This is a genomic window from Halomonas bluephagenesis (genome assembly GCF_054790765.1).
The window spans coordinates 1,152,316-1,267,658 of record NZ_CP133631.1; the positions used below are offsets into that span (position 1 = coordinate 1,152,316).

68 protein-coding genes, 7 tRNA genes and 3 pseudogenes (2 of these 78 only partly in view) are annotated in these 115,343 nt (G+C 52.8%); 27 read left to right on the forward strand and 51 right to left on the reverse strand.

All coding sequences use genetic code 11. The annotated features are described in order from the left end of the window. Positions 1-390, reverse strand: partial view of a urate hydroxylase PuuD gene (locus tag REH51_RS05190; protein ID WP_498937071.1) — the start only. The gene continues 810 nt to the left of window position 1, outside the view; only the first 390 of its 1,200 coding nucleotides appear in the window; the start codon lies at positions 388-390; its stop codon lies beyond the left edge, outside the window. 11 nt (positions 391-401) lie between these two features. Further along, complete coding sequence (gene uraH, locus REH51_RS05195; RefSeq protein WP_009721316.1) at positions 402-755, reverse strand: hydroxyisourate hydrolase; 354 nt, start codon at positions 753-755, stop codon at positions 402-404. A gap of 125 nt (positions 756-880) precedes the next feature. Here uraH and uraD point away from each other — a divergent pair, with 125 nt between their 5' ends. After that, positions 881-1,426, forward strand: coding sequence for a 2-oxo-4-hydroxy-4-carboxy-5-ureidoimidazoline decarboxylase (gene uraD, locus REH51_RS05200; protein WP_009721315.1), 546 nt, complete (start codon positions 881-883; stop codon positions 1,424-1,426). Positions 1,427-1,581: 155 nt separating this feature from the next. On the opposite strand, the gene REH51_RS05205 is transcribed toward uraD, so the two are convergent. The 3 genes from REH51_RS05205 to REH51_RS05215 all read right to left on the reverse strand — a co-directional run bounded on the left by REH51_RS05205 (position 1,582) and on the right by REH51_RS05215 (position 3,594). Next, entirely contained in the window at positions 1,582-1,938 is a 357-nt protein-coding gene (locus REH51_RS05205; RefSeq protein ID WP_009721314.1) for a phasin family protein, read from the reverse strand. A gap of 180 nt (positions 1,939-2,118) precedes the next feature. Then, entirely contained in the window at positions 2,119-2,808 is a 690-nt protein-coding gene (locus REH51_RS05210) for a glutathione binding-like protein (RefSeq protein ID WP_009721313.1), read from the reverse strand. Between the two features lie 93 nt (positions 2,809-2,901). After that, positions 2,902-3,594 carry a glutathione S-transferase family protein gene (locus REH51_RS05215; RefSeq protein WP_009721312.1) on the reverse strand — a complete coding sequence of 231 codons (693 nt, stop codon included), beginning with the start codon at positions 3,592-3,594 and terminating at the stop codon, positions 2,902-2,904. Positions 3,595-4,049: 455 nt separating this feature from the next. On the opposite strand from REH51_RS05215, the gene REH51_RS05220 reads away from it, so the two are divergent. From REH51_RS05220 to REH51_RS05240, 5 genes are all read left to right on the forward strand, one after another. Further along, positions 4,050-5,741, forward strand: coding sequence for an L-lactate permease (locus REH51_RS05220; RefSeq protein ID WP_498937073.1), 1,692 nt, complete (start codon positions 4,050-4,052; stop codon positions 5,739-5,741). A 223-nt stretch (positions 5,742-5,964) separates the two neighbouring features. Then, complete coding sequence (gene glcD, locus REH51_RS05225) at positions 5,965-7,464, forward strand: glycolate oxidase subunit GlcD (protein ID WP_009721310.1); 1,500 nt, start codon at positions 5,965-5,967, stop codon at positions 7,462-7,464. 51 nt (positions 7,465-7,515) lie between these two features. Continuing rightward, the gene (gene glcE, locus REH51_RS05230; RefSeq protein WP_498937075.1) at positions 7,516-8,616 is read left to right on the forward strand and encodes a glycolate oxidase subunit GlcE; all 1,101 of its coding nucleotides are present in this window, start codon (positions 7,516-7,518) and stop codon (positions 8,614-8,616) included. Between the two features lie 14 nt (positions 8,617-8,630). Then, positions 8,631-9,863 (forward strand): glycolate oxidase subunit GlcF, encoded by a 1,233-nt coding sequence (gene glcF / locus REH51_RS05235; protein ID WP_498937076.1) that lies wholly within the window; start codon positions 8,631-8,633, stop codon positions 9,861-9,863. Positions 9,864-9,950: 87 nt separating this feature from the next. Continuing rightward, a complete protein-coding gene (locus tag REH51_RS05240; RefSeq protein ID WP_009721307.1) occupies positions 9,951-10,352 on the forward strand; it encodes a GlcG/HbpS family heme-binding protein in 402 nt (133 codons plus the stop codon). Positions 10,353-10,488: 136 nt separating this feature from the next. Here the strand turns inward: REH51_RS05240 and REH51_RS05245 are convergent. The 6 genes from REH51_RS05245 to REH51_RS05270 all read right to left on the reverse strand — a co-directional run bounded on the left by REH51_RS05245 (position 10,489) and on the right by REH51_RS05270 (position 11,967). Beyond that, positions 10,489-10,565 (reverse strand) — tRNA-Asp (locus REH51_RS05245). 78 nt (positions 10,566-10,643) lie between these two features. After that, positions 10,644-10,719: transfer RNA gene (locus tag REH51_RS05250), tRNA-Val, on the reverse strand. A gap of 51 nt (positions 10,720-10,770) precedes the next feature. After that, a tRNA-Asp gene (locus tag REH51_RS05255) sits at positions 10,771-10,847 on the reverse strand. Between the two features lie 38 nt (positions 10,848-10,885). Further along, a tRNA-Asp gene (locus tag REH51_RS05260) sits at positions 10,886-10,962 on the reverse strand. Positions 10,963-11,024: 62 nt separating this feature from the next. After that, positions 11,025-11,100, reverse strand: a tRNA-Val gene (locus REH51_RS05265). A gap of 93 nt (positions 11,101-11,193) precedes the next feature. Then, complete coding sequence (locus tag REH51_RS05270) at positions 11,194-11,967, reverse strand: alpha/beta fold hydrolase (protein WP_009721306.1); 774 nt, start codon at positions 11,965-11,967, stop codon at positions 11,194-11,196. Positions 11,968-12,144: 177 nt separating this feature from the next. On the opposite strand from REH51_RS05270, the gene ccoN reads away from it, so the two are divergent. The 11 genes from ccoN (at position 12,145) to fnr (ending at position 23,281) form a co-directional block, all read left to right on the forward strand. After that, the gene (ccoN, locus tag REH51_RS05275; RefSeq protein WP_009721305.1) at positions 12,145-13,572 is read left to right on the forward strand and encodes a cytochrome-c oxidase, cbb3-type subunit I; all 1,428 of its coding nucleotides are present in this window, start codon (positions 12,145-12,147) and stop codon (positions 13,570-13,572) included. Between the two features lie 19 nt (positions 13,573-13,591). Continuing rightward, positions 13,592-14,200, forward strand: coding sequence for a cytochrome-c oxidase, cbb3-type subunit II (ccoO, locus tag REH51_RS05280; protein ID WP_009721304.1), 609 nt, complete (start codon positions 13,592-13,594; stop codon positions 14,198-14,200). Positions 14,201-14,203: 3 nt separating this feature from the next. Beyond that, positions 14,204-14,422, forward strand: coding sequence for a CcoQ/FixQ family Cbb3-type cytochrome c oxidase assembly chaperone (locus tag REH51_RS05285; protein ID WP_009721303.1), 219 nt, complete (start codon positions 14,204-14,206; stop codon positions 14,420-14,422). Beyond that, positions 14,419-15,348, forward strand: a complete 930-nt coding sequence (ccoP, locus tag REH51_RS05290) for a cytochrome-c oxidase, cbb3-type subunit III (RefSeq protein ID WP_498937078.1) — start codon at positions 14,419-14,421, stop codon at positions 15,346-15,348. Before REH51_RS05285 ends, ccoP begins: the two co-directional genes overlap by 4 nt. Positions 15,349-15,561: 213 nt before the next feature. Beyond that, entirely contained in the window at positions 15,562-16,998 is a 1,437-nt protein-coding gene (gene ccoG / locus REH51_RS05295; protein WP_498937080.1) for a cytochrome c oxidase accessory protein CcoG, read from the forward strand. A 7-nt stretch (positions 16,999-17,005) separates the two neighbouring features. Beyond that, entirely contained in the window at positions 17,006-17,530 is a 525-nt protein-coding gene (locus tag REH51_RS05300; RefSeq protein ID WP_009721300.1) for a FixH family protein, read from the forward strand. Next, the gene (locus tag REH51_RS05305) at positions 17,527-20,004 is read left to right on the forward strand and encodes a heavy metal translocating P-type ATPase (protein WP_498937082.1); all 2,478 of its coding nucleotides are present in this window, start codon (positions 17,527-17,529) and stop codon (positions 20,002-20,004) included. Before REH51_RS05300 ends, REH51_RS05305 begins: the two co-directional genes overlap by 4 nt. Further along, a complete protein-coding gene (ccoS, locus tag REH51_RS05310; protein WP_498937084.1) occupies positions 20,001-20,222 on the forward strand; it encodes a cbb3-type cytochrome oxidase assembly protein CcoS in 222 nt (73 codons plus the stop codon). Before REH51_RS05305 ends, ccoS begins: the two co-directional genes overlap by 4 nt. Continuing rightward, a complete protein-coding gene (locus REH51_RS05315; RefSeq protein WP_009721297.1) occupies positions 20,219-20,914 on the forward strand; it encodes a sulfite exporter TauE/SafE family protein in 696 nt (231 codons plus the stop codon). The genes ccoS and REH51_RS05315 overlap by 4 nt, the downstream gene beginning before the upstream one ends. Positions 20,915-21,042: 128 nt before the next feature. Then, entirely contained in the window at positions 21,043-22,470 is a 1,428-nt protein-coding gene (gene hemN, locus REH51_RS05320) for an oxygen-independent coproporphyrinogen III oxidase (protein WP_009721296.1), read from the forward strand. Positions 22,471-22,528: 58 nt separating this feature from the next. Next, complete coding sequence (fnr, locus tag REH51_RS05325) at positions 22,529-23,281, forward strand: fumarate/nitrate reduction transcriptional regulator Fnr (protein WP_498937086.1); 753 nt, start codon at positions 22,529-22,531, stop codon at positions 23,279-23,281. Here the strand turns inward: fnr and ttcA are convergent. The 3 genes from ttcA to REH51_RS05340 all read right to left on the reverse strand — a co-directional run bounded on the left by ttcA (position 23,268) and on the right by REH51_RS05340 (position 26,772). Continuing rightward, the gene (gene ttcA / locus REH51_RS05330; RefSeq protein WP_498937711.1) at positions 23,268-24,194 is read right to left on the reverse strand and encodes a tRNA 2-thiocytidine(32) synthetase TtcA; all 927 of its coding nucleotides are present in this window, start codon (positions 24,192-24,194) and stop codon (positions 23,268-23,270) included. The genes fnr and ttcA overlap by 14 nt on opposite strands. Before the next feature lie 104 nt (positions 24,195-24,298). Then, on the reverse strand, positions 24,299-24,949 hold the full coding sequence (locus REH51_RS05335; RefSeq protein ID WP_498937713.1) for a 3'-5' exonuclease family protein: 651 nt from the start codon (positions 24,947-24,949) through the stop codon (positions 24,299-24,301). A gap of 5 nt (positions 24,950-24,954) precedes the next feature. Continuing rightward, positions 24,955-26,772 (reverse strand): putative nucleotidyltransferase substrate binding domain-containing protein, encoded by a 1,818-nt coding sequence (locus REH51_RS05340; RefSeq protein WP_009721291.1) that lies wholly within the window; start codon positions 26,770-26,772, stop codon positions 24,955-24,957. Positions 26,773-27,367: 595 nt separating this feature from the next. Between REH51_RS05340 and REH51_RS05345 the strand changes: the two genes are divergently transcribed. The 4 genes from REH51_RS05345 (at position 27,368) to REH51_RS05360 (ending at position 34,099) form a co-directional block, all read left to right on the forward strand. Beyond that, complete coding sequence (locus REH51_RS05345; RefSeq protein ID WP_009721290.1) at positions 27,368-27,628, forward strand: DUF4212 domain-containing protein; 261 nt, start codon at positions 27,368-27,370, stop codon at positions 27,626-27,628. A gap of 6 nt (positions 27,629-27,634) precedes the next feature. Then, on the forward strand, positions 27,635-29,416 hold the full coding sequence (locus REH51_RS05350) for a sodium:solute symporter family protein (protein WP_009721289.1): 1,782 nt from the start codon (positions 27,635-27,637) through the stop codon (positions 29,414-29,416). A gap of 102 nt (positions 29,417-29,518) precedes the next feature. Further along, a complete protein-coding gene (locus REH51_RS05355) occupies positions 29,519-30,049 on the forward strand; it encodes a hypothetical protein (protein WP_498937088.1) in 531 nt (176 codons plus the stop codon). A 102-nt stretch (positions 30,050-30,151) separates the two neighbouring features. Then, positions 30,152-34,099, forward strand: a complete 3,948-nt coding sequence (locus REH51_RS05360; protein WP_498937090.1) for a hybrid sensor histidine kinase/response regulator — start codon at positions 30,152-30,154, stop codon at positions 34,097-34,099. A 217-nt stretch (positions 34,100-34,316) separates the two neighbouring features. Here REH51_RS05360 and REH51_RS05365 read toward each other — a convergent pair whose 3' ends face one another. The 3 genes from REH51_RS05365 to REH51_RS05375 form a co-directional block, all read right to left on the reverse strand. Further along, complete coding sequence (locus tag REH51_RS05365; RefSeq protein ID WP_009721286.1) at positions 34,317-34,979, reverse strand: response regulator; 663 nt, start codon at positions 34,977-34,979, stop codon at positions 34,317-34,319. Positions 34,980-35,252: 273 nt separating this feature from the next. Next, positions 35,253-37,202: an acetate--CoA ligase gene (gene acs, locus REH51_RS05370; protein WP_498937092.1), complete on the reverse strand. Its 1,950-nt coding sequence runs from the start codon at positions 37,200-37,202 to the stop codon at positions 35,253-35,255. 169 nt (positions 37,203-37,371) lie between these two features. Further along, positions 37,372-37,920 carry a SprT family zinc-dependent metalloprotease gene (locus REH51_RS05375; protein ID WP_039868362.1) on the reverse strand — a complete coding sequence of 183 codons (549 nt, stop codon included), beginning with the start codon at positions 37,918-37,920 and terminating at the stop codon, positions 37,372-37,374. A gap of 90 nt (positions 37,921-38,010) precedes the next feature. Between REH51_RS05375 and REH51_RS05380 the strand changes: the two genes are divergently transcribed. Next, complete coding sequence (locus REH51_RS05380) at positions 38,011-38,685, forward strand: YecA/YgfB family protein (protein WP_498937094.1); 675 nt, start codon at positions 38,011-38,013, stop codon at positions 38,683-38,685. A gap of 18 nt (positions 38,686-38,703) precedes the next feature. Here the strand turns inward: REH51_RS05380 and REH51_RS05385 are convergent, their stop codons facing one another. The 7 genes and pseudogenes from REH51_RS05385 to ampD all read right to left on the reverse strand — a co-directional run bounded on the left by REH51_RS05385 (position 38,704) and on the right by ampD (position 48,020). Beyond that, positions 38,704-39,825, reverse strand: coding sequence for a phospholipase D-like domain-containing protein (locus REH51_RS05385; RefSeq protein ID WP_009721282.1), 1,122 nt, complete (start codon positions 39,823-39,825; stop codon positions 38,704-38,706). A 27-nt stretch (positions 39,826-39,852) separates the two neighbouring features. Continuing rightward, positions 39,853-40,563 carry a class I SAM-dependent methyltransferase gene (locus REH51_RS05390; protein ID WP_143759688.1) on the reverse strand — a complete coding sequence of 237 codons (711 nt, stop codon included), beginning with the start codon at positions 40,561-40,563 and terminating at the stop codon, positions 39,853-39,855. A gap of 5 nt (positions 40,564-40,568) precedes the next feature. Further along, positions 40,569-41,282 carry a tRNA (adenosine(37)-N6)-threonylcarbamoyltransferase complex dimerization subunit type 1 TsaB gene (gene tsaB, locus REH51_RS05395; protein ID WP_009721280.1) on the reverse strand — a complete coding sequence of 238 codons (714 nt, stop codon included), beginning with the start codon at positions 41,280-41,282 and terminating at the stop codon, positions 40,569-40,571. Between the two features lie 109 nt (positions 41,283-41,391). Next, positions 41,392-42,045, reverse strand: a complete 654-nt coding sequence (adk, locus tag REH51_RS05400; RefSeq protein WP_009721279.1) for an adenylate kinase — start codon at positions 42,043-42,045, stop codon at positions 41,392-41,394. A gap of 248 nt (positions 42,046-42,293) precedes the next feature. Beyond that, a pseudogene (aceF, locus tag REH51_RS05405) lies at positions 42,294-44,307 on the reverse strand (pyruvate dehydrogenase complex dihydrolipoyllysine-residue acetyltransferase). Between the two features lie 58 nt (positions 44,308-44,365). Further along, positions 44,366-47,034, reverse strand: a pseudogene (gene aceE / locus REH51_RS05410) (pyruvate dehydrogenase (acetyl-transferring), homodimeric type). A 419-nt stretch (positions 47,035-47,453) separates the two neighbouring features. Further along, positions 47,454-48,020 (reverse strand): 1,6-anhydro-N-acetylmuramyl-L-alanine amidase AmpD, encoded by a 567-nt coding sequence (gene ampD, locus REH51_RS05415; RefSeq protein WP_009724777.1) that lies wholly within the window; start codon positions 48,018-48,020, stop codon positions 47,454-47,456. An 83-nt stretch (positions 48,021-48,103) separates the two neighbouring features. Between ampD and nadC the strand changes: the two genes are divergently transcribed. Continuing rightward, positions 48,104-48,958, forward strand: coding sequence for a carboxylating nicotinate-nucleotide diphosphorylase (gene nadC / locus REH51_RS05420; RefSeq protein WP_498937096.1), 855 nt, complete (start codon positions 48,104-48,106; stop codon positions 48,956-48,958). Positions 48,959-48,963: 5 nt separating this feature from the next. On the opposite strand, the gene REH51_RS05425 is transcribed toward nadC, so the two are convergent. After that, positions 48,964-49,494, reverse strand: coding sequence for a GNAT family N-acetyltransferase (locus tag REH51_RS05425; protein WP_009724779.1), 531 nt, complete (start codon positions 49,492-49,494; stop codon positions 48,964-48,966). A gap of 102 nt (positions 49,495-49,596) precedes the next feature. On the opposite strand from REH51_RS05425, the gene tsaA reads away from it, so the two are divergent. Further along, entirely contained in the window at positions 49,597-50,331 is a 735-nt protein-coding gene (tsaA, locus tag REH51_RS05430; RefSeq protein WP_498937098.1) for a tRNA (N6-threonylcarbamoyladenosine(37)-N6)-methyltransferase TrmO, read from the forward strand. Between the two features lie 19 nt (positions 50,332-50,350). On the opposite strand, the gene REH51_RS05435 is transcribed toward tsaA, so the two are convergent. From REH51_RS05435 to REH51_RS05500, 14 genes and pseudogenes are all read right to left on the reverse strand, one after another. After that, on the reverse strand, positions 50,351-52,654 hold the full coding sequence (locus REH51_RS05435; protein WP_498937100.1) for a CHASE2 domain-containing protein: 2,304 nt from the start codon (positions 52,652-52,654) through the stop codon (positions 50,351-50,353). After that, positions 52,638-53,921 carry a FecR family protein gene (locus REH51_RS05440; protein ID WP_186004663.1) on the reverse strand — a complete coding sequence of 428 codons (1,284 nt, stop codon included), beginning with the start codon at positions 53,919-53,921 and terminating at the stop codon, positions 52,638-52,640. The genes REH51_RS05435 and REH51_RS05440 overlap by 17 nt, the downstream gene beginning before the upstream one ends. Before the next feature lie 79 nt (positions 53,922-54,000). After that, complete coding sequence (locus REH51_RS05445; protein ID WP_498937102.1) at positions 54,001-54,918, reverse strand: SH3 domain-containing protein; 918 nt, start codon at positions 54,916-54,918, stop codon at positions 54,001-54,003. An 84-nt stretch (positions 54,919-55,002) separates the two neighbouring features. After that, a complete protein-coding gene (locus REH51_RS05450) occupies positions 55,003-55,332 on the reverse strand; it encodes a DUF6447 family protein (protein WP_009724784.1) in 330 nt (109 codons plus the stop codon). A 68-nt stretch (positions 55,333-55,400) separates the two neighbouring features. Next, positions 55,401-55,826: a hypothetical protein gene (locus REH51_RS05455; protein ID WP_498937104.1), complete on the reverse strand. Its 426-nt coding sequence runs from the start codon at positions 55,824-55,826 to the stop codon at positions 55,401-55,403. A 96-nt stretch (positions 55,827-55,922) separates the two neighbouring features. Beyond that, positions 55,923-56,756 (reverse strand): OmpA family protein, encoded by an 834-nt coding sequence (locus REH51_RS05460; protein WP_234668035.1) that lies wholly within the window; start codon positions 56,754-56,756, stop codon positions 55,923-55,925. A gap of 11 nt (positions 56,757-56,767) precedes the next feature. Next, positions 56,768-71,452, reverse strand: coding sequence for a YadA-like family protein (locus REH51_RS05465; RefSeq protein ID WP_498937106.1), 14,685 nt, complete (start codon positions 71,450-71,452; stop codon positions 56,768-56,770). A gap of 861 nt (positions 71,453-72,313) precedes the next feature. Beyond that, the gene (locus REH51_RS05470) at positions 72,314-73,105 is read right to left on the reverse strand and encodes an OmpA family protein (protein WP_009724794.1); all 792 of its coding nucleotides are present in this window, start codon (positions 73,103-73,105) and stop codon (positions 72,314-72,316) included. Positions 73,106-73,183: 78 nt separating this feature from the next. After that, the gene (locus REH51_RS05475) at positions 73,184-78,727 is read right to left on the reverse strand and encodes a YadA-like family protein (RefSeq protein WP_498937108.1); all 5,544 of its coding nucleotides are present in this window, start codon (positions 78,725-78,727) and stop codon (positions 73,184-73,186) included. Continuing rightward, complete coding sequence (locus tag REH51_RS05480; protein WP_498937110.1) at positions 78,724-84,984, reverse strand: ESPR-type extended signal peptide-containing protein; 6,261 nt, start codon at positions 84,982-84,984, stop codon at positions 78,724-78,726. The genes REH51_RS05475 and REH51_RS05480 overlap by 4 nt, the downstream gene beginning before the upstream one ends. A gap of 438 nt (positions 84,985-85,422) precedes the next feature. Then, positions 85,423-86,250, reverse strand: coding sequence for an OmpA family protein (locus tag REH51_RS05485; protein WP_234668031.1), 828 nt, complete (start codon positions 86,248-86,250; stop codon positions 85,423-85,425). 11 nt (positions 86,251-86,261) lie between these two features. Continuing rightward, positions 86,262-89,783, reverse strand: coding sequence for a YadA-like family protein (locus REH51_RS05490; protein ID WP_498937112.1), 3,522 nt, complete (start codon positions 89,781-89,783; stop codon positions 86,262-86,264). Positions 89,784-89,873: 90 nt separating this feature from the next. Further along, positions 89,874-89,936, reverse strand: a pseudogene (locus tag REH51_RS05495) (hypothetical protein); the annotation flags it as partial. Between the two features lie 12 nt (positions 89,937-89,948). Next, entirely contained in the window at positions 89,949-102,137 is a 12,189-nt protein-coding gene (locus REH51_RS05500; protein ID WP_498937114.1) for an ESPR-type extended signal peptide-containing protein, read from the reverse strand. Positions 102,138-102,906: 769 nt separating this feature from the next. Here REH51_RS05500 and REH51_RS05505 point away from each other — a divergent pair. Beyond that, positions 102,907-103,647 carry a response regulator transcription factor gene (locus tag REH51_RS05505; RefSeq protein WP_009724808.1) on the forward strand — a complete coding sequence of 247 codons (741 nt, stop codon included), beginning with the start codon at positions 102,907-102,909 and terminating at the stop codon, positions 103,645-103,647. A gap of 99 nt (positions 103,648-103,746) precedes the next feature. Here the strand turns inward: REH51_RS05505 and purC are convergent, their stop codons facing one another. The 3 genes from purC to dapA all read right to left on the reverse strand — a co-directional run bounded on the left by purC (position 103,747) and on the right by dapA (position 106,435). Beyond that, complete coding sequence (gene purC / locus REH51_RS05510) at positions 103,747-104,460, reverse strand: phosphoribosylaminoimidazolesuccinocarboxamide synthase (RefSeq protein ID WP_009724809.1); 714 nt, start codon at positions 104,458-104,460, stop codon at positions 103,747-103,749. A 30-nt stretch (positions 104,461-104,490) separates the two neighbouring features. Continuing rightward, positions 104,491-105,471 (reverse strand): outer membrane protein assembly factor BamC, encoded by a 981-nt coding sequence (locus REH51_RS05515; RefSeq protein WP_009724810.1) that lies wholly within the window; start codon positions 105,469-105,471, stop codon positions 104,491-104,493. Between the two features lie 79 nt (positions 105,472-105,550). Further along, positions 105,551-106,435, reverse strand: a complete 885-nt coding sequence (dapA, locus tag REH51_RS05520) for a 4-hydroxy-tetrahydrodipicolinate synthase (protein ID WP_498937116.1) — start codon at positions 106,433-106,435, stop codon at positions 105,551-105,553. Between the two features lie 370 nt (positions 106,436-106,805). On the opposite strand from dapA, the gene REH51_RS05525 reads away from it, so the two are divergent. Further along, positions 106,806-107,279, forward strand: a complete 474-nt coding sequence (locus REH51_RS05525; protein WP_009724812.1) for a peroxiredoxin — start codon at positions 106,806-106,808, stop codon at positions 107,277-107,279. A gap of 175 nt (positions 107,280-107,454) precedes the next feature. Here REH51_RS05525 and REH51_RS05530 read toward each other — a convergent pair whose 3' ends face one another. Together REH51_RS05530 and REH51_RS05535 are read right to left on the reverse strand one after the other, a co-directional pair. Further along, entirely contained in the window at positions 107,455-108,552 is a 1,098-nt protein-coding gene (locus tag REH51_RS05530; RefSeq protein ID WP_009724813.1) for an AI-2E family transporter, read from the reverse strand. Then, positions 108,549-108,827 carry a sulfurtransferase TusA family protein gene (locus tag REH51_RS05535; protein WP_009724814.1) on the reverse strand — a complete coding sequence of 93 codons (279 nt, stop codon included), beginning with the start codon at positions 108,825-108,827 and terminating at the stop codon, positions 108,549-108,551. The genes REH51_RS05530 and REH51_RS05535 overlap by 4 nt, the downstream gene beginning before the upstream one ends. Before the next feature lie 172 nt (positions 108,828-108,999). Between REH51_RS05535 and REH51_RS05540 the strand changes: the two genes are divergently transcribed. Further along, positions 109,000-110,460: a M48 family metalloprotease gene (locus tag REH51_RS05540; RefSeq protein ID WP_498937118.1), complete on the forward strand. Its 1,461-nt coding sequence runs from the start codon at positions 109,000-109,002 to the stop codon at positions 110,458-110,460. Positions 110,461-110,534: 74 nt separating this feature from the next. Here the strand turns inward: REH51_RS05540 and nadA are convergent, their stop codons facing one another. The 7 genes from nadA to radD form a co-directional block, all read right to left on the reverse strand. Beyond that, on the reverse strand, positions 110,535-111,563 hold the full coding sequence (nadA, locus tag REH51_RS05545; protein ID WP_009724816.1) for a quinolinate synthase NadA: 1,029 nt from the start codon (positions 111,561-111,563) through the stop codon (positions 110,535-110,537). 289 nt (positions 111,564-111,852) lie between these two features. Beyond that, positions 111,853-111,928 (reverse strand) — tRNA-Lys (locus REH51_RS05550). A gap of 51 nt (positions 111,929-111,979) precedes the next feature. Continuing rightward, positions 111,980-112,055, reverse strand: a tRNA-Lys gene (locus tag REH51_RS05555). A 111-nt stretch (positions 112,056-112,166) separates the two neighbouring features. After that, complete coding sequence (gene rluB / locus REH51_RS05560) at positions 112,167-113,036, reverse strand: 23S rRNA pseudouridine(2605) synthase RluB (protein ID WP_009724817.1); 870 nt, start codon at positions 113,034-113,036, stop codon at positions 112,167-112,169. Further along, complete coding sequence (scpB, locus tag REH51_RS05565; protein WP_009724818.1) at positions 113,020-113,907, reverse strand: SMC-Scp complex subunit ScpB; 888 nt, start codon at positions 113,905-113,907, stop codon at positions 113,020-113,022. The genes rluB and scpB overlap by 17 nt, the downstream gene beginning before the upstream one ends. Then, on the reverse strand, positions 113,904-114,878 hold the full coding sequence (locus REH51_RS05570) for a segregation and condensation protein A (protein WP_009724819.1): 975 nt from the start codon (positions 114,876-114,878) through the stop codon (positions 113,904-113,906). The genes scpB and REH51_RS05570 overlap by 4 nt, the downstream gene beginning before the upstream one ends. Before the next feature lie 103 nt (positions 114,879-114,981). Next, positions 114,982-115,343, reverse strand: partial view of a DNA repair helicase RadD gene (gene radD, locus REH51_RS05575; protein ID WP_498937120.1) — the 3' portion only. 1,474 nt of this gene lie beyond the right edge of the window; the window shows 362 of its 1,836 coding nt (coding positions 1,475-1,836); the start codon falls outside the window, past its right edge; it ends in the stop codon at positions 114,982-114,984.

Below are 115,343 nucleotides of genomic sequence, written 5' to 3' on the forward strand. Positions count from 1 at the left end.
AAGATTGGCTTTCCAGCCTGTCATACTGGCTGCCCACGCCCAGTTACTGTTGGGGTTAACTAGATAGAAGCCTGGGTTTGCCATATAAAGAATAACGAACAGGGCAAAACCCGAAAGCCACGTCGTATAGGCTTTCCAGAACGACCAGTGAAGGTCATTCGGCAGCTTGGCAGGCGCGGTGGCATACTTTTGGTTATGGTAGAAACCGCCGCCATGCACGGCCCACATCTCTCCAAATACGCCCTTTTCACGATCTTCGGCTGCTTTCGGCGTTCTTAAGCCGTTATCCAGCATGACAAAATAGATCGACTCACCGATCCAGGCAATAGCCGCGATAACGTGCAACCAGCGAAGCAGTAAATTAACAAAATCAATAATATAAGCTTGCATAACAGACCCTCTCAGCTACCGCGGTAGGTGGAGTAGCTGTAAGGAGATAGCAGCAGCGGCACATGGTAATGCTGGCTGGCATCCGCAACGCCAAAACGTAAAGGAATTACGTCTAGAAAGCGCGGCTCTTGGGAAGCAATGCCTTGGGCGCGTAAATAGTCACCTGCATGGAAAACCAGCTCATACTCGCCTACCGTTAGGGCATCACCTTCCAAAATAGGCGCATCACAACGACCATCACTGTTGGTGATGACACTGCACAAGTGTTCGCGCGTGTTCCCTGCCAAACGAAACACGTCAATAGTGATCCCCTGACCGGGCTGTCCTTTGGCGGTATCGAGTACGTGAGTAGTTAACCGTCCCATAGCAACTCCTTAATAATCACGGTTGTTGATCATAGTTGTTCGACTTAACCTATTGGTCAAAGAGTACCGTTGATGCTATTTATTGTATACAGTATTTCCATTATTAAACACACTGGAGAGATTTAGTGTCTACCTCAACATCACTCACGCTTTCGCCCGCCCCTAGCACATGCAGCTTGGAAACATTTACTCAACATTACGGCGATGTGTACGAACACTCTCCCTGGGTGGCAGAAGCTGCCTGGAAGGAAGGGTTAAGCGATGTGCATGACGCACCGGACGCGCTAGCTGATCTAATGGGACTTATGCTGCAGCGGGCAACACCTGAACAGCAAATCGCTGTTATACAGGCTCACCCTGACTTAGCAGGCAAAGCGGCGATGTCGGGCGAGCTGACTCAAGACTCTACCCGCGAACAAGCAGGCGCTGGGTTAGATCAGTGTACGCCTGAAGAGTTTGCCCGCTTCGAAAAACTTAATGCCGCTTACAAAGAAAAATTTGGCTTCCCCTTCGTCATTGCCGTAAAGGGACTTGATCGCCACGCCATCTTGGCAGCGTTTGAAGTACGCTTACACAATGGTTTAGCTGAAGAGCGTGAAACGGCCATTAAGGAGATTATCCGTATCGCCCGCTTTAGGCTAAACGTACGGGCTGAGCAGCAGCTGCCGTAATTGGCACATCACCGCGAAAAGCCACTTACCGCATACAGCCACTCTTTTTTGTACCTGGCGAGATAGCGCTCCACAACGCTTTCAGATGCGTGTAAACAAAAAAATGCCGCACCTGATGATGACGGTGCGGCATTTTATCTATCAATTAATAGCGTTTATTGCTTAGCAGTTTCCACTGCTTTTTTAGTGGTCTCTTCCGCCATTTTCTGACTCTCTTGCATAAAGTTTTGGCTAATAGAGGTGACTTTTTCAGAGTCTCCTTTCATGCGCTCCATTAGGTCAGACGCTGTTTTTTGCTGACTTTCCATGGCTTTTTTGAAGCTGTCGGCATCTTTCACGTCTAACCATGTACGTGCCTGGGCAATAGTCATATCTGAGTAAGCACGTGCTGCATCCATTTGCGCGCTAACAACCTGCTGATAGTAGTCAAGCGCTGCCAAGGTATAAGAACGCATTGGCGATACAAAGACAGACTCAAACTGCTGGGTGGATTTCTCTGCGGCCTTGTTCATCACATAATCTCCTTAAGTGAGCTAGCGATTCGACACGCATCGATGAGCGGTCGATGATCAGGCGGTTGCCTTTACTAACAACAAAGCTAGCAGTGCTTTTTGTGCAGCGCAACATGATTTTTTCATAACATTGCGACTAGCCACCGACAACAACAACCCCATCAACCAACCAGTGACTACTTAGCGATTGCCAAACAAGTATTTACGTGCATGCTCATCCATTTCGCCCCCCGCCTGCGGGTTGACATCTTCGATCAAAGAATAAGCTTTTCGGACAGCAGGGCGTTGCGCTATTTCATCAAACCATCGTTCTAAGTCAGGAAACTCTTCTAGCGTTTGGCGCTGCTTCTCCCATGGCACAACCCATGGATAAATCGCCATATCTGCAATGGAGTAACGATCGCCGCCCACGTAATGCTGCTGGGATAGGCGTTGATCTAGCACACTATACAAGCGATGCGTCTCGCGAACGTAACGTCCGATAGCGTATTCAATTTTCTGCGGCGCGTACTGGCAAAAATGATGGTTCTGGCCCGCCATGGGACCTAACCCGCCCATTTGCCAATGAAGCCATTGCAGCACGACATAGCGCTCACGACCCTCGGAAGGCAGAAACTGTCCGCACTTATCGGCCAAGTATTCTAAAATAGCACCTGACTCAAACAGTGCCAGGGGCTGGCCGCCGTCTTGAGGCGCATGATCAACAATGGCAGGAATGCGATTATTCGGCGCAATGGTTAAGAATTCGGGATCAAACTGCTCACCACGCCCTATATTGATAGGTTTTACCCGATAAAGAAGCTTAGCTTCTTCAAGCATGATGGAGATTTTGTGGCCATTGGGAGTTGTCCAGTAATACAGGTCAATCATTGCCATCTCCTCTCACACATACGGCATAAGCCGCTTGTGTGGCTTTACTAGTGCGTACGATTGATACAGGCGGCAACGCTGCCGCCTGACACATTATAGATCACGAATAGTGACGGCCTTACCCGCGACTGCGTCGTGCACCTCCAGCATACGCTTAAACCACTCATCAACCGGATCATTAGCGTCAACTAATCGCTCAAGTGACACGGTATATGCCCACATCATGCTGCCAAATAGTAGGTAATCTGCTCCGCTAGGTGCTTCTCCATCCAAAAATGGGCTAATCCGAAGCTGATCACGCACAGGGGCCAACAGCTGTTTCAGCTGTGCTCGGCCCTGCTCTGGGTTATTGACCTCTTCCAATCGCATACCAAAACGGGCTTCGCGAGTCTCTCGGAAGTAGGCGCGATCATCAGGATGGATGGCCGCTAATAAATCTAGTGCGACCGTTCGAAAAAGTGCCGGGGTAACGCTACGCTCAACATAGAGCTTAAAAAATTGGACACGCTGATAGCTTACCCCCTCTCCCAATACTGGATTGGCAGAGTAAGCCTTATCTAAGTAGCGCATGATGTCGAAGCTATCAGTGACAACAGTGTCACCATCGGTTAACACCGGCACTTTGTCGTAGTTAGCAAAGGCAAGTGCCTCTTTATCACGAAAACGCCAAGGAACCGTCGTATATTCCAGACCTTTGTGTGCCAGTGCCATACGAACGCGCCAGCAATAGGGAGAAAAGCGTAAGCGTTCATCGCGTCCGCATAAGTCATAAAGGATTATTGCCACCGTGACGGCCTCCTTATTGTTAAGAAACGTGGTTAGAACCAATTATCCGCTAACAACAAGGGGCGAAAGCCAACAAGGACGCAAGGGGCGAGATTCACTAGCGACGGACATTATCCTGGAGCAATCGCATGACCTGAATGGGCGAGAAATTTTATCTTCTCTCGTTTGCCCCTGTACTGCTCTCTTGGATGGAAACTGTACTGTCTATTAGTCTAATAGCTTGCTGGCAGACATCCTGCATTGAGGAAATTTAAAAACAAATAAAAACAAATCGTTAAATTTAAAAAAGTGGCTCATGACCTACACCTACAACCACCCATAATTGGTAAGACCAATTATCCAATATAGCCATTTTTTCTACCTAACCGTATCTTTCGCATTGACCCGACCAGCATTGCCACGAACGCTGGCATCTGCCGAGTACACCAAATCAATAACAAGGGGCCATTCCTAACATGAATGAAACTACACTTGCACTTCTGGCATTTCTGCCGCTGTTGCTTGCCGGTATTTTGCTCATTGGTTTTAAAATACCCGCAAAAATAGCGATGCCGATTGTTTTCCTGACGGCAGCCATTATTGGTCTGACCGCTTGGGATATGTCGTTTAGTCGCGTTGCCGCGTCTACCATTCAAGGGCTGATTCAAACAGCAGGCCTTCTTTGGATTATCTTTGGCGCTATCTTGCTGCTGAATACGCTTAAGCATTCTGGCGGCATCACTGCGATTCGTAACGGTTTTTCAGGCATTAGCCCTGACCGTCGCGTTCAGGCGCTGATTGTTGCCTGGTTGTTTGGCTGCTTCATCGAAGGTGCTTCAGGATTTGGTACACCAGCCGCCGTGGCTGCACCACTGATGGTAGCGCTTGGCTTCCCTGCGCTGGCAGCGGTTGTTGTCGGCATGATGATCCAGTCCACACCGGTTTCTTTTGGTGCCGTCGGCACGCCGGTTGTTGTTGGTGTGGGTAGCGGGCTTGATCGCGCAGGTATTACTGCTCAGTTGGAAGCCAACGGCTCTACGTGGGACGTGTTTTTCCAGCAAGTCACTAGCTCTGTGGCCATCACGCACGGCATCGTAGGCATTTTGATGCCTTTGATCCTGGTATTGATCATGGTGCGTTTCTTCGGTGCTAACCGCTCCTGGAAAGAAGGTCTATCCATTGCGCCCTTTGCGATCTTTACTGGCATTTCGTTCGTCGTGCCTTACATGCTGGTCGGCGTTTTCTTAGGCCCAGAATTCCCGTCTATGATTGGCGCCATGGTGGGCTTAGCGATTGTTGTACCCGCTGCTCGCAAAGGCTTCTTGCTGCCGAAAGATACTTGGGACTTCCCTGAATCAACTTCATGGCCAGACGAGTGGATCGGCAACCTGCAAATCAAGCTGGATGACGTCGCTGGCAAAGCGCCAATGTCAACTTTCAAGGGCTGGATTCCTTACGTTTTACTCGCCGTATTCTTGGTTGCTTCACGCATCGTGGAACCGCTGAAAGACGCGTTGACCTCCGTCAACCTGAGCTGGAACAACATTTTAGGCGAGGCCGGTGTTAGCGGTGGCGTCCAGCCACTTTATTTGCCTGGCGGCATTATTATCGCGGTAGTCATCGTCACCTACTTCTTGCACCGCATGAACCCACAGAAAATCAGCGCTGCCGTGTCTGAATCTACTAAAACCATCTTCGGTGCTGGCTTTGTCTTGATCTTCACCGTTCCGATGGTGCGCATCCTGATTAACTCTGGCGTGAATGGTGCGGACCTTGTGTCAATGCCCGTCATGATGGCCCAAGCGGTAGCTAACAGTGTGGGCGGTATTTATCCCTTCTTTGCACCTGCGGTCGGGGCGATGGGTGCCTTTATTGCCGGTTCAAATACCGTTTCTAACCTAATGCTAGCGGAATTCCAGTTTAGCGTTGCCGAAACACTTGGGTTGTCTACGGCGATGATGGTAGCTCTGAAAGCCGTTGGTGCAGCGGCGGGTAACATGATTGCGATTCACAACGTCGTCGCCGCATCAGCAACGGTTGGCCTACTGGGCCGCGAAGGTACAACGATTCGTAAAACAATTATTCCCACAATCTACTATCTGATCTTTACTGGAATCATCGCGCTCATTGCTTTTTATGTAATTGGCATTACCGATCCTCTGATGTGACAGGAAATCGTTAATCAACATTGAGCCATCTACGCTGGGTAGCCTTTGGGCTACCCAGCAACCCATCAGAAACGTTCTACTGCTCAGTAAGCTAAGCGATATCAACGCGTGATTAGCCTTTTCACAGTATGCAAAAGTTTTCCAGTGCCGCCTTATTATTTATGGAAAGCTTTTCCATAAAGTGATTAGATACTTTCTGCCCTCCTCATCCACAGGAGCTAACATGAACATTCTTTTCGATGAACGCCTCGACGGCGAATTCATTCACCGCGATAAAGCAGACGTATTGGAAGATCTGCAGAACGCTGTGCCGTCCTTAACACTGCTTCACCGTGAAGAGGATTTACACCCTTTTGAATGCGATGGCCTTGCCGCTTATCGCATCCTGCCCATGCTGGTTGCATTACCAGAGACTCTGGAGCAGGTAGAAGGCCTTTTAAAGCGCTGCCATGCATTGGGCGTTCCGGTCGTTACTCGCGGTGCAGGTACGGGACTTTCAGGGGGGGCTTTACCCCTTGAACGCGGCGTCCTGCTAGTGATGTCACGCTTCAACACCATCATTAACGTTGACCCGGATGCTCGTATTGCACGGGTACAGCCAGGCGTGCGCAACTTAGCTATTTCTGAAGCTGCTGCTCCTTATGGGCTCTATTATGCGCCCGACCCATCGTCACAGATTGCATGCTCTATTGGCGGTAACGTGGCGGAAAACGCGGGAGGCGTGCATTGCCTCAAGTATGGCCTCACTGTTCATAACGTAATGCGCGTTGATGTCATGACGATTGAAGGCGAGCGCATGACACTAGGTTCCGAAGCACTGGATGCACCGGGCTTTGACCTCCTCGCCTTGATGAATGGCTCTGAAGGCATGTTGGGTGTGGTCACTGAAATTACCGTAAAGCTGCTGCCCAAACCCGAAACCGCCAAGGTACTCATGGCCAGCTTTGATGACGTAGAGAAAGCGGGCCGTGCTGTTGGCGACATTATTGCCGCGGGGATCATTCCTGGCGGATTAGAAATGATGGATAAGCTGGCCATCAAGGCTGCAGAAGATTTCATCAAGGCTGGTTACCCCGTTGAGGCAGAAGCCATTCTTCTGTGCGAATTAGATGGTGTTGAAGCCGATGTGGACGATGACTGCCAAACCGTTCGCCGAGTCTTAGAAAAAGCAGGGGCGACCGATATTCAGCAAGCTCGCGATGAGGCTGAGCGCGCCAAGTTTTGGGCAGGGCGAAAAAACGCTTTCCCCGCTGTGGGCCGCATGTCGCCTGATTACTACTGCATGGATGGCACGATTCCTCGCCGCGAACTCCCACGCGTCCTTAAAGGTATTGCCGCCCTATCGGAAGAGAGTGGATTGGCGATTGCCAACGTTTTCCACGCCGGTGACGGCAATATGCACCCGCTGATTTTGTTTGATGCCAATAAAGAGGGCCAGTTGGCCCTGGCAGAAGACGTCGGTGGAAAAATCCTGGAGCTATGCGTGGCGGCAGGCGGCTCTATTACTGGCGAACACGGCGTCGGCCGCGAAAAAATCAATCAGATGTGCAGTCAGTTTCAATCCGATGAGCTAACGGTATTCCATGCATTGAAAGCCGCCTTTGATCCACAGCGCTTACTCAACCCAGGGAAAAATATTCCTACCCTGGCGCGCTGTGCTGAGTTTGGTGCCATGCATGTGCACAACAACGAACTACCGCATCCGGAACTACCACGCTTCTGATGCCACTCCTAGCCGACTGACCACTAGGAAGCATAATTATTAGGAATCACCATGACTGAACTAGCGATACATGCTGCCGATCGAGATATCGCTGACGACCTGTGCGAACAGGTGCGCAGCGCCTATACCGACCGCACGCCACTGCGCATAGTAGGTGGCGATACTCGCGCTTTTTACGGACGGCCGGTAGAAGGCAACGCCCTCAACATGGCGGCACATAGCGGTATTGTCTCTTATGACCCGGTAGAACTTGTGGTTACTGTCCGTGCCGGTACGCGGTTAAGCGCACTCAACGCAGCTCTAGCCGAAAAAAATCAAATGCTGGCCTTTGAGCCACCAGCGTTCAGCGATGCCAGCACCATTGGCGGTGCCGTCGCCACCGGCATGTCCGGCCCACGCCGTCCATGGGCTGGCGCAGCGAGAGACTTTGTCTTAGGCACCCGTGTGATCACCCAAGAAGGCAAGCTATTGCGTTTTGGCGGTGAAGTTATGAAAAACGTCGCCGGATACGACCTCTCACGCTTGATGGCAGGCGCTCAGGGGACGCTAGGTGTGCTCGCTGATATCTCATTTAAAGTACTTCCCATTCCCACCGCCAGCCACAGCCTTCGCCTAAGCATGGATCTTGAAGATGCATTGGGTAAGCTCGCCGAACTAGGGCGACAGCCACTGCCCATTACCGCCGCCGGATGGCACTCAGGCGAGCTATTTATTCGTTTGGAAGGTGGCGCAAGTTCAGTTAATGCGACCAAAGAACGCCTGGGTGGTGAGTCACTTCCTGGCGATTTTTGGCAGCAATTGCGCGACCATCAGCACGCTTTCTTCAGCTTGAACGAAGGGCAAGTACTGTGGCGCTTGTCATTCCCCCCCAATACGCCGCCGCTAGCCTTGGATATTCCTCAAAGCGATATTTTTTATGATTGGGGCGGCAGCCAGCGATGGATAAAAACCAACGTGGCTGCTGATACGCTGCGCACGGTTTGCCAGCAAGCAGGTGGTCATGCCACCTGCTTTACCCCCCATGCCCAAGGCGGAGCAGAATCGCCTTTCACCCCACTCAACCCCGTGGTCGAAAAGTATCATCGCAACCTGAAGGCCGAGTTGGATGCCTACGGCATTTTCAACCCAGGCCGTCTTTATGCGGCGTTTTAATCAGGAGAGCTGACATGCAGACGCACTTTACCGATGCTGATCGCCAAAAACCGCATATTCAGGAGGCCGAGCGCATTCTGCGCACTTGCGTACACTGCGGCTTTTGTAATGCCACCTGCCCGACCTATCAACTACTAGGCGATGAACGAGATGGGCCTCGCGGGCGCATCTATTTAATGAAAGAGCTACTGGAAAGCCGCGATGACGATGATCAGGTCACCGAAGAGACACGCCTACATTTAGACCGCTGCTTAACCTGCCGCAATTGTGAAACCACCTGCCCTTCGGGTGTGGAGTACCACAAACTTTTGGATATCGGTCGCGCAGAAATCGATCGCCGGGTTCCTCGACCCATGGCTGAGCGCGCCCAACGCTATGCGCTGCGTAAAATGCTGGTAGACCCTAAGCGCTTCAAAGCACTTCTAACCTTAGGGCAACCCTTCAAGCCCCTGGTGCCTGGCAAGCTACGCAGTAAGATGCCACCGGCGCCAGTAGACGCAGGCCAACGTCCTGATAACCAACGTCACACACGCAAAGTGCTAATATTAGAAGGTTGCGTTCAACCTGGCCTTTCGCCAAATACCAATGCAGCGACGGCTCGACTGCTAGATCGACTCGGCATTAGTGTGACCCCGATCAGTGAAGCAGGCTGCTGCGGTGCCATCGATTTCCACCTTAATGCCCAGGACGATGGCCGTACTCGCATGCGTGCCAATATCGATGCATGGTGGCCACAGATAGAACAGGGTGCTGAAGCCATTGTTCAAACGGCCAGCGGCTGCGGCGCGTTTGTCAAAGAGTATGGCGACATGCTCAAAGACGCCCCAGCCTATGCCGAGAAAGCGCAAAAAGTCAGCGCACTGGCAAAAGATATTGTCGAAATACTGCGCGATGAGCCAGTTGAGAAGCTGCAGCTGAAAGAGCATCAACGCCTCGCGTTTCACTGCCCTTGCACACTGCAGCATGCCCAGAAGCTTAATGGCGCGGTTGAAGGCGTGCTAAGCAAGCTCGGGTTTGCGCTAACGCCGGTAAAAGATGCGCATCTATGCTGTGGCTCCGCAGGCACCTACTCGGTCACTCAGCCGGAGCTTGCCACCCAACTGCGCGACAATAAGCTCAACGCGCTAGAAGCCAGCAACCCAGAGGTTATCGTCACTGCCAATATTGGCTGCCAAACCCACCTTGCTAGCGCCAATCGCACCCCGGTACGACACTGGGTGGAAGTGGTTGATGCTGCCCTGGTATAAACACTAATTCACTTTGCCGCGCTAACAAGCTTTTACAAGCAAACACGAGCGCGGCTCTTTTCTCCCCTTGATAAAAAGGAACGTTTGATGCAAACCAAAGCTGTTCTCGGCCAGACCGATGTCATTCAGGTACTAGATGCTGCTCAAAAAGAAGCCGATAACAACGGATGGCCAGTTACCATTGCCGTCACCGATGATGGAGGGCACTTGCTCGCTCTGCGCCGCTTAGATAATGCTGCACCTTTCAGTGCAGATGTCGCTACACAAAAAGCCCGCAGCGCAGCGTTGGGCCGTAAAGAGACACAAGTTTTTGAAGAGATGATTAACGGTGGCCGCACTGCATTTTTGTCTGCTCCGCTACAGGGCCTGCTATCAGGTGGCGTTCCCATCATTGTAGATGGCAACGTCGTCGGCGCTGTCGGCATCTCAGGCGTAAAACCCGACCAGGATGTACAGATTGCTAAAGCAGGTGTAAGCGCTATTGCCTGACGCTAGCGTGCAGCTTAATGGCTGCACGCAATACGTTTGAGATACTAAATTACACGCAATAGAAAAAGCCCAGATCAATGATCTGGGCTTTTTTAGAATTCGTTCGACTAAATTGAAAAGCCGATAAGTGCTTAAATGGCGGACCGGACGAGACTCGAACTCGCGACCTCCGGCGTGACAGGCCGGCATTCTAACCGACTGAACTACCGGTCCACTTTAAGTCACTTCTTTCTAACCATAAAACTAGCTATTTAGAAACGGTTCAGAGGCGCTTCAAAACATCAAGCTAAATGGTGGGTGGTACTGGGTTCGAACCAGTGACCCCCAGCTTGTAAGGCTGGTGCTCTCCCAACTGAGCTAACCACCCGGGCATCGAAAGCTGTATGCTTTACAATGGGTACAACTACACAAGCTATCGTGGCGGACCGGACGAGACTCGAACTCGCGACCTCCGGCGTGACAGGCCGGCATTCTAACCGACTGAACTACCGGTCCGAATAGCGATAACTTATACTACACAGTAAAATTGATGATGGCGGACCGGACGAGACTCGAACTCGCGACCTCCGGCGTGACAGGCCGGCATTCTAACCAACTGAACTACCGGTCCACTTAATGCATCAATTGCTACTATTTCACATACTGCTTTACGTTTCAAAACAACCAAATAAATGGTGGGTGGTACTGGGTTCGAACCAGTGACCCCCAGCTTGTAAGGCTGGTGCTCTCCCAACTGAGCTAACCACCCGCTGGTCACGTGGCGCTGCATTCTACAGGAGCTTAGGAAGATGTCAATACAGTGCGTTTAAATTTCCGATTTAAACCAGCGCATTGCCTTTTGCTACTCGTATCCTGCTGCACCTGCTTGGTGAGCGCGGACGAAGGATGCCGCAAGTATGGCCGCTTCGTCAATCAAAACCTGCTGACTTAACCCAGAAACACGTCTGGGTTTAAAGTCATGATCCCCATCAGCAAGCCAAGAAACGTTAATATTATCAGGCAGGATGTAACCTGAAACCTCGTCTACGTTGCCAAAGGGGTCTCGTTCACCTTGCAGAATCTGCACAGGGCAATTAATAGCGGGAAAGTGCTCCAAGCGGGTTTTATCTGGCTTTCTAGGGGTATGGAAGGGATAGCCAGCGACAATAACACCGTGGCAATGCACGTTATAACGTAGCATTTTATAACCTAACATTTCACTGGCGAACAAAGTCGCAACACGCCCACCCATTGATTTACCGCCAACCCATAAGGGCTGATCGCTTAAAGGTGCAAGTAGCGCGTACCATGAGGCAAAATTAGCCACCGTTTGCTTAATTGGGGGCGGCGGACGGCGTTTACCCTGCTCGTTAATTTGCTGCATATAAGGGAAATCAATTGCCAGCACCTGTACACCTTGGGCTGCCAGCATCGCGGCAAATTGCCGCATAAACGCAGAGCAATGACCCGCCCCCGCGCCATGAGCGAGCATTACTCGACCAACCTTAGGCAGTCCCACGATTGAGAGCGGGCCGTGCCCAGCCACCATAAACCGCTGCACAGCGGGAGTAGCTAACGCATCGCTCAAAGCTTCTGGGTGTATATCGACAAAACCAGAATCAGCGTAATACGACACGATTAACTCCTAATAATTCAATGTTACTTCTATTGGCGTGTTCAGCTTAGGGCGTGGCTGCGGTAGAATCTATATCGGATCTTGACCTGCATCATCAAGCGGGTGGCCGCACCCGTGCAAAATGCTAATGCAAAATGCTACGGGTTACCCCCTAACCGCGTTCGATGGGAACATGAAATGAGCACAGCACTGGAACACCCGACCTACAACTACAAGGTAGTTCGGCAGTTCGCGATCATGACCGTTGTGTGGGGCATTGTAGGTATGACGCTCGGCGTTATCCTTGCCTCCCAGCTAGTTTGGCCGCAACTGAACCTCGGCTTACCTTGGACAAGCTTCGGGCGTCTTCGTCCGTTACACACTAACGCCGTTATCTTCGCCTTTGGTGGCTCAGCGCTATTTGCGACGTCCTACTATGTCGTACAGCGTACCTGTCAGACTCGTCTGTTCTCTGACAAGCTCGCAGCGTTCACCTTCTGGGGATGGCAAGCGGTTATCCTCTCTGCTGTAGTGTCATTGCCGCTCGGCTATACCACTACCAAGGAGTACGCAGAGCTCGAATGGCCAATCAATATTTTGATTGCGGTCGTATGGATCAGCTACGCCATTGTCTTTTTGATGACGATAAAAAGGCGCGCAACGTCTCATATTTATGTAGCAAACTGGTTCTTTGCGGCATTTATCATAACCGTTGCCGTACTACACATCGTTAATAACGCTGCCATACCCGTGACACCAATGTACTCCACGTCGATTTATGCGGGTGCGGTAGATGCGATGGTGCAGTGGTGGTATGGCCACAACGCAGTTGGATTCTTTCTAACGGCAGGCTTCCTGGGCATGATGTATTACTTCGTGCCAAAACAGGCAGAACGCCCGATTTACTCCTATCGTCTCTCAATCGTCCACTTCTGGGCGTTGATTATGATCTACATGTGGGCAGGTCCTCACCACCTGCATTACACAGCGCTGCCTAACTGGGCACAGTCGCTGGGTATGATCATGTCTATTATTCTTCTTGCGCCATCTTGGGGCGGCATGATTAACGGCATGATGACGCTATCGGGTGCCTGGCATAAGCTGCGTACCGACCCTACCCTTCGCTTCTTGGTAGTCGCACTCTCGTTTTACGGCATGTCGACCTTCGAAGGGCCGATGATGGCAATTAAGACAGTTAACGCGCTATCCCACTACACCGACTGGACCATTGGTCACGTACACTCGGGCGCACTTGGTTGGGTAGCAATGATTACCATCGGCTCAATGTACCACCTAATCCCACGCTTATTCGGGCGCACTGAAATGCACTCCGTCAATTTGATTGCCGTGCACTTCTGGTTAGCTACTATCGGCACGGTGCTATATATCGCTGCTATGTGGGTCAACGGCATTATGCAGGGCCTAATGTGGCGCGCGATTAACGCTGACGGCACGCTGATGTATACCTTCGTGGAGTCCGTCGAAGCTAGCGGCCCAGGCTACTTTGTTCGCTTAATAGGTGGCCTATTCTGGGTCGTAGGCATGCTGATCATGGCATACAACGTTTACATGACTGTCAAACGTCGCGAAACGATTGGTAGCTATTCCGCGCCACAAGCCGCTTAAACCGGGGAAGTTGAGACCAATGAAACACGAGATTGTTGAAAAGAACGTTGGCCTGCTCGCCGTGTTGATCCTGGTTGCGATCAGCTTTGGCGGCCTGGCCGAAGTCGTGCCACTGTTCTTTCAAAAGCAAACGACCGAGCCGGTTGAGGGTCTTCAGCCCCTCACCGCACTGGAGTTGGAAGGACGTGACATTTATCGCCGTGAGGGCTGCGTAGGCTGCCACTCACAGATGGTTCGCCCGTTCCGAGCAGAAACCGAGCGCTATGGCCACTACAACGTAGCCGGCGAACAGGTTTACGAGCACAACTTCCTGTGGGGCTCTAAGCGCACCGGACCGGACCTTGCTCGCGTAGGCGGACGTTATAGCGATGACTGGCACCGCGCACATATGTATAACCCCCGTGACGTGGTACCCGAGTCGGTCATGCCTGCATATCCTTGGTTGTTTGAAAACACCCTGGATGGCGAATCAACACCGGCAAAAATGCGCGCCCTGCGTCAACTAGGTGTGCCCTATGACGATGACGATATCGCCACTGCGACAGAAGAGGTTCGCGGCACCCAGGAAATTACCGCACTGGTGGCCTACCTGCAGCAGTTAGGAACCGTGCTCGAGGGCACTCGTTAAGTTATGGATACGGGAACTTTCCGCGGTCTTATCACGCTGATTTTGATCGTCGCTTTCATTGGCATCTTTATATGGGCCTATTCAAAGCGACGCAAACCAGACTTCGACGAAGCAGCCAACCTGCCCTTCGCCGATGATGATAAGCAACCGCCCCGTGATAAGCATACTTCGCCTAAACACGAAGTGGATTCCCGCCACGACAGGGGAGATAAAAATACATGAATAATTTATGGGGTGACTCCCTATCCAGCTTCTGGAGCGCCTGGATTATTGTCATCACGCTGGGCACTATCGCACTAAGCGTTTGGATCTTATTTGCCACCCGCCGAACCGATAAAACGCCAGATGCCGATGGCAATGTCGAAACCACTGGCCACGCGGCCGACGGGATCGAAGAGTACGACAACGCACTACCTCGTTGGTGGTTCCAATTGTTTGTACTCACCGTCATTTTCGCCTTGGGTTACCTGGTGCTTTACCCAGGTTTGGGTAACTACGCAGGCGTGTTGGGCTGGTCCCAAGAAAGTCAGTGGGAAGAAGAAGTTGCTGATGCCGAAGAGCGCTTCACGCCGATTTTTGCCCAGTATCAGGAAATACCTATTCCTGAGCTGGCAAGAGACGCTGAAGCAATGCGGGTAGCAGAGCGTGTTTACTTGAACAACTGTGCGGTATGCCACGGCTCTAACGCCCAAGGGGGCTACGGCTTCCCAGACTTGACTGATGATGACTGGCTTTATGGTGGCGAGCCGGAAAACATCATGATGACATTGAATAATGGGCGTAATGGGTTAATGCCTGCTTGGCAACAGTTAGGTGAGAATAACATTGAGAACCTCACCCAGTACGTACTCTCCCTCTCCGATTTGGAGCACGATGCAGAGCGTGCAGCCAGCGGTGAAAGCACGTTCCTTGCGGCTTGTGCCGCGTGTCATACACCGAGTGGAACGGGCAACATCGCCTTGGGCGCACCCAATCTGACGAATGATATTTGGCTTTATCAAGCGCCAGGGCAAAGTGTTGCCGACTCTGTCCGCCAAACGCTGCGTAACGGTCGTAACGGCCACATGCCAGCGCAAGCGGCTTATATCGGTGAAGAGCGTGTTCACCTAGTGGCAGCCTATGTCTACAGCCTGCGCTTCAACGACTAGTTTCTCGCTAGCTGCATAGATCTATAGGCGTATAAGGGTGCGGTTTCATACCGCACCCTTTCTTCATCCATCGCTCATCCAGACCCCTTCTCTATCCGTTACACTATTGTTTAGCGACACGGCATACCGCTGCGTTATCTAGCGTCGTAGGTTTTAACGCCACGATATCCATGCTGCCGCCTATTCTTGCCTTATTGAGCTGCGATCATCGCCATGGAAAAAATACCTAGCCAAGATATTACGCCGCCGCCCGTTGGGCACCATACCCCAGGTGAAAGCACCACTCAGGATATGTATGCTAAGCGCCGACATATTTATGTGCGCGAAATTAAAGGCCTCTTCCAAAAAGTAAGACGCTGCGCCAACTGGGCACTGATGCTGGGCTTTTTCCTGCTCCCTTGGCTGAACTGGGGCGATCGCCCTGCCATATGGTTTGACCTGCCAGGCCGAGAGTTCCATATTTTTGCTGCTACTTTTTATCCGCAAGAGTTTGTATTGCTTTCGTGGCTGCTTATTATTTGTGCCTTTGGGCTATTTTTTATCACCGTCTTTGCTGGGCGAGTTTGGTGTGGCTATACCTGCCCACAAAGTGTCTGGACATTTTTGTTTATCTGGGTTGAGCATCGCATAGAAGGGTCTAGAAACCATCGTATTAAGCTCGACAAGCAGTCAATGAACGCTGACAAAGCGTGGCGAAAAGGGGCTAAACATACCGTTTGGTTAGTGATCGCCCTGGCTACCGGGATTACTTTCGTAGGTTACTTCACTCCTATTCGCACGCTTGTAATGGAGTTACCGACGCTAGAAGCCCATGGCTGGGCCTATTTTTTGGTTGGCTTCTTCTTAGTATTTACCTATTTAAATGCGGGCTGGCTGCGCGAACAGGTGTGCATTTATATGTGCCCCTATGCACGCTTCCAGTCAGTCATGTTTGATCGCGACACGCTGATTGTGTCGTACGACGAAACACGCGGCGAGCCAAGAGGTCGACGCAAGAAGTCGCTTAGCCACACTCAGGCGAGAGAAGCTGGCTTTGGCGACTGCATCGACTGCGAGCTATGTGTTCAGGTTTGCCCGACAGGTATCGATATTCGTGATGGACTCCAGTATGAGTGTATTACCTGTGCCGCCTGTATTGATGCCTGCGACAGCGTCATGGACAAAATGGGCTACCCTAAAGGGCTCATTCGTTACACAACGGAAAACTCGCTGGAAGGCAAAAAAAGCCACATTTTACGCCCCCGACTACTGGGCTACTTTACCGCACTGATCATTATGGTGGTTGCGTTTGCCTGGGCGGTTAATGACCGCATACCGCTTAGTTTCGACGCTGAACGCGAGCGCACACAGCTCTACCAAATGACCCGAGAAGGGCAAATCAGCAATGTTTACAGTCTCACAGTGCGTAACCTCGATAACGAGCCACACACTTATCAAATCAGTGCGTCAGGCTTACCTAGCTTAACGCTAGATAATACATCGATTAGCGTACCAGCTGGCGAGTCACGCATTCAGGTAGTGACCGTTCTCGCAAATCCACAAGACCTGAGCCAACCCAGCCACCCCATTACTTTTGTGCTACAAGCACAACAAGATGAGCAAATCCGTCAAGAGCGTGAAGCCCGCTTCTTAGGCAATGCCAGGAGATAAATGCGTTATGTCAGACCCTACGATTACGCCTTGGTACAAACAGTTCTGGCCATGGTTTTTGTTAGGCCTGCTGTTCTCATCCATTGTGGTCAGCACAACCTTTGCGGTTTTGTCGATTAAAAGCTACGACGGTATGGTGGTGCAGGAAGATTATTACGAGCACGGTAAAGCGATTAACGTGATATTCGCGAAGCAAGAGCAAGCCCGCGCCTTGAACTTAAGCGCCGAGCTACGCATTGACCCGCTTACCAGCGATATCGTTATTGATCTTGCTGGTGATGCTCGCCCAGACAAGCTCTATCTAGATCTTATTTTCCCCACCGAAGACGACCGTGACCAGTCGTTTGTACTTGAACATGTGCGTGAAGGTCGCTACATCACCCAAGGGCCTGACAATTTGCGCTATCGCTGGTATCTACAGCTGCAGCCAGAGCAGGGTAGTGAAGCAGATTGGCGGTTAATCGGCGAAGCACGCTTCCCTGATGAAAACACTATTGCATTACTACCTGGTGGGCGCTCGGAGAACGAATGACCACGACCGCCCTCAGCTGCTACCACTGCGGCAACCCGGTGCCCGAAGGGGCACCGTGGTGTATTAACATTGACGACACCCCCCACCCGCTGTGCTGCCCCGGTTGCGAAGCTGTCGCTCATGCCATCGTCGATGGCGGGCTAGAAAGCTACTATCGCTATCGCACAGAAATGCCTGAGCGCCCTGACGAGCGTCAGGCTGTCAAAGCAGAAACCTGGTCAGTGTTTGATGACCCAGGGCTACAAGCCCAGTTTGTTCACCCAGAGGGTGACGAAGGACAAGTACGAGCCACACTAGCAATAGACGGCATCACCTGTGCAGCCTGCGCCTGGCTCATTGAACACCGTTTGAATGCACTTGATGGCGTCACTTCTAGCGCGGTCAACCTTACTCATCATCGTCTACGTGTTAGCTGGGACCCTACTGTCATCAACCTCTCACAGCTGTTCGCTGAACTAGCGGCCATTGGCTACGATGCGCAGCCCTATGAACCTGACCAAGCCCAAACGCGCTTGCAACATGAAGAACGCATGAATGTGCGCCGCCTGATTGTCGCGGCAGTCGGGATGATGCAGGTCATGATGTTCTCCATTCCCATTTATGTGTCGGGGCCTGGTGAGCTTAGCGAAGACTTTTACGCTCTGTTTCACTGGCTATCGTTTGCCCTAGCTACGCCCGTGGTGTTTTTCTCAGCACAACCTTTTTTCCGTAACGCGCTGCGTGACCTGAAAACGGGCGTTCTTGGCATGGATGTGCCGGTCTCGCTAGCCATTGGCGGCGCCTATTTGGCGAGCAGTTATGCAGTGCTGTTTAACGTTGGCGATGTTTATTTCGACTCAGTCGCCATGTTTACCTTTTTCTTGCTATTTGGCCGTTATGTAGAAGGTAGGGCCAGGCGGCGCAGCGGCCACAGTGGCAATGCGCTGAGCGGAGTTTTGCCAGTGTCTGCTATTCGCCTTGAAGCTGATGGCAGTGAACGCATTCTGCCTGCCAGTGAACTTAAAGAAGGCGACCGCGTGCTCATCAAGCCCGGTCATGGCGTTCCCGCTGATGGCATTATCGAAGACGGCGAATCCAGCCTGGACGAGTCGATGCTGACCGGTGAGTATTTGCCAGTGACTCGACGGGTAGGCGAAAGCGTGGTGGGTGGCAGCCAAAACATGGAAAACCCGCTCACCATAAAGGTAACCCATGCTGGCAATAGCGCCAGAGTGGCCGGTATTGTCGATTTAACCGATCGCGCCTTTGCAAGTCGCCCACGACTTGCCCAGATGGCGGCGCGTATGGCGCACCTGTTTGTATTACGGCTGCTGATCGTTACCGCGTGTGTCACAGTCGCATGGTGGTTTATTGATCCATCTCGCGTGCTATGGGTGCTGCTCTCGGTATTAGTAGTCACTTGCCCTTGTGCACTGGCACTGGCCACCCCCACTGCGCTGACAGCAGGACATGGTCAACTGCGCCAGCGAGGCGTACTGATTACTCGCGCTGACGCGATAGAGTCACTCTCCAACGTTACCCGCGTGATTTTTGATAAGACCGGTACGTTGACACGCGGTGAGATGCAACTGACCCAAACACACCCTATTACTCAACAGCATCTCACCAACAGCAATACGCCGCTCAGTGAAGGGCATGCAAAAGCCATTGCAGCGGCGTTAGAAGCGCACTCTGAACACCCAATTGCCAGGGCTTTCCGCCCATTCCGAGATGCCACACTGCAAGCACGCAACGTTAAAAGCGTGACCGGAAGCGGCCTAGAAGGCACTTTGAACGGCGCAACGTGGCGATTAGGCAAACCCGATTTTGCTACAACAACCGCGCTGCCTCCGCCAGGAACCGGCCAATGGCTTTTACTCAGTGAAAACAGTGTGCCGCGTGCTTGGTTCAAGCTGCACGATGGCATCCGCGAGGATGCGGCCCAAACTGTTGCCGCACTTCAAGCCCGCGGACTGGAAGTAGAGCTACTTTCCGGTGACACACAAGAGGCGGTAGAGAGCTTAGCTGAGCAGCTCAACATCACCACTTGGCATGCTGGCAAATCGCCTGAGGGCAAGCTGGAGCGGTTACGTGAGCTGCAAGCCAGCGGTGAACGTGTCGTGATGATTGGTGACGGTATCAATGATGTGCCGGTGCTGGCCGGTGCTGACGTCGCCATTGCCATGAATGGCGCCACAGATCTCGCCCGCACCCGCGCCGACGCTATATTGCTCAGTCCGCGTCTAATGCGTATTTTTGAGGCAATTGATATTTCCTGCGCCACGCGTCGCATTATGCGTCAAAACATGATGTGGTCGGTTTGCTACAATTTTTCGGCACTCCCTTTAGCGGCAATGGGATTAATCCCCCCCTGGCTTGCTGCGATTGGCATGTCGCTAAGCTCCCTGGTCGTCGTAGGTAACGCGCTTCGTCTTACGCGCTGGCGTACGCCGTCCGCCCCTCAGGTTGCCCTATCAAAACCGGTGACGGCATGACGATCTTATATTTACTGATTCCACTTTCACTGATACTACTGGGCCTCGCGGTGTGGGCGTTTTTCTGGGCCGTTAAGCACGACCAGTTCGACGACCTGGAAGGCCCGGCCCATCGTATCCTATTCGACGATGATGAGAATGACCTGCCCCCTGAGCAGCGCGCAGCACGAAAAAAACCCGCCTCTTCTTCGCAAGATAATCAAGAGCCACCCGCATGAATCCTACGGGCTTTGATTTACCGCCCCTACTAGCCGCGTTTGTATTTGGCTTAATGGGCGGCGCCCACTGTATCGGTATGTGTGGCGGTATTATGAGCGCACTAACCTTTGCCGTGCCGCCTAGCATGCGACACCCTGCACGCATGGGTGGGTTGCTGATTAGCTATAACGCGGGACGTATTCTCAGCTATATGGTGGCGGGTGCGATTGTTGCTGCACTTGGCACACTTATTTCACTCTCACCGACTGCACGTATTGCGCTGCAGGCTTTCGCCGCATTAATGCTTATCTTGATGGCACTCTATATCGCTAACTGGTGGAAGGGGCTGCTAAAAATAGAAGCAGTAGGGAGGCACCTTTGGCGCTATATAGAGCCGGTAGGGAGACGTTTGATGCCTGTCGTACACCTTCCTCAAGCCTTCACCCTAGGCGCACTATGGGGCTGGCTGCCCTGCGGTCTGGTTTATTCGATGTTAGCTTGGAGCCTCGCCATTGCAGACCCACTCGATGGCGCTCTCCTAATGGGAGCTTTTGGCCTGGGTACACTCCCCGCCCTACTGGCAACGGGTCTGGCAGCACAGCAGCTCAGCCATTTAATTCGCCATCCCGCCACTCGAAGCATTGCCGCCCTGTCGATCATCAGCTTCGCCCTTTGGCAGCTATGGACGCTTATTCCCCACGCAGCGCATTAGGCAGATACTCCTATAGCTTGATATAGCTCAACGCTTTCCAAGTAACGCCGAAGTAGCATGCCAAGAGAACCCTGAGCGACTGCGCTCAGTCACTCCTTTTGTTTATTTTTCACTTCGGAGCGCTCGCCATGCCCGTCCATGCCACTGCCGCCTTCTCTCTTCCCAACACTGAAGCGCCTGGGGCCACAGCCTGGGATGAAGCGTTGCTTCGTCGCTACGACAAAAGTGGCCCGCGTTACACGTCTTACCCAACGGCTCTCGCGTTTCACGAGCAGTTTAGCGCCGATAATTTTACCCAGGCGCTAGAGCGCAGTAATGAAAGCAGCCGACCGCTATCCCTATATGTGCATGTGCCCTTTTGTCGAAAAATTTGTTTCTATTGCGCGTGTAATAAAATCGCGACGAAAAATACCGCCCTTGCGGAACCTTACCTTTCTCGGCTAGATCGAGAAATGGTGCTTACGGCCCGTCATTTAGACACCTCTCGCCCGGTGCAACAGCTACACTGGGGCGGCGGCACGCCCACGTTTCTTACCTTGGCTCAAATGGGAGATCTGATTGATCGCTTAGATGCCCGTTTCGGTTTATCTAGCTCAGCTGATCGCGATTACGCCATTGAAATAGACCCCCGCGAAGCAGACGTGTTTACCTTGCGCCACCTACAGTCACTCGGCTTTAATCGGCTAAGCCTTGGCGTACAGGATTTAAACCCGCAGGTACAAAAAGCCATCAACCGTGTACAGCCCCGGGTACTCACCGAAACGTTAATGGAAGAAGCCCACCGTCTTGGCTTTCGCTCGCTCAATCTTGATTTAATTTATGGGCTACCATTTCAAACGGAAAAAAGCTTTGCCGAAACGCTGAGTCAGGTTATCGAACTAAACCCGGCACGGCTGTCCGTATTTAATTATGCGCACATGCCCACCCGCTTTGCTCCTCAACGACGCATTAACGAAGCAGACCTCCCCAGTGCCGATGAAAAACTGGCTATTTTGCATACCACCATTGAAATGCTGACTAACGCAGGCTATGTACATATTGGTATGGATCACTTTGCGCGCCCTGACGATAGCCTAGCGCTTGCTCAGCGTAACGGCACCTTGCAGCGCAATTTCCAGGGCTACTCTAGCCATGCACAGTGCGATTTAGTTGGATTAGGCGTATCCGCCATTTCACGGGTGGACGACGTTTACGCACAAAACCCGACTCGGCTTGACCAATATGAAGCGGCCTTAGATAAAGGTAAGCTAGCAACCGTCAAAGGATTAAGGTTAAATAAGGATGACCTAATACGAAGAGACGTTATTGAAAGGCTAATGTGCGACATGCATATTGATTTAGCGGACGTTGGAAAGCGTTGGCACATCGATGCTAATGACTATTTCTCCACCGCAACTGAACAGCTGGAAATAGCTGAGCAAGACGGCTTGATCACTCGCCATCAGCAAGTTATTAGCGCCACTCCCACTGGACAGCTGCTGATTCGCCACTTGGCGATGGCCTTTGATGCTCGCCTAGGTGACCAACCTACTCAGCGCTACTCGAAGATTGTATAAGCTTCTTGAGACGTCTTGCCCCTGGGCCTATGATGGCTAACGAGAAAGGGAGAATAATATGCCACACCCCGTCAGCCAACGACGTTCACTGCTGCAAGAGGCGCGCTGCCAAACCTGTAGCTTAAGCTCGTTGTGTCTACCGCTCGCCTTAGAGCTTGAGGACATGAGTCAGTTTGATGCCATCATCCGTCGTCGCGCACCACTCAAAAAAGGCGAGCCACTGTTTCGCCAGGGTGATCGCTTTACCAGTGTGTATGCCGTTCGCTCAGGCAGCCTGAAACAGGTGACCAGCGAGGGTAACGGTAATGATCAACTGACAAATTTCTACCTTCCCAGCGAACTGGTGGGATTGGACGGAATTGATGAAGAGCACTACCCCGGCAGTGTGATTGCGTTGGAAACCACCACGGTGTGTGAAATCCCGTTTGACCGCCTGGATATGCTTTCCGAAGAGCTGCCCGAACTACGCGGTCAGCTGTATCGAAGTATGAGTAAAGAGTTGCGTGACGACCGCCGTATGATGCGTTTACTGTCGCGCAAGACAGCCGACCAGCGGCTGGCGAGCTTTTTGGTCACTCTCTCAGACCGTTTCCGTCGACGAGGGTACTCGCCGTACAGTTTCAGACTCTCCATGTCCCGCGCTGACATTGGCAATTACTTAGGCTTGGCGGTAGAAACGGTCAGCCGTATTCTTAGCCGCTTTCAACAGCAAGACGTGGTGGCTGTTTCAGGTCGCGAGGTTAATATCCTAGATATGCGACGCCTCATCACATTGGCTGAAGAGGAAGAGCTAACGGCTAATCCACGGTAAATGCTTGAATACGCCCTTCCATCAATGCCGCTTGTTTGGCTTCAAGGCCAGCAAAGTCAAATAAATGGCGGGCTGCCAGCTGTGAAGGCGCTACATTGGTCACTGCCTTAAACATGCTTTCTAGACGTCCTGGGTGTTTTTTATCCCATTCCGCCAACATATCTTTGACGACTTGTCGCTGGAGGTTCGGCTGGGAGCCACATAAATTACAGGGAATAATGGGAAATTCCATTAAACGAGAAAACTCTGCAATATCTGCCTCCTTGCAGTAGGCAAGGGGGCGAATCACAATATTTTTACCATCATCAGATAAGAGTTTAGGAGGCATTGCTTTCAAGGTGCCGCCAAAGAACATATTAAGAAACAACGTTTCTAAAATATCTTCACGATGATGCCCTAGAGCAATTTTCGTCGCCCCAATCTCCTCGGCAAAGCCATAAAGAGAACCACGTCTTAATCGTGAGCAGAGCGCGCAGGTCGTTTTGCCCTCAGGGGTTTTCTCTTTCACCACCGAGTAGGTGTCGCGCTCTAGAATGTGGTATTCAACACCCACTTTATCCAGGTACTGGGGCAACACATGCTCTGGAAAACCTGGCTGTTTTTGATCCATATTAACGGCGACCAAGGAGAAATTAACCGGCGCATTGCGCTGCAGGTTAAGCAGTATCTCCAGCATCGTATAGCTATCTTTGCCACCAGACAGGCACACCATCACCTTGTCGCCTTCGCCAATCATTTGATAATCAATGATGGCGTTGCCAACTTCTCGCCGTAAGCGCTTTTGTAGCTTATTGAATTCACGCTTCTGCTTGGCGTCGTGATGCTCGGACTGAGTCTGTAAGTGATCAACAGAAGTGCTGCCAACAGCAACAGTTTTAGACGCAGCGGGATCAAAATAATCAGGTTGTAGCATGGTGTAGGCACTGCCGATGGTAGAAGAAGCAGCAGGCATTCTAACAATACTCACCACGTCCACCCAAGATAAACCCGTGGATTCATCGTATGCGGGTCGTAACCCTACCCCTGCTGGGCGATCTCACGCTGCAAACGCAGATACAAAAGCGCACTTGCGGTTGCATCCCCCAACCCCCCCATCCATTGGAGAGCGGGCATTTGCCAACGAGCAAGTGCTTCCGTTAGGCGGCCGCCCGTCTCGCACTGTGGATGTAAGCGACGCAACTGGCGATAGTGCAGTTTTCCCACATCGACCTGGGCATTAGGCAAACCAAACCCCAGCCCTGCTTTAAACAAATGATTAAGCTGTTCCACCGAACGGCCTAGCTGCCAACCAATTAGCGGCCGATTACCGATGAATTCAGCCAGCGCTCCAAGATGCTCAGCGTTAGGTGCCAGTACCGTGTCCGTCGCGTACAGCTGATGATGTCGACGCAGCGTAGAACCATTGTTGTTTTGCTCTCCTGCCAAAGTAGCCACCCAGGCTCGGCTGGTATGCACTCTCCCCGGACTTAAGACAACAGCCGCTACGCTGAGCACCGGAGATTGACCTGGGCTAACCTGACAGGCAAGCGCGACCATTTCCTCGCCCATGTAGGGCTGAAAAAGCCATGCGTAGGGGGAATCTGCCCAGCGGCGGCGGTCGCTTTCGCGCTGCATTAACGTACGTAGCGAGCCACTGAGTAATGACATATGCCGGTCTAACAAGCGCATTCCGCTCACGAATACTCCAAATGATAACGATGGGAGAGCCGCTGTTTAAAATCTTTTACGATGTGCAGCGCCTCACGCAATAAATCGCGCTCAAGGGATGAGAGTTCTTGCACCACCACGCGGTTGCTGCGCTGCTCAGTCGACGCTTCCGCTGTCTGCAGCTGTTGCTTTAAACGTAGTTCGGTAAACAGCGCCAGCGCCTCGCCCAAATCGTCAGCAAAACGGCGATCAAGACGACCATCTTCAGCCAGAGCGTCCAGCCGGTCTAAGGTAGAAGTCGCGTTAATTCGTCGTTCGAGCGCCATTGTGCGCACCCCATGGACAATGGGGAAAATACCGCCTTTTTTAATATCAATCCCATGCTGGGGCTTTTTTAAGGAACCAAATAGCGTTAACGGCGTAGAGAAGCGCAGCGCAGCGCGTGCAAAATATGACAGCAGTAACTCATCCCTAGAGCAGCGTTCAAACAGCGCCGCACGCACGCTATCTAGCAGTTGCGGATTGCCAGCAACACCATGGGCATCCAGCAAAATTGCCAACTTCATTAGGCTATCGCCATCTCTTGCACTCACCCATTTGGCAATGTTGTTTTTCCATTGCGACACCGTGCCAACCCACTCAGGATTAGACACCATGATATTACCTGGGCATGGAGGATAGCCAAGCTGAATCAGCGTTTGGGTCAGCGTATTCATATCTTCGGCAAGCGAAGGCCATTGGCTGTCATCAGCTAGAATCAGGCCATTATCCTGATCTGTTTTAAGAATTTGTTCACCGCGCCCCTCACTACCCATGACCATCAGGCAGCTTTGGGAGTGGTACTGTTCAGGAATAACAAATGACCACGCCTTATTCATAATTCGGCCATTCAACGCGGCCAGTAGATCCATGGCAAAACGTAGCTTTACCCCTTGCGCCATAAGCGCATTCACCAGCTCTGGCGTGCGTTGGCTGGCAGCCGCTAAGGCTTCTAAGCTATTAGCCTGTTCCACCTGCAAGCTAACGACATAGCTACGGCTCGAAAAATAACTAAGCACATCCGTCAGCTCTACCACCCCTTTCAGGGCCCCCTGCTCCATAACCACCACGCGCGTTACTTTATGCCGTGTCATTAGCACAAGCGCTTCAAATAGGTACTGATTCGGGGTAACGGTCACCAACGAGAAATGGGCCACATCCTCAACGGGCGATGTATGTTCATAGTTATTCAGCACGACGCCATTGAGCAAATCGGTTTTAGTGACAATGCCAAACTCGCCCTGGGTGTTGACTAGCAAGCTATCCGCATGGCTATCGTTGAGTTGACGCACCGCGCTGGCAATATCTGTTGATGCGTCCATGATAAGGGGTTCGCGCATGCATTCGCTGACCTTAGCCAACATAAAGCCGGCCATGGTCACACCGCCTTCGGCACGCTTTTCAGTCATCAAGCGCGCTTTGTGCGATAACGACTGCTTGAAGAAATTTTCGAAGTCAGGATGATGACGACACAGCTTTATAAAGAGCGCCTTAGGCATCACATAACATAAGCATTCTTGCTCGGCTTGGAATCGGTAGCGACTCTTACCATTCAGAATACTAATAGCACCAAACAGATCACCAGCCGTGTAGTGCCCAATCCGTGCACTGGATGCTGGCAAGGTAGGGTCAAGCTCAGCGACTTCGCCTTTATGAATCAAAAAAACTGATTCCCCCGCTTGCCCCATCTCGATAATAATTTCATCACGATCAAAATAGGCGATGTCCATACTACGACGTACGTGGTCACGCCCCTCATCATCAATTAATGTGAAAGGCAATTGGGAAAGATCAACGTCAATCATGAGTGACCCCACTTAATCGCGATGAAGAACAAGAATGGCTTAAGGTTTGATTGTTTTTTAACCAGCGCCTTTTATTATACCTTTTGCTATACCGCTAACGTCTTAACGACGTTTGTTTAGCGACCAAAGTAGCGACATGACTTAGCAAACTTGGCCATTTAATATACCACCTATTAAAAGTAGCAAACATTGCTTTTAAGCGACCCATAGACCATCGTCCTATCACATAGACAGAAACGTTCAAAAAACTTCAAAAACAAGTATTTATTTTCCCATACAAACATCACAATACGCCCTGAAAGCTCATTGATACCAAAGTCTGGGATTTATTTTTTGCAATTATTGCCCACTATTAACAACGGGCTATACAGGATGTTCATGTGATACTTGTTAAATACTTATCAAGACACTGAAGAAAACCTTGCCAATCCATTAACCAGCAGAGCAACTTAACTGACAAGGTGATGCGTCTAATCGCACTAAATCATCACAGACAACTAAAAGAGCGGTTTTCTATGAAGGATTGCCCTGATGGATCACACGCTATCCTGAGTTAACTTTCCAACCCTAAAAATCACAACTGGAGAGCACCACAATGGCAGATGACAAATCCAACGCTGCTGAATACTGGAAAGCCAACGTCCGATTAATCTTTGGATGCTTGGTCGTTTGGGCGTTCGTTTCTTATGGATGTGCCATCCTTTTTCGTCCGCTATTGGCGGGCATTCCCGTTGGTGGGACTGACTTGGGCTTTTGGTTCGCTCAGCAGGGCTCCATCCTCACCTTCATCGTGCTGATCTTCTTCTATGCCTGGAGAATGAACAAGCTCGATGCAAAATTCGGCCTTGGGGAGTAAGCCAGTATGAGCCAGTTTGCAATTAACCTATTGTTTGTCGGCGCGTCGTTTGCGCTCTATATCGGGATTGCGATATGGGCACGAGCCGGGTCGACCAAAGACTTCTACGTCGCCGGTGGCGGCGTTCACCCTATCACCAACGGCATGGCCACTGCCGCTGACTGGATGTCAGCCGCATCGTTTATTTCAATGGCCGGTCTGCTAGCTTCTGGCGGGTACGCGAACTCCACCTTCTTAATGGGCTGGACCGGCGGCTACGTTATCTTGGCAATGCTGCTAGCGCCTTATCTGCGTAAGTTTGGCAAGTTTACAGTGCCCGACTTTATCGGTGACCGCTTCTACAGCAACACTGCGCGCTTCGTCGCGATTGTGTGCTTGATCGTTGCCTCTGTTACTTACGTCATCGGTCAAATGACCGGTGCGGGCGTTGCTTTCTCACGCTTCTTGGAAGTTAGCAACACCTGGGGTATCTGGATCGCAGCATTGATTGTTTTCCTGTATGCCGTTTTCGGCGGCATGAAAGGCATTACCTACACTCAAGTCGCCCAGTACGTAGTGCTTATCATCGCCTACACTATTCCGGCGGTGTTCATTGCCATGCAGCTAACCGGCAACCCGATTCCTATGTTCGGCATGTTCAGTACTCATACTGAATCCGGCATTCCGCTGCTGACCAAGTTGGACGAAGTAGTCAATGCGCTTGGTTTCCGCGACTATACTGCTGACGTCGATAATAAGCTGAACATGGTGCTGTTTACCCTGTCGCTGATGGTCGGTACTGCTGGTTTACCCCACGTCATTATCCGCTTTTTCACTGTACCGAAAGTTGCTGATGCACGCTGGTCTGCTGGCTGGGCTCTCGTGTTCATTGCACTGTTGTACCTCACCGCACCAGCGGTTGGTTCCATGGCACGTCTAAACTTGGCTACCACCGTCTATCCAGATATGGCAGGGCAGGTGGAGAACTACGAAGAAGCTGCCAACAATCCGATTCTCTACGAAGATCGCCCTGAGTGGGTTCGCACTTGGGAAGAAACAGGGCTTATCGCCTTCAACGATCTCAACAATGATGGCCGCATCCAGATGTACAACGATGCTGTCGACTTTTCTGATCGTGGCTGGGAAGGTAACGAGCTAACCGTTAATAATGACATTCTCGTACTGGCGAACCCTGAAATTGCCAACTTGCCGGGCTGGGTTATCGGCCTTATTGCGGCAGGTGGTATCGCTGCAGCTCTTTCAACAGCGGCTGGCCTACTATTGGCTATCTCGTCAGCCATTAGTCATGACTTGATCAAAACAATGATCAATCCGAAAATCTCTGAAAAGGGTGAAATGCTGGCAGCACGCATCTCAATGGGCGGTGCAATTCTTCTGGCTACCTATCTCGGGCTTAATCCACCCGGGTTCGCAGCACAGACCGTTGCGCTTGCCTTTGGTATCGCCGGTGCCTCACTGTTCCCAGCGCTGATGATGGGTATTTTCTCCAAGCGCATGAACAGCAAAGGCGCGATTTGCGGCATGCTAGCGGGCTTGATCTGCACCCTGCTCTACATCTTCACCTACCTCGGCTGGTTCTTTGTACCCGGCACCAACATGCTGGCCAACACGCCAGATAATTGGATCCTGGGCATTTCACCGCTCTCCTTCGGTGCAGTAGGTGCGATGATTAACTTTGCAACTGCGTTTGCTGTCTCTAGCGCAACGGAAGAGCCTCCGCAGGAGATTCAAGACTTGGTAGAAAGCGTTCGTTATCCGAAAGGTGCTGGTGTAGCGGTCGACCACTAAGTCATAATCGGATCCCTCTTTGGCACATTGCCATTAGATTCGGAATCGATACTTAATCGGGCTTCCTTAGGGGAGCCCGATGTCATTTAGAAAGGATATTTTATGATCTGGCATCTTGTTGCCGCTGTATTTGCAGGGCTTGCCGCCGCAGGGATAGGCCTATTACTTAGAACGCTTAGCCGTAAACGGCTGCCTAAATGGATTGTGCCCGTTTTTGGTGGCTTGGGCATGCTGGGGGATCAGGTCTCAACCGAATACAGCTGGTTTGAACACAAGCGCTCTCAACTACCTGAAACTGCCATCGTCATTTCCAGCGATACGTCTAGCGCTGTGTGGCGTCCATGGACCTTTGTGTTTCCGATGACGACTAAATTCAGCATCGTTGATAGCGACAATGTACGCGCTCGTCACATTGACAATGAGTTGATTGCTGAGTTTATTCTCTACCAATTCGAACGCCGCCATACCGATATACTGACCACTCAGCCTTATGTCTTGAACTGCACACACCGTGAGATAATCCCCCTGAATACAGAGACTGGCGACGCTGAATTAAGCGAACGCCGCACGCTACAGGAAACCGCCCCTTTGTTAACAACCGTTTGCCAACTTGCCGCCGACCAGCAGACGTGATGCCCCTCCTTCGCCTAGAATAGGGCCTTTATTTAGATGATCGTTTTTAAATAGTGGTTATTAGATAGTCGCTAGGCGAAGCTTTCAACGTGGGGAGACGACATGTTTCATGGCGGGCTGCTGGTCGCGGGATCACTGCTTTATATTGCGGTGCTGTTTGGAATTGCCTGGTTCGGTGATCGCCGTGCACGCACTCACGGCGCCAGCCGCCGACGGCCAATCATTTACAGTTTGGCATTGGCAATTTACTGCACCTCGTGGACGTTCTACGGCGCGGTGGGACAAGCTGCGACGGCAGGCTGGTCATTTGCCAGTATCTTTGTCGGCCCGATCTTAACGTTTCTGCTGTTTTGGCCTGTTCTGGCAAAAATGATTCGCGTTGCCAAACATCAAAACGTCACGTCAATCGCTGACTTTATTGCTTCCCGCTACGGCAAAACACAGTCTCTTGCGGCGTTTGCCAGTTTAGTCGCCCTCATTGGTACCCTGCCCTACATTGCCCTGCAGTTAAAAGCGGTGTCTACCACCTTTAGCGTTCTTACCGACGCAACGGATATGACCCATACGCCGCTGTTTGGCGACACAGCGTTTTATGTCGCTATCGTCATGGCAATCTTCGCTATCCTTTTCGGGACTCGCCACACAGATGCGACGGAGCACCACGAAGGGCTGATTCATGCGGTAGCGTTTGAATCTCTGGTAAAGCTGCTGGCCTTTGTTGTCCTCGGCGCGTTTGTTACCTGGGGCATGTTTGATGGCCTGGGCGAACTGATGGGCCACGCCGAAAGTCAATTGGAGTTGCAGCGCCAGCTAGCCAATCAAGATTTTGGCCAAAGCTTCTGGGCGCAAACGCTGCTCGCGATGCTCGCCATACTTTGCCTGCCACGCCAGTTCCATGTGGCAGTGGTGGAAAATATTCATCCAGACGATGCAACGAAAGCACGCTGGCTATTCCCTCTTTACCTACTCGCGGTCGCCTTTTTTGTTGTGCCTTTGGCGGCAGCTGGGCTACTGCTGTTTTCGGAAAGTGGGGTCGAGCCTGATACTTACGTACTTGCTCTTTCGATGGCGTCCGGCCAGCAGTGGCTGACCCTTTTAACCTTTATTGGCGGATTTTCTGCCGCGACAGGCATGGTTATTGTGGCGGCAGTGGCAGTTTCTATCATGATTTCTAACGAGATCGTGATCCCAGCGCTCTTCAGGTTGCGTTGGTTCGACACCAAAGCTCGCGACTATGGCCGCTTAGTACTCCGCGCGCGCCGCCTTACCATTGTCGCTGTTCTGGCAATGGCTTACGGCTTCTATCAGCTCATTGCCGAATTCACCTCGCTGGCCTCAATTGGCATGCTGTCCTTTGCGGCCGCCGCTCAGTTTGCCCCCGCACTCATCGGCGGGCTGTATTGGAAGCGCGGTAACCGCCTCGGCGTTATCGTTGGCATGAACGCAGGCTTTGCGATTTGGGCGTACAGCCTGTTAATGCCTGCAATGATCAATGCCGGTGTGCTTCCTCAAGCATGGCTAGCGGGTGGCCCTCTTGGGCTTAACTGGTTATCGCCCACAACCCTATTTGGCTTAAACCTCGGCGATCCATTTACCCACGGTGTCATGCTGTCGCTGGGTATCAACTTATTCTGCTATATCTTTGTTTCACAAGTGACTTCTCAGCGGGTTGTAGAGCGTATTCAGGCATCGCTGTTTGTCGATAGCGTTGAAACCCGCCAAACATCCGTAAACCGCCCTTGGACAGGCGCCACTACTGTTGGCGACCTTAAAGTACTTTGTGAGCGTTTTCTGGGGGCAGGCCAAGTAGATCGCGCGTTTGAGGATTACGCACGACGCGCGGGCAAACCCATGGAAGATAGTTCACGGGCGTCTATCGACGTCATCCAATTTACCGAACGCTTTCTTGCGTCAGTGTTAGGTGCATCGTCAGCACGAATAGTCGTTAACTCAGCACTTCAGGGGCGCGGCATTGGCATTTCAGATGTCATTTCAATCGTTGATGAAGCCTCTCAAGTCTTAGAGTTCAACCGCGCATTGCTCCAAGCCACCATTGAAAACATCAACCAGGGTATTAGCGTGGTTGACCAAAATTTGCGCTTGGTGGTGTGGAACCAACGCTATTTAGAGCTGTTCCGCTTCCCTGATCACTTGATACGGGTCGGCGCCCCCATGGATCGCATTTTTCGCTACAACGCGCACAACGGCGAATATGGCCCAGGAGACCCAGAGGAGCACGTCCAACTGCTGCTAGACAACATTCGCGACGGCCAGCCCCATCGTTATGTGCGCTATCGCCAAGATGGCAGCGTATTGGAAGTCCAAGGCAACCCGATGCCTGGCGGTGGTTTTGTCTATACCTATCAAGATATTACTCAGCAGAAGCGCATCGAAGAGGCGCTGATCCGCTCTGAAAATAACATCCGTATCTACACCGATAATGTACCCGCGCTGATTGCCTACTTTGATAAAGAGTGCCGTTACTTATTTACCAACCGCGCTTACGAACAAGCTTTCGATATTGATCGTAATGCCGTGATTGGACGCCGATACGAAGACGTATTACCGGTAAAAAAAGCCGAAGAGCGCATGCCATGGGTTCAGCGAACGCTGGCAGGCGAGCGCGTCAGTTTTGAAGTCTCAATGCGCGTTAATGATGCCATGCGCTATATGCTGGTCACCTATACGCCCCACTTTGGCGATAGCCAATCGATTTTAGGTTTCTTCGCGCTTTATCAAGACATTACTGAGCGCCGCCAAGCTGAAATCGCCTTGAAAGAGACTAACGAAACTCTGGAAGAGCGCGTTCGCGAGCGCACACAAGCACTTTCCGAGGCCAACGCGGCGCTGCGCCAAGAGAACCGTGTGCGCGCTGAAGCAGAGCAAGCGCTGCGCCAAGCGAAGCAATTAGCTGAAGATGCTAACGCTTCCAAAACGCGCTTTTTGGCTGCCGCCAGTCATGACTTGTTACAGCCGCTGAACGCAGCCCGGCTGTTTACTTCCGCATTAATGCAGAACGTCACCGCTAGCGATACCCAGCGTACCATCAGCCATATTGATAACTCACTTCAAGCCGCTGAAGAACTGCTTGGCACTCTGCTAGATATTTCAAAGCTTGATGCGGGTGCCCTCACACCGCGACGCAGCCACTTTGCACTGGCGGATATTATTCGTCCACTGCGTGCCGAATTTGAAGTAATGGCCGATGACCGTGGACTGGATCTTGTCGTCGTACCGACGCAACAATGGGTAGATTCCGATCCGCAGATGCTTCGCCGGATTGTACAAAACTTTCTATCCAACGCGATTCGCTATACCCAAGAAGGTCGTGTACTACTAGGCTGTCGCCGCCAAGCAGGACGACTTTCCATAGAGGTGTGGGATAGTGGGCCCGGTATTCCTGAGTCTAAGCTAACGGAAATTTTCCAAGAGTTCCGCCGATTGGATCAAGTCTCGCGTCATAAAGAGAGTGAGAAAGGGCTCGGCTTAGGCTTATCAATTGCCGACCGTATGAGCCGCGTGCTTGACCACCCAATTAAGGTTCGGTCCTGGGTAGGTGTGGGGACTGCATTCTGCGTCAGCGTTCCCATTGTTGCCGCCCGTGAAGTAACCTTAGCAGACCAAGAACCCCAAAGCCGCCGGAGTGGTAATAAGCTAGCGGGTACCCGCATTGTGTGTATCGATAACGAAACGCTCATTTTAGAGGGCATGACGGCCATGCTAAGCGGCTGGGGATGTGAAGTATTTACCGCGACCAGCATCGGCGGTGCAAAATCGATTCTGCGTAACATGGACGGCGACCCCGACGCCATCTTGGCAGACTATCATCTGGACAATGAAGTCACGGGGCTAATGGCACTCGAGGCCCTCAGTGAGCGCTTCGAAGGAGCCGTACCGGGCATTGTGATTACCGCCGACCGCACTGAAGCGGTGGCCGAAGAGATTAAGCGTGCGGGTTATCAACTGCTGCTTAAGCCGGTCAACCCTGCCGCGCTGCGCGCGCTTTTAACTCGCACCCTTCAGGCTAGCCGAGCAGGAGGGAAAACGTAATGATACGTCATACCGTCATTCCCGAAGGGGGTTATCGGGAATCCAGTTTGACCTTACCCGCTGATGCCTGGGAGCCTGCTTCAAAATGGATTCCCGCTAAAAGCACGCGGGAATGACAGAGCAGCGAGACAAATGCATCACACCGTCATTCCCGAAACGAGACAGATGCACCATACCGTCATTCCCGAAGGGGGTTATCGGGAATCCAGCTTACCCTTCAAGAAGAAACTTTCGGCGGTTCCACTTCAAGTTTCTGAGCAGCAATAACAGCCTGGGTGCGCGAGTGCACTCCCAGCTTGCGCAGAATAGCCGTCACGTGGGCCTTAATAGTGGCTTCTGAGACGCTAAGCTCATAGGCGATCTGTTTATTCAACAAGCCTTCCGTCAGCATATTGAGCACACGAAACTGCTGCGGCGTCAGTGAGGCAATTGCCTCCGCAAAACGCGACTCTTCTTCGCTGGTTTCATCTAAGACGTTCGCCAACGCTTCTGGCAGCCAAACTTCCCCTTGCAGGATTTCCCCCACCGCTTCAGCAATCAACTGTAGCGAGGATGATTTAGGAATAAAGCCTGACGCGCCGTAGTCAATTGCACGACGTACTACATAGGGCTCGTCACTGCCTGAAACAACCGCCACCGGAATATCGGGCATCTGGCCACGCAATTGAATCAAACCTGAAAAGCCATGCGCTCCTGGCATATGGAGGTCTAGCAAAATCAAATCAGCATCAGGGTGTCGATTAACGACCTCAGTGGTGGCTTCCATGGTGTCGGCTTCGACAATCTCAGCCTGGGGGGCTAACTGGCGCAACGCCTGGGTGAGCGCTGCACGAAACAGCGGATGGTCGTCTGCGACGATAAACTTATGGGCTACTGCCATGGATATTCCTCCGGTTCCTCGAGCAGCGGGGTTGGCTACCGCCGCGACGCTAGGCTCATACGGTTGAAGCATGGTACCCCATGGGCTTCGTCATTCCCAAGCATCACATGCACTATTTGTCATTGATACGTCATTCAAACAGAAATAACAGTGCCGGCTTCATGGCCGGCACTGCAACGGATCTATCCAGTTTGCCTTATTTAATATAGCAAATGAATGACATCCGTCATTTAAAAGTGCTCCCACTAGAAGGATAACTGGGGGCAAAAAACATTACTGGTTGGCACGATGCTCAATGAGTTCGTCCACCACCGACGGATCAGCCAGCGTGCTGGTGTCCCCCAGGCCATCACACTCATTGGCCGCAATTTTACGTAAAATGCGCCGCATAATTTTACCAGAACGTGTTTTTGGCAGCCCAGGAGCCCACTGAATTACATCTGGCGATGCAATCGGGCCAATATCTTTACGTACCCATTGAGTCAGCTCTTTCTTGAGTTCATCCGTGGGATCAATACCATCATTAAGTGTTACATAGATATAGATGCCTTGGCCTTTAATATCGTGCGGGAAACCGACGACGGCGGCTTCTGCCACTGCCGAGTGAGCAACCAGAGACGACTCTATTTCAGCAGTGCCCATACGATGGCCTGAGACGTTAAGTACGTCGTCAACCCGGCCTGTAATCCAGTAATAGCCATCCTCATCCCGACGGCAGCCATCTCCTGTAAAATACATGCCGTCGTAAGTAGAAAAGTAGGTCTGTACAAAGCGTTCGTGGTCGCCCCAAATGGAGCGCGCTTGGCCCGGCCAGGAGTCGAGAATGACTAGATTGCCTTCCGTCTCGCCTTCTAATTTATGGCCTTCATTATCCACCAGCGCGGGGTTCACACCAAAGAAGGGCGTTGTAGCAGAGCCAGGCTTCAGATCAGTAGCGCCAGGAAGTGGCGCGATCATAATGCCGCCCGTTTCGGTTTGCCACCAGGTGTCCACAATAGGACACTTCTCATTGCCAATAACGCGATAGAACCACTCCCAAGCTTCTGGGTTGATAGGTTCGCCTACAGAACCTAGCAAGCGCAGTGAGTCACGTTTGCTAGAGTCCATCACGTTATCACCATGCGCCATTAATGCACGGACAGCAGTAGGCGCGGTATAGAGGATATTGACCTGATGTTTATCAACAATTTCGCCCATACGGCCATGGCTTGGATAGCTCGGCACGCCTTCAAACATTAGCGTGGTTGCACCATTGGCAAGCGGTCCGTATACAATATAGCTGTGGCCTGTCACCCAGCCTACGTCCGCAGTACACCAGTAAACTTCGCCTTCTTGATAGTCAAAAACGTACTGGTGGGTCATCGCCGCATAGGCAAGGTAGCCGCCAGTAGTATGCTTTAAGCCCTTAGGCGCACCGGTTGAGCCAGAGGTATAGAGAATAAACAGCGGGTCTTCAGCATTCATGGTTTCGGCTGGGCATTCGCTAGATTGCTTATCTACCAGCTCGTCAAACCAGATGTCGCGCCCTTCCTGCCACTCAATATCACCGCCTGTACGCTTCACCACCAATACGTTTTTGCACACATCGGTGCCATCGCGCGTCAGGGCCGAATCAACGTTCTCTTTGAGGGGGACGTGTTTACCACCACGCACCGACTCATCGGCAGTAATAACCAATTTAGAATCAGCACCGATCACCCGTTGAGCGACTGCGTCCGGCGAAAAGCCGCCAAACACAACAGAGTGCACTGCACCAATACGGGCACATGCCAACATGGCCATGGCCGCTTCGGGAATCATCGGCATATACAGCGTCACTGTATCGCCTTTCTTTCCCCCCAGCGACTTCAGGCCGTTGGCCAGCTGGTTAGTGCGCTCATAAAGCTCACGGTACGTAATATGTTTTGAATCGTTAGGATTATCTCCCTCCCAGATAATCGCTGTTTGGTCGCCACGCTTCTCCAAATGGCGATCTAGGCAGTTGGCGCTAACGTTTAGCTCACCATCTTCAAACCAGCGAATATCAACATTATCGCGTGCAAAGGAGGTGTTTTTAATCTTGGTTGGCGCCTTGATCCAATCAAGACGCTTTGCTTGCTCAGCCCAGAAACTCTCCGGGTCGTCCATGGACTGCTGATACATTGCCGCATATTTATCTTTATCAGCCCATGCACTGGCAGCGATACTATCGCGCACTGGATAGACGTTTTTATGCTCGCTCATGAAGTTGCCTCTGTCCGTGAAATTGCACTCTCTAGAAAATGGTGTCGGTATTATTGTTAGTCGCACCGACGCGCTTAATATTTACCTAGCATAAACCTCCCAACGCCGGCTTCCCTTTAGACATTGGTATTAACATTTTTAATATTTAAAACAATAGGTTAAAACACTTTCAAGGTTTTTTAAAAGCACTGTAGACCAAGGTCTGATCACAATGACGGCAGCGATAGCGACGCCCCTTTACCACTAAAGAATGACGCCTGGCTGTGAAACAATGCGTTTGACAGTCACATTGATAATAATATGGCCGAGACTGGGCATCCTGAACATCAAAGCGATGAGTCACCTTAGGCTCAAGGCCAAACAGGTCTCGCATGACAGCTTGCCATTCTCGACCATGCGGTTTGAGCCGCGTGCCATTGGCTAAATGAAAGACTAACCAATGCGCCATTTCATGGGGAATCACCTCGTCAAAAAACGCCTGCCGATTATTGCTCAGTAAAACAGGATTAAAACGCAGCCCGCCACGCCCTAGATGCGCCTGCCCTGCTGAGGCACCTTTTAGGTCGAACCACACCTTTGGCGCTGGCAGCGCAGGATAGACTTCTTGGCAGCGTTTTAACGCTTCATCAGTTCTGTCTCGCACGGCGTGCATGAGCGCCTCTGAAGATAGTGTCGCAAGTTTTTCAGCAGGCCATGGGGGCAGTGGTAAAGTCTTCATTAGTGATAAACTAACCAGTAACGATGTTGCCAACGAGTGTTGCCGATCAACATCTTTTTCTCAAAGACGATTTTTATGATGAGGCCCCCTATGGCAGAGCGCAATAACGTTTCCGCAGCAACGTCGCCCAATACTCCCCCGCCTCAGCCGCTGCTTGACGACGAGCAACTTGATAGGTTGGATGATTTCCTTGACTCCGAGCAAGTGGGCGAAGATGCACTGGATCTTATTTCTGCCCATGGCTTTTTGGTGGCATTGGCGGTCGCCCCTAGCGAATTACCCACCAGCCAATGGTTAACTGAGCTGTTTCAGGGAGAGCCAAGTTATCGGGACGATGCCGAACGAGACGAGATTATCCAACTGCTAACACTGCTACGTGACAACGCCGTCGCAGTGCTTGAACAGGGTGGTTTACCAGAGTTACCCTTCGAGCTAACGCTAGATGGTATCCCCGCTGAGGAAACGCCCATCGGCGACTGGTGCGCGGGGTTTATGGAAGGTGTCTTTAGCGACGAAAGCGCGTGGTTCCAAGATGACGAAGAAGCTGCCGCCACGCTACTGTTGCCCTTTATGTCGCTCTCAGGTTTATTCGATGATGAGCCAGAAATGGCTGAGATGGCCCAAGATCAGGCCAGTCAGGAAACCTTTGTTGCTCAATTGCCAGAATTAGTCCTGGATCTTTATCTTCACTACCGCGTGCCCCCCGAAACGCCAAAGCCTAAGCCACGCAAGAAAACCCCTGCCAAAGGTAAAAAGCGTCGATAGCCGATTGTTAGCCGCACATTATTTAAGACGGGTGACAATACCATCCACTACGCCATAGACCCACTCTCGGGCTCGCTGCCACCAGGGTCGTGCGGCCCAGGCGGCAGCATCGACTTCTTGGCTGGCGGCAAAGTTACGCTCAAACAGCGATTGAACTTGCTTGGCGAAGGCTTGGTTTTCTACTTCTTGATTAGCTTCAAGGTTCCAGTGCAGATTCCAATGGTCGAAGTTGCATGAACCAAGACTGACCCAGTTATCTGCTAACACAAACTTGGCATGAATAAACGTGGGCTGGAACTCAAAAATCCGCACGCCGGCTTTTAACAACGCTTGGTAAAACCGTTGTCCTGCATAGCGCACACCTGGGTGGTCATGTTTACTACCCGGTAATAGTAAACAAACATCCACGCCACGCCGTGCTGCGCGAATAAGACGTCGGCGCAGCGTGAAGGTCGGCACAAAATAAGGTGTACATAGCCAAAGTCGCTTGTTTGCCTGATTTACCCGCGCATAGAGCGAGTGGCGAATAGCTTGGTAACGATACCCCCTCGCTGACATTACACGGCCACGTATGCCATCAGCATAATGCACTGCTGTCCGCTGTGGCGGCAACACTGAACTAGCCTGCCCATCACCTGCTTGCCGTGTTAACCGGGAACGCCATAAACGGCGAAAAAGCCCTTCCCAATCAGCGACCACAGGGCCTTCGATGCGCACCGCAATTTCGTACCATGCTTCCAGAAACTCATCCACCGCGCCAAATCCGCCGGTAAACGCAACCTCTCCATCCACGACAACAATTTTGCGGTGATCACGGCTTAAGTTACGAGCCAGCGAGTGAAAACCAATGGGATTAAAGAACCGTAATGCGACACCTGCTTGCTCTAGGCGTATGCGGTCACGATGTTCCAATCCCATAGAGCCATAACCATCGAGCAGCAAAAACACCTTTACACCGCGCTCAGCAGCGTCGATCAGCGCATTACTCATCTGACTCGCTAACTTACCTGATTCCATCAAGTAGAGCTCCACCAGCACGTAGTACTCCGCTTGACTAACCGCATCAAACATAGCTGGCAAAAATCGCGTTGCTTCCGGCAACAGAGTAGTGCGGTTGCCTTCACGCCACACGTGCTGCATAGAGACTCCTTCTCTTGATAAAACGACTCAGCGACGAGCCAGCGAGCGATGGACATACAAATCGTAACGGCTCGTTTTACCTTCCAGCGTATGCTGCGGCGCAGGGCCATCGATAGGGGGAGCTTTGCGGGGGCGCTTGACCACCACTCGATGCGTCGCTACATCCAGCGCTGCTTCTAATAAGCGCGGTGCATCATCGTCATCTCCCGCCAGCTCTCGAAACAAGCGCATCTCTTTTTTGACCAACGCCGACTTTTCACGGTGCGGAAACATCGGATCAAGATGAATAACCTCAGGATCAAAGGCCGCGCTTTCCACAAGGGCAGCCAGCTGCTCAGCGGCATCGCAATGGCGGAGCGTCATACGCAAGGCAATCTCTGCTGTCGTATCTGTTTTTGCGGCACGCGCGAGGCCATCTTGAAGCAGCGCGGCAATCGCCGCGACACGTTCAATTAATAAGACATTTGCGCCCAGGCTTGCCAGTACAAACGCATCGCGGCCCAAACCAGCCGTGGCATCCACAACGTTAGGCGTAATGCCTTTAGCAAGCCCACAGGCTTTTGCCACTAACTGCCCGCGACCGCCACCAAACTGACGGCGATGAGCTGCCTTTCCAGCGGCAAAATCCACGCTAAGCGGTTTTCCGTATTGGCGCTCATCACCTGACAGTGCCAATTGGCCATCAACGTAGCCAAGCGCTAATCCTGAAGGCAACACAAGCGTCTCTGGGCTTACCATGTGGCTCATGCTGGCTTTTTCCAGGCAACATCGTTGCGCAAGTAAATCGGCTGGGCTTCATGAGCTGCCTGACCTAAGCCCGCTTCTAAATCTCGAGCGGCGAGCCACGCCATCTCTTCTGCCCGTGGTTCAAGATCAGTGAGATGCTGAGACATATTGGTTTGTACGCTTAATGCAAAGTCATCCCACAGCGTAAACCCTGATCCCACCCCCACCCAATCGGTTTCCTCGGTGGGTAAACGAAAGCTAGCAGGCGCGACGACCACTTCGTCACTTTGTAAACTAAGCGTGTCATTTAAACAGTGCCAAGTAGCTGCATAAATCTCGCCCATACGGGCATCTAGCGCGGTCACTACATGGCGAAAATGGTAGCGGCGATGGGCCTGAAGCGCGAGCGCTTCCAAGGTAGAAATACCCAGCAATGGACAATCTAGCCCAAATGCCAAGCCTTGCGCTGCACCTGCAGCGATACGCAAGCCAGTGAATGAACCGGGGCCACGCCCAAATGCAACAGCATCTAGTTGCTTTGCCGAAATATTGGCCTCAGCGAGGATGTCATCCACCATCGGCATTAAGCGCCGGGTGTGGGCACGTGGCGTCATCTCAAAACGTGTCAAACACTCCTGCTGGATTCCTTCCTGGCATACTTGTTGACGTAGCAATGCCACTGAGCAGGCACTAGACGACGCATCTAGCGCAAGAAGGTGTAACGATGACATCGGTTTTGCACTCCGTAAAATAGACAGCCATTATACCTTTACGCGGCACCAACGACGATGGCCCGCAGGTAACCTGCGGGCCATCGTGTGGTTGACTAGCAATCAATGCTTAGCAAAGAGCTTCTTTTACTTGCCGAGTAATATCAGCCACGCTGCCTACACCTTCTACGCGATGATACTGCGGCGCAGCGTCAGGATCTTCCTTCGCCCACTGCTGATAATAGTCTACTAACGGTGCGGTTTGATCGTGATAAACCGAAAGACGGTTACGCACGGTAGACTCTTGATCATCTTCACGCTGAATCAGCGCTTCCCCAGTCACGTCATCTTTACCCGGTTCTTTGGGCGGATTATGGTCGACATGGTAAACGCGTCCAGACGCCTGATGAACTCGACGACCAGCGAGACGGCTAACAATTTCTTCATCAGGCACGGCAATTTCCAGCACGTGATCCAACTTAACGCCGCCTTCTTTCATCGCATCTGCTTGCGGGATGGTGCGTGGGAAGCCATCAAACAAGAAACCATTTTCACAGTCAGGCTGACTGATGCGCTCTTTGACGAGATCGATGATGATATCGTCAGATACCAAGCCACCGCTGTTCATGATCTCTTTTACTTTGAGCCCCAGTTCGGTGCCGTCCTTGATGGCCGCGCGCAACATATCCCCGGTGGAAATTTGAGGAATCTTAAACTGCTCACAAATGAATTGAGCCTGAGTCCCCTTCCCCGCGCCGGGGGCACCCAACAGGATTAAACGCATGGCACTGCTCCTTGAATGTTAGTGTTAGATATGAATAATTTTAAATAATGGACTGACAATAACCGTGCCGTTCGGATGACACAACTCCCCAAAAGCCTGATAACGCATTTTTTTAACATTTTCTTAAGCAAAAACAGTCAGGTGGCAACTCCTTGTACTTTGGTCACCCCTTCCTTGCAGGCCTACTGAACTGTTTTAAACACAAGCGGCGCCCTATTGGGCGCCGCTTGTGGCTTACTCTGAGACGATTACAGCAGTAATCGGCGAATATCCGTCAGCACATCGGCCAGGAAGGCCGTAAAGCGGGCGGCATCCGCACCGTTAATCGCCCGGTGATCGTAAGAGAGCGATAGCGGCATCATTAAGCGCGGCTGGAAGGCACTGCCATCCCATACCGGCTTCATCTGCGCTTTCGACACCCCAGGATCGCCACTTCCGGCGCATTAACGATCGGTGTGAACGCGGTTCCACCAATCGAGCCAAGGCTCGAAATGGTGAAGCAGCCACCGGTCATCTCATCACGCTTAAGCTTCTTGGTTTGCGCTTTCTTGCCGAGCTCCGCCATCTCCTTGGCAATCTCAATCAAGGATTTTTTATCGGCGTTGCGCACTACTGGCACCATCAGACCATCAGGTGTATCCACGGCAATTCCGATATGCACGTAGTTTTTCCATACCAGCGTTTCGCCGTCGCCTTTCAGGCTAACGTTGAACTGGGGAATTTACGCAGTGCAAAGGCACAGGCTTTAACCATAAACGGCAACGGTGTCAGCTTGGCGCCTTGGGCTTCGGCTTCAGCCTTCATGGCTTTACGGAAGCTTTCAAGCTCGGTAATGTCGGCCTCGTCGAACTGCGTCACGTGAGGCACATTGAGCCAGCTGCGGTGCAGATTGGTCGCACCCATTTTAAGCAGGCGACCCATCGGCTTCTCTTCCACGTCGCCAAACTGGCTGAAGTCGACTTCTGGTATCGCGGGAATGCCAGCACCACCACTCGCTGCTGGGGCAGCCGCTGTTTGTGCTTTACCTTGGCTGGCAATGGCCTGTTTCACGTAGGCCTGCACATCTTCTTTCAGCACCCGGTCTTTCGGGCCGCTAGGCTTAACAAGACCAAGGTCAACGCCAAGCTCACGGGCCAGCATGCGTACTGCTGGGCCTGCATGTACCAGCTTCCCATCGCGGGGCTTATGAGAGGCCATCTGCGCTTCAGGGCTAGGCGTACCTTCTGGTGAAGCGGTAGGCTTAGCACTTGACTGACTGGCATTAGAGGACTGAGCTTTCTCCGGCGCCGCTTTTTTAGGGGCTGCCTTCTTGGCACCAGCTACTTCTATATAGCCAATCACATCGCCTTCAGAGACAGTGTCACCCTCTTTCACAGTAAGCTCTAAAAGCTTGCCTTTGTAAGGGCTCGGCACGTCCATCGATGCTTTGTCAGACTCCAGAGTGATAAGAGGGTCTTCTTCGTTGACCTCATCACCTGCCGCCACACCAATTTCAATAATCGGCACGTCAGAAGAACCTGACAAATCCGGCACACGGATCTCTTTGCGCTCAGGCTCACCGCTACCGCTATCTTCTTCAACGACAGACTCTTCAGCGGCCACTTCTTCCGGCGCGCTGCTGGCTTGACTAGCGGCTTGCTCTTGCGGCGCGTCTTCGCTGTTGTCGCCACCTTCACCAGCGATTTCCATCTGGCCGATCACGTCGCCTTCCGAGACGGTATCGCCTTCTTTGACCGTGAGCGCAACGATCTTACCACCGTGCGGGCTGGGTACATCCATCGAGGCTTTATCCGACTCGAGGGTGATCAAAGTGTCTTCGGCGTTGACGTCATCGCCAGCGCTGACCGCGACTTCGATGATTTCAACGTTGTCTGAACCACCCAAGTCCGGCACTTTAATATCGACCGTTTGCTTGCCGCCACCGGCTTTCTTCGCTGCCGGCGCGGGAGCTTCTTCCTGCTTCGGTGCGGGGGCTTCGTCGGAGGAACTGTCAGCCGCTGCTTCCGGCTTGGCATCGCCACCACCTTCGACTTCCAGCTCAACGATGTCGTCGCCTTCGGAGACGCTATCGCCTTCTTTGACCAGCACTTTGAGCACCTTGCCGCCTTTCGGGGCCGGGACGTCCATGCTGGCTTTGTCAGATTCCAGGGTGATTAGGGTGTCTTCCGCTTCAATGACGTCGCCTTCTGACACCGCAATCTCGATGATTTCGACATCGGTATCACCACCGATATCGGGAACTTTGATGATTTCGCTACTCAAGGTCGCGCTCCTTCCAAATCGGATCGAGCCGGCGGGCGTTTGCCCGCCGGGCAGCGGTTTAGCTGGTCAGCGGGTTCGGCTTGTTGGCGTCGATGCCATACTTCTTCAGCGCCTCGCCGACATGCTTGCGATCAAGCTCACCGCGGTCCGCCAGCGCACGTAGCGCCGCCACGGTGACGAAGTAGCGGTCTACTTCAAAGAAGTAGCGCAGCTTCTCGCGGGTGTCGGAACGGCCAAAGCCGTCTGTACCCAGCACGGTGTACTCGCTTGGCACCCAGGCACGCACTTGGTCGGCGTAGAGCTTCATGTAGTCGGTGGAGGCAATCACCGGGCCGTCACGGCCTTCCAGGCACTTCGTCACGTGGGGCTTGTTGCCCTCAACGTCCGGGTTCAAGAAGGCTTCACGCTCCAACAGCAGCGCTTCGCGACGCAGCTCGTTAAAGCTGGTCACGCTCCAGATATCCGCGCCAATGCCCCAGTCGTTGGCCAACAGCTCTGCGGCGGCTTCGACTTCGCGCAGGATGGTACCGGAGCCCATCAGTTGCACGCGGCCCTTGTCGCCTTTCGTTTCGTTGAGCAGGTACATGCCTTTGACGATATCGTCGGTGGGCACGTTGTCGATTGCTGGGTGCTCGTAGTTTTCGTTCATCACCGTCAGGTAGTAGAAGCAGTTCTCTTTGTCGGAGAACATGCGCTTCAAACCATCCTGGAGGATGACCGCCACTTCGTGGGCGTAGGTCGGGTCGTAGCTGCGGCAGTTGGGATGGTGGAGGCTTGAATCAAGCTGTGACCATCCTGGTGCTGCAGACCTTCACCGTTGAGCGTGGTACGCCCAGCAGTGCCGCCGACCATAAAGCCGCGGGCTTGCAGGTCACCTGCGGCCCAGGCCAAGTCACCAATGCGCTGGAAGCCGAACATCGAGTAGTAGATGTAGAACGGCAGCAGGGTAACGTTGTTGTTGCTGTAGGACGTCGCGGCGGCAATCCACGCAGACATCGCACCGGCCTCACTAATCCCTTCTTCGAGAATCTGGCCTTTCTGATCCTCGCGGTAGAACATGATCTGGCCTTTATCGACCGGCTCATATTTCTGACCTTCCGAGGTGTAGATGCCGAGCTGACGGAACATGCCTTCCATGCCGAAGGTACGCGCTTCGTCAGGAATAATCGGTACGACATGTTTGCCGAGCTTCTTATCCTTGACCAGACCGTTCAGGACGCGCACGAATGCCATAGTGGTCGAGACTTCGCGCCCTTTGGAACCACCATTTGCGAGGCAAAGGTTTTGTCGTCCAGGCTGGGGATCTCCAGCGCCTCAAAGTCACTGCGGCGGGCCGGCAGGTAGCCGTTCAAGCGTTCCCGCTGCAGGTGCATGTACTTAAGCTCGGGAGAGTCTTCTTCCGGCTTGTAGTAGGGCACGTCTTTGAGCTGTTCGTCGGTGATCGGAATACCAAAGCGGTCGCGGAATTTGCGCAGCGCTTCGTACTCCATGCTCTTGACCTGGTGGGCTTCGTTGGCGGCTTCGCCATCGCCGCTGCCCATGCCGTAGCCTTTAACGGTGTGCGCCAGGATGACCGTGGGCTTACCGTTGGTCTGGTTGACCGCTTCATGGTAGGCCGCGTAGACCTTGAACGGGTCGTGACCACCGCGGTTGAGCTTCCAGATGTCTTCATCAGACAGGTCATTGACCATCGCTTCGGTTTCGGGGTACTTACCGAAGAAGTGCTCACGGGTGTACGAACCGCCGTTGGCCTTGTAGTTCTGGTACTCACCGTCGACTGCTTCATCCATGCGTTTTTGCAGGATGCCTTTCTTGTCCTTCTCGAACAGCGGATCCCAGTGACGCCCCCAGACGACCTTGATGACGTTCCAACCGGCACCACGAAATACGCCTTCGAACTCGTCCATGACGCGGGAGTTGCCGCGTACCGGACCGTCCAAGCGCTGCAGGTTGCAGTTGATGACGAAGATCAGGTTATCGAGGTTTTCACGACCCGCCAGGAAATCGCGCCCAGTGACTCCGGCTCATCACACTCGCCGTCGCCCATAAAGCACCAGATCTTGCGGTCGTACATGTCTTTCAGCTCACGGTGATGCAGGTACTTCATCACGTGAGCCTGGTAAATCGCTTGAATCGGGCCAAGGCCCATAGACACCGTGGGGAACTGCCAGTAGTCCGGCATTAGCCACGGGTGCGGGTAGGAAGACAGACCATCGCCGTCGACTTCGCGACGGAATTTGTCCATCTGCTCTTCAGACAGGCGGCCTTCCAGATAAGAACGCGCGTAAATCCCCGGGGCAACGTGGCCCTGAATGTAGATCAGGTCGCCTTCAAAATCGCCTTTGGGGCGCGGAAGAAGTGGTTAAAGCCGACATCGTACAGCGTAGCCGACGACATAAAGCTGGCAATGTGGCCGCCCAGCCCGGGGTTGGCGCGGTTATTACGGATGACCTGAGCAATGGCGTTATAACGGATCAACGACCGAATGCGGCGCTCCATAAACAGATCGCCGGGCATCGGTGCTTCGCGATGCACAGGGATCGTATTCCGGTGCGGGGTTGTCACCGAGAAGGGCACCTTCATCCCGTCCCGGCGCAGGCGATCCGCCAAGCGGGTCATCAGGTAGCGGGCACGATCTTCGCCCTCACGATCCAGTACTGATTCCAGGGATTCTAGCCACTCCGTGGTTTCGAGCGGATCGAGATCTTCTCTTGTCTCCAGACTCATAGAGGTCTCTCCGAATGACGATAAATGACAATGAGCCCCGCCAACCCTTAGGGCCTGGGGCGGCTGCGGTGTTTAGCCACCACAGGCCGGTAAAACACCGACGCCTAAGCGTCGTGCAGGGGTTTTCTTTCTACATTCAACAAGCTACGCACTTTTTGATGTAGTAAAGCTACACAATTGTCGTAAAAGTTAGCCTTTTGTATATGCGAAGATACCGCAAAGTCGTCACTCTGCCAATTCTAGTAAGCCCTAAAAGGCTATCGAAAACAGAGTATTGCACCGCAACATAAAGAAATAATCAGACTTTAGTCGAATCTACCAAACGCTCAAAAATGTAGCCAAACTACCGTTTTATTTACTTATGAGTGAAGTACTTAATTAAATTTTCTACGCTCTTTGATAAATTTATTCGCCCAGCGCTAAGCATCTAGCTGTTGATAATAATAAGCCCAATCAAAGGCTGGCCCTGGGTCAGTTTTACGCAGCGGCGCCACATGGGCATGGCCAGTAATGCGTGACTTATCCAACTGTGGATAGCGCGACATTAGCCATTGAGTTACCGCTACCAACACTTGATATTGCGCTTTGGTAAAAGGAGTCACGTCATCCCCTTCTAACTCAATACCTACTGAAAAATCATTTAAGGCTGTTCGCCACGTCTTTTGGTACGAATCAAGCCAGCATGAGCGCCCGGCATGCCAAGCGCGATGATCCGTATCAACAAACTGTAAGCATTCGCCATCGCGACGAATCAAAAAGTGAGCCGATACCCTAAGATGTTTAATCTCAGCGAAAAAGGGGTGGTCTCCTGAATTTAACTGGTTAGTAAATAGCGCCTCAATGGCATCACCACTAAACTGTCCTGGCGGCAAGCTAATAGCATGAATAAGTAGCAGCGAGACCTCACTATTGGGGCGCTGATCGCAGTTGGGCGATACTACTTGCCTAGCGCTTGACCACTGACCCTCAAAAGTTGTTCTTTTCATAACAGAGACGCTCTCCTCTACGTTGACGCTCTCTTTCACTATAATGCCCAACACACCCAATAACGCCTAGAGAACGCACCGCCATGCATTATGAAAACGCTCTTGCCGAAGAGATACGCGCTAGCGCAGCCCGCCTACTGGCTGAGGACGTTGGCCCTGGCGATATTACAGCGCAGTTAATCCCTGAGCACCAATGGGCACCCGCCAACATCATTACTCGCGAACCCGCGGTACTTTGCGGCGTTGCCTGGGTAGACGAAATTTTTCGGCGCTTAGATAACCGCGTTACGCTACGTTGGCAGGCCGCAGACGGCGACTTCCTTCAGGCAGATCAGTGCTTTTTAGAGTTAGAGGGGCCTGCTCGCAGCCTACTGACGGGCGAGCGTGCGGCCTTGAACATGCTGCAAACATTATCTGCCACGGCTACCTCAACGCGACATTACGTTGATTTAATTGAAGGCACTAATGTTCGCCTACTGGACACTCGTAAAACACTGCCAGGATTGCGTCTAGCCCAAAAGTACGCAGTAAACTGCGGTGGTGGACATAATCATCGTATTGGATTGTGGGATGCATTCTTAATTAAAGAGAATCACATTGCTGCTTGTGGTGGTATTCAAGCAGCCGTTGCGCAAGCCCGTAAACTGGCAAGTGACCTGCCAGTAGAAGTGGAGGTGGAAACGTTTGAGGAGCTTGATCAGGCACTAGCCGCAGGAGCAGACATTATTATGCTCGATAATTTCGCCTTGGAAGACTTGCATGTAGCGGTCGAAATAAACGGAGGACGGGCAACACTTGAGGCCTCTGGCAATGTCGGTGCATCAACGTTAAAGGCAATTGCCGATACCGGCGTTGACTGCATTTCCAGCGGCGCACTCACCAAAGACCTCAAATCGATCGATCTATCAATGCGCATTACCCACACTTTCGACGTTTGATGCGCTCAGGTTTCGACAGCGTTAAGCTTTTTGACTAAGCGATAGCGTTTCAAAAGTTCGCCACTGCGTTCTACCCACTGCTCGCCGAGGTTAGTAAATCCTCGGCGAAGCAGGCGCTCATAAAGCACTGAGCTTGCTTCAATTTCTACACGCGAGACACCCTGCTCAAGCAACATACGCTCAGCGTGTATCAACAGTGTGGTACCGATCCCACGTCCAGTGAGTGAAGGCCACACATAAATTGTCTCTATACGTTTGGCCGCAACGTCTAACTCTAAAAACCCTACACATCGCCCATCACAGCTTGCGACCAGCGTGGTGTAGAGTGTTTGCCTCGCCGCCCAGGCGCTTGCCTCACGTGGTAATGCATTCGCCCAAGCTCGGCGTTCGTCTACACCATAGTGTGAAGCGGCACCCTGCATCACAGCGTGATAAAACACCTCTGCTTGATCAGCTGCGTCACGGGCAAATCCTTCACGATAAGTAATTCGTGGAGTGGGCGCAGAAGGTGTTTGGCTCACGTCAGTACTTGGCATGTCTTACATCTCCACTATTTATCGCACCTTAACGTGTCATTGCATCCCAACCCGATGCTTGACTGCTTTATACTTCGGTTTTACTTACACGTAAGGTGTGTCATGCGCGAAATATCAATAAATGAGTCGTTTAACGTTAGCCCAATAGGCTACATCGAAAGCGATTATCCTGATAAGTTTGGCATTCCTCGACAACCAGGGCTAGCGACAGCGGCGAAAGCGACGCTGGTATTAACGCCCCCCTTCAACACACCGTTAAGCGTTCGTGGACTAGAAGCATTTAGCCACTTATGGATCAGCTTTATTTTTCACCGCAGTCCTGAAGAATGGGCCCCACTTGTACGCCCTCCCCGGCTGGGTGGCAATAAAAAAATAGGGGTCTTCGCAAGCCGAAGCACGCACCGTCCTAACCGTTTAGGGCTATCGCTTGTTGAGCTAGTAGGTATTGATACACATACCGGTGTACGCCTATTGCTCAAAGGGGCAGATTTGATGACAGGTACGCCCGTAGTAGATATCAAACCTTATCTGCCCTGGACTGAGGCACTCCCACATGCACGCTCAGGCTTTGCCCCAACATCACCACCTTTTTACCCCGTAGAGTTCTCTTCTGCGGCCGAAACGGCGCTCGCTCAACGCGCAGATGCTAGTGATTTAAGGCAGCTCATTACCCAAGTATTAGGCCAAGCCCCACGCCCCGCCTACCATAATGGCCAACCAGAACGGGAATATGGCATGCAGTTAAGAGATGTCAATATTCGTTTTCAAGTACAACAAATTCCTGAACTAGGCAACGTCGTTCATATAGTCAGCATTCAAAAAATAACTAACAATTGATGCATCGAGGATAAATAGGCTAAAGCTCACAAAAAGGAAGCTTCATTGTAAATTGACTGCCTCTACCGAACTCACTTTCACAGTAAATCTCCCCGCCATGTTTAGCTGCTACCGTTTTAACTAATGCTAGCCCCAGCCCATGACCTTCCGCCACACCATCTTTATCACTGCGCCTAAAGTCATCAAAAATATCGTTAATCTCCTTAGACTCAATACCAACGCCATTATCAGAAACCTGAAGCACAACCCATTGATCCTGCCTGCACACATGAACATTAACTTCGCCACCAGAAAGCGTATACTTAACGGCATTTTCAATTAAATTAAACACCGCTCTTGCAAGATAGCTTTTATCGCCAACTATCGGAGCTCCGTCTTCATCTTTCAGCTCGCTGACTATTTTAACATTTTTCACTTTCGCAAGTGGATAAACTTGATCAAGAACTTCCATAACAACATCTTCAAACAGCACAAACTCTTTTTTCAAATCAAATGACTTAGCCCTCGTTAGATTAATAAAGTCATTAATCATCCCAAGCCCCATCGTAAGGCATTGCTCCAAATAGCTGTAAAAATCAGCTTGCGTTGCAGCCGATGCTGGATCTTTTTGGGCCTCTAGAAATGCTAACGCTCTCGCCTGGGGGGCTTTCATGTCATGTGATAAAAAACTAAGCATGCTAGATCGCTGCATTTCAGCCTCTACTTCACTTGTCAAGTCAACCAACCACACTACCCAGCCTCCAGCGGCACTATTGGTCGTTGTAGAAAGCTCTCCCATTTCCAGTCGATACGTACGTCCATCTCTGTCAGTACATAAGCCACCTATTTGAACGCCGTTGACATCAATGATTCCAGCTGGCTGGGGCGGCCATATTGTCGAAAAACCCTCTTTTTCTTCAAAGGTTAGAAAGGATGGCAAAGCATCAATGTGATCGATGGCAGGCTCACCTCCCTCCCAACAAATTGCCAATGCTTTCTTATTTGCCAACAGCACTTCACCCTTCTTATTTAGTATGAAGATAGGGAGTGGTAACGAGTGCATTGCATCTAATATAAACCGCCGTCCTTCCACAATTCGGCCTAACGCAAACTCAAGGGCTTGCGACTGCTGATACAGTTTCCCACCTTCACCTCGAATGTCATCAGGCTCCCTAAATGGCAAAATAGATGGCTCTTGATATAACAATTCCAGCTCGCGCTTGAACCAAGACAGTAATGCAGCCTGGCTCTGCCAAACAATTGCAATGAAGGCAATACCCAGTGCTATTAAGCTCGCAAAAGGGGGCCACCACCACCTAAAGTTCAGCGCTACTAAAGAAATGAATAACACCCCCACACCGAGCGATAGCACCACTAATAGCAAATAGCGGAACCTTAGCCACAAAGCCAATAGCATTAAGATAATAATAGGCAGACTTGCAAAAAACGCCCCTAGCCAGCTATCTACTTGGCGTATATACGTTTCATTTCGTAAGGCATCGAGCAAGTGTGCATGTACTTCAACACCTGGCATTAAACCTGAAGACAACAACGAAACATTGTAGCGATCGCCCAAACCAAGGGCAGTCATGCCTATTAAGACAGTGCGGTCTCTGAGCAAGGAGGCAGGTACATACCCCATTAATACATCGTGGTAAGAAACAGTTGGATATGAGCCAGCCGGACCGCGAAACGGTATTCTTATTGCCTCAGTTGGCCAATTTGATGTATCACGCTCTTCGGTTTTTTCTGCATCCGCAAGAAGGGTCATGAGCTGTGGCCATACATCATCACGACGTTCAATCAGCAACTCGATTGATCGAGCTACGCCATCAGTATCAAGCATCACATTGATATGCCCAACGCCCTTGGCGGCAGATAATAATGGAGGAGGAGGGATTAAGACATCTCGTACACTACCTTCCAATAAAGAGTCAGAAAGTAGTGCCATAGGCAGATAAGTGCTTCCATGGCGCTGCATAGCGTTGGCAAGCCGCTTATCTTCCTCAGGTTGGCGGCTCGGGTCAACCAATAGGACGTCCAAAACAATGGATTGCACACCCGCTGCGTTCAACTGATCAATCAGCTGTGTGTGAACATCTCTAGGCCAAGGCCAACGCCCCAATGCTTGCAGGCTGGGCTCATCGATCGCTACAACCAAAATATCGGCAGAAGGGGGCTCTGATTGCCTGGAAAGCCAAGCATCATAAAAAAAGTTATCAGACAGTAAGGGAGACAAACTATAAAGAAAAAAAGCAATGGGCAGTAACAAACTGCCCATTGCACACCATGTCATCACGACCCGCCGATGTAATGCTCTAGAAAGGCTACTGCCCTGTGTCATTTAGTGTTCCAGTATCGAGAACCACAGTCATGTCTGTACGTTCATCTAAGCTGACCACACGCCAGAATATCTCGTGACCTGGCAAATGGCTTACTTTTAAAGGACCATTATTTTGAGGCTCATAGTCTAATAAAACTTTCATAAATTCGCGGTCAGTTGCTAGCTGCAAGCGATAGGTCATTTGTGCTCGATGGAGCCACTCGAATATCCATGCACTTTCCTCCTGCTTAACGGACACTCGATTACCACGATGATGAATAACGAAAATGGCGCTATCACCTTCAATACCAAACTCATCTATAGCGGCTATTCGCAAATGGTAAAACCCCGGAGAAAGTGGTTCGAACTGTATCTGGCTGCCTTGAGAGCGTTGATCACGTATTATCGTTAGAAAGTTTGGATCACTCGCTATTTGTGCTCTATAAGCCTGTCCCTGCACAGGAGACAAAACATCTATTTGTATGGCCTCATTTGAAAGCGAAGTGATATCCACGTCCTCTGGTTGGCGCAAGAGGCGTACTACTTGAATACTCCCTGTTTCATCAATACGTGCCCCTTCACCCTCACTAACTGAGGCTTCTGAAGTACCCATTCGATTTTGAGCAGCGACACTCCCTTCATAAACCGACGTTATCAATGTTTCGTCTGCATAGCTTGCCCGAAAGTGAGTCCCCCGAACACCTAGGACACCCGTATTTGTTTCTATGTTGTATGCTCGCCTCAGCATGCGATTTGCAGGTACATAAGATTCTATCTCGCCATGTTCTAGTTGAAACGTGACTCCTCTCTCCCCTTCACGCTTTAGCACAATGCGTGAATTAGAAGGCACTACCGCCCTGGCACCATCACGCATTTGCAAAGTCAAAGCAGAGCCTACTCCGGTTTCAATAATAGATCCCAGCTCAATAATGTCACCATTCTCCAAAAGAGTTTCACCACCCTCTTCGATTAACCATGCTTCACCTGAACGGAACAGAACCGACAGCGGAAAGGGATCGAAATCACTGAGATCCACCATGGTATCGGGCTGAAGCTTGAAGGGGTCAGCTATCGCATTTAATTGTTGCAACGTGGGCCATTCGTCAGGAGTACCATAATAATATTCGGAAATGTCCCAAAGCGTATCGCCTGGCATCACTTGATGGTGTGTATCAGATGCGTAGGAAAGCCCCCAAGTCAGTAAAAACACACTTCCGAATACAACGCCTGAAAAACGTTGTAACAGCGACTTAGCTTTCAAGCTACTCCAGCTTTTTCTTTTATTCATAACGCCACCATCTTTGATACACATAGGCACGCTCGGTAATGTATTTGCTGTTCAAATAGCACTAATTTCTATTAAAAAATCACTCAATTAGTGTATTAGATATCCAACCTAAAGTGGGTGCATTGTCCTGTTGGAAATAGACTTGGCTCCATCCATCCATACTTCCCAGCACGTAAACGGCGGTGCCTCTTGTCAATGATGCAATACGGTCAAAATCCGTACTTGCTCCCGCACGAATATTAACGCGACTTCCGGCAATTTGTTTTTCTTCAAGATTAGGTAGGCTGGCATTAATATTTTCTTGCGCTAAATCATTGCCACCTTGACCAGCCATAACGAACCAAAAAACCGCCCAGGCATGATTACGATCAACTCCATGTCCTCTAGCATGCATGGCACCAAGATTATTTTGCGCGAACGGGTCATTCTGCTTCGCAGCACGCTCATACCACTCAAACGCACGAGTATAGCTTTGCTCTACTCCACGACCTGTTTCGTAAAGGCTACCGATATTGTTTTGTGCTGCCACATGCCCTTGCTCAGCGGCCAACTCAAACCATCTCGCCGCAAGCTCAGCGTTTTCATCAACGCCCTGCCCTTCCAAATACAATAAGCCTAGTTGAAATTGTGCCGCAGCATTGCCTGATTCGGCAGCCCGCTCAAACCACTGCGCAGCTAATCCTGAATCACCTTCAAGACGTTCAAGAAGATAAAGCTCAGCCAACCTAACCTGGGCGTCTGCAAGCCCATTATCCGCCGCAAGTCGATACCATTTATAGGCTTCATCTAAGCTGGCACTAACCCCTTGGCCGCGCTCGAACATCATTCCCAGTGCAAACTGAGAGTCTGAATTACCTCGTTCTGCTGCCGTGCGCCACTCATGGATAGCGGAGGCATAATGGCCACGCTGATATTCACCAAGCCCAGCCTCGTAATCCGCACTGGCTAGCGTGCTAATCCCGACAATAATAAGGCTCAACCAGGGTAGCATCCTCATATTTAAGCCTTCCTCCACAAAAGCCCGATAGACTTTCGTCTACCGGGCGTTCAACAATATTAAGCAATCTCACAGCTTGCGAGATTACTTCACTGGCGTTACCGACTTCGTCACTTCTGCCAGTATACGGGCATAAGTATTGCGGGCTGTTTGCGTAATCGCCAGTTGATCTTGTAAACGCTGTAGCTCTTGGTCTGTGACTCGTAGATTTTGCAGCTGCTCTCGCCCCTGCTGTCCCAGACTTTCAAGCGTGTACTCTTTACCGTCTATCGTGACAGTTGGCTGCGTTGCTTGTTCGCCAACGGCAACCGCCGACTCACTCTCATTAGCAGTTACTTCTTTTTCGCTTTGATTGGCTTCACTTTTACTAGCGGCTCTGCTTTTTGCCGGGCCTGTCGTGCGCTGTTTGCTCATAAGGAACCACCTCCTAAATCAATGTGAATTGAATATTGAATAATAAGAATAATTATTTAAATATGCGGTTAAGAATCTTCTTCAACCGATTCTTCCTCAACCGGCTCTTCTTCAACCGCTTCAATAGCATCAGCATCTTCAGCTGGCGTACCGATACGCTCATGGGTCAGCACACAAAGCACACCCGTGCGTGTATGCTGAATTTCAAAGTTTGTATCGCAGTAAAGAGCCATCGTGTTCAACACACGGTTTTCAAGTATTAGCGGGTTTTGCAAGTCACTTTCGTTGATGGCCAAACGCGCCAGGAACATACCACCTTCAGGACACCCTAGCGCTTGTTCATCACTTGCTGCTACACACACTGAGCTTTGATCCACAGTGTTCTTAGATGGTTGCTCCTGCTGTTCTGCCATTACGCCCATGCTAAATATAGACAGACCAACTGCCACCGCGCCTGCCGCTACGAACGTAGTGATATAGCCAACATACTTCATTATTCAACTTCCTAAGTTTAGGTTTTCAAAAGCAGGGATAGTGTTGTACCCCCACCGTTAATAGTTACCTTTAGTACCAGTTCGCTATATAAGCAACTAACGAGCCGTCTCAGTAACCGTAATTTCCACTCGCCTATTTGGCCTCAAACACTCAGTCACACTTGGCGTTGCACTTCTTCCTGGGCACTCTACAACAGGGTCTGCCATACCACGTCCAGCCGTCATAATGCTCGATCGACTAATCCCCTGATTAGCCATACGGGCACCTACCGTTTCAGCACGAGAGTTGGATAACGCTAGGTTATACGCCTCGCTACCAAAGCGATCTGTATAACCAATGATCAACACACTTGGGCTCACGAAGTCACTTGCGATCGTTTGAGTCACTTGATCAACAGCACGACGTCCCTCTAGCGTCAACGTATCACTATCGAAATCAAATAATACATCGCCTGATAGCGTCAGCTTCTCTTCACGCGGCTCAGCAGCGATCTCTTCCACTTCGATTGGCACTAGTAGCGCAGGACACTGCGCATCCCGCCAGCGAGTGCTTTCTAACGCCATATCATCGTCATAGTGCACTTGGTATTGGCAAGTAATGTACTCATTTCCATTGCCTGTATAGAGATTGAAAACATAGTTCCACTCTCGAACACCAAAGAACCCTTCCGTGAAGTGAGGGTTACCGATTAACTGGCGTACTTGATCTTTTGTTTGGCTTTCCCGAATACGCAAAATGTTTTCAGGGTCAACAAACTGTCCGCCGTCGTACCAGTTGCCCGCTAGCGCCGGAAAGCCATCTCCGGCGTCGCGCAATTCGGTACGGTCGTTGTTGGGCGGGCTAGCACAGCCCGCTAAAACGAGAACGGCGGCTATACTGGCGGCCCCAAGGGCCGCCTTTGTCATCATGCGATTGCTACGGTTGTTCACGTCGCTCTCCTTTACCAGTGCCAGCCAGCGCCAATACCTGCGCCGAAGTTGCTTTGCGAGTCGCCCGTCACCTTACCTTGGATAACCCAGCGGCCATTGTCTGAGAGGCGCGATACACCCACAGAGACCGCAGATTCGCCACCGTAGGTACCTGCCCCCACACCTACCATGCTCTTACCAGGCATCCAGGCTTGCGGCACCGTAGAGGCGGCGATCGCGCTAGCAGAACCGGCGTTAGCATTACGTTCAACGCTGTCGATACGGCCATGCACGTTGATAATCTCGTTCTCAAAACGACGACCGAGGTCATTCAACTGCCCCACGTTGGCAGCATCGTTGGCATTAATACCTGGCGCCACATTGGTGATGGTGGTGCCTTCATCGCCTTTCAGCGTGATAGTGCTGTAGTCCACATTGCCGTCTTCATCGCGATCGTAGTTCACCGCACCACGCTGTACCGCATCCAACTGACGAACGTTAACCGCGTCGGTGTCTTGGGTACCGCCTGCCACGTTGGTGATCTGACGCTCATTTCCTTCACTACCCACAGAAACAGCGCCCTGTGTGGAAGCAACGGATTCGTTGGAGAAGCGCTCACGCTCACCGTTCATGCCTTCACGGTCAGCAACGGAATCCGCACCAAGTGCAACACTGCCTTCGGCATTGGCCTGTGCTCCAGCCCCCGAGGCAACGCTACGGTCGCCTGCAGCAACGCTGCTTGACCCCATGGCGATGCTGTCGGCCCCTTGCGGGTCTGCGACAGGGCCTTCACTGTTGGCTCGGAAGTACTTGGAACCACCCTGCTCAATGTCAGTGATTTGGTTCTGCACATCCCATAGCTGGCTGCCGTTCACCGCATCCGAGCTGTTTTGCGCAATATCACCGGGTGCCACATTGGTGATCTTCGTACCGCCATCGCCTTCCAACGTAATCGTGTTGTAGTCAACACTGCCGTCGTCGCTGCGGTCATATTTCACTGCGCGATCATCCAGGTCAGCCAAGTCGTTGGTGATATTACTGATATCACCTTCAACATTGGTAACGCGGTTGTCTAGTGCGCCGACCGCCTGGTTGGTGGCATACAGCTGGCTTCCGTTAATAGCATCCGTGCTCTCAGCCGACACTCGGCCTGCCGCTACATTGGTCCCCGTACGTTCAGCCCCGACGCTGCCAACGCTGACAGTGGCTACCGGAGAGGCGCCCGCAAACTGGTACGTTTGGCCTGCAATCTCTATCGAAGCAGTGCTTACCGCCTCAGCGGTGCGAGCACCTTCACCTAGTGCTACGCTGCCTTGATGCGATGCAATGGCGTCGTAACCCATGGCTAACGCGCGATCAGCCGAGGCGACGGCTTCGTAGCCAACAGCGGTCGAACCTTGCCCTTGAGCAAAGGCATCGCTCACTGCTAAGCCGCTGTCGTTGGTGCGCACGTAGCGGATGCCACGGCCGTTATTGGTCACATATTCGTTGCTTATATCACCAGTAACGTTAGTGACAATGCTTTCCAACTGGTAAAGCTGAGAGCCGTTAATAGCATCTTTGCTATCAGCCGATACCGAACCATCAGCCACATTGGTGATTTTGTTATCACCCATGTCGATTCCATCGCCGCTGATGACCGGACCATCTTCACCTACAGCAATGCTATTACCGATCTTGAGATCGTCGTTCAGCGCCAGTTCAAGCGTCTGCTCATCGGTAAGCTTGGTGATGATGTTACTGGTACCTTCCTCATCAGCCTCGCCTACGATGTCCAGACGGTCACCCAAACGGCGTTCGGTGTCCTCACCTTCGTTAGCACCAAACGTCAGCGGATTGTTTGCAATCAACTGATCACCAGCACCGTCAACATAATCCTTGTTGACGATGTGAGTGCCTTCGGTGATATCACCGGTGTAAGTGACGTTGCCATCATTGTTCGCGAAGAAGTTATCGCCCAGCTTAGTCTCACCAGTCACAGTAAGATTGTTGCTGGAGATACGAGCGCCATTGATGGTGGTGTCGCCAAGGGTAATGCCTTCGTTGCTAATAAACGTATCACCTAGTGTGATGCTTTCCAGATCTGTCAGATTCTTCGCCATCACTAAGTTCAGTTGTTTACTATCGCTGTCGATGCGCAGGTTAGCGCCTGTTGCATCAGCATCTTCCGCCAGTTCACCAGAGATAGTCAGTGTTTCGCGCAGTCGCTTAGCGACTTTTTCTCCAGTATCGCCTGCGAAATAAATCGGGCGATCACCCAGTTCATCGATACCGCCGTCCACATAGTCTTTGTTGACAATGTGGTTGCCTTCAGTGATGTCGCCGGTGTAAGTGACGTTGCCTTCGTTAGTCACAATGAAGTTGTCGCCCAGACGGGTTTCGCCTGCCACCGTGAGGTTTTCATTCACCGTCATATTGTTGGTGGTGATGCTGTCACCATCAATGAAGGTGTCGCCCACGGTGATGCTGTTGCCGATCTTGAGGTCGTCATTCAACGCCAGCTCAAGCGTTTCCTCATCCGTTAGCTTGGTGATGATGTTGCTGTTACCTTCCTCATCAGCCTCGCCTACGATGTCCAAGCGGTCACCCAGGCGGCGATCAGTGTCGTCACCTTCGTTAGCACCAAAGGTCAGCGGCGTGTCGCCCAGCTCAGTCACTGAGTTATCCACGTAGCTCTTGTTGGTGATGTGGTTGCCTTCGGTGATATCACCGTCGTATGTGACGTTACCTTCGTTGGTTACGAAGAAGTTGTCGCCCAGCTGCGTGGTGCCTTCCACCGTCAGGTTTTCGTTGATGGTGGTGTTACCCGCTACCGTTAGGTTCTCGTTCAGGAACGTGTCGCCCTCAACGGTTAGGTTCTCGTTCACCGTCATGTTGTTGGTAGTGACGCTGTCACCATCAATGAAGGTGTCGCCCACGGTGATGCTGTTGCCGATCTTAAGATCGTCGTTCAGCGCCAGTTCGAGGGTTTCTTCATCCGTGATCTTGGTGATGATGTTGCTATCACCTTCCGCACCTTCCTCGCCTACGATGTCCAGGCGGTCACCCAGGCGGCGATCGGTGTCGTCACCCTCGTTAGCACCAAACGTTAGCGGCGTGTCGCCCAGCTCGGTCACTGAGTTATCCACGTAGCTCTTGTTGGTGATGTGGTTATCTTCCGTCACCGGGCCGTCGTAGAACGCTTCGTTGTTCACGATTGAGAAGCTGTCACCCAGGTAGGTGTCACCTTCAACCGTCAAGTTTTCGTTGATGGTGGTGTTACCCGCTACCGTTAGGTTCTCGTTCAGGAACGTGTCGCCTTCAACGGTCAGGGTCTCATTCACCGTGACGTTATTGGTGGTGACTTGGTTACCGTCGATCAGCGTTTCGTTGATCGTCAGGCTGCCATCTTCACCCAGGTCGATGTTCTCGGCCAGTTGGATGTTGAGCGTGTCTTCACCATCGGCCACGACACCGATGTTACCTTCAGTCAGACCACCTTCAGCACCACCTTTAACGTTGGTGGTTTCACCCAAGCGACGCTCGAACGGTGTACCACTGTCGCCTGCAAAGGTCAGCGGCGTATCGCCCAACTCAGTGACGCTGTTGTCAACGTAGCTCTTGTTGGTGATGTGGTCGCCTTCGGTGATGTCGCCGGTGTAAGTGACATTACCTTCGTTGTTGACGAAGAAGTTGTCACCCAGGCGGGTCTCGCCCTCAACGGTTAGGTTCTCGTTCACCGTCATGTTGTTGGTAGTGACGCTGTCACCATCAATGAAGGTGTCGCCCACGGTGATGCTGTTGCCGATCTTAAGATCGTCATTCAACGCCAGCTCAAGCGTTTCTTCATCCGTGATCTTGGTGATGATGTTGCTATCACCTTCCGCACCTTCCTCGCCTACGATGTCCAGGCGGTCACCTAGGCGGCGATCAGTGTCGTCACCTTCGTTAGCACCAAACGTTAGCGGCGTGTCGCCCAGCTCGGTCACTGAGTTATCCACGTAGCTCTTGTTGGTGATGTGGTTATCTTCCGTCACCGGGCCGTCGTAGAACGCTTCGTTGTTCACGATTGAGAAGCTGTCACCCAGGTAGGTGTCACCTTCAACCGTCAGGTTTTCGTTGATGGTGGTGTTACCCGCTACCGTTAGGTTCTCGTTCAGGAACGTGTCGCCTTCAACAGTCAGAGTCTCATTCACCGTGACGTTATTGGTGGTGACTTGGTTACCGTCGATCAGCGTTTCGTTGATCGTCAGGCTGCCGTCTTCACCCAGGTCGATGTTCTCGGCCAGTTGGATGTTGAGCGTGTCTTCCCCATCCGCCACCACGCCGATGTTGCCTTCGGTCAAGCCGCCTTCAGAACCACCTTTCACGTTGGTCTGCTCACCCAGGCGACGCTCGAATGACTCGCCGCTGTCGCCAGCGAAGGTCAGCGGCGTATCGCCCAACTCGGTCACGCTGTTGTCAACGTAGTCCTTGTTGGTGATGTGGTCGCCTTCGGTGATGTCGCCGGTGTAAGTGACGTTACCTTCGTTGTTGACGAAGAAGTTGTCACCCAGGCGGGTCTCGCCTTGTACCGTCAGGTTCTCGTTCACCGTCATGTTGTTGGTGGTGACGCTGTCACCATCAATGAAGGTGTCGCCCACGGTGATGCTGTTGCCGATCTTAAGATCGTCATTCAGCGCCAGTTCGAGGGTTTCTTCATCCGTGATCTTGGTGATGATGTTGCTATCACCTTCCGCATCTTCCTCGCCTACGATGTCCAGGCGGTCACCCAGGCGGCGATCAGTGTCGTCACCTTCGTTAGCACCAAACGTTAGCGGCGTGTCGCCCAGCTCGGTCACTGAGTTATCCACGTAGCTCTTGTTGGTGATGTGGTTATCTTCCGTCACCGGGCCGTCGTAGAACGCTTCGTTGTTCACGATTGAGAAGCTGTCACCCAGGTAGGTGTCACCTTCAACCGTCAGGTTTTCGTTGATGGTGGTGTTACCCGCTACCGTTAGGTTCTCGTTCAGGAACGTGTCGCCTTCAACAGTCAGAGTCTCATTCACCGTGACGTTATTGGTGGTGACTTGGTTACCGTCGATCAGCGTTTCGTTGATCGTCAGGCTGCCGTCTTCACCCAGGTCGATGTTCTCGGCCAGCTGGATGTTGAGCGTGTCTTCACCATCGGCCACGACACCGATGTTACCTTCAGTCAGACCACCTTCAGCACCACCTTTAACGTTGGTGGTTTCACCCAAGCGACGCTCGAACGGTGTACCACTGTCGCCTGCAAAGGTCAGCGGCGTATCGCCCAACTCAGTGACGCTGTTGTCAACGTAGCTCTTGTTGGTGATGTGGTCGCCTTCGGTGATGTCGCCGGTGTAAGTGACATTACCTTCGTTGTTGACGAAGAAGTTGTCACCCAGGCGGGTCTCGCCTTGTACCGTCAGGTTCTCGTTCACCGTCATGTTGTTGGTGGTGACGCTGTCACCATCAATGAAGGTGTCGCCCACGGTGATGCTGTTGCCGATCTTAAGATCGTCATTCAGCGCCAGTTCGAGGGTTTCTTCATCCGTGATCTTGGTGATGATGTTGCTATCACCTTCCGCATCTTCCTCGCCTACGATGTCCAGGCGGTCACCCAGGCGGCGATCAGTGTCGTCACCTTCGTTAGCACCAAACGTTAGCGGCGTGTCGCCCAGCTCGGTCACTGAGTTATCCACGTAGCTCTTGTTGGTGATGTGGTTATCTTCCGTCACCGGGCCGTCGTAGAACGCTTCGTTGTTCACGATTGAGAAGCTGTCACCCAGGTAGGTGTCACCTTCAACCGTCAAGTTTTCGTTGATGGTGGTGTTACCACCAATGATAGTGTCACCTGCAATATTGGTATCACCCGCAACGTTAAGGTTCTCAGTCACGTCGACATTGGTGAACTCGACATCGTCTGCCGTCGCGACAGTGATATCTTTGCCGTCACGCGTGATGGCGATGTTCTTGCCATCGAGCATCTGAACGGTGTCACCTGGCGCTACGTTGGTTGCAACGTCGCCGTTGGTCTGAACGTTCCAGCCCTTGTTCGCCACGTCGCTGACGTCAGTCAACTGATCCAGGTTCACCGCGTGGTCGCCTTCGGTACCGGCTGCCACGTTGGTGATCTGGTTGCCACCCATGTCAACGGTCGTGCCCGCCAGCAAGGTCAGGCTGTCACCAATGGTGGTGCCGCCGTTCAGGGTGGTGGGGCCGTTAACCGTGAGCGAGTCATTAACCGTGACATTGTTGATGTCCAGATCATCGCTCATGGCGATTTCCAGAGTCTGCTCATCCGTCAGCGTGGTGCTGAGGTTGGCGTTGCTGGTGACGACGTCTAGACGCTCACCCAGCTTACGATCAGTCGTAGTGCCAGCATCGTCGCCAAACGTCAGCGGGTTGTTGTCGATCAGGTCGTCGCCCGCCTGAGTGACATACTTCTTGTTGACTACTTGGTAGTCGTTAGTGATCTGGTCAGGCTCAACGTTGTAGATCGCTTCGTTATTAACGACCGAGAAGTTATCACCCAGGAAGGTATCGCCCTTCACCGTGGTGTCGCCTTCAATGGTCGTGTTGCCCGCGATCGTCGTGTTACCACCAATCGCAGTATCACCCGCAACGTTAAGGTTCTCAGTCACGTCAACATTGGTGAACTCGACATCGTCTGCCGTCGCGACAGTGATATCTTTGCCATCACGTGTGATGGCGATGTTCTTACCATCGATCATCTGAACGGTGTCACCTGGCGCTACGTTGGTTGCAACGTCGCCGTTGGTCTGAACGTTCCAGCCCTTGTTCGCCACGTCGCTGACGTTCGTCAGCTGGTCAACGTTAACCGCATCCGTACCGTCAACACCTGGTGCGACGTTGGTGATGGTGGTGTTACCTGCATCAATGCCTGTATTAGTGATGCTCGGGCCACCAGCGATGGTCAGGCCATCGTTGTTAACGGTGGTATCGCCCATGACAACGCTGCCGTTCAGGCCCAGGTCAACGTTTTCAGCCAGCTTGATATTCAGAGTGTCAGTGCCGTCAGCGACCACACCAATGTTGCCATCGGTCAATGTGCCGATGCTGCCACCTTTGACATTAGCGGTTTCACCCAGCTTGCGATCAAACTGAGTACCGCTGTCACCCATAAAGGTCAGCGGCGTGTCGCCCAGCGCGGTCACGCTGTTATCTACATACTTCTTGTTGGTGACCTGGTAATCATTGGTGATCTGATCGGGCTCAACGTTGTAGATCGCTTCGTTATTAACGACCGAGAAGTTATCACCCAGGAAGGTATCGCCCTTCACCGTGGTGTCGCCTTCGATGGTCGTGTTGCCCGCAACGTTAAGGTTCTCAGTCACGTCAACATTGGTGAATTCGACATCGTCTGCCGTCGCGACAGTGATATCTTTGCCGTCACGTGTGATGGCGATGTTCTTACCATCGATCATCTGAACGGTGTCACCTGGCGCTACGTTGGTTGCAACGTCGCCGTTGGCTTGAACGTTCCAGCCCTTGTTTGCCACGTCGCTGACGTTCGTCAGCTGGTCAACGTTAACCGCATCCGTACCGTCAACACCTGGTGCGACGTTGGTGATGGTGGTGTTACCTGCATCAATGCCTGTATTAGTGATGCTCGGGCCACCAGCGATGGTCAGGCCGTCGTTGTTAACGGTGGTGTCGCCCATGACGACGCTGCCATTCAGGCCCAGGTCAACGTTTTCAGCCAGCTTGATATTCAGAGTGTCAGTGCCGTCAGCGACCACACCAATGTTGCCATCGGTCAATGTGCCGGTGTTACCGCCTTTAACGTTGGCGGTTTCACCCAGCTTGCGATCAAACTGAGTACCGCTGTCACCCATAAACGTCAGCGGCGTGTCGCCCAGCGCGGTCACGCTGTTATCTACGTACTTCTTGTTGGTGACTTGGTAGTCATTGATGATCTGGTCAGGCTCAACGTTGTAGATCGCTTCGTTATTAACGACCGAGAAGTTGTCACCCAGGAAGGTATCGCCCTTCACCGTGGTGTCGCCTTCGATGGTCGTGTTGCCCGCAACGTTAAGGTTCTCAGTCACGTCGACATTGGTGAACTCGACATCGTCTGCCGTCGCTACGGTGATATCCTTGCCGTCACGCGTGATGGCGATGTTCTTACCATCGATCATCTGAACGGTGTCACCTGGCGCTACGTTGGTTGCAACGTCGCCGTTGGTCTGAACGTTCCAGCCCTTGTTCGCCACGTCGCTGACGTCAGTCAACTGATCCAGGTTCACCGCGTGGTCGCCTTCGGTACCGGCTGCCACGTTGGTGATCTGGTTGCCACCCATGTCAACGGTCGTGCCCGCCAGCAAGGTCAGGCTGTCACCAATGGTGGTGCCGCCGTTCAGGGTGGTGGGGCCGTTAACCGTGAGCGAGTCATTAACCGTGACATTGTTGACGTCCAGATCATCGCTCATGGCGATTTCCAGAGTCTGCTCATCCGTCAGCGTGGTGCTGAGGTTGGCGTTGCTGGTGACGACGTCTAGACGCTCACCCAGCTTACGATCCGTCGTAGTGCCAGCATCGTCGCCAAACGTCAGCGGCGTGTCGCCCAGCGCGGTCACGCTGTTATCTACGTACTTCTTGTTGGTGACTTGGTAGTCATTGATGATCTGGTCAGGCTCAACGTTGTAGATCGCTTCGTTATTAACGACCGAGAAGTTGTCACCAAGGAAGGTATCGCCCTTCACCGTGGTGTCGCCTTCGATGGTCGTGTTGCCCGCAACGTTAAGGTTCTCAGTCACGTCGACATTGGTGAACTCGACATCGTCTGCCGTCGCGACAGTGATATCCTTGCCGTCACGTGTGATGGCGATGTTCTTACCATCGATCATCTGAACGGTGTCACCTGGCGCTACGTTGGTTGCAACGTCGCCGTTAGCTTGAACGTTCCAACCGGTGTTAGCCACTTCATTTACTGCTTTCAACTGGCTGACGTTGACCGCATCGGTATCTGTCGCACCAGCTGCAACGTTGGTGATGCGACGCTCATTACCGGCAGAACCAACAGAAACTTCGCTAGCCGCCGAGGGTGCTGCAACGGCAATCGGATTGCCATTAATATCCAGCGGCTGATAAGCCGCCGTGCCCAGCGTGCTACCATCGGCGACAGAACCTGCGCCCAAGGCCACACTGTTTTCCGCCGTTGCTTCCGAGGAAGCCCCCATTGCCAGAGAGAAATCTCCCGAAGCCTTCGAGTTACTGCCATAAGCAGCAGCGTAGTCACCATTCGCCCTAGAGAAGAAACCTGTAGCAGTGCCGTTTTCTCCCGACGTTTCAGTTTGCCTCCCGACTGAAACGCCTCGATAACCACTCGAACTAGAGGAACCAACCGCTACCGAATCTTCGCCAGCTGCCATTGAAAGCTGCCCCAAGGCAACACTCGCTAGACCTGATGCTTTTGCGTTTGAGCCAATCGCAGAAGAGCCTAAGCCTGAAGCATTCGCTCTAGTGCCAATAGCAGTTGCGCTAATGCCAGTCGCCGCGGCGAAGCCGCCCAAGGACGTAGTGCCAGGCGCTGACGCCAAAGCATTTGCACCGACAGCCGTCGCACGATTACTACCCGTTGCCTGTGTATTGAAACCAATCGCGGTGTTTTCTAACCCTGTAGCGACAGCCTTCACGCCAGCGGCCATTGCATTTACACCAGTGGCGCCATCGTTTTCGTAGTTACCTTGAATAGTGCCGCCATCGTTAACGCTGTAGTAGTGCGTTTCTTTACCGTCGACATAGTCCTTGTTGACGATGTTATTGCCATCAATGATGTCGCCGGTGTAGCTGACGTTACCTTCGTTGTTAACGACGAAGTTATCGCCCAGCTTAGTTTCACCAGACACGGTGAGGTTGTTGGTAGTGATGCTGTCGCCATTGACGATAGTGTCACCAACTGTCAGGCCGTCGTTGTTAACGGTGGTGTCGCCCATGACGACGCTGCCGTTCAGGCCCAGGTCAACGTTTTCAGCCAGCTTGATATTCAGAGTGTCAGTGCCGTCAGCGACCACACCAATGTTGCCATCGGTCAATGTGCCGATGCTGCCACCTTTAACGTTGGCAGTTTCACCCAGCTTGCGATCAAACTGAGTACCACTGTCACCCATAAAGGTCAGCGGCGTGTCGCCCAGCGCGGTCACGCTGTTATCTACGTACTTCTTGTTGGTGACCTGGTAATCATTGGTGATCTGGTCAGGTTCAACGTTATAGATCGCTTCGTTATTAACGACCGAGAAGTTGTCACCCAGGAAGGTGTCGCCCTTCACCGTGGTGTCGCCCTGGATAGTGGTATTGCCGCCGATATTGGTATCGCCCGCCACATCCAACTGATTAGTCACATTGACGTTAGTGAAATCAGGCGAATCTGTCATTTGCAGATTGATGGCACCCGTTAGCGGGTCAGTGACCGTTTTCAGGTTTGCACCGGTGTAGGCACCGCCAGAGGTTGCCTCACCCTGAATCGCTAGTGTTTGACCGAGGTCACGATGAACATCAGCGCCTTCATTGCCTGCAAAGTCCAGACCTTCGGTCGTCAGATCCGAAGTGACTTGGCTTAACTGGTCCTCAGACGCAGCCTGGCCAGAGGTGAAGTTGTTCGGGTCGAAGGTTTTGTTGGTCAGGCCGCCAATGGTGCCGCTATTACCATCAATAGTGACAGGATTGGTCGAGCCAATATTGACAACATCCGCCAGCCCAAGCTGTACACCATCCGCCGTGGTGGTAGAGGTAACGTTGGGATCACCCTTAACATTAATGGTGTCGCCTAGCGCGTAGTTGTTGGCCGTCGCACCGTCACCAAAGTTGATGCCTTTACCAATCTCGGTGGTGTTGTTCGTGATATTGGTAGTGTTGTTATCAACATTGGTATTCGTCGCAAACAGCTGGCTACCGTTAACCGCATCAGACGAGGTATTGCTGATCTCACCATCTGCCACGTTGGTAATCTTGTCGCCGCCCACATCCAGGCCATCAACCGTGCTGGTAATGACGGTATTGTTGGTGGCGTCGCCGATTGTTACCTGATTGAACTCGACGTTATCAGAGGTGGCCACTTTGATGATCTGGTCACCATCGCGGGTAATATCGATGTTTTTGCCATCAATAAACTGGACGGTCTCGCCCGGCGCAACGTTATCGGCCACTTCCGCATTAACCTGAACACCCCAGCCAGCGCCAGCCAAGTTATTGACCGATTTTAGCTGGGCGACGTTAACCGCATCGCCATCCTTTGTGCCCGCAGCTACACGAGTGATTTGACGGCTGCCGATATCTACCGAGCCACGGGTAGCAATGGTATCCAGAATAGCCTGCTCATCAGCAGCGTCAGCCCCTGCTGGAACAAACCCAGCAACGCCTGCGCCAACCGTAGAAAGCGAACCTGAACCCAGCGCAACACCTTGCTCACCCCTAGCCAGTGCTCCGTTACCAAGTGCAACAGCGTTCTGCGCCGTTGCCTCTGACGATCTGCCGATAGAAATAGCGAAGTCTTGAGTCGCCTTAGCCAGCTGACCTATGGCAATACTGCTATTGGGCCCACTAGCGACTGCTTCGCGCCCGATTGCCATAGCCTCGAACCCGATAGCTTGAGCTCCGTCACCAACCGCAAGGGCGTGATCTTTCGTTGCACTAGCATTGGTACCAGCTGCCAGAGATTTCCAACCCGTGGCACCGTCGTTGTTGAAGTTACCTTCAGGGGTACCATCATCCTGAACACTGTAATAGTTAACACCACTTTCAGCCGCCATGGTTTCCACGGCCTTCAGCTGAGAGACGTTAACTGCATCATCATCCTGAGTACCAGCTGCAACGCTGGTGATCTGGCGACTGCCCACATCAACAGCGCCACGAACGGCAGCTGTATCCAGGATCGCTTGCTCTTGTGCCGCATCTGCGGTGGCCGGAATGTAACCATTTACACCTGGACCAACGGTTGAAATGGAACCAGAACCTAACGCGACGCCGCCATCCACTAACACTTCCGTGTTGGCACCCAGCGCGGTAGCACCTGAACGGTTCGCTAGGGCATTTTTACCCAACGCAGCACCAGAAACGTCAAATGTTTCTGGGTTCTCATTTGGATCATTGTCTTCACGCCATGTTGCCTGAGCACCATCACCAAACGCCGCACCGCCATTAGCAGCTCGCGCCACAGCACCCTGAGCGACAGAACCTGCCGCCCAGGCATCACGACCGATGGCCAGGGCATCTACACCAGTGGCTCGAGCATTAGTACCTACGGCAATTGCATCATCAACAGACGCAAGACTTTCGGTACCAATCGCAATAGCTCGCTCACCAGTTGCGTTCGCCTTAAAACCGTTAGCAACGCCATAATCTCCAGCATTGGCTCTGTTACCAAAGGCATTACCATACTCACTGGCATCTGCTCGAATCCCTATTGCAAGCGAGCCGAGCTGCATTGCACGGGCGTCATACCCCATTGCGACAGCACCCAATCCATCAGCAATAGCCGGTGCCTCAGCAGCCGGTGAAATAGCGATGGAAGCATTACCGGTAGCCTGCGCACCACCACCGATGGCGGTACCCGAGTTAGTGGTACTGCCAACGACCTTGCCTGCAACAGCATCAAACCCAACAGCGGTGCCATTAACAGCGCGCGAACCCGCACCTACTGCTACGGTGGGCATTGGATCGCCAACTTTATAGCCATTTGGATTAGAGGTGCCTGACAATGCGACAGAGGTGAGCGCAATATTCCTTGACAGCGCCCCATCACCTACCGCAACCGAACGAACACCCTCGGCTCTGGCACTGGTACCTAGCGCGCTAGACCGATTACCGGTAGCCGTTGCATTGTAGCCATAGGCAGACGATACATTGCCGCTGGCCGTGGAGTACTCACCAAAGGCCTGACCGCCGTTGCTGGCATTAGCACCGGTACCTACCGCCCACGAGCCAGTAGCAACCGCGCCACGGCCGATGGCACCAGTATCAACACCTGATGCTAAACTATCTTTACCAATCGCAATTGCATTGGTGGCTGAAGCCTCAGCATTGGTACCCATTGCAACGGTGTTTTCAACCGTTGCTTGTGACTGCTTACCTAAAGCAATGGCGCCATTAGCACTGGCAACTGCATCGCTACCTGATGCCCAAGCATTCTCAGCACTCGCTTTAGCACCACTACCTACCGCTGTACTACGGGATCCACCGGCTTCAGAAAATTCACCTAGCGCTATGCTGTAATCGCCATCGGCTTCAGCAAAATTACCCACACTGGAGGCACTCACACCGTTAGCTTTAGCAATATTACCTAGCGCTAAACTGTAATCGCCATTGGCTTTAGCTCCATTGCCCAGACTAGATGCCTGTACACCATTAGCCTCAGCAAAATTACCTACAGCAAGACCATAGTTAGCTCTTGCCTTTGCATTATTACCAAAGGCCGCGGCATCTTCGCCCACCGCTTCGGCACCAAAGCCCACCGCGAGAGCAGACATAGGGTTACCGGAACCGTCCACACCGCCTTCGGCGTATGCTTCATCCCCAATGGCGATATCGCCAGCCTTAGCTGCTTCCGCAGCCCCAATGGCAACGGAACGATTCCCCGTTGCCTTTGCATCACCACCGAGTGCGCTCCCCCCCTTTCCGAGGGCCTTTGCACCATACCCAAACGCCATAGCCGCTTCGGCTGCTTCCGCTCGAATACCAATAGCAAGCGAACCCAGCTCATTTGCCCGGGTGTCATACCCCACTGCAATAGCACCCAATCCATCAGCTATGGCAGGTGCATAAGCAGCGGGCGAAATAGCAATGGAGGTGTTGCCGGTGGCCTGTGCACCAGCACCAAGGGCCGTGCCGGTGTTAATTAAACCATCCCCATTTCCAGATTCACGTCCAGCGACCGCATCATGGCCGATAGCAGTCCCTGAATTCGCCGTTGCCCCCGCCCCCACCGCCGTGGTCGGCAAATAATCACCCACCTCGTAACCATTTGGATTACTGGTAGGGGCATCGTACAACGCCTGGGTTGTTACACGTATAGACTCTGCCACCGCGCCATCGCCCATGGCGAGAGAGCCTACACCTTTAGCTTTTGCCTCCGGCCCAAGTGCGACAGAGCGAACCTCCGAAGCAGTTGCATTCGTTCCCAACGCCATAGCCCAATTGGCTGACGCAACTGTTGGGCGATTGCCAACGGTGCCGATGGCAATGGAACGGTGCCCCCTCGCGACAGAACCACCACCAATAGCAGTACCCACACTGCTAGTCCCATCACTGTTCGATCCACCCGCTGCAGCACGATGACCTATGGCAACACCACCTGTCGCGGAGGATGCACGCCCAATAGCAACGCCGCTCTGCACATCAGGATTGGGAGGAAAAACAAGGTCAACGCCAGTCGCTTCAGCACCCCAGCCAATAGCGATCAAACCGTCACCACAGGCTTTCGCCCCAGAGCCAATGCCAATACGGGTGTTATTAAACCCCTGATTGGCACAGCTATCTGCATTCATTAACGCATCAGCCTGCACTGGAGAAACCAGCGTTATTGAGCCAACGGCGAGTGCCACTGCGGCGACCACGGGGCGCAGCAGAGCGGGAATATTTGAGGCGACTTCCGGTGCCGGCAGTTGGCCGACCACCCCTTGCCGTGTGGCCGCTTTATCGCGGCTGCGTGCCGCTTCAGATGTCACCACCAACCGACCAAGCGTACGGTTCCAGATTAGGCGAAATACGTTATTCATTTACTGAGAACTCCACTAACCATTCAGATGAGGAGGCGATTTCGCCTCGCACAGTTTTTCCCTTGGCCATCTCGGTGCGATGTTGAAGCTCAGGGGCAAACCAAACCTGGGGCAACATCATTCCGACTGGGCAACTGTCGAATGCCATCACGCAGTTAAAAACCATTTCATAGCGCTGCGATAGATAAGCAAACGACCTTTGCAGGTACCCTTGAGGCTCTGTGTAAAAACACAGAATCTTATGAGCACCGTTCAAGGCGTTTATTTAGTGGGTACATTCTCTTACTTAGATAAGCACTAACTCAACACAGTGACATGATTGTTAATACTCAGTAATTAGAGCAAAAATCGATACTATCTCCAGGCATTTAACGACATTTAATATTTAAAAATTAATTACAATATTTCAGCACCCCTTTTTCTCTAACGAACAATATTTTCAAAAAGTTAAAAAAGAAAGCACCAATAATAAAATAAAATAAAAAAACAAATAAAAACATATACTTATATTGATAAATAAAACAAACAAGAAACACCCACCTCTATCTAAAACAACAACTAACACTAAAACAAACAACATTAATAAAAATACATTTAACATTTAAAACTTTTTATCAATCGGCTTTTTCTAAAAAAATACTTTTGTTTTTTACCATTGTTAATACTGTGCCATTAGCACTACGTCTAAACAGATGAAAATACTCCTTCCGACTTAGTTAACTGTAATTAACTATTTGCATTATCGGATCATTTTTGTAGCAAAGTGTTAGCAAGGTAATAAAATGCCCGCGTGACATTTACCTATAAAGGTCATGGCATACACGGGCATTAATGTGATGACAGAGGAATTTTTTTGTTGATTTAGCTCTCGTATTGCAGCGTTATCTCCACCCTTCGATTGGGTTTTAAACACTCTCTAACGCTTGGGGTCGCTATACTGCCAGGGCAGTTCACTACAGGGTCGGCCTGCCCTCTTCCTACCACCTCTAAGCTGGCACGCGCCACCCCTTGGCTAGCTAAGTAATTGCCGACTGTTTCAGCCCGCGCCTGGGATAGACGTAGGTTGTGTTGTTCATCACCAAAGCGATCAGCATAGCCGACCACTCGTACATTGGTGGGCGGCTTGGTTTCATCGAATGCTGCTACTATCCTTTCTAAGGCACGCCGACCTTCCAGGGTCAGCTGCGCGCTATCAAAGTCGAACAGCACATCCCCTGGCAGCATTAGCTTCTCTTGGCGTGGCTCTATAGCGAATTCCTCCACCTGGATAGGAACTAACAGCGCTGGGCATTGTGCATCACGCCAGTAAGTGCTTTTGACGCGCATATCACGGTCAAATAGCAATTTATACTGGCAAGTAATGTACTCATTGCCGTTGCCAGTATAAAAATTAAAGGCGTAGTCCCACTCGCGCACGCCAAAAATACCTTCGCTAAAGTGCGGATGCCCCAATAATAGACGTACTTGGTCTTTGTGTTGGCCTTCAGAAATGCGCAGTACATCATCGGGATCGACAAAATCCCCGGTTTTCAGATACGTGCTGTCCAAATCAGGAAAGCGAACTTCCCCCTCGTCTGTTAGCGACGCATTTGAAGCACAGCCTGCTAACCCGATCACCAGGCCAATTGCTAATATCGTGGATCGATTTTTCATGGTCACGCCCTATTCCGTCATACAAGCCTATTAGTAACAGAAACTGGGGAGAGAGAAGTCTCTCCCCAAGCTTGCGAATTAATCAATCACCCCTGAAATACCGACACCAATAGTGGCACCTGCCCGTGAACCAGCAATGCCTGCGTTTAAGCTCCAGCGGCCATTATCCGCAGTACGGCGAAAGTTGATGCCGACGGCACTTTCACCACCGTGGTGGCCACCCCCTACGTGGTAAGTAAGCTTACCGGGCACATAAGGGGCGTGCCCCATAGCAGCAACCGCTGCAATGCCTGCATTAGCGTTGCGCTCAACCTTATCAATGCGGCCGTGAACATTGTTGATTTCATTAGCAAAACGCTGACCCAACTCATTCATTTGGCCTACGTTGACGGCATCCCCAGCATTAACACCAGGCGCCACATTGGTAATAGTGGTGCCGTTGGCATCAAAACCTGTTTGCGTCATGCTAGGGCCATCTTGAATCCTTACGCCATCGTTATTGATTGTGGTGTTACCAGTGGTGACGCTATTCACATTTAGCTCTCGATTAAGCGTAACCTGAACCCCCTGCCCTGTAGTACGAGTAGTGATGTTGTTATCTCCAGTCACTGCAACGGTATCCCCGAGCTGACGATTAACCGGCTCACCCTGGTCGGCACTGACATTCAGGCCTTTGTCTAGCGTGGTGTTAATGTTGCTTATGCTGTCAGTGTTACCTGCAATCTGGTTACGGTTACCTTCGATATTAGCGGTGTTGCCAGCGACATCCTGACGTGTCGTGTGAAGCTGATCTCCTGAAACTGCATCCGAACTGCCCGATGCAATCTCGCCTGGCGCTACGTTAGTAATTTTGGAGCCACCATCGCCTGCCAGCTCAACAGTATTTTTATTGATGGAACCATCATCGTTTCGAGCATACTCGACTGCGCCTTCTCCGCCCCCTTGGGGTATACCTGCCACCGTTTCAGTAAGATCGCCCAAGCCACCTTCCACGATAGTTAAGCGATCATCGAGCGTATCCATAAACTGGTTGGAGGCGTATAGCTGGCTTCCATTGATGGCATCGGTACTGGTTGCGCTGATCCGTCCTGCCGCTACATTGGTAATGGTTCGCTCGGAACCGGCGTTACCAACGCTAACTGTGGCCACTGGATTTACACCTGCGAACTGATAGGTCTGGCCTCCAATCTCCACCGAGGCAGTTCTCATAGCCGCTTCGGTGCGGGCACCTTCACCTAGCGCCACACTGCCTTGGTGTGATGCCATTGCTTCGTAACCCATGGCCAGCGCACGGTCACCCGTAGCACGCGCTTCGTACCCAAGGGCTGTGGAGCCTTGCGCTTCGGCAAACGCATCGCTCACATCAAGGCCCTCATCGTTGGTACGCACATAGCGAATACCTCGACCGTTATTAGTGATGTACTCGTCACTCAGATCGCCTGCGATGTTGATGACCCCACCTTCCAGGTTCTTAATCAGATCCTGAGTCGCCCAGAGTTGCGAACCATTAATGGCATCGGTGCTGTCTTCACCAATACCACCTTCGCCTACCCCACTAATAATGGTGTTCCCACTATCATCCACATTGTCTGCATTGATGCTGACACTACCTATATCAACTTGATCAAAGCTAACTTCATCTGCGGTAGCCACTGTGTAGATAACCTGTCCATCATCACCGATGCGATCAGCAACCGTCATGTTGTTACCAGCTTCCACTTCCGTTTTGGCAGCGGTGACACTGCTACTAAGGTTATTGGCAACGTTTTGCAAATCACCGGCGTTAATGACATTCCCTAGCGCATCGCCTTCTAGCTCGTCCAGCGGGGTGTCACCAACCCCACTTGCCGCATTGGTAATCTGTTTATTACCAGCATCGATACCTTGTGTAGTGACACTTGGGCCACCTGTGATCACCAAACCATCGTTACTAATAGATGTATCTCCCACCGACACGCTATTACCGATACGCACATCATCGGCTAGACGATAATCAATCGAAGTACTGCCGTCTTCGCTACGCATATGGGAAATCACCACGTTTTCATCGCCGCTAACAAAGTCCACGTTCGCGTTAGGCCCTACATTGCTGCTAACAGTACCTGTTTCATTTGAGGTGGTGACGTTCCATCCTGCGTTAGCTGAGCTGCTAACCTTTTCCAACTGACTGAGGTTCACGGCGTCGTTAGCATTCACCCCATCAGCCAAGTTGCTAATGGTGGTGTTGTTCATATCAATGCCGCCGCCAGTGAGCGTCGGGCCGCCGGTGATGGCGAGGCTGTCACTGTTGATGCTAGTGAAAGTAACATCATCTGCCGTGGCGATCTTGATGCCCCCCGCCTCATCACTGAGCACGATGTTATCGCCGGTCACGAAGTTGGCGACGTTGTCGTTCTCATCGAGGGTTTTCACCTCGGTGCCGTCGATCTGGGTAACTACGGTTTGGAGCGCCGAATCCGCCAGTGTCAGGCTGTCTTTTGAAGCTTGGCTAAGATCGACCGCGTAGTCAGTGACGTTATTGGCATCGGGGGCAGCGGCGGTGACATCTACCGCGCCGGAACCGGCACTCACTGATGCGCCCTCGGCATTAACGGTGTAGATATCCTGACCGTTCACGCCAGTAGCCTTGTCCACACTGGCCACATTGGTGCCGCCCGCGACTTCAGTCTTCGAAGCGGCAGCGGAGTTTTCCAACTGGCTGAGGTTGACCGCATCTTGCGGGTTAACTCCAGGAGCAAGATCACTGATAGTGCCGCCATTCATATCAATGCCGCCGCCAGTGAGCGTTGGGCCGCCCGTGATGGCGAGGCTGTCACTGTTGATGCTAGTGAAAGTGACATCATCCGCGGTGGCGATCTTGATGCCGCCCGCCTCATCACTGAGCACGATGTTATCGCCGGTCACGAAGTTGGCGACGTTGTCGTTCTCGTCGAGGGTTTTCACCTCAGTGCCGTCGATCTGAGTGACCACGGTTTGCAACGCGGAGTCGGCCAACGTCAGGCTGTCTTTGCTGGCTTGACTGAGATCCACCGCGTAGTCGGTGACGTTGTTGGCATCGGGCGCAGCGGCAGTGACGTCTACTGCGCCGGAACCGGCACTCACTGATGCGCCCTCGGCATTAACGGTATAGATGTCCTGGCCGTTAATACCGGTGGTTTTATCCACACTGGCGATATTGCTGCCGCCCGCGACTTCGGTCTTTGAGGCCGCTGCGGCATCGTCTAGCTGATTAAGATTGACCGCATCAGTACCCGCCACCCCAGGGGCCACACCCGAGATCGTGGTGTTGCCGGCATCGATACCGGTGGCCCCGATGTTGACGGGGCCTGCCGTCAGGGTGTCGGTCTTAACATCCGTGAAGGTGACGTTGTCCAACGTGGCAATTTCAATGCCGCCCGCACCGTCAGGGCTGAGCGCCATATTCTTGCCCGTCACGAAGTTGGCGACGTTGTCATTCTGATCAATCGTCTTAACCGCAGCACCGTCGATCTGAGTGACCACGGTTTGGAGCGCCGAATCCGCCAGCGTCAGGCTGTCTTTTGAAGCTTGGCTAAGATCGACCGCGTAGTCAGTGACGTTGTTGGCATCGGGGGCAGCGGCAGTGACATCCACCGCACTGGAACCGGCACTCACTGATGCGCCATCCGCATTAACGGTGTAGATATCCTGGCCGTTAATACCGGTGGTTTTATCCACACTGGCGATATTGCTGCCGCCCGCGACTTCGGTCTTCGAAGCGGCTGCGGCATCATCTAGCTGATTAAGATTGACCGCATCAGTACCCGCCACCCCAGGGGCCACACCGGAGATCGTGGTGTTGCCGGCATCGATACCGGTGGCCCCGATGTTGACGGGGCCTGCCGTCAGGGTGTCGGTCTTAACATCCGTGAAGGTGACGTTGTCCAACGTGGCAATTTCTATACCGCCCGCACCGTCAGGGCTGAGCGCCATATTCTTGCCCGTCACGAAGTTAGCGACATTGTCGTTCTGATCAATCGTCTTAACCGCAGTGCCATCGATCTGGGTGACCACGGTTTGTAGCGCAGAATCCGCCAGTGTCAGGCTGTCTTTTGAAGCTTGGCTAAGGTCGACCGCGTAGTCAGTGACGTTATTGGCATCGGGGGCAGCAGCGACGACGTCCACCGCTGCCGAGCCTGCGCTAACGCTCGCGCCCTCGGCATTAACGGTGTAGATGTCCTGGCCGTTAATACCGGTGGCTTTATCCACACCGGCCACATTGGTGCCGCCAGCCACTTCAGTCTTCGAAGCGGCAGCGGCATCGTCTAGCTGATTAAGGTTGACCGCATCAGTACCCGCCACCCCAGGTGCCACACCGGAGATCGTGGTGTTGCCGGCATCGATACCGGTGGCCCCGATGTTGACGGGGCCTGCCGTCAGGGTGTCGGTCTTAACATCCGTGAAGGTGACATTGTCCAACGTGGCAATTTCAATGCCGCCCGCACCGTCAGGGCTGAGCGCCATATTCTTGCCCGTCACGAAGTTGGCGACGTTATCGTTCTGATCAATCGTCTTAACCGCAGTGCCATCGATCTGGGTGACCACGGTTTGTAGCGCAGAATCCGCCAGTGTCAGGCTGTCTTTCGAAGCTTGGCTAAGGTCGACCGCGTAGTCGGTGACGTTATTGGCATCGGGGGCAGCAGCGACGACGTCCACCGCTGCCGAGCCTGCGCTAACGCTCGCGCCCTCGGCATTAACGGTGTAGATGTCCTGGCCGTTAATACCGGTGGCTTTATCCACACCGGCCACATTGGTGCCGCCAGCCACTTCAGTCTTCGAAGCGGCAGCGGCATCGTCTAGCTGATTAAGGTTGACCGCATCAGTACCCGCCACCCCAGGGGCCACACCGGAGATCGTGGTGTTGCCGGCATCGATACCGGTGGCCCCGATGTTGACGGGGCCTGCCGTCAGGGTGTCGGTCTTAACATCCGTGAAGGTGACGTTGTCCAACGTGGCAATTTCTATACCGCCCGCACCGTCAGGGCTGAGCGCCATATTCTTGCCCGTCACGAAGTTGGCGACGTTATCGTTCTGATCAATCGTCTTAACCGCAGTGCCATCGATCTGGGTGACCACGGTTTGTAGCGCAGAATCCGCCAGTGTCAGGCTGTCTTTTGAAGCTTGGCTAAGGTCGACCGCGTAGTCAGTGACGTTATTGGCATCGGGGGCAGCAGCGACGACGTCCACCGCTGCCGAGCCTGCGCTAACGCTCGCGCCCTCGGCATTAACGGTGTAGATGTCCTGGCCGTTAATACCGGTGGCTTTATCCACACCGGCCACATTGGTGCCGCCAGCCACTTCAGTCTTCGAAGCGGCAGCGGCATCGTCTAGCTGATTAAGGTTGACCGCATCAGTACCCGCCACCCCAGGTGCCACACCGGAGATCGTGGTGTTGCCGGCATCGATACCGGTGGCCCCGATGTTGACGGGGCCTGCCGTCAGGGTGTCGGTCTTAACATCCGTGAAGGTGACATTGTCCAACGTGGCAATTTCTATACCGCCCGCACCGTCAGGGCTGAGCGCCATATTCTTGCCCGTCACGAAGTTGGCGTTGTTATCGCCCTTGGTCAGGGTTTTGACATCAACACCGTCGACCTGGGTCACCACGTCCTGCAGCGCGAATCCGCCAGCGTCAAGCTGTCTTTCGAAGCTTGGCTAAGATCAACCGCGTAGTCGGTGACGTTGTTGGCATCGGGGGCAGCGGCGACGACGTCCACCGCTGCCGAGCCTGCGCTAACGCTCGCGCCCTCGGCATTCACGGTGTAGATGTCCTGGCCGTTAATACCGGTGGCTTTATCCACACCGGCCACATTGGTGCCGCCAGCCACTTCAGTCTTCGAAGCGGCAGCGGCATCGTCTAGCTGATTAAGGTTGACCGCATCAGTACCCGCCACCCCAGGGGCCACACCGGAGATCGTGGTGTTGCCGGCATCGATACCGGTGGCCCCGATGTTGACGGGGCCTGCCGTCAGGGTGTCGGTCTTAACATCCGTGAAGGTGACGTTGTCCAACGTGGCAATTTCTATACCGCCCGCACCGTCAGGGCTGAGCGCCATATTCTTGCCCGTCACGAAGTTGGCGTTGTTATCGCCCTTGGTCAGGGTTTTGACGTCAACACCGTCGACCTGAGTCACCACGTCCTGTAGCGCAGAATCCGCCAGCGTCAGGCTGTCTTTGCTAGCTTGGCTAAGGTCGACCGCGTAGTCAGTGACGTTATTGGCATCGGGTACAGCAGCGACGACGTCCACCGCTGCCGAGCCTGCGCTAACGCTCGCGCCCTCGGCATTAACGGTGTAGATGTCCTGGCCGTTAATACCAGTGGCTTTATCCACACCGGCCACATTGGTGCCGCCCGCTACTTCAGTCTTTGAAGCGGCAACAGCGCCTTCCAACTGGCTTAGGTTCACGGCGTCGTTAGCATTCACCCCATCAGCTAGGTTGCTAATGGTGGTGTTGTTCATATCAATGCCGCCGCCAGTGAGCGTCGGGCCACCCGTGATGGTCACGTCATCAAAGACCACACTGTCGGCCGTGGCAACGGTGATATCAGCGCCGTTGCGAGTAATATCAATATTCTTGCCGTCGATAAACTGAACAGTATCGCCGGGCGCCACATTGGTGGCCGTGTCACCGTTGGTTTGAACATCCCAGCCAGCGCTGGCCAGTTCATTAACCGCCTTTAATTGGCTGACATTGACGGCGTCAGTATCTTCTGCACCGGCAGCAACATTGATGATGCGACGCTCATCACCCACAGTGCCCACTGAGACCTCACTTGTTGCCGTGGGTGCTGCAACTGCAATCGGATTGCCACTTGAATCTAGTGGCTGGTAAGCCGCAGTAGCAAGCGTGCTGCCATCAGCAAACGAACCAGAACCTAAGGCAACATTACCAGTGCCCTGGGCTGACGCACCGCTACCAATGGCAACAGCTTCTATGCCGCCATCAAATAAATCTGTTGCGGCCCGAGCACCTTGGCCAATCGCAATTGATCTATTGCCACCAGCCAAGGCCCCCGTCCCTACCGCTACTTGATCTGACCCAATGCTGGCTGTGCGTGCACCATCGCCCATGGCTAGCGAGGAATTACCATCGGCCAGCGCATTAGTCCCCGCCGCCAGCGCATTGATGCCGGTCGCACCGTCGTTGTCGTAGTTACCTTGCTGGACTCCGTTATCATTGACACTGTAATAACGGGTGCGGTTTTCATCGAAGTAATCGAGATTAACCGCATCACCACCGTTTATCGGCGCCCCCACATTGGTAATGGTATCACCGCCCATATCAATGCCGTTGTCATTGAGCGTTGGACCATTGTTGATTGTCAGGCTATCAGCGGTGAGGTTCGGGCTAGTGGCAATTTCAATCGCGCCACCCAGATCGCTCAGCTCGATGTTATCGCCGCTGATAAAGTTAGCGACATTGTCGTTCTGATCAATCGTCTTAACCGCAGTGCCATCGATCTGAGTGACCACGGTCTGGAGCGCGGAGTCGGCTAGCAGTAGGCTGTCTTTGCTGGCTTGACTGAGGGCGACCGCGTAGTCAGTGACGTTGTTGGCATCGGGGGCAGCGGCGACGACGTCCACCGCACCGGAACCGGCGCTCACTGATGCGCCGTCCGCATTAACGGTGTAGATGTCCTGGCCGTTAATACCGGTGGCTTTATCCACACCGGCCACATTGGTGCCGCCAGCCACTTCAGTCTTCGAAGCGGCAGCGGCATCGTCTAGCTGATTAAGGTTGACCGCATCAGTACCCGCCACCCCAGGGGCCACACCGGAGATCGTGGTGTTGCCGGCATCGATACCGGTGGCCCCGATGTTGACGGGGCCTGCCGTCAGGGTGTCGGTCTTAACATCCGTGAAGGTGACGTTGTCCAACGTGGCAATTTCTATACCGCCCGCACCGTCAGGGCTGAGCGCCATATTCTTGCCCGTCACGAAGTTGGCGTTGTTATCGCCCTTGGTCAGGGTTTTGACGTCAACACCGTCGACCTGAGTCACCACGTCCTGTAGCGCAGAATCCGCCAGCGTCAGGCTGTCTTTGCTAGCTTGGCTAAGGTCGACCGCGTAGTCAGTGACGTTATTGGCATCGGGTACAGCAGCGACGACGTCCACCGCTGCCGAGCCTGCGCTAACGCTCGCGCCCTCGGCATTAACGGTGTAGATGTCCTGGCCGTTAATACCAGTGGCTTTATCCACACCGGCCACATTGGTGCCGCCCGCTACTTCAGTCTTTGAGGCCGCTGCGGCATCGTCTAGCTGATTAAGGTTGACCGCATCAGTACCCGCCACCCCAGGGGCCACGCCAGAGATCGCGGTGTTGCCGGCATCGATACCGGTGGCCCCGATGTTGACGGGGCCTGCCGTCAGGGTGTCGGTCTTAACATCCGTGAAGGTGACGTTGTCCAACGTGGCAATTTCAATGCCGCCCGCACCGTCAGGGCTGAGCGCCATATTCTTGCCCGTCACGAAGTTGGCGTTGTTATCGCCCTTGGTCAGGGTTTTGACGTCAACACCGTCGACCTGGGTCACCACGTCCTGTAGCGCGGAATCCGCCAGCGTCAGGCTGTCTTTGCTAGCTTGGCTAAGATCGACCGCGTAGTCAGTGACGTTATTGGCATCGGGGGCAGCGGCGACGACGTCCACCGCACCGGAACCGGCGCTCACTGATGCGCCGTCCGCATTAACGGTGTAGATGTCCTGGCCGTTAATACCGGTGGCTTTATCCACACCGGCCACATTGGTGCCGCCCGCTACTTCAGTCTTCGAAGCGGCAGCGGCATCGTCTAGCTGATTAAGGTTGACCGCATCAGTACCCGCCACCCCAGGGGCCACACCGGAGATCGTGGTGTTGCCGGCATCGATACCGGTGGCCCCGATGTTGACGGGGCCTGCCGTCAGGGTGTCGGTCTTAACATCCGTGAAGGTGACGTTGTCCAGCGTGGCAATTTCAATGCCGCCCGCACCGTCAGGGCTGAGCGCCATATTCTTGCCCGTCACGAAGTTGGCGTTGTTATCGCCCTTGGTCAGGGTTTTGACGTCAACACCGTCGACCTGGGTCACCACGTCCTGTAGCGCGGAGTCCGCCAGCGTCAGACTATCTTTCGAAGCTTGGCTAAGGTCAACCGCGTAGTCGGTGACGTTGTTGGCATCGGGGGCAGCGGCAACGACGTCCACCGCACCGGAACCGGCGCTCACTGATGCGCCGTCCGCATTCACGGTGTAGATGTCCTGGCCGTTAATACCGGTGGTTTTATCCACACTGGCGATATTGCTGCCGCCCGCGCCTTCAGTCTTCGAAGCGGCTGCGGCATCATCTAGCTGATTAAGATTGACCGCATCAGTACCCGCCACCCCAGGTGCCACACCAGAGATCGTGGTGTTGCCGGCATCGATACCGGTGGCCCCGATGTTGACGGGGCCTGCCGTCAGGGTGTCGGTCTTAACATCCGTGAAGGTGACGTTGTCCAACGTGGCAATTTCTATACCGCCCGCACCGTCAGGGCTGAGCGCCATATTTTTGCCCGTCACGAAGTTGGCGTTGTTATCGCCCTTGGTCAGGGTTTTGACGTCAACACCGTCGACCTGGGTCACCACGTCCTGTAGCGCGGAATCCGCCAGCGTCAGGCTGTCTTTGCTAGCTTGGCTAAGGTCGACCGCGTAGTCGGTGACGTTATTGGCATCGGGGGCAGCAGCGACGACGTCCACCGCTGCCGAGCCTGCGCTAACGCTCGCGCCCTCGGCATTAACGGTGTAGATGTCCTGGCCGTTAATACCGGTGGCTTTATCCACACCGGCCACATTGGTGCCGCCAGCCACTTCAGTCTTCGAAGCGGCAGCGGCATCGTCTAGCTGATTAAGGTTGACCGCATCAGTACCCGCCACCCCAGGTGCCACACCGGAGATCGTGGTGTTGCCGGCATCGATACCGGTGGCCCCGATGTTGACGGGGCCTGCCGTCAGGGTGTCGGTCTTAACATCCGTGAAGGTGACATTGTCCAACGTGGCAATTTCAATGCCGCCCGCACCGTCAGGGCTGAGCGCCATATTCTTGCCCGTCACGAAGTTGGCGTTGTTATCGCCCTTGGTCAGGGTTTTGACATCAACACCGTCGACCTGGGTCACCACGTCCTGTAGCGCGGAGTCCGCCAGCGTCAGGCTGTCTTTGCTAGCTTGGCTAAGGTCGACCGCGTAGTCAGTGACGTTATTGGCATCGGGTACAGCGGCGACGACGTCCACCGCTGCCGAGCCTGCGCTAACGCTCGCACCATCAGCGTTGATGGTGTAAATGGTCCCACCATTAGGGTTATCACTTTCTGCCACACTCGTAACGTTTGTGCCTGCTGCCACACTAGTTTGCGTAGCAACAAGCTGGCTGACATTCACCGCATCATCAAGTTCGGTACCTGCCGCAACGCTGGTGATCTGGCGGCTTCCGATATCCACAGCTGCTTGAGTGGCCACCGTACCATTAATTGCGGCGGTGTCTGCTGCCGTCGCACCAAAGGGTACATAGCCCACTATGCCTGCTGCGGTATCTGCTACCGAACCAGAGCCTAGTGCCACTCCTCCCGCCTGCGTGACATCCGCATTATTACCCACCACCATGGCATCGGGGACATTGATGTTATTGTCGTTGCCGATAATGCGGCTGCCGTCAGCGGTAGCCGCAAGGATGTTACGGTTACCAAACACACCGGCATTATTAGCTTCGATGGTATTGTCGTTGCCCAGTGCGTAGCTGCCTGCGCCCGTGATGATATTAGGATCACCGATAGCGCCAGAACCTGTTCCAGAAACTTCGTTAGCAAAACCAATACTAATGCTTCGTTCACCAGAAGCGATAGCACCCGTGCCTATTGCCAGAGAGTCGACCCCTGATGCCTTGGAGTCAAAACCTACCGCGATACTTTGCAACTCAGTGGCTTCTGAGCGCCGCCCCATCGCCACACTACTTTCTGCCAGTGCTTTTGCCGCTGGGCCTACCGCCAGCGAAGCAAGTCCCTCAGCTTTTGATTGAATACCCAGGGCATTAGCAAACTGTGCTGTTGCTTCTGAGCGCTCACCAACTGCTAAAGAGCTAGCTCCAGTCGCCTGGCTTTTATTTCCAAGGGCTGTGCTTGAAAGCTCCGATGCAATGGTTTCTCCACCTATTGCTATCGCATTGCCACCTAATGCTTGCGCTCCTCGAACTGCGTTACTTCCAATGGCGATCGAGTGTAAGCCAGAAGCAAGCGTTGAGTCCGCCACTGCTAGTGGCGTCGTGCCATCCCCACCGGCACCCCCAATCGCAACGGCATTAAGCGCCGTTGCTTGGCTGCCAAAACCTAATGCTGTGCCACTCACGCCGGTAGCACGACTTTCTAAACCTATTGCCGTCGCCCAACGTGCAGCCCTAACATTAAAACCAAATGCTGCCCCACCAGCTCCAGTGACCTGACTAAAAGTGCCATATACAGTCGCTGCCGACTGGCCATTACCACTGGCATTACAGCCAGCAACGGTTGAATAAGTTCCGCTACCATCAATAGGATCAAACGTGGTGCTAGGTGTAACTAATCTTCCAATTACCGTTCCTCCACCAACTGAAACACAGCTACCACCATCTGAGGCAAATTTGCGTGCCTCGGCGTCTGAAATGCCCAACGGCAGTAACAACATCGTGGCACAGGCGAGCAATAGTGCTTTGGGTTTCAGTGGTGTGAATAACCGGCACTCTGTCGTTTTCTGTACCGGTATTGGCGGTTGTCCTACCTGTTTACTGCCATTCCCCGCTTTGTGCTGAGAGCGAGCGGCTTCTGATGCCACAACCAGACGACCTAAAGTGCGGTTCCAGATAAGGCGAAATACGTTATTCATTGCGCTTCTCCCTTTTCACATCAGCGGGGGGAACCACCTATGTGAAAAATTACGGCATTGTCAGGCGGGGTATCTAAATGATCGATTTCAGGCGGTGTTTCCCAAAACAACAGGTCAACAACTAAGAGTTATTTAAGTTATCCTGCATAAGCATTTACTTAAAAAACGACAGACACCCAACAAACATTTAGATAAGGAGTTTATTTATTTTTTTACAGCAAAATAACAAACTCTCAACACAATGAAACGATTGTTAATAAAAAAATCAGCACTAATCTTTAAACTTAACTAAAACCTGTATAAAAAGTTAAGCCATGTAAATCAGCCATAATATATTTTTCAAAAAGCACAAACCAACTAAAGCAACACATACAAAAAAACCGAAGCTTTAAAAGCTTCGGCTAAAAGATCGGCATTGCTAAAAGGCTTAGCCGTTAACTAACTATTAGTAACTATTACCTCCACTCTGCGATTGGGCCGTAAACACCCCTTCACGCTGGGCGTGGCCATTTGGCCAGGGCAATCTACTATTGGGTCAGACTCCCCTCTTCCTAGCAATGTTAAGTCACGGCGCTCTATCCCTTGTGATACTAGATAGCTACCGACCGCCTCCGCACGCGACTGAGATAAGCGCAGGTTATATTGCTCATCTCCGAATCGGTCTGTGTAACCAATGATGCGAACATTCGGCGACGAGTAGGCATTAAGAACCATTTCTGCCACCCTTTCTAGGGCGCGCCGACCTTCTAACGAAAGTTGATCACTATCAAAATCAAACAACACATCGCCTGATAACGTCAACTTCTCTTCACGCGGCTCAGTGGCAATCTCTTCCACTTCGATTGGCACTAGTAGCGCAGGACACTGCGCATCCCGCCAGCGAGTGCTTTCTAACGCCATATCATCGTCATAGTGCACTTGGTATTGGCAAGTAATGTACTCGTTTCCATTGCCTGTATAGAGATTGAAAACATAGTTCCACTCTCGAACACCAAAGAACCCTTCCGTGAAGTGAGGGTTACCGATTAACTGGCGTACTTGATCTTTTGTTTGGCTTTCCCGAATACGCAAAATGTTTTCAGGGTCAACAAACTGTCCGCCGTCGTACCAGTTGCCCGCTAGCGCCGGAAAGCCATCTCCGGCGTCGCGCAATTCGGTACGGTCGTTGTTGGGCGGGCTAGCACAGCCCGCTAAAACGAGAACGGCGGCTATACTGGCGGCCCCAAGGGCCGCCTTTGTCATCATGCGATTGCTACGGTTGTTCACGTCGCTCTCCTTTACCAGTGCCAGCCAGCGCCAATACCTGCGCCGAAGTTGCTTTGCGAGTCGCCCGTCACCTTCCCTTGGATACCCCAGCGGCCATTGTCTGAGAGGCGCGATACACCCACCGAGACCGCAGATTCACCACCGTAGGTACCTGCCCCTACACCTACCATGCTCTTACCAGGCATCCAGGCTTGCGGCACCGTAGAGGCGGCGATCGCACTAGCAGAACCGGCGTTAGCATTACGTTCAACGCTGTCGATACGTTCGTGAACGTTGACGATTTCGTTTTCAAAGCGACGGCCAAGCTCATTCAACTGCCCTACGTTGGCAGCATCGTTGGCATTAATACCTGGCGCCACATTGGTGATGGTGGTGCCTTCATCACCTTTCAGCGTGACGGTGCTGTAGTCAACATTGCCATCTTCATCACGGTCATAGTTCACCGCACCGCGCTGAACCGCGTCCAACTGACGAACGTTAACCGCGTCGGTGTCTTGGGTACCGCCTGCCACGTTGGTAATCTGGCGTTCGTTGCCCGCGCTACCCACGGAAACAGCCCCTTGAGTGGAAGCCACCGATTCGTTGGAGAAGCGCTCACGCTCACCGTTCATGCCTTCACGGTCAGCAACGGAATCCGCACCAAGTGCAACGCTGCCGTCAGCCGTTGACTGAGCGCCGGCCCCCGAGGCAACGCTACGGTCGCCTGCCGCGACACTGCTTGGCCCCATGGCGATGCTGTCAGTACCTTGTGGGTCTGCGGCAGGGCCGTCGCTATTGGCGCGGAAGTACTTGGAGCCCCCTTGTTCAATGTTGGTGATTTGGTTCTGCACATCCCATAGCTGGCTACCGTTCACCGCATCCGAGCTATTTTGCGCAATATCACCGGGGGCAACATTGGTGATCTTCGTGCCGCCATCGCCTTCCAAGCTAATGGTGTTGTAATTAACACTACCGTCATCGTTGCGGTCATACGCCACCGCACGGTTATCCAGGTCTGCCAGGTCGTTGGTGATATTACTGATATCGCCTTCAACAGTGGTGACGCGGTTGCCTAGCGACCCGACCGCTTGATTAGTGGCATACAATTGGCTGCCGTTAATCGCATCAGTACTCTCTGCCGACACTCGGCCTGCTGCGACGTTCGTCACCGTACGTTCAGCACCGACGCTGCCAACGCTGACCGTGGCTACCGGAGAGGCGCCCGCAAACTGGTAGGTTTGACCTGCGATCTCTACCGAAGCGGTACCAACCGCAGCGGCAGTGCGGGCGCCTTCCCCTAGCGCAACGCTGCCTTGGTGGGAGGCAATCGCGTCGTACCCCATCGCCAGTGCACGATCTGCCGAAGCGACGGCCTCGTAACCAACAGCGGTGGAGCCTTGCCCTTGGGCAAAGGCATCGCTCACTGCTAAACCACTGTCGTTGGTGCGCACGTAGCGAATGCCGAGGCCGTTATTGGTGATGTACTCATCGCTTCCGTCACCAACAACGTTCGTAACGCTGTTTTCTAACACTTCGATCCACTGATTCGTGGCGTAAAGTTGAGAGCCGTTGATGGCATCTTTGCTATCGGCTGATACATCACCTTCGGCTAAGTTAGTAATCCCCTCGTTACTAATAACAGGCCCGTCTTGCCCTACGGTAAGGCTATTACCGATCGATAAATCATCGGATAGCCCAAACGCGACTTCTTCACGATCATTAACCGTGGCCTGAGTAATGAGTATGTTACCGTCATCACTTAAGAGGTTAACTTCACCCGTTGGGGCCACATTGCTAGCGTCACCATCTTCAACGCTCAAGTTCCATCCAGCGTTCGCCGTAGCACTTACCTCTTCAATAGCCTGGTTAGAAGCGAAAAGTTGGCTGCCATTAATGGCATCAGTGCTGGTCGCACTAACTCGCCCCGCTGCCACATTGGTGATCGTGCGTTCATTACCCGCGCTACCAACGCTGACGGTACTCGTCGGTGTAGTGCCTGCAAATGAGTAGTCATTGCCAATCAGCGTAATGCCCTGGGTTTCAACCGGTTCATCTGTGGTGCTGTTGCTGCCTAGCGCTACACTTTGATCATGGCTAACCGTCGCCCCTGCCCCCAGGGCAATACCCTGCTGAGCTTCAGAACGGGCGTTGGTACCGAACGCAATGCCATCTGACAGCAGTACTTCGGCACTATCGCCAATGGCAGTGCCGCCTGGAGCCATTTGCCCCACAATCGCGCCATTACCAATACCAATGCCGTTATCACCGTTAGTGACCGTGGTTGGGCCAACCGCAATACTGTCGTTCCCTGCCGCAAGTGAGTCAGGCGCCTTGGAGTTAGCGTGGAAGTACTTCGTGCCCGTATCCACCACGGAGCCTATCGCTCCCTGAAGCTGACGCACGGTGACAGCGTCTTGCGCTTCAGTACCATCGGCAACATTAATAATCTGACGGTAAGAATCGCTGTCCCCGACGGAAATCGCACCAAGTAATTCTTTGTCGGTGGTGTTGTACTCAATGGTTGCCGAACCCACAGGAATAAAGCCTGATTCTGGCGCTAAAGCACGGTCAGAAATCGAGCCGCTACCCAGTGCCAAGCTATCTCGAATCGGTGCATTCGCCCCAAACCCCATGGCTACGGCACCTTCGCCGCTGGCGCTAGCGTCTACGCCACTAGCGATGGCATTCAACCCAGTGGCACCATCGTTATTAAAGTTACCTCCGATAGTGCCGCCGTCGTTCACGCTGTAGTAACGAGCACGATTTTCATTAAAGTATTGAAGGTTCAGCGCATCACCTTCGTTTACTGGTGCGCCTACATTACGAATGACTTGATTATTAGCATCAATGCCGCCACTGGCGGGGATGCTGGGCCCGCCAGCAATAGTGAGGCCATCGTTGGTGACGGTGGTGAGGTTGCCGCTGCCATCGTCTACGCGCAGGCCAGCATTGGTGAGTTCACTGTTGCCGGCGGTGACGCTGTCGAGATCAAGGTCACGATTAAGGGTAACTTCCACCTCACCGGCATCATCGATGCCTGTCTGCGCGACGGTGAGATTACTATCCCCAGTGAACGTTACCTCGCCATTAGGACCTATATTGGCGGCATTGGTACCGTCGGTGACATTCCAGCCCGCATTGGCTGCGGCACTTACTTCTTCAATGGCTTGGTTAGAAGCAAACAGCTGACTACCGTTGATGGCATCAGTGCTGGTTTCACTAACACGACCAGCCGCTACATTGGTCAACGTGCGCTCGTTGCCTGCACTGCCAACACTCACCGTGCTATCCGGCGTGGTACCTGCAAATGAGTAATCATTGCCAATCAGCGTAATCCCCTGAGTAGCCACCGGCTCATCCGTTGTACTGTTGCTACCTAACGCTACACTTTGATCGTGGCTAACCGTCGCCCCTGCGCCCAGGGCAATACCCTGCTGAGCTTCAGAGCGGGCATTAGTGCCGAACGCGATTCCGTCGGAGAGCAATACCTCGGCATTATTGCCAATGGCGGTACCACCCGGTGCCATTTGACCAACAATTGCGCCATTCCCCATACCAATGCCGTTATCACCGTTAGTGACCGTGGTTGGCCCAACGGCAATACTGTCGTTACCTGCCGCAAGTGAGTCTGGCGCCGTAGAGTTGGCGTGGAAATACTTAGTGCCGGTATTAACTACAGAGCCTATTGCCCCCTGTAGCTGGCGAACCGTGACGGCGTCTTACGCTTCAGTGCCATCGGCAACATTAATAATCTGACGGTAAGAATCGCTGTCCCCGACGGAAATAGCGCCAAGCAGTTCTTTGTCGGTGGTGTTAAATTCAATGGTTGCCGAGCCGGCTGGTATAAAGCCCGATTCAGGCGCTAAGGCTCGGTCAGAAACCGAGCCACTACCAATCGCTAAGCTGCCACGTACTAGAGCATTTGCCCCAAAGCCCATGGCCACTGCACCCTCGCCATCAGCAATAGCGCCTACGCCGCTCGCCATCGCATTCAAACCGGTGGCACCGTCGTTATTGAAGTTACCGCCGATGACACCGTTATCGTTCACACTAAAGTAACGAACGCGGTTTTCATTGAAGTATTGAAGGTTTAGTGCATCACCATCATTCACTGGGTCGCCCAGGTTGGTGATGGAGTTGCCACCCATATCAATGCCGTTACCATTAAGCGTTGGGCCGTTGTTTATCGTCAGGCTATCAGCCGTAAGATTAGGACTCGTGGCAATTTCAATCGCACCGCCGTTGTCGCTCAGCTCAACGTTCTGGCCACTGATAAAGTTGGCGACGTTATCATTCTGGTCGAGGGTTTTAACGTTGGTGCCGTCGATTTGGGTGACCACGGTTTGTAAGGCAGAGTCGGCCAGCGTCAGGCTATCTTTGCTAGCTTGGCTGAGATCCACCGCATAGTCGGTGATGTTATCAGCATCGGGGGCGGCGGCAGTGACGTCTACTGCGCCGGAACCGGCGCTAACACTCGCACTGTCCGCATTCACGGTGTAAATAGCTTGGCCATCAGCACCAATGGTCTGGTCAACGCCCGTCACGTTAGTGCCACCCGCAACTTCTGTCTTCGACGCCGCTGCGCTGTTTTGCAGCTGGCTGAGGTTGACGGCATCTTGAGCGTTCACGCCATCTGCGAGGTTGCTAATGGTGGTGTTATTCATATCAATGCCGCCGCCATTGATGGTCGGACCGTCAATAAACATCGCGCTATCAAAGGCTACGTCATCGGCTGTGGCCACGGTGATATCCATATCACTACGGGTGATATCGACATTTTTGCCATCCAGGAACTGGACCGTATCTCCTGGAGCAACATTGGTCGCTATGTCACCGTTGGTTTGAACATCCCAGCCAGTATTGGCAATCGCGTTGACCTGCTCAATGGCCAAGTTAGAGGCAAACAGCTGGCTGCCATTGATGGCATCGGTACTTGTCTCACTCACGCGGCCTGCGGCCACATTGGTCAACGTGCGCTCATTGCCTGCACTGCCAATACTCACCGTGCTATCTGGGGTGGTGCCCGCGAAGGTGTAGCTATCACCGGCAATCGTGACGCCACTGGTGGCCACCGCTTCCTCTGTCACGCTATTGCTACCCAAGGCGACACTTTGATCGTGACTAACCGTCGCGCCTGCGCCCAGGGCGATACCTTGCTGCGCTTCGGAGCGGGCATTCGTGCCGAACGCAATGCCATCGGAGAGCAGCACTTCGGCATTATTACCAATGGCAGTGCCGCCTGGGGCCATTTGACCGACAATCGCGCCGTTACCCATGCCGATGCCATTGTCACCATTGGTGACTGTATTAGGCCCAATAGCAAGGCTATCTTCTCCAGCCGCAATCGCGTCAGGGTCATCGGAGTTGGCACGGTAATATTTTATGCCGGTGGTAATCACTGAGCCCACCGCGCCTTGCAGTTGGCGCACTGTCACGGCGTCTTGAGCTTCAGTACCATCGGCAACGTTAGTGATCTGACGGTAGGAGTCATCATCACCCACCGAGATTGCGCCGAGCAGCTCTTTGTCAGTGGTGTTGAACTCAATGGTGGCAGACCCTGCAGGAATAAAGCCGGAGTCCGGGGCCAGGGCGCGATCCACTACCGAGCCACTGCCCAGTGCCAAGCTATCGCGAATCGGGGCACTGGCACCAAAGCCCATAGCCACTGCACCATCCCCGCTGGCAGTGGCATTAACACCAGAGGCAATGGCGTTCAGGCCCGTTGCGCCATCGTTGTTGAAGTTGCCGCCAATAGTGCCACCGTCATTCACACTGTAGTAGCGGGTGCGGTTGGCATCGAAGTAGTCAAGATTGATGGCATCACCACCGTCTACCGCCTCTCCAACATTGGTGATGCGGTTATCGTTCATATCAATGCCGTTGTCATTGAGCGTCGGACCACCATTGTTGATGGTCAGGCTATCCGCCGTCAGGTCTGCACTAGTGGCGATTTCAATCGCGCCATTATCATCACTCAGTTCGATATTGTTACCGCTGATAAAGTTGGCGACGTTATCGTTCTGGTCGAGAGTTTTGACCTCGGTACCGTCGATCTGGGTAACCACAGTTTGGAGCGCAGAGTCGGCCAGCGTCAGGCTGTCTTTGCTGGCTTGGCTGAGATCCACCGCGTAGTCGGTGACGTTGTTGGCATCTGGCGCAGCGGCAGTGACATCCACGGCGCCAGAGCCAGCGCTAACGCTCGCGCCGTCGGCATTAACGGTGTAGATGTCCTGGCCGTTCACACCAGTAGCCTTGTCCACAGTGGCTACATTGGTGCCACCAGCCACTTCAGTCTTCGAAGCGGCAGCGGAGTTTTCCAGCTGGCTGAGATTGACGGCGTCGTTAGCATTCACGCCATCAGCCAGGTTGCTAATGGTGGTGGCGTTCATATCAATGCCGCCACCCGTCAGCGTGGGGCCACCGGTGATGGTCACATCATCAAAGACCACACTGTCGGCTGTGGCGACGGTGATATCGGCACCGTTGCGAGTAATATCAATATTCTTGCCGTCGATAAACTGAACAGTATCGCCGGGAGCAACATTAGTAGCCGCATCACCGTTGGTTTGAACATTCCAACCAGTATTGGCGACATCGCTGACCTGCTTAAGCTGGTCTTCACTGGCCGCTTGGCCCGAGGTGAAGTTATCAGGATCAAAGGTGGTGTTAGACAGGCCGTTAATGGTGTCACCACCACCAGTATTGACAGTGACATTGCCGAACTGCGGTGAATCAACAGTGGCGATTGTAATATCCGTGCCGTTGCGGGTGATGGCAATGTTTTGACCATCAAGCATCTGAACAGTGTCGCCTGGGGCAACACTGGTCGCTGTATCACCATTGGTTTGAATATCCCAGCCCGTGTTGGCAATCGCACTGACCTCTTCAATGGCTTTGTTAGAGGCAAACAGCTGGCTGCCATTGATGGCGTCGGTACTGGTTTCACTCACACGGCCTGCCGCGACATTGGTCAACGTGCGCTCGTTGCCTGCACTGCCAATACTCACCGTGCTATCTGGGGTGGCGCCTGCGAAGGTATAGCTATCACCGGCAATCGTGACGCCACTGGTGGCCACCGCTTCCTCTGTCACGCTATTGCTACCCAAGGCGACACTTTGATCGTGGCTAACCGTCGCGCCTGCGCCCAGGGCAATGCCCTGCTGAGCTTCAGAACGCGCGTTAGTGCCGAACGCAATGCCATCGGAGAGCAGTACCTCAGCATTATTACCAATCGCAGTGCCACCTGGGGCCATTTGCCCGACAATCGCGCCGTTACCCATGCCGATGCCATTGTCACCATTGGTGACTGTATTAGGCCCAATAGCAAGACTGTCTTCCCCAGCCGCAATCGCGTCAGGGTCATCGGAGTTGGCACGGTAATATTTTATGCCGGTGGTAATCACCGAGCCCACCGCGCCTTGCAGTTGGCGCACTGTCACGGCGTCCTGCGCCTGAGTGCCGTCGGCGACGTTGGTGATCTGGCGGTAGGCGTCGCTGTCACCTACAGAGATCGCACCGAGCAACTCTTTATCGGTGGTGTTGAACTCAATGGTCGCGGACCCGGCTGGAATAAAGCCGGAGTCCGGGGCCAGGGCACGATCCACTACCGAGCCACTGCCCAGTGCCAGGCTATCGCGAATCGGTGCACTGGCACCAAAGCCCATAGCCACCGCGCCGTCTCCACTGGCAGTGGCATTAACACCAGAGGCAATGGCGTTCAGGCCCGTTGCGCCATCGTTGTTGAAGTTGCCGCCAATAGTGCCACCGTCATTCACACTGTAGTAGCGGGTGCGGTTGGCATCGAAGTAGTCAAGATTGATGGCATCACCACCGTCTACCGCCTCTCCAACATTGGTGATGCGGTTATCGTTCATATCAATGCCGTTGTCATTGAGCGTCGGACCACCATTGTTGATGGTCAGGCTATCCGCCGTCAGGTCTGCACTAGTGGCGATTTCAATCGCGCCATTATCATCACTCAGTTCGATATTGTTACCGCTGATAAAGTTGGCGACGTTATCGTTCTGGTCGAGAGTTTTGACCTCGGTACCGTCGATCTGGGTAACCACAGTTTGGAGCGCAGAGTCGGCCAGCGTCAGGCTGTCTTTGCTGGCTTGGCTGAGATCCACCGCGTAGTCGGTGACGTTGTTGGCATCTGGCGCTGCGGCAGTGACATCTACTGCGCCGGAACCGGCACTCACTGATGCGCCGTCCGCATTCACGGTGTAGATGTCTTGGCCGTCAGCGCCGGTGGTTTGGCCAACACTGGCCACGTTTGTGCCAGCAATGACTTCCGTGCGGGAGGCTGCAGCAGCTCCCTCTAGTTGGCTAACGTTGACAGCATCTTGGGCGTTCACGCCATCAGCCAGGTTGCTAATGGTGGTGGCGTTCATATCAATGCCGCCACCCGTCAGCGTGGGGCCACCGGTGATGGTCACATCATCAAAGACCACACTGTCGGCCGTGGCGACGGTGATATCGGCACCGTTGCGAGTAATATCAATATTCTTGCCGTCGATAAACTGAACAGTATCGCCGGGTGCCACGTTGGTAGCCGTGTCACCGTTGGCTTGAACATTCCAGCCAGTATTGGCGACATCGCTGACCTGCTTAAGCTGGTCTTCACTGGCCGCTTGGCCCGAGGTGAAGTTATCAGGATCAAAGGTGGTGTTAGACAGGCCGTTAATGGTGTCACCACCACCAGTATTGACAGTGACATTGCCGAACTGCGGTGAATCAACAGTGGCGATTGTAATATCCGTGCCGTTGCGGGTGATGGCAATGTTTTGACCATCAAGCATCTGAACAGTGTCGCCTGGGGCAACACTGGTCGCTGTATCACCATTGGTTTGAATATCCCAGCCCGTGTTGGCAATCGCACTGACCTCTTCAATGGCTTGATTAGAGGCAAACAGCTGGCTGCCATTGATGGCGTCGGTACTGGTTTCACTCACACGGCCTGCCGCGACATTGGTCAACGTGCGCTCGTTGCCTGCACTGCCAATACTCACCGTGCTATCTGGGGTGGCGCCTGCGAAGGTATAGCTATCACCGGCAATCGTGACGCCACTGGTGGCCACCGCTTCCTCTGTCACGCTATTGCTACCCAAGGCGACACTTTGATCGTGGCTAACCGTCGCGCCTGCGCCCAGGGCAATGCCCTGCTGAGCTTCAGAACGCGCGTTAGTGCCGAACGCAATGCCATCGGAGAGCAGCACTTCGGCATTATTACCAATGGCAGTGCCGCCTGGGGCCATTTGACCGACAATCGCGCCGTTACCCATGCCGATGCCATTGTCACCATTGGTGACTGTATTAGGCCCAATAGCAAGGCTATCTTCTCCAGCCGCAATCGCGTCAGGGTCATCGGAGTTGGCACGGTAATATTTTATGCCGGTGGTAATCACTGAGCCCACCGCGCCTTGCAGTTGGCGCACTGTCACGGCGTCCTGCGCCTGGGTGCCGTCGGCGACGTTGGTGATCTGGCGGTAGGCGTCGCTGTCACCTACCGAGATCGCACCGAGCAACTCTTTATCGGTGGTGTTGAACTCAATGGTCGCGGACCCGGCTGGAATAAAGCCGGAGTCCGGGGCCAGGGCACGATCCACTACCGAGCCACTGCCCAATGCCAGGCTATCGCGAATCGGGGCACTGGCACCGAAGCCCATAGCCACCGCGCCATCCCCGCTGGCAGTGGCATTAACGCCGGAGGCAATTGCATTCAGGCCCGTTGCGCCATCGTTGTTGAAGTTGCCGCCAATAGTGCCACCGTCATTCACACTGTAGTAGCGGGTGCGGTTGGCATCGAAGTAGTCAAGATTGATGGCATCACCACCGTCTACCGCCTCTCCAACATTGGTGATGCGGTTATCGTTCATATCAATGCCGTTGTCATTGAGCGTCGGACCACCATTGTTGATGGTCAGGCTATCCGCCGTAAGATCTGGGCTAGTAGCAATCTTGATGCCGCCAGCCTCGTCACTGAGCACGATGTTATCGCCAGTGACGAAGTTGGCGACGTTGTCGTTCTGGTCGAGAGTTTTCACCTCAGTGCCGTCGATCTGAGTGACCACGGTTTGCAACGCGGAGTCGGCCAGCGTCAGGCTGTCTTTGCTGGCTTGACTGAGATCCACCGCGTAGTCGGTGATGTTATTGGCATCTGGCGCAGCGGCAGTGACATCCACCGCGCCGGAACCGGCACTCACTGATGCGCCGTCCGCATTCACGGTGTAGATATCCTGGCCGTTCACGCCAGTAGCCTTGTCCACACTAGCCACATTGGTGCCACCAGCCACTTCAGTCTTCGAAGCGGCAGCGGAGTTTTCCAGCTGGCTGAGATTGACGGCGTCGTTAGCATTCACCCCATCAGCCAGGTTGCTAATGGTGGTGGCGTTCATATCAATGCCACCGCTAGTGAGCGTGGGCCCACCGGTGATGGTCACATCATCAAAGACCACACTGTCGGCCGTGGCGACGGTGATATCGGCACCGTTGCGAGTAATATCAATATTCTTGCCGTCGATAAACTGAACAGTATCGCCGGGTGCCACGTTGGTAGCCGTGTCACCGTTGGCTTGAACATCCCAGCCAGTATTGGCTACTTCATTAACCGCCTTCAACTGGCTGACGTTGACCGCATCGGTATCTGTGGCACCAGCAGCAACGTTAGTGATGCGGCGCTCGTTACCAGCACTACCCACTGAAACTTCGCTATCCGCCGTGGGCGCTGCAACAGCAATCGGATTGCCTTCACCATCCAGCGGCTGGGAAGCCGCAGTGCTCAGTGTGCTGCCGTCGGCTAGGCTATTCGAACCCAACGCCACACTATTGGCCGCCGTTGCTTGCGAGCCCCCACCCATTGCTAGAGATAAATCCCCCTCAGCTTTAGAGTTACTGCCGTAAGAGGCAGCGTAGTAACCGTTAGCTTTAGAAAAGAAACCTGTCGCAGTGGCATTATCTCCCGTGGCTTCGGAGAGCGGCCCCACGGCAGTGCCTCGATAATCACTTCTAGCGCTATTACCAATCGCTACAGCATCTTCACCGGCGGCATTTGCAAGCCGCCCCAAGGCAACACTCGCCGTGCCCGACGCTTGAGCGTTTGAACCAATCGCAGAAGAGCTTGAACCTGACGCGTTCGCTCTAGTGCCAATAGCAGTTGCTGTACTGCCAGTCGCCGTAGAAGACTGCCCCAAGGATGTCGAACCAGGAGCCGACGCCAGAGCATTAGCCCCAACAGCAGTCGCATCATTGGCACCCGTTGCTTGGCTATTGAAACCAACGGCGGTGTTATTTTCACCTGTAGAGATGGCCTCTACACCGGCGGCCATTGCATTTACGCCAGTGGCGCCATCGTTTTCGTAGTTACCCTGAATAACGCCATCGTCGTTAACGCTGTAGTAGCGGGTGCGGTTTTCATCGAAATACTTGAGGTTGAGTGCATCTCCTGCGTTCACCGGATCACCCAGGTTGGTAATGGTATTGCCGCCCATATCAATGCCGTTGTCATTAAGCGTTGGGCCATTGGTGATCGCTAGGCTATCAGCGGTGAGGTTCGGGCTAGTGGCAATTTCAATCGCGCCACCCAGATCGCTCAGCTCGATGTTATCGCCGCTGATAAAGTTAGCGACGTTGTCGTTCTGATCAATTGTCTTAACCACGGTGCCATCGATCTGGGTGACCACGGTTTGTAAGGCAGAATCCGCCAGCGTCAGGCTGTCTTTGCTAGCTTGGCTAAGATCGACCGCGTAGTCAGTGACGTTGTTGGCATCGGGGGCAGCGGCGGCGACGTCCACCGCACCGGAACCGGCGCTTACTGATGCGCCATCCGCATTCACGGTGTAGATGTCCTGGCCGTTAATACCAGTGGCTTTATCCACACTGGCCACATTGGTGCCGCCCGCTACTTCAGTCTTTGAAGCGGCAGGAGCGCCTTCCAACTGGCTTAGGTTCACGGCGTCGTTAGCATTCACCCCATCAGCTAGGTTGCTAATGGTGGTGTTGTTCATATCAATGCCGCCGCCAGTGAGCGTCGGGCCACCCGTGATGGTCACGTCATCAAAGACCACACTGTCGGCCGTGGCAACGGTGATATCAGCGCCGTTGCGAGTAATATCAATATTCTTGCCGTCGATAAACTGAACAGTATCGCCGGGCGCCACATTGGTGGCCGTGTCACCGTTGGTTTGAACATCCCAGCCAGCGCTGGCCAGTTCATTAACCGCCTTTAATTGGCTGACATTGACGGCGTCAGTATCTTCTGCACCGGCAGCAACATTGATGATGCGACGCTCATCACCCACAGTGCCCACTGAGACCTCACTTGTTGCCGTGGGCGCTGCAACTGCAATCGGATTGCCACTTGAATCTAGCGGCTGGGAAGCCGCAGTAGCAAGCGTGCTGCCATCAGCGACCGAATCAGAACCTAAGGCAACATTACCAGTGCCCTGGGCTGACGCACCGCTACCAATGGCAACAGCTTCTATGCCGCCATCAAATAAATCTGTTGCGGCCCGGGCCCCTTGGCCAATCGCAACTGACTTATTACCTCCCGCTAAGGCCCCCGTCCCGACAGCCACTTGATCTTCACCAGTACTCGCTGTGCGAGCACCATCGCCCATGGCTAGCGAGGAATTACCATCGGCCAGCGCATTAGTCCCCGCCGCCAGCGCATTGATGCCGGTCGCACCGTCGTTGTCATAGTTACCTTGCTGGACTCCGTTATCATTGACACTGTAATAACGGGTGCGGTTTTCATCGAAGTAATCGAGATTAACCGCATCACCACCGTTTATCGGCGCCCCCACATTGGTAATGGTATCGCCGCCCATATCAATGCCGTTGTCATTGAGCGTTGGACCATTGGTGATTGTCAGGCTATCAGCGGTGAGGTTCGGGCTAGTGGCAATTTCAATCGCGCCACCCAGATCGCTCAGCTCGATGTTATCGCCGCTGATAAAGTTAGCGACATTGTCGTTCTGATCAATCGTCTTAACCGCAGTGCCATCGATCTGGGTCACCACGTCCTGCAGCGCGGAGTCCGCCAGCGTCAGGCTGTCTTTGCTAGCTTGGCTAAGGTCGACCGCGTAGTCGGTGACGTTGTTGGCATCGGGGGCAGCAGCGACGACGTCCACCGCACCGGAGCCTGCGCTAACGCTCGCGCCCTCGGCATTCACGGTGTAGATGTCCTGGCCGTTAATACCAGTGGCTTTATCCACACTGGCGATATTGCTGCCGCCCGCAACTTCAGTCTTCGAAGCCGCTGCGGCATCGTCTAGCTGATTAAGATTGACCGCATCAGTAACCGCCACCCCAGGGGCCACACCGGAGATCGTGGTGTTGCCGGCATCGATACCGGTGGCCCCGATGTTGACGGGACCTGCCGTCAGGGTGTCGGTTTTAACATCCGTGAAGGTGACATTGTCCAGCGTGGCAATTTCAATGCCACCCGCACCGTCAGGGCTGAGCGCCATATTCTTGCCCGTCACGAAGTTGGCGTTGTTATCGCCCTTGGTCAGGGTTTTGACGTCAACACCGTCAACCTGGGTCACCACGTCCTGCAGCGCGGAGTCCGCCAGCGTCAGGCTGTCTTTGCTAGCTTGGCTAAGGTCGACCGCGTAGTCGGTGACGTTGTTGGCATCGGGGGCAGCGGCGACGACGTCCACCGCACCGGAACCGGCGCTCACTGATGCGCCCTCGGCGTTAACGGTGTAGATATCCTGGCCGTTAATACCGGTGGTTTTATCCACACTGGCGATATTGCTGCCGCCCGCGACTTCGGTCTTTGAGGCCGCTGCGGCATCGTCTAGCTGATTAAGGTTGACCGCATCAGTACCCGCCACACCAGGGGCCACACCGGAGATCGTGGTGTTGCCGGCATCGATACCGGTGGCCCCGATGTTGACGGGGCCTGCCGTCAGGGTGTCGGTCTTAACATCCGTGAAGGTGACGTTGTCCAACGTGGCAATTTCAATGCCGCCCGCACCGTCAGGGCTGAGCGCCATATTCTTGCCCGTCACGAAGTTGGCGTTGTTATCGCCCTTGGTCAGGGTTTTGACGTCAACACCGTCGACCTGGGTCACCACGTCCTGTAGCGCGGAGTCCGCCAGCGTCAGGCTATCTTTGCTAGCTTGGCTAAGGTCGACCGCGTAGTCAGTGACGTTATTGGCATCGGGTACAGCGGCGACGACGTCCACCGCTGCCGAGCCTGCGCTAACGCTCGCACCATCAGCGTTGATGGTGTAAATGGTCCCACCATTAGGGTTATCACTTTCTGCCACACTCGTAACGTTTGTGCCTGCTGCCACACTAGTTTGCGTAGCAACAAGCTGGCTGACATTCACCGCATCATCAAGTTCGGTACCTGCCGCAACGCTGGTGATCTGGCGGCTTCCGATATCCACAGCTGCCTGAGTGGCCACCGTACCATTAATTGCGGCGGGGTCTGCTGCCGTCGCACCAAAGGGTACATAGCCCGCTATCCCTGCTGCGGTATCTGCTACCGAACCAGAGCCTAGTGCCACTCCTCCCGCCTGCGTGACATCCGCATTATTACCCACCACCATGGCATCGGGGACATTGATGTTATTGTCGTTGCCGATAATGCGGCTGGCGTCAGCGGGAGCCGCAAGGATGTTACGGTTACCAAACGCACCGGCCTCGTCAGCGTCGATGGTATTGTCGTTGCCCAGTGCGTAGCTGCCTGCGCCCGTGATGATATTAGGATCACCGATAGCGCCAGAACCTGTTCCAGAAACTTCGTTAGCAAAACCAATACTGATCGTTTTGTCACCCGAAGCGATAGCTCCCGTTCCTAGAGCTAATGCATCTGTCCCGGTGGCTTGGCTTTCCTTACCCATCGCCAAACTATTAACGCCAGTCGCAGTCGCTTGATTACCCACTGCAACAGAATCATTACCTTGGGAACTGGATGAAAAACCTAGGGCTGTAGAACGCTCACCGATTGATGTCGCCTGATCACCGATAGCGGTAGCATTTAGCTCAGCTTGAGTATCACTACCAATCGCGACTGCACGGTTTGCCGCCGCATTGGCAAGTGTCCCAATGGCAACAGATTGCACACCTGCGGCACCAGACTCACGCCCAAAAGCGACGGCATCCTGCTGACTTGCCACAGCCCGCGTACCAAAAGCGAGCGAGTCAGTACCAATAGCCTGTGTATTTTGGGTAGTATAATCTCTTAGAGAATCTGCAGATCCAATGGCAATAGCTCGCGGCCCAGAAGCAAGTGACGACTGCCCCATTGCTACAGAACCATCACCAATGCCAGCCGATACATTACCGAATGAAATAGCATTTCTTCCTAATGAGCCAGACTCTCGGCCTATTGCCATCGCCCCCCAACCGGTCGCAACCCCTCGGTTACCTAACACAACATTGTTATTGCTACCTGCATAGGAATAGGCGCCAATAACCGTCGATGCACCATTATTGGCAACAGGGGATTCAGCGATTGAATTAGCCCCAATAACAACAGACCCCTTGGAGCGCGCCTCAGCGTCCGTGCCAATAGCCACTGCTCCACTCACGGTTAAACCACCTGAGTAGTCAATAGGCAGGCCCAGACCAATGACATTGGGATTGCCCCAATACAAGGTAGTGAGGCCATCATCATTTGCAAAAGTCCCGTCACCGACTTTGAGCCCGGCGCCAGCCCCTGTAAGTGTTGCGCTTTTAGCAGCATAACTGGGCTCCGACAGTACCAAGCTACCTGCCACTATCGAAGCGACCGCTGCGGTAAACAACAAGCATTTCTGTGTAACGCCAGGACTTTCAATATGTCCAACTAAGCTTTTCCGCGCCCCCGATTTGTGCTGAGAGCGAGCGGCTTCTGATGCCACAACCAGACGACCTAAGGTGCGGTTCCAGATAAGGCGAAATACGTTATTCATGCCCTTTCTCCGATAAAAATAGCCAGGTTTTTTTGTAGTTAGTTTTCCTAGTCTCTTGGGCGATGGGTATGAAACACCTAGCTTAGCTGGCACTTTCAGCTTGGCTTATAAACCATATTATTTTGTTTCATAAGAATTTTTTATGAAACTATTATTAATAGTCTAAAGCCCCCGCCGCTTGAAACATTACTTAATATTGAAGCTAGCATAGGGAGTTGACCGCCTCCACAAGATGAATAAACGTTAATTTCTAAATTAATGAATTTTCTTTTAAGCTCTTATTCAAAAACACCAATTAAAAAACACAATTTCCGTTTAAAGCCCAACAACCACATCACCTTTATTGATAGTAAGCACTTACTATTAAACTTATAAAAAAATCGATTAAAGCTAAAAAAATCTGCTGTTAACTTAAATTTATTTTTTAGATGCACTCATCAATTTACATTTCAGCCGACATGCGTATTCTTGGGAGTAGCCAACCTGCAACGTAGATTGATCATGCTAAAGTTTGATCATGCTGTTGCTGCAGCACCGGTAGGGAAAGGGCTTGAGGATACTAAGCACTACTTGACAGGCACGTTCAGAGGCCTGCTGTTATCATCAGCAGTTAACAAAAGAAGCGCTTAACAAGCTTTTCTACTTGCAAAGCTCATATTTCGGAGCAAGTATCTAACTATGGCACTTTGGCCCTTTTTCTAGATCTAGGAACAAATTCGCAACCTATGCTGCTCACTTTCACTGACGAGACCTGACTTGGATACAGCCTATGCGCATTGCAGTAGTAGAAGATGAGAAGGTGGTATCAGAGCGCATTGAAAAAGCGCTTATGGATGGCTTTGCCGAACGAGGAATAGAAGCAAACATCTTCTCATTCGAGACCAGCAAGGCATTTATTCATACCGCCAGCCGCAATACGTTTGATTTAGTCATACTTGACTGGCATTTGCCTGACGGCACCGGTATTGCGCTGCTCAATTGGATGAAAACCTACCTACAGATTATTCCTGCTGTCCTAATGGTAACTCTGCGGCAGGAAGAAGCCGATATCATACAAGCCTTAAATGCGGGAGCTGATGACTTCATCAGCAAGCCTTTTAGACCGCGCGAACTGGCTGCAAGGGCCTATGCTTCAACTCGGCGCCACTCACTACGCACTCCTAGTGTTGCTCAGCAGCAAACATTAGAGTTTGGTCGTATTAAGCTTAATACCAACCGTGAAACGGCATACGTAGACGGAGAAGAAGTATCGTTGACGAGGCAGGAGTTCCGCTTAGCATTTCTACTGCTAAACCAGCTAGGCAGTCCGCTTTCACGTTCTTACCTATATGAATATGTATGGGGTAAAAGTGATCCGCCTGGCACACGTACGCTAGACGTTCATATTCACCGGGTGCGTAAAAAACTTAATCTAACGTCGGAGTTTGGTTGGAATCTTGTTTCTGTTTACGGCTATGGCTACCGATTACAGGCGCTCGATGAACTAACTGACGAATCATCAGGCGAATAAAACGCGCTTTTAGACCTCAATAGAAAAACCCGCTTAGGAAATAGGCATCCTAAGCGGGTTTTTACTGTGCGAGCATATCAAAACAGATGTGCTCTGCCATTAATCGATATGAATACCAATCCGTCGAGCCACTTCTTCGTACGCTTCAATAACGCCGCCTAGACCCTGACGGAAGCGGTCCTTATCGAGTTTTTCCCGGGTATTAGCATCCCACAAACGGCATCCATCCGGGGAGAACTCATCACCGAGTACTACGTCGCCTTTAAAGATACCGAACTCAAGCTTGTAATCGACTAGCAGCATGTCGCCTTCGGCAAAAAGCTGTTTGAGAACATGGTTCACTTTAAAAGTCAGTGACTTCATTTTCGCCAGTTGCTCAGGAGTTGCCCAACCAAAGGTCTCCGCTAGCGACTCGTTAATCATAGGATCTCCCTTTTCATCGTTCTTTAAGAACAATTCAAAGGTAGGCGGATTCAAGCTGATGCCCTCTTCCACCCCCAGCCGCTTAACTAGGCCACCTGCTGCAATGTTGCGCACGACGCATTCAACAGGAATCATCTCCATTTTTTTTACTAAGCTTTCAGTATCAGAAAGCTGCTTTTCAAAATGGGTAGGAATCCCGGCCTCTTCTAGGCGCTGCATAATAAAAGCATTGAAGATGTTGTTCACTTTGCCTTTACGGGCCAGTGACTCTTTCTTTTTACCATCGAAAGCACTGGTATCATCACGAAAGTGCAGTACCAACAAATCAGGATCGTCGGTGGTATAAACTGATTTCGCTTTACCAGCGTAGAGTTCTTGGCGCTTTTCCATAGGGGCTCCGAAGGGTTTCAAAATCAAAAATTAACGTAGGTAGCCGGAGACACGCTCAAGCAGCTCGCGCTGATCGTCAGCATTTAAACTACGCTCGCTGGCATTAATCGCACGCAGAATGGTCTTATCGCCGTTAGATTGAAGGGCAAGACGAATCTGCTGCGACATACGGCGCACATCGGGGCTGAAGACGATTTGCAGTGGATTGCGGCCCCGCTCAGTCTCAGTCATGTACTCAACCAGGAATTCATAGTTTTCAGCGGAAGTGGCTAATAGGTCACGCTGACCTTCAACACTAAAGTCGAGCTCAAGATAGTGATCCAGTTCTGCCCAAACTCGATCTATAGATTGGGGGATCACAACTTCCCACTCGTCGCCCTGCTGACGCATTTGAAGCGTCTGCTCTTGTGCGAGCCGTTGAGCCGTCCAAGAAGAAGCGCTAGCAGTGGCACTACGTGCACCTAAATACTGCTCTAAGGCATCAAGACACCCAGCGACGCTTTGCCCTGCTTGCTCGCAGCGCACCTCGCTGCTGCCTGCCCTAAGCGCACTCTGTAACGTTAGCGTGGCTTGAGAGGTTACTATGACACCTTGATTCGCATTGCTTTGCAGCACACCTAGCTGGCGACTATTCGCAAACGCTTCTAACTGAGGCCAAACGGCTCCCGTATCTGCCGCAACCACAAGCCATGTCTGATTACCCACCTGACGACGTTCAACGAATTCAGGTTCTAAACCACTCCCAATCGTTAACGTCTGAGGAGGGGCAATCTCGGCCGCTTCGTCGATACGGCTACCCTGCACTGACACCTGTGGCACAGGCATTGCATCACGATAACGCTGAGTGTTGCGGGTATCTGGAAGTAATAAGGGAGGCGCTGGGGCGGCTTCAGTGTAATCCAAATTGCGGTCGTGGTAGTAACCATCGCGCGCGCATCCAGCAAGTGTGACAGCCGTTGCGAGTGCCAGCGGTATCCATTTAAGCGCACGTTTTTCAAGCACAGAGCTCATCAAGCCACCTTAACAGTCAACAGATCGAGTACCCGGCGAGTAAAAAAAGCACGCCGGGTAGCAATGGGGTTGCGTCGAACTACTCCTCTACGACGCCCGCCAACTGCAGCGCTTCACTAACAGTGGCGTGGTACTTTTCCGAAAGCCAAGTTAACGGCAGACGAATCCCTGCATCCATATACCCCATGCGATGCAGCGCCCACTTAACCGGGATTGGGTTTGCCTCGATGCCTAAATTAGTATGCAGCGGCATCAAACGCGTATTAATTTGGTGAGCTTTATCCGAATCACCAGCAACAGCTGCAGCACATAGCTCATGCATCGCTTTAGGCGCTACGTTCGCAGTAACGGAGATATCGCCGTGACCGCCCATTAACATAAAGTCACAGGCGGTGGCATCGTCTCCGGAGTAGAGCATAAAGTCACTGCCCTTCAAGCGGGTAATTAGATCCTCAGCGCGCTCAAGGTTCCCTGTAGCGTCTTTCAAACCGATAATATTCTTTACTTCAGCCAGGCGCACTACCGTTTCATTATACAGATCAGAGCAGGTGCGACCGGGAACGTTATAAAGAATTACCGGCAATTTGCTCCCTTCAGCCACCGCCTTAAAATGCTGATAGAGACCTTCCTGAGTCGGCTTATTGTAGTATGGGCAAACCGATAGACAGTAATCTGCGCCGACTTCGCTGGCGTAGCGTGCTAACTCAACCGCCTCTGATGTGGCGTTCGCTCCCGTGCCGGCGATCACCGGAATACGGCCATTCACCTCTTCTACCACGCTGCGAATCACATCAAAGTGCTCAGCAAACGACATAGTAGTAGGTTCGCCCGTGGTGCCCGCTGCGACGATGGCATCAGTGCCATTATCGAGGTGGAAGTTCCCCAGACGACGAAGCGCCTCCCAGTCGATGTCGCCATTGACCTTCATCGGCGTCGCCAGGGCGACAATGCTGCCTGTGATCATCCGTTTGTTCCTCACCTGCAAAATTATAAAATTAAGCTACTGACGATGTTCATTTAAAATCGAGCATTGAAAATCGAGAAGCTTCGACCATAAGGGCTCTGTTTATAAGAACCTGTCCAAACGAGCCCTGACCATTAGAACGAGCACATCGGGGCGATTTAACTTACTGCCATTTTATGCCTTGAGTACTTTGCTGTCGTCCCAAGGAATGCTGCAGAAAGCAAATGGTACTCAGGCGACTCGAACCTGTACAGCGTAAAGCGCTGAGAGTTTTCTCATCCACTCAATACCGAGCGTTCATTCGCTTTGACATAATAGCGTTACTTGCGTGTAATCAACTAAGTAAACCACCTCATTAAAGGAGCTATTCATGTCAGTGAAACTCAACCAATCGGTACCTGACTTTTCCGCCCCAGCCACTGGTGATACAACGGTGACGCTGTCTGAACTGCGCGGCAAGCAGGTGGTCATCTATTTTTACCCCAAAGCCAGCACCCCCGGTTGCACTACCGAAGGCGGCGATTTTAGAGACCGAAAGCCACGTTTCGATGCTGCTAACACGGTCATTATTGGCGTTTCCAGAGACGGCATCCGTGCTCAAGAGAACTTCAAGGCAAAGCAAGATTTTAATTTCGAGCTTATCTCCGATAAGGACGAAACTGTGTGCCAGCTGTTTGACGTTATCAAACTCAAAAAAATGTACGGCAAAGAGCATCTTGGCATTGAGCGCAGCACCTTTCTAATCGACAGTGAGGGTAAACTTGTTCAAGAGTGGCGCGGCGTTAAAGTACCTGGGCATGCTGATGAAGTACTAACAGCAGCAGAAGCGCTTCATACCAACTAATAAAGCCAAAAGCGCCGCATCCTTTGCGGGCACCTTATCCGCCCTGACTAGGTAGTTTTTGTAGCGCGTGGTAAGCGCCAGCTGCCCCCGCGGGTGCAGCGCGAAGCAGTGCTGTGACTGATCCGCGGGCGCCTTTTCCGTTCGTCTCTTGCGTACTACGGTGAGATGGTGCCTGCTAATGTTCGACCGCTGGAAGCTGCTTTCCTCCTTCTTTCTCTGCAATTCCTCTTGGCCATGCATACACCAACGCTTTGAGCAGTGTGGCCAGGGGTATCGCAAAGAAAACGCCCCAAAAGCCCCATATGCCGCCAAAAAACAGCACTGCGACAATTATGGACACCGGGTGGATATTGTTCGTTTCTGAAAACAGAACTGGAGCAAGCACATTCCCATCAAGCGCTTGAATAACGCCGTAAGCGACAAGCACATAAGCAAACTGCTCACTGATACCGAAATGAAATCCTGCAACCGCTGCCACAGGAATGGTGATCACCGCCGCTCCGATGTATGGCACCAGGACAGAAAAACCCACAAGCACTGCTAACAGGGCGGTGTAGGGCAAACCAAAGAAAGCGAAAGTAAAAAAAGCGACCGTACCAACAATAATGATTTCTATCGATTTACCGCGTATGTAATTCGCAATCTGACGATCCATTTCATGCCAGATACGGGTTAGCAGCGTACGCTTTTGCGGTAACAACGACAGCGTAAAACCTACCAAAGACTGGCGGTCCTTTAGCATGAAGAATACCAGTATCGGCACTAACACCAGGTAAATAATCAACGACATAATATTGCCAAGCGATGCTAGTGAAAGTGTTAATGCACGCTGTCCCAGCTGGCTAATTTCCCGGCTGGCAACGCCTATCCAGCTTTGCATCTGATCGGGTGTTATTAAATTAGGATAACGGGCTTGAAGTTCGTCTAGCCACCCTTGGCCGCTAGCAAACATTCGAGGGGTTTCCTGAACAAGCCCGACAAGCTGATTCCATATCAGCGGCATCAATATAAAAGCCAGCGTCAGCAATACACTGACAAACCCCACAAACACGACGATGACAGCCAATAAATGGGGCACACCTCGCCGGGTAAAGGCGCTCACGACACCCTGCAGCAAAAATGCGACCACAAGCGCGGTGAAAAACGGTGCTAGCATTCTGCCAAACCAAATAATGGCCGCAAAACCAGCGATCAATACAAAGAGAAGAATCAACGCTTCTTCGTCTGAAAAGTAGCGATCAATCCAACTTTTCAGAATAGTGCGCATGGTCATGAGCGAGACATCCCTGCTTTACGTATCCAAAAATAGTACACATCGCCATGCTGCTCGCGTGCTTCTAACACATGATCACTAAGCTCTGTGAAAGACGCCATATCACGCCACGAACCAGCATCGGTTGCTCTTACTTCAAGTAATTGACCAGGAGCCAGCCCTGCCAGTGCCTGTTTGGCTTTTAATAATGGCAGCGGGCAGTGCAACCCGGTAGCATCCAATACTGTATCGGGCTTAATGCTATCGTTTGACTTAGACTCTGTTTGCTCGGACATACCCTCTCCCTCAAAATACCTACTTGATCAAAATACCTACTTGAATACGGCATTGTTACATAAACTATTTCTTTAGAAAGGTCGCTGAGAATTTGATTTAACGGCACTTCCCTGCCTGAATCAATGTCACACCGCTGTTTGCTGCGCATATTACTTGAACAATGAGGATGCCATGCTGCACCTTCGACTCGCACTTTCTCGCCGAGCCTACACGCTAGCGCTTATGCTGAGTATCGCCAGTGTTAGCCCACCTAGCCTTGGCTTCGACGATTATCAGCTCCCTACCCTAGGCGGCGCTTCAACCTCTGTCAGTAACGAGGAGTATCGCCTAGGTCGCGCTTGGCTTCGTCAATTTCGTGCCCAAGCGCCACAGTGGCAAGACCCTATCGTAAATGACTACCTAAACAGCCTAGTTGCACGCCTTGCTCCCCATAGCCAGCTTGGTAACCTTCGCACGACCACCGTGATGGTTGATAGCGGCTCTCTCAATGCTTTCGCAGTACCAGGGGGAGTCATAGGCATCAATTCAGGGTTATTCGCCTTTGCTGAAGACGAAGGAGCCTTTGTATCGGTTATCGCCCACGAACTGGGCCACTTATCTCAACGACACTACGCCAGGGGCAGTGCGCGTGCAGAGCAAACACAGCTTCCTGCAATGGCCGCGATGCTTGCAGGAATGCTAATTGCCGCTAGCGGTGGCGGTGAGGCTGGCATGGCCGCCGCTATGGGTTCCCAAGCGGCGCTAATCCAAGATCAATTATCTTATTCACGACGCTTTGAGCAAGAAGCCGACCGGATTTGCCTACAGGCGATGGCAAGTGCTGGATACAACCCAGACGCGATGGTGCGGATGTTCGGTGCCATGCAACGGATGGCACGACTCCAAGGCGGCACGCCACCAGAGTTCTTACTCACCCACCCAGTCAGCGATAGCCGACTAAGCGATGCTCAAGCACGCGCATCACAGCTAAATATTGCTGACGCCTATACCAGCGACACTTTATACGACATGATGCGTGCCCGCGCGCTTTTGAGTATTTATAACAATACACCGCAGCAAGCTGCTTCACGGCTTGCTCAAGAAAATAGCGAAGAACAAGCGCAGCGCTACCTGTCAGCGCTAATCGCAGCTCGAAATGGTCAAACAGACAACGCTCTGCAAACCATCGACCAACTGGCCCGTGAACTACCTGACTACGGCATGCTACCTGCTTCTGCCGCCGCTGTTGCACTGGAAGCGCAACGCTATGAAGAGGCTATTACGCGTAGCCAGCGCCTACTGCGTATCATGCCCAACTACTTACCTGTTCAATTGGTATTAGCTGAAGCCCAGCTCCAGCGCGACCCGCAAGCCGCTTATGAATTATTACGCGACATGACTGCTCAGTACCCTGAAAACCCTCAGGGGTTCAACCTACTTGCCGAAGCGGCCGGACGTAGTGGTTATAACGGTTGGGGGCACTTAGCGCGAGCAGAGCACTTACAGCTAACAGGTAGAGTTGACCGAGGTATTCGTCAGTTGAGCATCGCAAAAGATGCTGCGCAGCAAGAGAACGACCAACAGGCACTAGCACGCATTGAACAACGCCGTGAAGCGTTCATTGAATATCGCGAGGCACTAGAGAAGTTCTGACGTTACTAAAAGAACAGCCCGAATGCCTTCGCATTCGGGCTGTAGCCTTCGAGCTGCCATGGTGAACCTATACGCTAGGCATTAAAATTCAGCATTCTCTCTAATGGTTTTAACGCCTGCAGTCGCAGCGTGTCATCTACAAAAATTTCACCACACCCGTCGCGCAACGCACCAGCCAAGTTATCCAGAGCGTTCATCGCCATCCACGGGCAATGCGCGCAACTACGGCAAGTCGCGCCATTACCCGCAGTGGGCGCCTCAAACAGTGTTTTATCGGGCACCGCCTGCTGCATTTTAAAGAAAATACCGCGATCAGTGGCAACGATTAATTTGTCATTGGGCAGGGTCTGCGCGGCTTTGATCAGTTGAGAGGTTGAACCTGCAACATCGGCCAGTTTGACCACGGCATCCGGTGATTCTGGATGCACTAGCACCGCGGCTTCAGGATAAAGTCGTTTAAGATCTTCAATCCCTTTTGCCTTAAACTCTTCGTGAACGATACAGGCACCGTCCCACATCAGCATATCGGCGCCGGTCTTTTTCTGGATATAGCCACCTAAGTGCTTATCTGGCGCCCAAAGTATTTTTTCACCTTTGGCTTGAAGATGCTCAATAACCTCAACCGCAATCGAAGAGGTAACGACCCAGTCAGCACGCGCTTTCACGGCAGCAGAGGTGTTGGCATATACCACCACGGTACGGTCAGGGTGCGCATCACAAAAAGCACTGAACTCATCAGCAGGGCAGCCAATATCCAGCGAACAGGTAGCTTCCAGAGTGGGCATTAATACACGTTTTTCTGGCGATAGAATTTTCGCTGTTTCCCCCATGAATCGTACACCTGCAACTACCAGCGTTGTTGCATCGTGGCGTGCGCCAAAGCGCGCCATTTCAAGGGAGTCTGCAACACAGCCGCCAGTCTCTTCGGCCAGCTGTTGAATAGCATCATCGGTATAGTAATGAGCAACTAGCACCGCATTGTGTGCCTTAAGCAGTTGCTTGATTTCAGCTACCCGCGCCTCGTCTTCCGCAGGAATGCGGGTGGGGCAGTACGGGCTGGGGAGCGGAGCGTCGAGCTCAGCTTGAGTAGTCATAATAGTCATCGTGTCTACCACTGTGACGAACAGGGAATCCCCCTGTTAAACACCGGTCACGGCGTGTGCACTCCGCAAACGCCGCACTCGATGCGACGAGCCGCTGCGTCTCTCGCGGTGACTCGTCGCTCTGCCCGCCATTAGCGCGGACAGCGCTACCGTGACATCATTGGTAGCTATAACTAAGACTATTGTGGTGTTAAATCGTTGCCCGCTGCAAGCATAAAGTGTGCGTTAGGACGCTTTATCACCGAATAGCAAAACGCCCCTGGCAGCAAGCTACCAGGGGCGTTAAATTTGGTGGGTCGTGTAGGATTCGAACCTACGACCAATTGATTAAAAGTCAACTGCTCTACCAACTGAGCTAACGACCCAAATTTTGCTACGCACCTAGTTGACTACTTGGCGCTATAAATCAGTTCGAGTGGTGGGTCGTGTAGGATTCGAACCTACGACCAATTGATTAAAAGTCAACTGCTCTACCAACTGAGCTAACGACCCCCTCGAACGGATGCATATAGTACGGATAGAGCTCACTAATAGCAAGCCTTTTTTACCTTTTACCAATAAGCATCCGTCAAAATCACTCTTATTAATTACCTTTAACTATTATCAATTACGCTTAGGCTTGCGCATTGCTTGAACCGGGCGGCGCTTGTGTTTATCACGGCTCCAGCGGTTTTTCTCATCAGGCGTTAGTGCTGGCACCTTGCGGGTTTCGAGACTTGCCAACGTGGCCAAGTCATCGACCTCATCTTGGGAAAGCTCAACCCACTCACCTGCCTTGGCGCGCTTATCAAGGAAGATGTTGCCGTAGCGCACCCGCTTCAGACGACTAACCGTGAGCCCCTGAGATTCCCATAGTCGACGCACTTCTCGGTTACGACCTTCTAAAATAACCACGTGGAACCAGGTATTAATACCTTCGCCACCAAACTCCTGTACGTCAGTAAAGCGCGCTGGCCCATCCTCTAGCATCACGCCATCAACCATGGCAATAATATGCTCGCGCTTGACCTCACCCATCACTCGAACTGCGTACTCGCGCTCTACCTGAGTCGAAGGGTGCATTAGACGGTTAGCAAGCTCGCCGTCTGTGGTGAATAGCAGCAAGCCACTGGTGTTAATATCCAAACGACCAATGGCAATCCAGCGTTCACCTTTCAGGCGTGGTAAGCGTTCAAACACCGTGCGACGCCCTTCTGGGTCTTTGCGCGTGCACAACTCGCCTTCCGGCTTGTTGTACATAATCACGCGGCGCGGCACTTCCTCTTCGGGCCGCAGCGACACAGGGCGATCATCAAAACTTACTTTGTCGCGGGCTTCTACTCGGTCGCCTAACTTGGCTACTTGGCTATTAACCTTTACTCGACCATCGGAAATGGCAGTTTCCATTTCACGGCGTGACCCCAGCCCTGCCCGGGCCAGTACTTTTTGCAGCTTTTCGCTGGTGGGGGGCGTGGTGTTATTGCTCTGACTCATGGTCGTCTGACCTCACATCGTTAGTCTGCGTGCGCGCATCATCGTCATTGCGCTGCGCACGTGCCGCTAGGCGCGCCTCTAAATCGGCAAAACTCAGCGGCTGGGTTAACGCCGTCTCGGCGTGTTGATCAGCAATCTTAGCTGAAGCTATCTCTTCACTCTGGGGTGGCGCATCCTGCACGGTTTCAGGCATTTCGTCCAGTGCTGGTTGTGTCTCATCTTGGTTGCTTATGCTTTCTGCTTGATCACCAATACACTCTTCTTGGGCACTTTCTTCTTGGCCATTAGTGCTTTCTTCTAGCGGATTCCCATTGTCACCTTGCTCAATAGCAATGTCGCTATCCTCGGCATTGACCAATGCATGCATCGGCGGCAATGCGTCCAAGGTTTTCAGGCCAAAATCATCTAAAAAGCTGCGGGTAGTGGCGTAAACAGCAGGTCGCCCAGGCACATCTCGGTGGCCTACCACACGAATCCACCCCCGCTCTACTAGCGTGCGCATAATAGAGCTGCTGACACTCACACCGCGCACGTCTTCAATATCCCCCCGCGTTACCGGCTGGCGATAGGCAATCAGCGCCAGCGTTTCCAGCAGTGCCCGAGAGTAACGCTGCGGCCGCTCGTCCCATAGGCGCGATACCCAATGAGAGAGACGAGGCCGAATACGCAGCTGAAATCCAGACGCCGTTTCCACGAGTTCCAGCGCCCCTTCTTCATGACGCAAAACAAGGCGAGACAACGTGTCGCGAAGTGCTTTTTTGGAGGGGCACTCATCTTCTAAAAACAGCGTTTCAAGCCGCTCTAAGGAAAGCGGCTCGCCAGCGGCAAGCAGCGCTGCTTCAATAATATCGTCTAACGTGGTGTCTCTCACGATGACTCCTCGTCAGGTTCAAATACCGGCTCTTCAAACGCACGCTCTTCAAACGCAGACTCTGAGGCGTCATCGTCTGAGTCAGCCACTTCAAATGCGCTCTCTTCTCCATCCGTGAGGGCGGCACGCCGCGCACGCACATGAATGGGCGACAGTGGCGCATTCTGTACAATTTCGATCATAGCTTCTTTGGCTAACTCTAAAATGGCCATAAACGTCACTACTACTCCAGCGCGCCCTTCTTCCAGCGTAAACAACGCTTCAAACGGGGTATAGCGCTGGTGGTCACCATCGTGGTGTAACTGCTCCATAATTTTCAGCATACGTTCGCGGGTAGAGAGAACCTCACGGCTGATTTGGTGGGCTTGCGCCAGCTCCGCACGTTTCAGAATATCCGATAGTGCTCCCAGCAGCTCGTCTAACCCTACATCAGGATGAATCACCCGCGCTTCTAACGGTGGCAGCCCCGCTTGCACACTAAACCAGTCACGCCCTACCCGAGGCAGCGTATCCAATGTTTCGGCCGCTTCTTTTAAGCGTTCATACTCTTGCAGACGACGAATAAGCTCAGCCCTGGGATCTTCTTCCTCCTCGCCTTCTGCCTTCGGTGGACGCGGCAGGAGTGTGCGGGATTTAATTTCCGCCAGCATAGCCGCCATTAATAAGTACTCTCCGGCCAGCTCAATCTCCATGGCTTTCATCAATTCCACATACTCAATGTATTGATGAGTAATGGTCGCCACATTGATCGTCAAAATATCCAGGTTCTGACGGCGAATAAGATAGAGCAGCAGATCGAGCGGCCCCTCGAAGGCTTCCAGAAACACCCGCAGCGCCTCTGGTGGTATGTAAAGATCCTCCGGCAGCTGCATGATCGGCTCATCAAACAGGCGCCCAAGCGCCTCTACTACCGGTTCAGCAGTTGGCTCTATAAGCTCGTGATCAACGGTTGCGTTTGGCGTCTCGCTCACGCGGGGCGTGTTCCTTTAGTTAAACATCCATGGTTAGTTAAACGTCCATGGTAAGTTAAGTGTCCATGCTCGCCAGTGTAACAGCGTGTCGCCTATTGAGGCATTATCGCTCCCCTGCCTCAGCCGCCTTGCGATAGCGCCCTTGATAGTCAAACAGCTTATCGCGAAGCTTCCAGTGCCGTCCGACTTTACGGCCAACGACAAAGTCTGGGTGGCGCAGCCGTCGCTGCTCTTCGACCACCTCGGCCGGCGAAGCAGGCTGCCACTTAGCGCCTGGGGCACGCAGGTGATTGCTAAAAAAAACAGCAAAAAATGCCCGCCGCTGAGCAGGTGTTTCCAGCGCAAACCACTCCGCCAAGCTCGCGCCATCTTCATCATAGTAGGTCACTTTTAAACGCGGCAGCCCTCGCCCGTTGGTCGTGGCCTCTAACTGCATACCGCTGACTCGCAGTACGTTGGCATCTT

Excerpts from the sequence above, each read along its gene's own strand:
- REH51_RS05350 (WP_009721289.1), top strand. The coding sequence starts at position 27,635 with ATGAGCCAGTTTGCAATTAACCTATTGTTTGTCGGCGCGTCGTTTGCG.
- ttcA (WP_498937711.1), bottom strand. The coding sequence starts at position 24,194 with ATGCTACAACCTGATTATTTTGATCCCGCTGCGTCTAAAACTGTTGCT.
- ampD (WP_009724777.1), bottom strand. The coding sequence starts at position 48,020 with ATGAAAAGAACAACTTTTGAGGGTCAGTGGTCAAGCGCTAGGCAAGTA.
- REH51_RS05445 (WP_498937102.1), bottom strand. The coding sequence starts at position 54,918 with ATGAGGATGCTACCCTGGTTGAGCCTTATTATTGTCGGGATTAGCACG.
- uraH (WP_009721316.1), bottom strand. The coding sequence starts at position 755 with ATGGGACGGTTAACTACTCACGTACTCGATACCGCCAAAGGACAGCCC.
- REH51_RS05390 (WP_143759688.1), bottom strand. The coding sequence starts at position 40,563 with ATGGTAAGCCCAGAGACGCTTGTGTTGCCTTCAGGATTAGCGCTTGGC.
- rluB (WP_009724817.1), bottom strand. The coding sequence starts at position 113,036 with ATGAGTCAGAGCAATAACACCACGCCCCCCACCAGCGAAAAGCTGCAA.
- hemN (WP_009721296.1), top strand. The coding sequence starts at position 21,043 with ATGCCCGTCCATGCCACTGCCGCCTTCTCTCTTCCCAACACTGAAGCG.
- REH51_RS05345 (WP_009721290.1), top strand. The coding sequence starts at position 27,368 with ATGGCAGATGACAAATCCAACGCTGCTGAATACTGGAAAGCCAACGTC.
- ccoG (WP_498937080.1), top strand. The coding sequence starts at position 15,562 with ATGGAAAAAATACCTAGCCAAGATATTACGCCGCCGCCCGTTGGGCAC.
- nadC (WP_498937096.1), top strand. The coding sequence starts at position 48,104 with ATGCATTATGAAAACGCTCTTGCCGAAGAGATACGCGCTAGCGCAGCC.
- acs (WP_498937092.1), bottom strand. The coding sequence starts at position 37,202 with ATGAGCGAGCATAAAAACGTCTATCCAGTGCGCGATAGTATCGCTGCC.
- REH51_RS05505 (WP_009724808.1), top strand. The coding sequence starts at position 102,907 with ATGCGCATTGCAGTAGTAGAAGATGAGAAGGTGGTATCAGAGCGCATT.
- glcE (WP_498937075.1), top strand. The coding sequence starts at position 7,516 with ATGACTGAACTAGCGATACATGCTGCCGATCGAGATATCGCTGACGAC.
- REH51_RS05530 (WP_009724813.1), bottom strand. The coding sequence starts at position 108,552 with ATGACCATGCGCACTATTCTGAAAAGTTGGATTGATCGCTACTTTTCA.
- REH51_RS05450 (WP_009724784.1), bottom strand. The coding sequence starts at position 55,332 with ATGAGCAAACAGCGCACGACAGGCCCGGCAAAAAGCAGAGCCGCTAGT.
- REH51_RS05525 (WP_009724812.1), top strand. The coding sequence starts at position 106,806 with ATGTCAGTGAAACTCAACCAATCGGTACCTGACTTTTCCGCCCCAGCC.
- ccoN (WP_009721305.1), top strand. The coding sequence starts at position 12,145 with ATGAGCACAGCACTGGAACACCCGACCTACAACTACAAGGTAGTTCGG.
- REH51_RS05305 (WP_498937082.1), top strand. The coding sequence starts at position 17,527 with ATGACCACGACCGCCCTCAGCTGCTACCACTGCGGCAACCCGGTGCCC.
- REH51_RS05335 (WP_498937713.1), bottom strand. The coding sequence starts at position 24,949 with ATGCGCTTGTTAGACCGGCATATGTCATTACTCAGTGGCTCGCTACGT.
- REH51_RS05365 (WP_009721286.1), bottom strand. The coding sequence starts at position 34,979 with ATGGCAGTAGCCCATAAGTTTATCGTCGCAGACGACCATCCGCTGTTT.
- REH51_RS05220 (WP_498937073.1), top strand. The coding sequence starts at position 4,050 with ATGAATGAAACTACACTTGCACTTCTGGCATTTCTGCCGCTGTTGCTT.
- REH51_RS05205 (WP_009721314.1), bottom strand. The coding sequence starts at position 1,938 with ATGAACAAGGCCGCAGAGAAATCCACCCAGCAGTTTGAGTCTGTCTTT.
- adk (WP_009721279.1), bottom strand. The coding sequence starts at position 42,045 with ATGCGTTTAATCCTGTTGGGTGCCCCCGGCGCGGGGAAGGGGACTCAG.
- purC (WP_009724809.1), bottom strand. The coding sequence starts at position 104,460 with ATGGAAAAGCGCCAAGAACTCTACGCTGGTAAAGCGAAATCAGTTTAT.
- ccoP (WP_498937078.1), top strand. The coding sequence starts at position 14,419 with ATGAATAATTTATGGGGTGACTCCCTATCCAGCTTCTGGAGCGCCTGG.
- glcD (WP_009721310.1), top strand. The coding sequence starts at position 5,965 with ATGAACATTCTTTTCGATGAACGCCTCGACGGCGAATTCATTCACCGC.
- REH51_RS05535 (WP_009724814.1), bottom strand. The coding sequence starts at position 108,827 with ATGTCCGAGCAAACAGAGTCTAAGTCAAACGATAGCATTAAGCCCGAT.
- REH51_RS05300 (WP_009721300.1), top strand. The coding sequence starts at position 17,006 with ATGTCAGACCCTACGATTACGCCTTGGTACAAACAGTTCTGGCCATGG.
- ccoS (WP_498937084.1), top strand. The coding sequence starts at position 20,001 with ATGACGATCTTATATTTACTGATTCCACTTTCACTGATACTACTGGGC.
- REH51_RS05465 (WP_498937106.1), bottom strand. The coding sequence starts at position 71,452 with ATGAATAACGTATTTCGCCTAATCTGGAACCGTACGCTTGGTCGGTTG.
- tsaB (WP_009721280.1), bottom strand. The coding sequence starts at position 41,282 with ATGTCATCGTTACACCTTCTTGCGCTAGATGCGTCGTCTAGTGCCTGC.
- REH51_RS05470 (WP_009724794.1), bottom strand. The coding sequence starts at position 73,105 with ATGAAAAATCGATCCACGATATTAGCAATTGGCCTGGTGATCGGGTTA.
- REH51_RS05315 (WP_009721297.1), top strand. The coding sequence starts at position 20,219 with ATGAATCCTACGGGCTTTGATTTACCGCCCCTACTAGCCGCGTTTGTA.
- REH51_RS05500 (WP_498937114.1), bottom strand. The coding sequence starts at position 102,137 with ATGAATAACGTATTTCGCCTTATCTGGAACCGCACCTTAGGTCGTCTG.
- REH51_RS05480 (WP_498937110.1), bottom strand. The coding sequence starts at position 84,984 with ATGAATAACGTATTTCGCCTTATCTGGAACCGCACTTTAGGTCGTCTG.
- REH51_RS05355 (WP_498937088.1), top strand. The coding sequence starts at position 29,519 with ATGATCTGGCATCTTGTTGCCGCTGTATTTGCAGGGCTTGCCGCCGCA.
- REH51_RS05210 (WP_009721313.1), bottom strand. The coding sequence starts at position 2,808 with ATGATTGACCTGTATTACTGGACAACTCCCAATGGCCACAAAATCTCC.
- REH51_RS05380 (WP_498937094.1), top strand. The coding sequence starts at position 38,011 with ATGGCAGAGCGCAATAACGTTTCCGCAGCAACGTCGCCCAATACTCCC.
- REH51_RS05385 (WP_009721282.1), bottom strand. The coding sequence starts at position 39,825 with ATGCAGCACGTGTGGCGTGAAGGCAACCGCACTACTCTGTTGCCGGAA.
- REH51_RS05440 (WP_186004663.1), bottom strand. The coding sequence starts at position 53,921 with ATGAATAAAAGAAAAAGCTGGAGTAGCTTGAAAGCTAAGTCGCTGTTA.
- REH51_RS05490 (WP_498937112.1), bottom strand. The coding sequence starts at position 89,783 with ATGGGGAATGGCGCAATTGTTGGTCAAATGGCACCGGGTGGTACCGCC.
- REH51_RS05240 (WP_009721307.1), top strand. The coding sequence starts at position 9,951 with ATGCAAACCAAAGCTGTTCTCGGCCAGACCGATGTCATTCAGGTACTA.
- ccoO (WP_009721304.1), top strand. The coding sequence starts at position 13,592 with ATGAAACACGAGATTGTTGAAAAGAACGTTGGCCTGCTCGCCGTGTTG.
- REH51_RS05285 (WP_009721303.1), top strand. The coding sequence starts at position 14,204 with ATGGATACGGGAACTTTCCGCGGTCTTATCACGCTGATTTTGATCGTC.
- REH51_RS05435 (WP_498937100.1), bottom strand. The coding sequence starts at position 52,654 with ATGACACAGGGCAGTAGCCTTTCTAGAGCATTACATCGGCGGGTCGTG.
- REH51_RS05360 (WP_498937090.1), top strand. The coding sequence starts at position 30,152 with ATGTTTCATGGCGGGCTGCTGGTCGCGGGATCACTGCTTTATATTGCG.
- glcF (WP_498937076.1), top strand. The coding sequence starts at position 8,631 with ATGCAGACGCACTTTACCGATGCTGATCGCCAAAAACCGCATATTCAG.
- REH51_RS05425 (WP_009724779.1), bottom strand. The coding sequence starts at position 49,494 with ATGCCAAGTACTGACGTGAGCCAAACACCTTCTGCGCCCACTCCACGA.
- REH51_RS05375 (WP_039868362.1), bottom strand. The coding sequence starts at position 37,920 with ATGAAGACTTTACCACTGCCCCCATGGCCTGCTGAAAAACTTGCGACA.
- REH51_RS05340 (WP_009721291.1), bottom strand. The coding sequence starts at position 26,772 with ATGATTGACGTTGATCTTTCCCAATTGCCTTTCACATTAATTGATGAT.
- REH51_RS05540 (WP_498937118.1), top strand. The coding sequence starts at position 109,000 with ATGCTGCACCTTCGACTCGCACTTTCTCGCCGAGCCTACACGCTAGCG.
- REH51_RS05455 (WP_498937104.1), bottom strand. The coding sequence starts at position 55,826 with ATGAAGTATGTTGGCTATATCACTACGTTCGTAGCGGCAGGCGCGGTG.
- REH51_RS05515 (WP_009724810.1), bottom strand. The coding sequence starts at position 105,471 with ATGAGCTCTGTGCTTGAAAAACGTGCGCTTAAATGGATACCGCTGGCA.
- nadA (WP_009724816.1), bottom strand. The coding sequence starts at position 111,563 with ATGACTATTATGACTACTCAAGCTGAGCTCGACGCTCCGCTCCCCAGC.
- dapA (WP_498937116.1), bottom strand. The coding sequence starts at position 106,435 with ATGATCACAGGCAGCATTGTCGCCCTGGCGACGCCGATGAAGGTCAAT.
- fnr (WP_498937086.1), top strand. The coding sequence starts at position 22,529 with ATGCCACACCCCGTCAGCCAACGACGTTCACTGCTGCAAGAGGCGCGC.
- tsaA (WP_498937098.1), top strand. The coding sequence starts at position 49,597 with ATGCGCGAAATATCAATAAATGAGTCGTTTAACGTTAGCCCAATAGGC.